The 115,343-nt window shown below is 37.7% G+C and carries 110 protein-coding genes and 1 riboswitch (2 of these 111 cut by a window edge); of the genes, 79 read left to right on the forward strand and 31 right to left on the reverse strand.

Annotated features, from left to right (window positions below; genetic code table 11):
• A protein-coding gene (locus AB9L17_RS04495) for an RNA degradosome polyphosphate kinase (RefSeq protein ID WP_068983355.1) crosses the window boundary here: on the forward strand, positions 1–1,233 show its 3' portion. 924 nt of this gene lie to the left of the window's left edge; 1,233 of the gene's 2,157 nt are visible here — the last part of the coding sequence; the start codon falls outside the window, past its left edge; it ends in the stop codon at positions 1,231–1,233.
• Positions 1,234–1,261: 28 nt separating this feature from the next.
• Positions 1,262–3,268 carry an EAL domain-containing protein gene (locus AB9L17_RS04500; RefSeq protein ID WP_375200142.1) on the forward strand — a complete coding sequence of 669 codons (2,007 nt, stop codon included), beginning with the start codon at positions 1,262–1,264 and terminating at the stop codon, positions 3,266–3,268.
• Between the two features lie 261 nt (positions 3,269–3,529).
• On the opposite strand, the gene AB9L17_RS04505 is transcribed toward AB9L17_RS04500, so the two are convergent.
• Positions 3,530–4,138 (reverse strand): TetR/AcrR family transcriptional regulator, encoded by a 609-nt coding sequence (locus AB9L17_RS04505; RefSeq protein ID WP_375200143.1) that lies wholly within the window; start codon positions 4,136–4,138, stop codon positions 3,530–3,532.
• A 223-nt stretch (positions 4,139–4,361) separates the two neighbouring features.
• Between AB9L17_RS04505 and AB9L17_RS04510 the strand changes: the two genes are divergently transcribed.
• The 6 genes from AB9L17_RS04510 to fadH all read left to right on the forward strand — a co-directional run bounded on the left by AB9L17_RS04510 (position 4,362) and on the right by fadH (position 11,354).
• Positions 4,362–5,255 carry an NAD(P)-dependent oxidoreductase gene (locus AB9L17_RS04510; RefSeq protein WP_375200144.1) on the forward strand — a complete coding sequence of 298 codons (894 nt, stop codon included), beginning with the start codon at positions 4,362–4,364 and terminating at the stop codon, positions 5,253–5,255.
• A 15-nt stretch (positions 5,256–5,270) separates the two neighbouring features.
• A complete protein-coding gene (locus tag AB9L17_RS04515; protein WP_375200145.1) occupies positions 5,271–6,791 on the forward strand; it encodes a CoA-acylating methylmalonate-semialdehyde dehydrogenase in 1,521 nt (506 codons plus the stop codon).
• 61 nt (positions 6,792–6,852) lie between these two features.
• Positions 6,853–8,169, forward strand: coding sequence for a GntP family permease (locus AB9L17_RS04520; RefSeq protein WP_368636907.1), 1,317 nt, complete (start codon positions 6,853–6,855; stop codon positions 8,167–8,169).
• Between the two features lie 12 nt (positions 8,170–8,181).
• Positions 8,182–8,943, forward strand: coding sequence for a 3-hydroxybutyrate dehydrogenase (locus tag AB9L17_RS04525; RefSeq protein WP_068983349.1), 762 nt, complete (start codon positions 8,182–8,184; stop codon positions 8,941–8,943).
• A gap of 16 nt (positions 8,944–8,959) precedes the next feature.
• Entirely contained in the window at positions 8,960–10,144 is a 1,185-nt protein-coding gene (locus tag AB9L17_RS04530; protein ID WP_068983348.1) for an iron-containing alcohol dehydrogenase, read from the forward strand.
• A gap of 442 nt (positions 10,145–10,586) precedes the next feature.
• Positions 10,587–11,354, forward strand: a complete 768-nt coding sequence (fadH, locus tag AB9L17_RS04535) for a 2,4-dienoyl-CoA reductase (RefSeq protein WP_375200146.1) — start codon at positions 10,587–10,589, stop codon at positions 11,352–11,354.
• Here fadH and AB9L17_RS04540 read toward each other — a convergent pair.
• Positions 11,351–11,530 carry a hypothetical protein gene (locus tag AB9L17_RS04540; RefSeq protein WP_223552822.1) on the reverse strand — a complete coding sequence of 60 codons (180 nt, stop codon included), beginning with the start codon at positions 11,528–11,530 and terminating at the stop codon, positions 11,351–11,353. The genes fadH and AB9L17_RS04540 overlap by 4 nt on opposite strands.
• Positions 11,531–11,639: 109 nt before the next feature.
• On the opposite strand from AB9L17_RS04540, the gene AB9L17_RS04545 reads away from it, so the two are divergent.
• The 13 genes from AB9L17_RS04545 (at position 11,640) to AB9L17_RS04605 (ending at position 26,678) form a co-directional block, all read left to right on the forward strand.
• Entirely contained in the window at positions 11,640–11,879 is a 240-nt protein-coding gene (locus AB9L17_RS04545) for a short-chain dehydrogenase (RefSeq protein WP_068983346.1), read from the forward strand.
• Between the two features lie 247 nt (positions 11,880–12,126).
• Entirely contained in the window at positions 12,127–12,567 is a 441-nt protein-coding gene (gene cbpB / locus AB9L17_RS04550) for a cyclic-di-AMP-binding protein CbpB (protein ID WP_068983345.1), read from the forward strand.
• Positions 12,568–12,635: 68 nt separating this feature from the next.
• Positions 12,636–13,523 carry a LysR family transcriptional regulator gene (locus AB9L17_RS04555; RefSeq protein ID WP_068983344.1) on the forward strand — a complete coding sequence of 296 codons (888 nt, stop codon included), beginning with the start codon at positions 12,636–12,638 and terminating at the stop codon, positions 13,521–13,523.
• Positions 13,524–13,760: 237 nt separating this feature from the next.
• Complete coding sequence (locus AB9L17_RS04560; protein WP_223552821.1) at positions 13,761–16,154, forward strand: hypothetical protein; 2,394 nt, start codon at positions 13,761–13,763, stop codon at positions 16,152–16,154.
• Entirely contained in the window at positions 16,154–17,089 is a 936-nt protein-coding gene (locus AB9L17_RS04565; protein ID WP_068983342.1) for an ABC transporter ATP-binding protein, read from the forward strand. The genes AB9L17_RS04560 and AB9L17_RS04565 overlap by 1 nt, the downstream gene beginning before the upstream one ends.
• Complete coding sequence (locus AB9L17_RS04570; protein ID WP_068983341.1) at positions 17,086–17,928, forward strand: ABC transporter permease; 843 nt, start codon at positions 17,086–17,088, stop codon at positions 17,926–17,928. The genes AB9L17_RS04565 and AB9L17_RS04570 overlap by 4 nt, the downstream gene beginning before the upstream one ends.
• Before the next feature lie 12 nt (positions 17,929–17,940).
• Complete coding sequence (locus AB9L17_RS04575) at positions 17,941–19,374, forward strand: hypothetical protein (RefSeq protein ID WP_375200147.1); 1,434 nt, start codon at positions 17,941–17,943, stop codon at positions 19,372–19,374.
• A gap of 11 nt (positions 19,375–19,385) precedes the next feature.
• Entirely contained in the window at positions 19,386–20,381 is a 996-nt protein-coding gene (locus AB9L17_RS04580) for an AAA family ATPase (protein ID WP_068983339.1), read from the forward strand.
• Positions 20,378–21,253 (forward strand): DUF58 domain-containing protein, encoded by an 876-nt coding sequence (locus AB9L17_RS04585; RefSeq protein ID WP_068983338.1) that lies wholly within the window; start codon positions 20,378–20,380, stop codon positions 21,251–21,253. The genes AB9L17_RS04580 and AB9L17_RS04585 overlap by 4 nt, the downstream gene beginning before the upstream one ends.
• A gap of 11 nt (positions 21,254–21,264) precedes the next feature.
• Positions 21,265–23,010, forward strand: a complete 1,746-nt coding sequence (locus AB9L17_RS04590) for a vWA domain-containing protein (RefSeq protein ID WP_068983337.1) — start codon at positions 21,265–21,267, stop codon at positions 23,008–23,010.
• Positions 22,994–25,591 (forward strand): VWA domain-containing protein, encoded by a 2,598-nt coding sequence (locus AB9L17_RS04595; protein WP_375200148.1) that lies wholly within the window; start codon positions 22,994–22,996, stop codon positions 25,589–25,591. Before AB9L17_RS04590 ends, AB9L17_RS04595 begins: the two co-directional genes overlap by 17 nt.
• Before the next feature lie 181 nt (positions 25,592–25,772).
• Positions 25,773–26,201 carry a MarR family winged helix-turn-helix transcriptional regulator gene (locus AB9L17_RS04600; protein WP_068983335.1) on the forward strand — a complete coding sequence of 143 codons (429 nt, stop codon included), beginning with the start codon at positions 25,773–25,775 and terminating at the stop codon, positions 26,199–26,201.
• 15 nt (positions 26,202–26,216) lie between these two features.
• Positions 26,217–26,678 (forward strand): EVE domain-containing protein, encoded by a 462-nt coding sequence (locus AB9L17_RS04605; protein ID WP_068983334.1) that lies wholly within the window; start codon positions 26,217–26,219, stop codon positions 26,676–26,678.
• A gap of 70 nt (positions 26,679–26,748) precedes the next feature.
• Here the strand turns inward: AB9L17_RS04605 and thiW are convergent, their stop codons facing one another.
• From thiW to AB9L17_RS04640, 7 genes are all read right to left on the reverse strand, one after another.
• Positions 26,749–27,249, reverse strand: coding sequence for an energy coupling factor transporter S component ThiW (gene thiW / locus AB9L17_RS04610; protein WP_223552818.1), 501 nt, complete (start codon positions 27,247–27,249; stop codon positions 26,749–26,751).
• A gap of 383 nt (positions 27,250–27,632) precedes the next feature.
• Positions 27,633–27,740: riboswitch (TPP riboswitch) on the reverse strand.
• A gap of 70 nt (positions 27,741–27,810) precedes the next feature.
• Complete coding sequence (locus AB9L17_RS04615; protein WP_068983331.1) at positions 27,811–29,007, reverse strand: MFS transporter; 1,197 nt, start codon at positions 29,005–29,007, stop codon at positions 27,811–27,813.
• Between the two features lie 511 nt (positions 29,008–29,518).
• Positions 29,519–30,592, reverse strand: a complete 1,074-nt coding sequence (locus AB9L17_RS04620; RefSeq protein ID WP_068983330.1) for an ABC transporter substrate-binding protein — start codon at positions 30,590–30,592, stop codon at positions 29,519–29,521.
• Positions 30,589–31,386, reverse strand: coding sequence for an ABC transporter permease (locus AB9L17_RS04625; RefSeq protein ID WP_068983329.1), 798 nt, complete (start codon positions 31,384–31,386; stop codon positions 30,589–30,591). Before AB9L17_RS04625 ends, AB9L17_RS04620 begins: the two co-directional genes overlap by 4 nt.
• Positions 31,383–32,192 carry an ABC transporter permease gene (locus tag AB9L17_RS04630; protein ID WP_068983328.1) on the reverse strand — a complete coding sequence of 270 codons (810 nt, stop codon included), beginning with the start codon at positions 32,190–32,192 and terminating at the stop codon, positions 31,383–31,385. Before AB9L17_RS04630 ends, AB9L17_RS04625 begins: the two co-directional genes overlap by 4 nt.
• Positions 32,182–33,288: an ABC transporter ATP-binding protein gene (locus tag AB9L17_RS04635; RefSeq protein ID WP_068983327.1), complete on the reverse strand. Its 1,107-nt coding sequence runs from the start codon at positions 33,286–33,288 to the stop codon at positions 32,182–32,184. The genes AB9L17_RS04630 and AB9L17_RS04635 overlap by 11 nt, the downstream gene beginning before the upstream one ends.
• Before the next feature lie 17 nt (positions 33,289–33,305).
• On the reverse strand, positions 33,306–33,848 hold the full coding sequence (locus tag AB9L17_RS04640) for a helix-turn-helix domain-containing protein (protein WP_068983326.1): 543 nt from the start codon (positions 33,846–33,848) through the stop codon (positions 33,306–33,308).
• Positions 33,849–34,253: 405 nt separating this feature from the next.
• Between AB9L17_RS04640 and AB9L17_RS04645 the strand changes: the two genes are divergently transcribed.
• The 4 genes from AB9L17_RS04645 to AB9L17_RS04660 all read left to right on the forward strand — a co-directional run bounded on the left by AB9L17_RS04645 (position 34,254) and on the right by AB9L17_RS04660 (position 36,846).
• Positions 34,254–34,796, forward strand: a complete 543-nt coding sequence (locus tag AB9L17_RS04645; protein ID WP_068983325.1) for a peroxiredoxin — start codon at positions 34,254–34,256, stop codon at positions 34,794–34,796.
• A 181-nt stretch (positions 34,797–34,977) separates the two neighbouring features.
• On the forward strand, positions 34,978–35,430 hold the full coding sequence (locus tag AB9L17_RS04650; RefSeq protein WP_068983324.1) for a TlpA family protein disulfide reductase: 453 nt from the start codon (positions 34,978–34,980) through the stop codon (positions 35,428–35,430).
• Between the two features lie 269 nt (positions 35,431–35,699).
• Positions 35,700–36,362, forward strand: a complete 663-nt coding sequence (locus AB9L17_RS04655; protein ID WP_068983505.1) for a potassium channel family protein — start codon at positions 35,700–35,702, stop codon at positions 36,360–36,362.
• 4 nt (positions 36,363–36,366) lie between these two features.
• Entirely contained in the window at positions 36,367–36,846 is a 480-nt protein-coding gene (locus AB9L17_RS04660; RefSeq protein ID WP_223552816.1) for a hypothetical protein, read from the forward strand.
• Between the two features lie 161 nt (positions 36,847–37,007).
• Here AB9L17_RS04660 and AB9L17_RS04665 read toward each other — a convergent pair whose 3' ends face one another.
• On the reverse strand, positions 37,008–38,270 hold the full coding sequence (locus AB9L17_RS04665) for a dicarboxylate/amino acid:cation symporter (protein ID WP_068983322.1): 1,263 nt from the start codon (positions 38,268–38,270) through the stop codon (positions 37,008–37,010).
• 407 nt (positions 38,271–38,677) lie between these two features.
• Here AB9L17_RS04665 and AB9L17_RS04670 point away from each other — a divergent pair, with 407 nt between their 5' ends.
• The 5 genes from AB9L17_RS04670 (at position 38,678) to AB9L17_RS04690 (ending at position 45,911) form a co-directional block, all read left to right on the forward strand.
• Positions 38,678–40,279 carry an ATP-binding protein gene (locus AB9L17_RS04670; protein ID WP_375200149.1) on the forward strand — a complete coding sequence of 534 codons (1,602 nt, stop codon included), beginning with the start codon at positions 38,678–38,680 and terminating at the stop codon, positions 40,277–40,279.
• Positions 40,280–40,984, forward strand: coding sequence for a response regulator (locus AB9L17_RS04675; RefSeq protein ID WP_068983320.1), 705 nt, complete (start codon positions 40,280–40,282; stop codon positions 40,982–40,984).
• Positions 40,985–41,252: 268 nt separating this feature from the next.
• Positions 41,253–43,775, forward strand: coding sequence for a bifunctional lysylphosphatidylglycerol flippase/synthetase MprF (gene mprF, locus AB9L17_RS04680; RefSeq protein WP_375200150.1), 2,523 nt, complete (start codon positions 41,253–41,255; stop codon positions 43,773–43,775).
• Between the two features lie 649 nt (positions 43,776–44,424).
• The gene (locus AB9L17_RS04685) at positions 44,425–45,390 is read left to right on the forward strand and encodes a S66 family peptidase (protein ID WP_375200151.1); all 966 of its coding nucleotides are present in this window, start codon (positions 44,425–44,427) and stop codon (positions 45,388–45,390) included.
• 20 nt (positions 45,391–45,410) lie between these two features.
• Complete coding sequence (locus AB9L17_RS04690) at positions 45,411–45,911, forward strand: GNAT family N-acetyltransferase (protein ID WP_375200152.1); 501 nt, start codon at positions 45,411–45,413, stop codon at positions 45,909–45,911.
• Between the two features lie 102 nt (positions 45,912–46,013).
• On the opposite strand, the gene AB9L17_RS04695 is transcribed toward AB9L17_RS04690, so the two are convergent.
• From AB9L17_RS04695 to AB9L17_RS04705, 3 genes are all read right to left on the reverse strand, one after another.
• Positions 46,014–46,586 carry a GNAT family N-acetyltransferase gene (locus tag AB9L17_RS04695; RefSeq protein ID WP_068983316.1) on the reverse strand — a complete coding sequence of 191 codons (573 nt, stop codon included), beginning with the start codon at positions 46,584–46,586 and terminating at the stop codon, positions 46,014–46,016.
• A gap of 52 nt (positions 46,587–46,638) precedes the next feature.
• Entirely contained in the window at positions 46,639–46,782 is a 144-nt protein-coding gene (locus tag AB9L17_RS04700) for a hypothetical protein (protein ID WP_375200153.1), read from the reverse strand.
• A gap of 374 nt (positions 46,783–47,156) precedes the next feature.
• On the reverse strand, positions 47,157–50,246 hold the full coding sequence (locus AB9L17_RS04705) for an efflux RND transporter permease subunit (protein WP_375200154.1): 3,090 nt from the start codon (positions 50,244–50,246) through the stop codon (positions 47,157–47,159).
• A gap of 99 nt (positions 50,247–50,345) precedes the next feature.
• On the opposite strand from AB9L17_RS04705, the gene AB9L17_RS04710 reads away from it, so the two are divergent.
• The gene (locus tag AB9L17_RS04710; RefSeq protein ID WP_068983314.1) at positions 50,346–51,179 is read left to right on the forward strand and encodes a TetR/AcrR family transcriptional regulator; all 834 of its coding nucleotides are present in this window, start codon (positions 50,346–50,348) and stop codon (positions 51,177–51,179) included.
• Positions 51,180–51,217: 38 nt separating this feature from the next.
• On the opposite strand, the gene AB9L17_RS04715 is transcribed toward AB9L17_RS04710, so the two are convergent.
• The 3 genes from AB9L17_RS04715 to AB9L17_RS04725 all read right to left on the reverse strand — a co-directional run bounded on the left by AB9L17_RS04715 (position 51,218) and on the right by AB9L17_RS04725 (position 54,254).
• Positions 51,218–51,991, reverse strand: coding sequence for a protein kinase domain-containing protein (locus AB9L17_RS04715; protein WP_223552805.1), 774 nt, complete (start codon positions 51,989–51,991; stop codon positions 51,218–51,220).
• Between the two features lie 380 nt (positions 51,992–52,371).
• On the reverse strand, positions 52,372–54,039 hold the full coding sequence (gene rnjA, locus AB9L17_RS04720; RefSeq protein WP_068983312.1) for a ribonuclease J1: 1,668 nt from the start codon (positions 54,037–54,039) through the stop codon (positions 52,372–52,374).
• Between the two features lie 5 nt (positions 54,040–54,044).
• Positions 54,045–54,254 (reverse strand): DNA-dependent RNA polymerase subunit epsilon, encoded by a 210-nt coding sequence (locus AB9L17_RS04725; RefSeq protein ID WP_068983311.1) that lies wholly within the window; start codon positions 54,252–54,254, stop codon positions 54,045–54,047.
• Between the two features lie 442 nt (positions 54,255–54,696).
• Here AB9L17_RS04725 and AB9L17_RS04730 point away from each other — a divergent pair, with 442 nt between their 5' ends.
• Positions 54,697–55,467: a Cof-type HAD-IIB family hydrolase gene (locus tag AB9L17_RS04730; RefSeq protein ID WP_068983310.1), complete on the forward strand. Its 771-nt coding sequence runs from the start codon at positions 54,697–54,699 to the stop codon at positions 55,465–55,467.
• 377 nt (positions 55,468–55,844) lie between these two features.
• Here AB9L17_RS04730 and def read toward each other — a convergent pair whose 3' ends face one another.
• On the reverse strand, positions 55,845–56,402 hold the full coding sequence (def, locus tag AB9L17_RS04735; protein ID WP_068983309.1) for a peptide deformylase: 558 nt from the start codon (positions 56,400–56,402) through the stop codon (positions 55,845–55,847).
• A 395-nt stretch (positions 56,403–56,797) separates the two neighbouring features.
• Between def and pdhA the strand changes: the two genes are divergently transcribed.
• The 5 genes from pdhA to AB9L17_RS04760 all read left to right on the forward strand — a co-directional run bounded on the left by pdhA (position 56,798) and on the right by AB9L17_RS04760 (position 62,755).
• Positions 56,798–57,913, forward strand: coding sequence for a pyruvate dehydrogenase (acetyl-transferring) E1 component subunit alpha (gene pdhA, locus AB9L17_RS04740; protein WP_068983308.1), 1,116 nt, complete (start codon positions 56,798–56,800; stop codon positions 57,911–57,913).
• A gap of 3 nt (positions 57,914–57,916) precedes the next feature.
• Positions 57,917–58,894 carry an alpha-ketoacid dehydrogenase subunit beta gene (locus tag AB9L17_RS04745; protein WP_068983307.1) on the forward strand — a complete coding sequence of 326 codons (978 nt, stop codon included), beginning with the start codon at positions 57,917–57,919 and terminating at the stop codon, positions 58,892–58,894.
• Positions 58,895–58,947: 53 nt separating this feature from the next.
• A complete protein-coding gene (locus tag AB9L17_RS04750) occupies positions 58,948–60,282 on the forward strand; it encodes a dihydrolipoamide acetyltransferase family protein (RefSeq protein ID WP_068983306.1) in 1,335 nt (444 codons plus the stop codon).
• Positions 60,283–60,287: 5 nt separating this feature from the next.
• Entirely contained in the window at positions 60,288–61,703 is a 1,416-nt protein-coding gene (gene lpdA, locus AB9L17_RS04755; RefSeq protein WP_068983305.1) for a dihydrolipoyl dehydrogenase, read from the forward strand.
• A 269-nt stretch (positions 61,704–61,972) separates the two neighbouring features.
• The gene (locus tag AB9L17_RS04760) at positions 61,973–62,755 is read left to right on the forward strand and encodes an SDR family NAD(P)-dependent oxidoreductase (protein WP_068983304.1); all 783 of its coding nucleotides are present in this window, start codon (positions 61,973–61,975) and stop codon (positions 62,753–62,755) included.
• 675 nt (positions 62,756–63,430) lie between these two features.
• Here AB9L17_RS04760 and AB9L17_RS04765 read toward each other — a convergent pair.
• Positions 63,431–63,646, reverse strand: a complete 216-nt coding sequence (locus tag AB9L17_RS04765) for a hypothetical protein (protein ID WP_068983303.1) — start codon at positions 63,644–63,646, stop codon at positions 63,431–63,433.
• A 19-nt stretch (positions 63,647–63,665) separates the two neighbouring features.
• Here AB9L17_RS04765 and AB9L17_RS04770 point away from each other — a divergent pair, with 19 nt between their 5' ends.
• From AB9L17_RS04770 to AB9L17_RS04780, 3 genes are all read left to right on the forward strand, one after another.
• Positions 63,666–63,806: a hypothetical protein gene (locus tag AB9L17_RS04770; protein WP_223552800.1), complete on the forward strand. Its 141-nt coding sequence runs from the start codon at positions 63,666–63,668 to the stop codon at positions 63,804–63,806.
• Positions 63,807–63,911: 105 nt separating this feature from the next.
• Positions 63,912–64,355, forward strand: coding sequence for a CidA/LrgA family protein (locus tag AB9L17_RS04775; protein ID WP_068983302.1), 444 nt, complete (start codon positions 63,912–63,914; stop codon positions 64,353–64,355).
• A 1-nt stretch (position 64,356) separates the two neighbouring features.
• Entirely contained in the window at positions 64,357–65,025 is a 669-nt protein-coding gene (locus tag AB9L17_RS04780) for an LrgB family protein (protein ID WP_068983504.1), read from the forward strand.
• 273 nt (positions 65,026–65,298) lie between these two features.
• Here the strand turns inward: AB9L17_RS04780 and AB9L17_RS04785 are convergent, their stop codons facing one another.
• Positions 65,299–66,768: an aminotransferase class I/II-fold pyridoxal phosphate-dependent enzyme gene (locus AB9L17_RS04785; RefSeq protein ID WP_068983301.1), complete on the reverse strand. Its 1,470-nt coding sequence runs from the start codon at positions 66,766–66,768 to the stop codon at positions 65,299–65,301.
• A gap of 145 nt (positions 66,769–66,913) precedes the next feature.
• On the opposite strand from AB9L17_RS04785, the gene AB9L17_RS04790 reads away from it, so the two are divergent.
• Both AB9L17_RS04790 and AB9L17_RS04795 read left to right on the forward strand, forming a co-directional pair.
• Positions 66,914–67,873: an NAD(P)H-dependent flavin oxidoreductase gene (locus tag AB9L17_RS04790; RefSeq protein ID WP_068983300.1), complete on the forward strand. Its 960-nt coding sequence runs from the start codon at positions 66,914–66,916 to the stop codon at positions 67,871–67,873.
• A gap of 20 nt (positions 67,874–67,893) precedes the next feature.
• Positions 67,894–68,181 (forward strand): UPF0223 family protein, encoded by a 288-nt coding sequence (locus tag AB9L17_RS04795; protein ID WP_068983299.1) that lies wholly within the window; start codon positions 67,894–67,896, stop codon positions 68,179–68,181.
• A 137-nt stretch (positions 68,182–68,318) separates the two neighbouring features.
• Here AB9L17_RS04795 and AB9L17_RS04800 read toward each other — a convergent pair whose 3' ends face one another.
• Entirely contained in the window at positions 68,319–68,945 is a 627-nt protein-coding gene (locus AB9L17_RS04800; protein ID WP_068983298.1) for a YktB family protein, read from the reverse strand.
• 128 nt (positions 68,946–69,073) lie between these two features.
• Between AB9L17_RS04800 and AB9L17_RS04805 the strand changes: the two genes are divergently transcribed.
• On the forward strand, positions 69,074–69,271 hold the full coding sequence (locus tag AB9L17_RS04805; protein WP_068983297.1) for a hypothetical protein: 198 nt from the start codon (positions 69,074–69,076) through the stop codon (positions 69,269–69,271).
• Between the two features lie 235 nt (positions 69,272–69,506).
• A complete protein-coding gene (locus AB9L17_RS04810) occupies positions 69,507–70,301 on the forward strand; it encodes an inositol monophosphatase family protein (protein ID WP_068983296.1) in 795 nt (264 codons plus the stop codon).
• Positions 70,302–70,342: 41 nt separating this feature from the next.
• On the opposite strand, the gene AB9L17_RS04815 is transcribed toward AB9L17_RS04810, so the two are convergent.
• A complete protein-coding gene (locus tag AB9L17_RS04815; RefSeq protein ID WP_068983295.1) occupies positions 70,343–70,528 on the reverse strand; it encodes a DUF5325 family protein in 186 nt (61 codons plus the stop codon).
• Between the two features lie 139 nt (positions 70,529–70,667).
• Between AB9L17_RS04815 and typA the strand changes: the two genes are divergently transcribed.
• The 5 genes from typA (at position 70,668) to AB9L17_RS04840 (ending at position 75,746) form a co-directional block, all read left to right on the forward strand.
• Complete coding sequence (gene typA, locus AB9L17_RS04820; protein ID WP_068983294.1) at positions 70,668–72,512, forward strand: translational GTPase TypA; 1,845 nt, start codon at positions 70,668–70,670, stop codon at positions 72,510–72,512.
• A 30-nt stretch (positions 72,513–72,542) separates the two neighbouring features.
• Complete coding sequence (locus tag AB9L17_RS04825) at positions 72,543–72,941, forward strand: YlaH-like family protein (RefSeq protein WP_083226895.1); 399 nt, start codon at positions 72,543–72,545, stop codon at positions 72,939–72,941.
• A 262-nt stretch (positions 72,942–73,203) separates the two neighbouring features.
• Positions 73,204–74,196 carry an ABC transporter substrate-binding protein gene (locus AB9L17_RS04830; RefSeq protein WP_068983292.1) on the forward strand — a complete coding sequence of 331 codons (993 nt, stop codon included), beginning with the start codon at positions 73,204–73,206 and terminating at the stop codon, positions 74,194–74,196.
• 1 nt (position 74,197) lies between these two features.
• Positions 74,198–74,965, forward strand: a complete 768-nt coding sequence (locus AB9L17_RS04835) for an ABC transporter ATP-binding protein (RefSeq protein WP_068983291.1) — start codon at positions 74,198–74,200, stop codon at positions 74,963–74,965.
• Entirely contained in the window at positions 74,958–75,746 is a 789-nt protein-coding gene (locus AB9L17_RS04840) for an ABC transporter permease (protein WP_083226894.1), read from the forward strand. Before AB9L17_RS04835 ends, AB9L17_RS04840 begins: the two co-directional genes overlap by 8 nt.
• Before the next feature lie 258 nt (positions 75,747–76,004).
• On the opposite strand, the gene AB9L17_RS04845 is transcribed toward AB9L17_RS04840, so the two are convergent.
• The gene (locus tag AB9L17_RS04845) at positions 76,005–76,208 is read right to left on the reverse strand and encodes a YlaI family protein (protein ID WP_068983289.1); all 204 of its coding nucleotides are present in this window, start codon (positions 76,206–76,208) and stop codon (positions 76,005–76,007) included.
• An 11-nt stretch (positions 76,209–76,219) separates the two neighbouring features.
• Positions 76,220–76,720 carry a hypothetical protein gene (locus AB9L17_RS04850; protein WP_068983288.1) on the reverse strand — a complete coding sequence of 167 codons (501 nt, stop codon included), beginning with the start codon at positions 76,718–76,720 and terminating at the stop codon, positions 76,220–76,222.
• Positions 76,721–76,902: 182 nt separating this feature from the next.
• Between AB9L17_RS04850 and AB9L17_RS04855 the strand changes: the two genes are divergently transcribed.
• From AB9L17_RS04855 to pyc, 3 genes are read left to right on the forward strand one after another with little or no spacing between them, the layout of a single operon-like run.
• A complete protein-coding gene (locus AB9L17_RS04855) occupies positions 76,903–77,184 on the forward strand; it encodes a YlaN family protein (protein ID WP_004224778.1) in 282 nt (93 codons plus the stop codon).
• Positions 77,185–77,244: 60 nt separating this feature from the next.
• Positions 77,245–78,426, forward strand: a complete 1,182-nt coding sequence (locus AB9L17_RS04860; RefSeq protein ID WP_068983287.1) for an FtsW/RodA/SpoVE family cell cycle protein — start codon at positions 77,245–77,247, stop codon at positions 78,424–78,426.
• 12 nt (positions 78,427–78,438) lie between these two features.
• Positions 78,439–81,873 carry a pyruvate carboxylase gene (gene pyc / locus AB9L17_RS04865; protein ID WP_068983286.1) on the forward strand — a complete coding sequence of 1,145 codons (3,435 nt, stop codon included), beginning with the start codon at positions 78,439–78,441 and terminating at the stop codon, positions 81,871–81,873.
• Between the two features lie 167 nt (positions 81,874–82,040).
• On the opposite strand, the gene AB9L17_RS04870 is transcribed toward pyc, so the two are convergent.
• Positions 82,041–82,967, reverse strand: coding sequence for a COX15/CtaA family protein (locus tag AB9L17_RS04870; RefSeq protein WP_068983285.1), 927 nt, complete (start codon positions 82,965–82,967; stop codon positions 82,041–82,043).
• A 336-nt stretch (positions 82,968–83,303) separates the two neighbouring features.
• Between AB9L17_RS04870 and cyoE the strand changes: the two genes are divergently transcribed.
• The 7 genes from cyoE (at position 83,304) to AB9L17_RS04905 (ending at position 90,361) form a co-directional block, all read left to right on the forward strand.
• The gene (gene cyoE, locus AB9L17_RS04875; RefSeq protein ID WP_068983284.1) at positions 83,304–84,221 is read left to right on the forward strand and encodes a heme o synthase; all 918 of its coding nucleotides are present in this window, start codon (positions 83,304–83,306) and stop codon (positions 84,219–84,221) included.
• 100 nt (positions 84,222–84,321) lie between these two features.
• On the forward strand, positions 84,322–85,410 hold the full coding sequence (gene coxB / locus AB9L17_RS04880) for a cytochrome c oxidase subunit II (RefSeq protein WP_068983283.1): 1,089 nt from the start codon (positions 84,322–84,324) through the stop codon (positions 85,408–85,410).
• Between the two features lie 40 nt (positions 85,411–85,450).
• Positions 85,451–87,334, forward strand: coding sequence for a cytochrome c oxidase subunit I (gene ctaD, locus AB9L17_RS04885; protein ID WP_068983282.1), 1,884 nt, complete (start codon positions 85,451–85,453; stop codon positions 87,332–87,334).
• Positions 87,334–87,960, forward strand: a complete 627-nt coding sequence (locus tag AB9L17_RS04890; RefSeq protein WP_068983281.1) for a cytochrome c oxidase subunit 3 — start codon at positions 87,334–87,336, stop codon at positions 87,958–87,960. The genes ctaD and AB9L17_RS04890 overlap by 1 nt, the downstream gene beginning before the upstream one ends.
• A gap of 1 nt (position 87,961) precedes the next feature.
• Positions 87,962–88,306, forward strand: coding sequence for a cytochrome C oxidase subunit IV family protein (locus AB9L17_RS04895; RefSeq protein WP_068983280.1), 345 nt, complete (start codon positions 87,962–87,964; stop codon positions 88,304–88,306).
• A gap of 629 nt (positions 88,307–88,935) precedes the next feature.
• Complete coding sequence (gene ctaG / locus AB9L17_RS04900) at positions 88,936–89,865, forward strand: cytochrome c oxidase assembly factor CtaG (RefSeq protein ID WP_068983279.1); 930 nt, start codon at positions 88,936–88,938, stop codon at positions 89,863–89,865.
• Positions 89,866–89,899: 34 nt separating this feature from the next.
• On the forward strand, positions 89,900–90,361 hold the full coding sequence (locus tag AB9L17_RS04905; RefSeq protein ID WP_068983278.1) for a DUF420 domain-containing protein: 462 nt from the start codon (positions 89,900–89,902) through the stop codon (positions 90,359–90,361).
• Positions 90,362–90,558: 197 nt separating this feature from the next.
• Here AB9L17_RS04905 and ytvI read toward each other — a convergent pair whose 3' ends face one another.
• Positions 90,559–91,623: a sporulation integral membrane protein YtvI gene (ytvI, locus tag AB9L17_RS04910; RefSeq protein ID WP_083226893.1), complete on the reverse strand. Its 1,065-nt coding sequence runs from the start codon at positions 91,621–91,623 to the stop codon at positions 90,559–90,561.
• A 213-nt stretch (positions 91,624–91,836) separates the two neighbouring features.
• Positions 91,837–92,202, reverse strand: coding sequence for a YugN family protein (locus AB9L17_RS04915; RefSeq protein ID WP_068983277.1), 366 nt, complete (start codon positions 92,200–92,202; stop codon positions 91,837–91,839).
• A gap of 149 nt (positions 92,203–92,351) precedes the next feature.
• Here AB9L17_RS04915 and AB9L17_RS04920 point away from each other — a divergent pair, with 149 nt between their 5' ends.
• Together AB9L17_RS04920 and AB9L17_RS04925 are read left to right on the forward strand one after the other, a co-directional pair.
• Positions 92,352–93,476, forward strand: a complete 1,125-nt coding sequence (locus AB9L17_RS04920; RefSeq protein WP_068983276.1) for a CAP domain-containing protein — start codon at positions 92,352–92,354, stop codon at positions 93,474–93,476.
• 223 nt (positions 93,477–93,699) lie between these two features.
• Entirely contained in the window at positions 93,700–95,175 is a 1,476-nt protein-coding gene (locus AB9L17_RS04925; RefSeq protein WP_375200155.1) for a UDP-N-acetylmuramoyl-L-alanyl-D-glutamate--2,6-diaminopimelate ligase, read from the forward strand.
• Here the strand turns inward: AB9L17_RS04925 and AB9L17_RS04930 are convergent.
• On the reverse strand, positions 95,156–95,656 hold the full coding sequence (locus tag AB9L17_RS04930; protein WP_068983274.1) for a PaaI family thioesterase: 501 nt from the start codon (positions 95,654–95,656) through the stop codon (positions 95,156–95,158). The two genes, AB9L17_RS04925 and AB9L17_RS04930, sit on opposite strands and share 20 nt — an antisense overlap.
• 87 nt (positions 95,657–95,743) lie before the next feature.
• Here AB9L17_RS04930 and AB9L17_RS04935 point away from each other — a divergent pair, with 87 nt between their 5' ends.
• Together AB9L17_RS04935 and AB9L17_RS04940 are read left to right on the forward strand one after the other, a co-directional pair.
• Complete coding sequence (locus AB9L17_RS04935; RefSeq protein WP_068983273.1) at positions 95,744–96,190, forward strand: YlbF family regulator; 447 nt, start codon at positions 95,744–95,746, stop codon at positions 96,188–96,190.
• Between the two features lie 150 nt (positions 96,191–96,340).
• Positions 96,341–97,393 carry a tartrate dehydrogenase gene (locus AB9L17_RS04940; protein WP_068983272.1) on the forward strand — a complete coding sequence of 351 codons (1,053 nt, stop codon included), beginning with the start codon at positions 96,341–96,343 and terminating at the stop codon, positions 97,391–97,393.
• A gap of 198 nt (positions 97,394–97,591) precedes the next feature.
• Here AB9L17_RS04940 and AB9L17_RS04945 read toward each other — a convergent pair whose 3' ends face one another.
• Positions 97,592–98,500: a glycerophosphodiester phosphodiesterase gene (locus AB9L17_RS04945; RefSeq protein ID WP_068983271.1), complete on the reverse strand. Its 909-nt coding sequence runs from the start codon at positions 98,498–98,500 to the stop codon at positions 97,592–97,594.
• A gap of 255 nt (positions 98,501–98,755) precedes the next feature.
• Here AB9L17_RS04945 and AB9L17_RS04950 point away from each other — a divergent pair, with 255 nt between their 5' ends.
• Positions 98,756–99,028 (forward strand): YlbG family protein, encoded by a 273-nt coding sequence (locus tag AB9L17_RS04950; protein WP_068983270.1) that lies wholly within the window; start codon positions 98,756–98,758, stop codon positions 99,026–99,028.
• Between the two features lie 2 nt (positions 99,029–99,030).
• Here the strand turns inward: AB9L17_RS04950 and AB9L17_RS04955 are convergent, their stop codons facing one another.
• Positions 99,031–99,420 (reverse strand): DUF7147 family protein, encoded by a 390-nt coding sequence (locus tag AB9L17_RS04955; RefSeq protein ID WP_068983269.1) that lies wholly within the window; start codon positions 99,418–99,420, stop codon positions 99,031–99,033.
• Between the two features lie 56 nt (positions 99,421–99,476).
• Between AB9L17_RS04955 and AB9L17_RS04960 the strand changes: the two genes are divergently transcribed.
• The 3 genes from AB9L17_RS04960 (at position 99,477) to coaD (ending at position 102,228) form a co-directional block, all read left to right on the forward strand.
• Positions 99,477–100,901, forward strand: coding sequence for an RNA polymerase II (locus AB9L17_RS04960; protein ID WP_068983268.1), 1,425 nt, complete (start codon positions 99,477–99,479; stop codon positions 100,899–100,901).
• Between the two features lie 165 nt (positions 100,902–101,066).
• Entirely contained in the window at positions 101,067–101,642 is a 576-nt protein-coding gene (gene rsmD, locus AB9L17_RS04965; RefSeq protein ID WP_068983267.1) for a 16S rRNA (guanine(966)-N(2))-methyltransferase RsmD, read from the forward strand.
• Positions 101,643–101,703: 61 nt separating this feature from the next.
• Positions 101,704–102,228 (forward strand): pantetheine-phosphate adenylyltransferase, encoded by a 525-nt coding sequence (coaD, locus tag AB9L17_RS04970; protein ID WP_175401662.1) that lies wholly within the window; start codon positions 101,704–101,706, stop codon positions 102,226–102,228.
• A gap of 343 nt (positions 102,229–102,571) precedes the next feature.
• Here the strand turns inward: coaD and AB9L17_RS04975 are convergent, their stop codons facing one another.
• Positions 102,572–103,471, reverse strand: coding sequence for a hypothetical protein (locus AB9L17_RS04975; protein WP_223552794.1), 900 nt, complete (start codon positions 103,469–103,471; stop codon positions 102,572–102,574).
• Between the two features lie 120 nt (positions 103,472–103,591).
• Here AB9L17_RS04975 and AB9L17_RS04980 point away from each other — a divergent pair, with 120 nt between their 5' ends.
• Positions 103,592–104,638: a SepM family pheromone-processing serine protease gene (locus tag AB9L17_RS04980; protein WP_068983264.1), complete on the forward strand. Its 1,047-nt coding sequence runs from the start codon at positions 103,592–103,594 to the stop codon at positions 104,636–104,638.
• Between the two features lie 630 nt (positions 104,639–105,268).
• On the opposite strand, the gene AB9L17_RS04985 is transcribed toward AB9L17_RS04980, so the two are convergent.
• Positions 105,269–106,480: a nucleotidyltransferase gene (locus AB9L17_RS04985; protein WP_223552793.1), complete on the reverse strand. Its 1,212-nt coding sequence runs from the start codon at positions 106,478–106,480 to the stop codon at positions 105,269–105,271.
• Positions 106,481–106,685: 205 nt separating this feature from the next.
• Between AB9L17_RS04985 and AB9L17_RS04990 the strand changes: the two genes are divergently transcribed.
• From AB9L17_RS04990 to AB9L17_RS05040, 11 genes are all read left to right on the forward strand, one after another.
• Positions 106,686–107,219, forward strand: a complete 534-nt coding sequence (locus AB9L17_RS04990) for a YceD family protein (RefSeq protein ID WP_068983262.1) — start codon at positions 106,686–106,688, stop codon at positions 107,217–107,219.
• A 24-nt stretch (positions 107,220–107,243) separates the two neighbouring features.
• The gene (gene rpmF, locus AB9L17_RS04995; RefSeq protein ID WP_010858320.1) at positions 107,244–107,417 is read left to right on the forward strand and encodes a 50S ribosomal protein L32; all 174 of its coding nucleotides are present in this window, start codon (positions 107,244–107,246) and stop codon (positions 107,415–107,417) included.
• A gap of 163 nt (positions 107,418–107,580) precedes the next feature.
• A complete protein-coding gene (locus tag AB9L17_RS05000; protein WP_068983261.1) occupies positions 107,581–108,348 on the forward strand; it encodes an enoyl-CoA hydratase/isomerase family protein in 768 nt (255 codons plus the stop codon).
• A gap of 131 nt (positions 108,349–108,479) precedes the next feature.
• Positions 108,480–108,857 (forward strand): transcriptional regulator, encoded by a 378-nt coding sequence (locus tag AB9L17_RS05005; protein ID WP_068983260.1) that lies wholly within the window; start codon positions 108,480–108,482, stop codon positions 108,855–108,857.
• A gap of 313 nt (positions 108,858–109,170) precedes the next feature.
• Complete coding sequence (locus tag AB9L17_RS05010; RefSeq protein WP_223552792.1) at positions 109,171–110,073, forward strand: ketopantoate reductase family protein; 903 nt, start codon at positions 109,171–109,173, stop codon at positions 110,071–110,073.
• Positions 110,070–110,465 (forward strand): DUF3397 domain-containing protein, encoded by a 396-nt coding sequence (locus AB9L17_RS05015; protein WP_068983258.1) that lies wholly within the window; start codon positions 110,070–110,072, stop codon positions 110,463–110,465. Before AB9L17_RS05010 ends, AB9L17_RS05015 begins: the two co-directional genes overlap by 4 nt.
• A 227-nt stretch (positions 110,466–110,692) precedes the next feature.
• Positions 110,693–112,309: a bacillithiol biosynthesis cysteine-adding enzyme BshC gene (bshC, locus tag AB9L17_RS05020; RefSeq protein ID WP_375200156.1), complete on the forward strand. Its 1,617-nt coding sequence runs from the start codon at positions 110,693–110,695 to the stop codon at positions 112,307–112,309.
• A gap of 255 nt (positions 112,310–112,564) precedes the next feature.
• Entirely contained in the window at positions 112,565–112,996 is a 432-nt protein-coding gene (gene mraZ, locus AB9L17_RS05025) for a division/cell wall cluster transcriptional repressor MraZ (RefSeq protein ID WP_068983256.1), read from the forward strand.
• 61 nt (positions 112,997–113,057) lie between these two features.
• Positions 113,058–114,008 carry a 16S rRNA (cytosine(1402)-N(4))-methyltransferase RsmH gene (gene rsmH, locus AB9L17_RS05030; RefSeq protein ID WP_375200157.1) on the forward strand — a complete coding sequence of 317 codons (951 nt, stop codon included), beginning with the start codon at positions 113,058–113,060 and terminating at the stop codon, positions 114,006–114,008.
• Positions 114,009–114,377 carry a cell division protein FtsL gene (gene ftsL / locus AB9L17_RS05035; RefSeq protein WP_068983254.1) on the forward strand — a complete coding sequence of 123 codons (369 nt, stop codon included), beginning with the start codon at positions 114,009–114,011 and terminating at the stop codon, positions 114,375–114,377.
• Positions 114,374–115,343, forward strand: partial view of a penicillin-binding protein gene (locus AB9L17_RS05040; RefSeq protein WP_375200158.1) — the start only. Its footprint extends 1,250 nt past the window's final position; 970 of the gene's 2,220 nt are visible here — the first part of the coding sequence; the start codon lies at positions 114,374–114,376; the stop codon falls past the right edge of the window. Before ftsL ends, AB9L17_RS05040 begins: the two co-directional genes overlap by 4 nt.

Consider the following 115,343-nt stretch of genomic DNA (forward strand, 5'->3'; position numbering starts at 1 on the left):
GAAATTGAAGAAACAGATGTCTTTCATATTGATGGACCGTTAGATTTAACATTTATGTTCTCGTTTGTAAAAGGCATATCTGTTGGTCGAGAACATTTAGAATATGAAAGCTTTATTCCACAGCCACCTTTAGATTTGCAATCGGATGAAAATATTTTTGAAAAAGCTCTGCAACAAGATATTTTTTTCCATCACCCATATGAGTCGTTTGTTCCAATCGTAGATTTTATCTCCGAAGCAGCCGTTAATCCGAACGTTTTAGCTATTAAACAAACATTATATCGAGTAAGTGGCAATTCACCAATTATACAAGCATTAAAGTTCGCAGCGGAAAATGGTAAACAGGTAACGGTTTTAGTTGAATTGAAAGCACGTTTTGATGAAGAAAATAATGTGCATTGGGCAAAGCAACTTGAGCAAGCTGGCTGCCTTGTTATTTACGGTATGAATAATTTAAAAACACACTCGAAAATAACGCTTGTTGTAAGTCGTCGAAATGGAAAAATTGAGCGTTTTGTACATCTTGGAACAGGAAATTATAATGATGCCACTGCGAAAATTTATACAGATATGGGGATCATAACGACAGATAAGGAATTTGGCATTGATGCCACTAACTTCTTTAACTATTTAAGCGGTTATACAGAGAAACCAACATTCAATCATTTAGTCGTAGCACCGTTTGATATTCGAGATGAATTTATCAAGTTAATGGATGAGGAAATTGCTTGTCATAAGAAGTATGGAAATGGTTTTATTCGAGCTAAAATGAATTCACTAACAGACAAAGACTTAATGATGAAACTGTATGAGGCGTCCATTGCAGGTGTCAAAGTAGAGCTTATCATTCGAGGTATTTGTTGTCTTAGACCAGGCGTCCCTGGAATTAGTGAAAACATAACAGTAACTAGTATTGTTGGTCGTTTCCTTGAGCATTCTCGTATTTATTGGTTCCATCATAATGGGGAAAATAAAGTATACTTATCTTCTGCAGATATGATGACTCGTAATATGATTAAACGTGTAGAAATTTTATTCCCTGTATATGCAACCGAAGCAAAAGCTCGTATCATTGACATCATGAATAAACAACTTGAGGACACAGCAAAAGCTCGTATTCAAGACTCTAATGGAAAATATCATTATAAAGAGTTTGATCGTAGTGAAGATCCAATTAATAGTCAGGAAATTTTCCTAAAGGATTCACTAAAGCCTACGCTAGACGAAGAATAAAGGAACACGCTATTTAGTGAGGGATACAATGGAAAAAAATAAAGAGAGCGTAGCGCAATTTGCAGACTATCATCAAGTCATACAACTTAATCCATTCGATGCAGTTGTATGTTTGAGAAAAGTTGATACAAAAACGTTTGAAGTCATGAACTTTAACGATAAACTACCGTCATTTATTGAGCTACAGGATGTGAAAGCTACTAACGCAGAACAATTTTTTACGGAGCAATGCTGGCTGCAATTATTGAATATATTGCAACAAGAATTGAAGATGGACCAAAGGCTAGAGATATGTACGGAGCACAAAGTAAAAACATTTATTGTTCATGTGCAACACTTAGAAGAATCAGTTGTATCAGTTATTCTGCGTGAGAAACAGAATGAAGTGGAGCCGTATTTGCAATTTGTAAAACAGCATGTAAGTCCGGTATTAACAACTGATTTACAAGGTTGTATTATTCATCAAAACGCTGTTGCCACTTCTCTATTGTCAAATGAACATCAGTGCTTGATAGGACAAAATATTTTTTCATTATTAGACAGTAAATATTTCGATGAATTTAAATTACTATTTGCAAAAACTATTGAGGGTTCAGCATTTGGTATGCCGAAATGCTTGTTTAAGGGAAAACTGCTAAGTAAGGAACCATTTTATTTAAGAGCGCATCCAACCTACTTTAATGGTGAAATTATTGGTGTACATCTATTTGTGAAAGACGCGAGTTCATTTATGAATGATCATGAGGGCTTTTATTATCTAGCGTTAATGGATGAATTAACGGGTATTTGGAATCGTAAAGCTTTTAAGGAGCATTGGCTACATCATTTAAATGATAAAGAGCATGAAAATAAGCAAACAGCTCTTATTTTAGTGGATATTGATCGTTTTAAAAAGTTTAATGAATCCCTTGGTGAAAGTAAGGGAGATGAACTTATGCGGATGTTTAGTCATAGACTTCGTGAGCTCTGTTGCTCTACATGCTCGCTATATCGATATAATAGTGATGAGTTTATATTTGTTTTGAAAGATGCAACCTTCAATAATATTGAACATACTGCTAACGCTATTTTAGACGCATTAAAACAGCCATTCATAATTGATGGGCAGGAATATTTTATTAGCGTGTCGATCGGTATTTCACTTAGCCCAGCAGATGGCAAGGATTTAGAAACACTTGTACTCAAGGCAGATAAAGCATTATTTTCTGTAAAAGAGCATGGTCGTTCACATTACCGTTACTATCGTGAAGACATGACAACTATTTTTCCAAATGAGGCATTAATGGAAGCACATTTACGCCGCGCCATCGAATTTAATGAGCTAAGTATTCATTTACAGCCACAAATGGATTTAACGAATAACAGCATAAATAGTTTTGAGGCATTATTACGATGGAAAAATCGTATATTTGGCTTTGTGTCTCCTGCGCAGTTTATACCTATTGCAGAGGCATCCGGTTTAATAATTGAAATTGGTGATTGGATTATTGACGAGGTGTGTCGCTATCAAAAAGAGTGGCAGCTAAAGGGCTATCGACCAGTACGAATTGCCATCAATATATCACCAAAACAATTTAGAAAAGAAAACTTTGCTCGAAAAATAAAAACTGCCTTGAAAAAGTATAATGTCCCACCTGAATTACTAGAGGTGGAAATTACCGAAAGCTCTATGACCAATGTTCATGAAACTTTTTCGATATTAACTGAGTTAAAGCAGCTAGGTGTTTATGTATCGGTTGATGATTTTGGAACTGGCTATTCATCTTTGAGCTATTTAAAGCGTTATCCAATAGACATTATAAAAATTGATCAATCATTTATTGCTGATATTGCAAAAGATGATAAAAATGAAGCCATTATCAAGGCCATTATTTCTATGTCTCATAATTTAGGATTAGAGGTCGTTGCTGAAGGGGTTGAGGAAGCATCACAAGTTGATTTTCTAAAACGCCATCGATGTCAAAAAGGGCAAGGCTATTTATATAATAAACCACTACCCGTAGAAACCGTTATTGAGAAATATTTTGTTAGCTAATGAAAATTGATTAAGTAGCACTTCATTTTGGATTGGATGAAGTGCTACTTTTTTGTAACGCTTGGAAAGCTGGAAGGACTCGAGCAGAATAGAGCTTAAAGTGCCCACCCGATCGGAAAAGGACTAACCCAGATCACATCTCCGGGCAAACTGATCAAAAAAGGGCATAACCGGATCATATTTCCCGGCTACCCAATCGAATAATGGCTTTACCAGAGCGCATGCAGTTTCCACCTATGCAACCCCTTTTACTATAGCTATTTATTTTACTTTCAATCCATCTAAAACAATAGTTGTAAATTGCGCCATTTCAGTAGCTAAATCGAAGTCTTCATTATGAATTAACCAATCATAAACATTTGCACGCATACAACGTCGAATAATTGTTTGCATTTGAGTAACCTTCAAATCTTGACGGAATTCCCCTAGTTCAATACCTTCCTCGATATAATTATTCATGATTTGGAAAATTTTTCGCTGTGGACTAATTAAATAATGATCTTGTTCCACTTGATTTGTCATCGCGGCAGTATACATTGTTCTCAATAAATCTTTTCCTACAACATTGGTTAAGTACTTCATTTGTTCTTGATAAAGTAATAGAATTTTTTCACTTGCTGGTAAGGTACGATCAATATTTTTTTCCACCGTGCTATAAAAACTATCAAGCTCTTTAAATTTTTCTAAAATAACATCGTATTTAGATGGGAAATGGGTGTAAAATGTTCCCTTCGATACGTTACATGCTTTAGTAATTTGTTCAACAGACACATATTCAAATCCATGCTTATTAAATAGCTCTAATGATGTTTTTAGTAATTTTTCTCGTGTTTCTAAAGCTTTTTTTTGTCGACTAGTTAATGAATTCATATTTCGATTATTCCTCCGAATTTAAATATTTCAGGATATTTTTTGTGAAAACTATTCTGAAAATATAAAATTTTTAATTGACGAGATGGATTTGATTTTATTATGATTTAATTGACCGCGGTCAATGACCACGGTCAATTAATGAATCTTGTTATTAATGTTACGACAAAAGAATAGAGTTGGCTAGTGTTCATCGAATTTTCATGAAACAGGGGAGGTTAAAATGATGGAGAAGATGGGTTTTATTGGATTAGGCAATATGGGGTTACCCATGTCGATCAATTTATTAAAAGCAGGCTATAAGGTTTATGGCTTTGACACTAATTCACAGGCAATGGAACAATTTATAGCCCAAGGTGGAGTCGGGCTTGCAACAGCAAAGGAAGTTGCTGAACAAGGTGATATCATTATGACGAGTTTACCGACACCACAAATAGTGGAACAAGTATATCACTCTGAACAGGGGATCATTCACCATGCTAAGAAAGGAAGTTTATTAATAGACTTTAGTACTGTAAATCCTGAATTAAATGACTCCTTACATAAAGAAGCGCAATCATTGGGATTACGTTATTTAGGAGCACCTGTTAGTGGGGGCGTCATTGGAGCAATTCATGCGACTCTTACGATAATGGTCGGTGGTGAAGAGGCAGATTATCAAAAAGGGTCTAAAATATTCAGAATAGTCGGAAAGAACATTTATCACCTTGGCACGTCACCAAGTGTAGGTACACGTATTAAATTACTCAATAATTTAATGATTGGTTTTTATACAGAGGCAGTCGCTGAAACAATCGTGCTTGGGGAAAAGATGGGCATCCATGCAGATATGCTATATGAAGTTTTAAAAAATAGCTATGGTCAAAGTCGTATTTATGAACGTAATTACGTAGAATATATGAAAAATGAAAACTATCAGCCAGGTTTTTCAACAAATCTCTTATTAAAAGATTTGAAACTAGCAAAAAATATGGCTGAGGAAGCAGGGGTACCACTTCGAATCGGGGAAAAATTAGTGGATCTTTACAGTGATATTTCTCGACAGGGTTATGGAGAAAATGATATGTCTGCCGCTTATTTAAGTTTAAAAGAAAAATGTAAAATAGAACAAATTTAAAGGAGGACAAGAAATATGACAACAGCACAAGAGGTTAAAACTTTAACGCATTTTATTGGTGGGGAATTAGTTGAAGGGAAAAGCAATCGTTTTGGTTCAGTATTCAACCCAACGACGGGCGAGGTTATTGCCAAAGTACCACTTGCATCTGTAGAAGAAACTCGAGAGGCTATAAATAAGGCACAGGCAGCATTTCCGAAATGGCGCGATACATCAGTGGCTAAACGTTCAGAGATTGTATTAAATTTCCGTAATCTTATTACTGAAAATATGGAGGAACTTTTACAAATTATTTGTACAGAAAGCGGTAAAACAATTGAGGATGCAAAAGGTGAAATTACACGTGGAATAGAATCTGTTGATCTAGCAATCGGTGCCCCGCACTTAATGAAAGGGGAATATTCAGTTAATGTTGGCGGTCAAATTAATGCGTATTCTGCAAAATATCCATTAGGTGTAGTAGCGGCTATTTCGCCATTTAACTTCCCGATTATGGTGCCGTTAGCGCAAACGAGTATGGCAATTGCTGTCGGCAATGCTGTTATTTTAAAAGCATCTGAACGTGTTCCTATGACAGCCTTATATGTTAGTGAGCTTTGGAAAAAGGCTGGATTGCCGGATGGTATTTGGACGGTGGTAAATGGTGATAAAGATGCTGTCAATGAACTTTTAGAAAACTCAATAGTAGAAGCGATTTCATTTGTAGGGTCGACACCAGTAGCTAAATACATTTATGAAACAGGTTCAAAATACGGCAAACGTGTTACTGCACTTGGTGGAGGAAAAAATAATATGGTTGTCATGCCTGACGCAGACCTTGAGCAGGTAGCAAACGCCTTCATTGGTGCAGCGTATGGCGCGGCCTCTCAACGTTGTATGGCCATTTCTACGATTATGCCTGTTGGTAAGGAGACTGCAGATCGTCTAGTTGGAATTTTAAAGGAGAAAATTGCTAACTTAAAGGTAGGTTCATATACAAATCCAGAGACTGATTTTGGTCCTGTCATTTCACAGCAATCGAAGGACGCGATTATTGCTGCTATCGAGCGAGGTGAGTCTGAAGGGGCAACTGTTATTTGTGATGGACGTGAACTTGATATTGTGAAAGAATCAAAAGGATTTTTTGTAGGGCCAACATTGCTTGATAACGTAAAACCAGGCATGGAAGTTTATGAGCAAGAAATATTCGGTCCAGCTCGTAATGTTGTGCGTGTTGATTCATTGGATGAAGCAATCCAACTTATTAATAAGCATGAACTTGGGAATGGTGTCACAATTTTTACGAATGATGGCCTAGCAGCTCGTAAATTTACAACAGAAATAGATGTTGGCATGGTAGGTGTCAATGTGCCGATTCCAATTCCGGTTGGATACCATAATTTCGCTGGATTTAAAGGTTCTCGTTTTGGTGAAGGGCATATGTTTGGACCGGATCAGGCACGCTTCTTCACAAAAACAAAAACAATATCAGAGCGTTGGATGGAAGCACAAGCATCGACAGCATCTACATTTGCATTCCCTAGTAATAACGACTAATACAAACGGAGAGCTGTTTTTTTACAGCTCTTTTTTCTAAAAAATAAAAGGGGGCAAGTGAATGGTAGAATACATTGGACTTTTTGGTAGTTTAGCCTTACTTGTTTATTTGACGATGAGGGGTGTTAATTTACTTATTTCTGCGCCTTTGACTGCCTTGATCGCAGCCATAACAAATGGCCTAGCATTTTTCCCACAGACTGCTGATGAGAACCAAGCGAACTTCTTAACAAGCTATATGGATGGGTTCACGGGATTCGTTGGTTCATGGTATTTAATGTTCATGGCAGGTGCAATTTTTGGAAAGGTAATGGAGGATACTGGCGCGGCTGATAGTGTTTCTAAATGGATTGTAGAAAAAATAGGAGTCAAATATGCAGCTTATGCGATAGTAGCTGCAGCAGCGGTACTAACGTATGGCGGGGTTTCAGTGTTTATCGTAGCTTTCTCGGTTTACCCAATGGCTATTAGTTTATTCAAGCAAGCGAATTTTCCTCGTCGCTTTATTCCTGCAGCACTTGGTTTAGGCTCTGTAACCTTTACGATGACCTCGGCAGGTTCACCAGAAATACAAAACTGGATTCCTATTTCGTTTCTTAATACATCACCATATGCAGGGTGGGAAGTGAGTATAGTTGTTGCAATTTTTATGGCTATTGGTGGATCACTGTGGCTAAATTGGATGATTAAACGTGCAGTGAAAAACGGGGAGGTTTTTATTGAACGGTCTACTGATCCGGTTGTTGATGAATCTCGTAAGCTGCCAAGTCCCATTTTAAGTGTTGTACCATTATTAGTTGTTTTAGGCATTTCCTTCGCGTTCCACGATTCTCTTGGAACTTCAGCTTTAATCGTGGCATTAACGAGTGGATGTATTACGGCATATTTGGTGAGCTATAAATATTCAAAATCTGTCGGTGCGACGTTAGCAGCTGGTGCTATGGGAGCCATTGTAGCTATTGCGAATACGGCAGCAGTGGTTGGCTTCGGGGGTGTGGTAAAAGCTACTCCGTCATTTGTGGCAACTGTTGACGTTATGACTAATATTCCTGGAAGTCCGTTAATTGGCGGTGCATTAGCTATCGCTGTAATAGCAGGTTTAACAGGCTCGGCTTCGGGCGGTCAAACAATTGCATTACCTTTACTTGCCCCACACTATATTGACATGGGAGTAGATACTGAGGCATTGCACCGGACAATTGCTATTGCATCAGGTTCTCTCGATTCATTGCCACACGGTGGTTATGTAGTAACAACCATCAATTCGGTATGTAATGAAAAACATAAAGATGCTTATATGCCATTTGGTGCTTTAACCGTCATTATACCTATCATAGGTACAATTATTGCAATCATATTATTTTCACTAGGAATGTAGGAGGGGTATTGCGTGAAAGGAAAAACAGTTTTCATTACGGGTGCAGCTCGAGGTATCGGTCTCTCTATGGCACAAGCATTTGCTGAGCAGGGTGCGAATGTAGTTATAACAGATATAAATGAACAGCTTTTAGCGGAGGCAATTCAAAACAATCCTCAATTAACTGCATACACATGTGATGTTACGGATGAACAGGCAATAGGTGATGCTATTGACTGTACTATTGAAAAGTTTAAGACAATCGATATTTTAATCAATAACGCAGGGTTTCAGCATGTTTCTCTAATCGATGATTTTGCGACAGAAATTTTCGAATCGATGCAAAAGGTTATGTTAGTTGCACCTTTTATCGCAATGAAATATGCGTTACCACATATGAAGAAAAATAAGTTTGGACGCATTATTAATATGGCATCTATTAACGGAGTTATTGGGTTTGCGGGGAAGGCCGGATATAATGCAGCCAAGCATGGTGTTATTGGTTTAACAAAAGTGGCGGCATTGGAGGTCGCGAATGAGGGGATCACTGTGAATGCAATTTGCCCGGGATATGTCGATACAGAATTAGTGCGTAATCAGTTTACGGATTTGGCAAAGACAAGAGGGATTCAAGTAGAGGAAGTACTTGAGCAAGTGCTTTATCCACTCGTTCCTCAAAAACGCTTACTAGATGTATCAGAAATTACAGGACTTGCGCTTTATTTAGCAAGTGATATGGCAAAGGGTTTAACAGGTCAAGCAGTTATTTTGGATGGCGGTTATACAGCACAATAGCTTAGGGGGTTGAAATATGATTCAAACTAAAACAATCTTCACAGTTCATTCACCAGGAACTATCGTTTATGGGCGAGATTCTTTTGAAGAAGTAGGTGTATATGCTAAGAAGTTAGGGGCTAAGGCTCTTATCATTAGTGATCCGATAATGGATAGCTTAGGCTTTGTTCATCAATGTAGCACTTTATTAAAAACCTATGGATTGGAAGCGGTTTCATATTTAGGGGTAACGACAGAACCAGTCGATAGGTATGTAGCAGAGGGGCTTCATGTTTTACAATCTGAGGGCTGTGATATCATCATTTCCGTTGGTGGTGGGAGCTGTATCGATACAGGAAAAGCAATCGCGGTAGTTGCAACAAATGGTGGCTACATTGGTGATTATATGAAAATGGCAAAGATAGCTGAGCACACACCGATTCCGCATATTGCGATACCTACGACAGCAGGCACTGGCTCAGAAGCAACGGATGCAACAGTTATTACAAACTCGACAAATGAAGTGAAAATGATGATTAAGCAGCCTGCATTTATGCCAACTATCGCGATCGTCGACCCAATTTTAACGGTTACATCTCCTCCCGCCATTACTGCGGCAACGGGTATTGATGCATTGAGTCATGCTATTGAAAGCTATTTATCGCGTTTAGCACACCCATACTCGAATGTACTTGCCTTATCAGCAATGGATTTAATCGTTCATAATATTTTAAAAGTTTATGAACAAGGTAATGATATTGATGCTCGAGAAGCGATGTCGCTTGGCTCAATGCAAGCAGGTCTTGCATTTTCAAACGCATCTGTTGCTTTAGTGCATGGCATGTCTCGTCCAATAGGCGCGCTATTCCATGTGCCGCATGGTATTTCTAATGCCATGCTCTTGCCAGCGGTATTAGAATTTTCAAAGGATGCTTGTATCGACCGGCTAGCAGATATAGGAGAATTTTTTAATAAGGATCGAGAGCTGTTATCGCAAGAAGAGCTTGCCGATTTAGCGATTGTTTCGATTAAGGAAATGTGCAAAAGAATGGATATTGGTAATTTAAAACAATGGGGAATTGATGAGGAAGCCTATTATGCAGCCATACCTAAAATGGCAACGGATGCAACTGCCAGCGGTAGCCCAGGAAATAACCCTAAGGTGCCAACACAGGAAGAACTAATGGAGCTTTATAAAATTGCTTATCATTATGAGTTTTAGGAATTTGAGAAGAAACTGTCTAAAATGGAGTTACAAAGCGTAATTGTTTTGTAACTCTATTTTTATTGATTAATTCAATGTATTTGGCCCACTACCAAAACGTGTGGGGGCGAGCAGGGAGAAAATCCGCGCGAGCAGAGAATATCCGCGGAAGAGAGGTAAATATCCGCGCGAGCAGAGAATATCCGCGGAAGAGAGGTAAATATCCACGCGAGCAGAGAATATCCGCGGAAGAGAGGGAAATACCCGCGCGAAAGGAAAATATCCGCGGAAGAGCAAACACTCGAGCGGAGCAGGTGAATACCCTCGCAAAAAACTTCACTTTTTTTAGTTAGCTTAAAAATAAATTCGATGATTTTTATAGAATCAATATGACATATGCGAGAAAATATAGTAATATTTTATATGAATCATCATTCATTTTTGCAGAGGGGGAAATCGTATGTTGAAGGGGAAAACAATTATTATTACTGGTGGATCGAATGGGATGGGGCTTTATATGGCAAAGCAATTTGTTGCTGAAGGGGTAAATGTAGTTATTACAGGTCGTAACGAAGAGCGATTGGCAGAGGCGAAAGCCTTTATTTTAGAGGCTGGACAAACGATTGAAACATTCCAAATGGATGTTCGAGTGCCCGAGCATGCAGAGGCGATGCTAGCCTTTGCTGTTGAAAAGTTTGGACAGGTTGATGGGCTAGTGAATAATGCTGCTGGTAATTTTATTGTGCGTGCGGAGGATTTATCACCAAATGGTTGGAAGGCTGTTGTTGATATTGTTTTAAATGGGACATTCTACTGTTCTTCAGCAGTCGGTAAGTATTGGATTCAACAAAATATTAAAGGATCTATTCTTAATATGGTTGCGACTTATGCATGGAATGCAGGTGCTGGTGTGATTCATTCTGCAGCAGCGAAAGCAGGTGTATTGTCAATGACTAGAACGTTAGCTGTTGAATGGGGAAAACAATATGGCATTCGAGTAAATGCAATTGCTCCTGGTCCTATTGAACGTACAGGTGGTGCAGAGAAGCTCTGGGAATCAGAGGCTGCTGCTGCTCGAACGTTAGACTCTGTCCCGTTAGGCCGTACAGGTACTCCTGAAGAAATAGCTGATTTAGCAACATTTATGATGTCTGATAAGGCAAAGTACATGAACGGTGAATGTGTGACACTTGATGGCGGGCAATGGTTAAATCAGTATCCATTCTAACTTATTTCAGCGGGTGTACAAACATCTGCTGAAATAGAAGAACTCAGGCTAAGAACTTCACATCCTGTGAAAACGTCTGGGTGACCAACATCGTGTTGTTGCTGCGCTTTCGCACAGATAAAACCGTGTTGCTGACGCTGCGCTTTCGCATAAAAAACATCTGCAAGCCTAAGCACAAATTCGATTCAGGACGCAATTATGCCGAGGCATAATTGATAACAAAAATCTTTGCATAGCAGGGGGCTGGGTTGGCGCATACTAAGGGTAAAGAAAGGAGTTTTGCCTATGGGTATGTGGTTAATACCGGCTCTTATTGCCATTACAATTATTGCTGCCATTTCGCTTGTGTCAACGCTGAGAATTGCCAAAATGACGTCTGAACGGGAGTCAGAAAAAGATACGCCAATTTCAGAAACCGTTGAAGAATATGCAACTATGTTAAACCCAATCATTTGGGTATATGGAATTTTTTTGTTGTTTTTAGGTATAATGATTTTTTATTACTGGAGTAAAACTGGTTATTAAATAAATATTGTCTTCATTCAGTTCATATTTGCATAAATATGCCTGAATGAGGACACTTCGATAAACCTCAACATGTCCCCTATTTATGCTGTTTCCGATACTTAGTTTTCTTCAAAATCCTAAAATAATTCGTTTCGTTTAAAAAACTCTTCTCGACCTTGTCGTGGTCATAAAAGGAATAGTTATGATATGATAAAAGGGAAGCATCCTGTTCTGCATAGCGAGGACAGAAAAGGAGAAGAAGTTCATGATTTCAACTAACAGCAAAGACTTATTAGCAATGCCAATTAGTGATTTTATTATTTCATCTGAAAAAGTTGCACATGTACAAAGTGGAAATAGTGCTGAACATGCACTCCTTGTACTTACTCGTACAGGGTATTCGTCAATCCCTGTTTTAGATTTGAAATATCGACTTCAAGGTTTACTAAGCATGAAAATGATTACCGAATCCATTCTTGGACTCGAACATATTGAATATGAAAAACTACCCGATATTAAAGTAGATACAATAATGGAGAAAGACATCGCTGTATTAAAGTTGACGGATACTTTTCAGCGGGCTCTCGACTTAGTGATTAACCACGCCTTTTTATGCGTTGTGGATGAAGATGGAACATTTGCTGGGATTTTAACGAGACGTGTTATTTTAAAGCAATTGAAAAAATATATTTATCAAAAAGAGTAGTAGTTTAAGAGGGGACTCGGATGAAAATCATGAGGTCCTCTTTGCTTGTAATGGAGGTTTACTGATTGATGGCAACAGAGGCAGAAATTTTAAAAGTACTTGCTGAGGAACGCAATATGAGAAAAGCGGCAGAACGACTATTTTTATCTCAACCCGCGCTTTCTCAACGGTTGCAAACGATTGAAAAAGACTGGGGTGCACAGTTATTTATTCGTTCTCAAAAAGGACTGACAGCGACACCTGCTGGAGAGCAAGTTATTGCCTATGCAACTGAAATGCTGAGCAAAAAAGAAGAGATTTTTGAAACGATCCAATCATTAACGACGAAAGTTAATGGGACATTGAAAATTGCTTGTGCATCCATTGTTGGTCAAAATTGGCTTCCTAAAATTTTAAAGGATTTTGTAACAAAATATCCTGAGGCAAAAATTTCTCTAATGACCGGCTGGAGCTCTGAAATTGTAAAAGCACTATATGAGGGAGAGGCTCATGTAGGAATTGTACGTGGGCAAGTTGATTGGAAAGGGGAAAAGATTCACCTGTTTCGTGACACCCTTTATTTAGTAGATAAAGAGCTAAAAACGATTGAAGATGTACTCACGACAGAACGACCTTTTATTCAATTTAAAAGTGATTCTAACTATTATCAGGAAATTCAACAATGGTGGCAGCAGCATTTCGCTTCAAATCCGAGTAAACAAATTTTAGTAGATCAGATTGAAATTTGTAAGCAAATGGCATTGAACGGTATCGGTTATGCTATTTTACCTTCAATCACTTTAAATGACCATGATGGTATTAATAAAATAGCGCTTACAAATAATGAAAAAGAATTTGGTTTGACTCGTGATACTTGGTTAATAGGCTATGAATCCTCATTTGAATTACGACAAGTAGAGGCTTTTGTAGAAGTTGTGCAAGACCATGCGCGATGTTTGTTTGATTATACGAAATAAGAATAATATGAAGGCAGTCCCAAGTGATTCACTAGGGACTGCTTTTTTTTATCGCTGGATTGGGACGCCCCTAGGAAAGCGACCAATCGGAACGGAGATCAAAGCCACACTTTAGTAATTTGCTAATTCTTAAGAGTTTATGAATATTCATGAAGATGTCATAAGAAATGGAACAAAATGCAAAATTAATCGTATAATTAATTATACGATTAATTTACAAAAAAAGGGGTTGAGCTTTTGAAAAAAACGAATATAACGGCACTCATACTATTATGCATACTTGTTATTAGCTTTATTCTACCAGTAGAGCAAGCAAGTGCAGCGGCTACTATAGAGGTACAAGCTAAGGTAGGGATTAATGGTAAAGCTAAATACCAATCCGTTGTGCCACTGCAAGTAACAGTAAAAAATAATGGTGCAGATTTTTCTGGAGATATGGTCATAAATGCTTCAGGTTCCTATGAGGCTGCATCAGCACGAGTGCTTCCAATCGATATAGCGGCAGGAGAAGAAAAGACATTTGATTTTTATCTCGATGGTTTAGCTGACTATAATTATTCGAATGCAGATGTGTTTGCATTTTATGAAGGAAGTATCGAACAAGGGAAAAAGGTTGCTTATAAAGGAACAAAGCAGCTACAAGGTAATTTTTTAGATCCTTCATCTGTTTTTATCTATACATTAACGGATAAAAGTGATCGTTTATCAGCATTTTTGCGTTTATCTCAATCTGCTCCTCAAAGTAATGTTGAAGTTTTCAATTTAAATCAAATCAAGGATTATACATTACCAGAGGATGCTCAAGGATACGCAATGGCGGATGTTATCGCCATTGATGAAATTGCTATTGCTGATTTATCGAAAAAGCAACAAGAATCTTTACTAAAATGGGTGCAGGATGGCGGAACATTATTGTTGGGTGCTGCTGATCAAGTAAATGCAACAGCAGGTATTTTCAAAGATTATTTACCACTTGCATTATCTCAGCAAATGACATCAGTTTCTGCAGATAGTCTATCGAAATTAGCAGGCAGTGGAATTTTTACACAACCAATTTCAGTTTATACAGCAACTGAAAACCGAGGAAGTATTTCTGTATTAAGAGATGGCAATACAATACTAGCGTCTAAGAAAAAAGTGGGCAGCGGGGAAATTATTCAAACAGCGTTTTCTTTAGGGGATCAACCACTTGCATCTATGGATGGCTACGCAGCGTTAATTTCGAAAATACTGAATATTCAAAGCTTTTCGCAACAGGGGATGATGGCAAATGGCCAGCCAATGATGGATCAACTTTCGTATGAACTTCGTAATGTAAATGAATTATTCCCTTCGTTTGAAGTATCTGTTAGTTATATGCTCATTGTTATCATTTTATATATTTTAATCATCGGGCCTATTTTGTATTTTATCTTAAAGAAAATAGACAAGCGTGAACATGCGTGGTGGCTTATTCCTGCAATATCAGTTGTGCTTTCTATTGTTCTATTTATTTTTGGTGCTAAAGATAGAATTGTACAACCGCAAATACAGCAATCGGCATTTTATAAAATCAATGACGATAGTAGCTTAAATGGTTATTATGTAGAGTCTATTTTAACAAACCGTAGCGGTGATTTTGTTGTGAATACAGATAAGGATACTAGTGCAATTGCTTTGCGAAGTAACAATAACTTCTCAGGGACAATAGGAGACTTACATGAGTCATCCTATATTAAAGAAAATGCAAATGGATCGACGTTAACACTACGTGACTTAAGCTATTGGTCTGTGCAATCCTTTGCAGGGAAGACAGCGGCACAAAATATTGGCAAGATGGATATCGATATTACGTTAAAAAATGAAAAGCTAACTGGGACAATTAAGAACAATTTTCCATTTGCCTTAAAGGATGTTACGTTAATCTCTGGCATTAAAGAAGTTCAACTTGGCGACATTGAAGCGAATGGAATACTTAAAGTCGACAAGGAGCTAATAGCAACAGTTCTTCAAAAGCCATCGACGTTTACTAATTACAATTATAATTATCCATCGAAGAAGGAAGAAGTGGACCCTCAACGTATCGAGCGTATGAAAACTTTGGCACTACCGCTTGTAGAAAATGAAAAGAAACCTGTTATTACTGCTTGGGCAGACCAAGCAATTGCTAAGGTTGAGCTAGATACAAGTGCCAATATGTCACCTATTTCATATTTTGTTCAGCCATTTGACGGCAAAGTAGAGCTAACAGGTCCGTTTACGATGAAACGTAACAATTTTACGTATTCACTAAACCCACTATCTCCTAATTCGCATTTCGAAATAATTGATGAGCAGTTAAACAATTGGTCCTTGTCTGACGGTTTATATGAAGTATCAATTGCATTGCCAGATAATTTTAAGCAGTCAGTTCAAACATTAAACGAACTGACAATTTCAAATAAGGACGTTAACCGTATGGAGCTATCGATTTGGAATAACGAAACGAAAAAATATGAGCCATTGGTAGATACAAAACAGGTGTTTACAGATAACATTACAAAATATTTCAATGAAAATGATGCGTTACTTATTGAAATTAAATTCGGACCGGATCAAACAGGTGAGCCAACAAAATTACCAGATGTAGAGCTGAAGGGAGTGGCGAAATAATGATTGAAATTCGTGATTTAACAAAAAGATATGGCTCCTTTACAGCACTAGATCAATTAAATCTATCATTGGAGGAAGGGGTTGTATTTGGTTTTGTAGGTGCTAATGGGGCTGGTAAATCGACTACATTTTCAATATTAGCAACTCTACTGTCTCCAACCTCTGGTGATGCGCTTATTAATGGAAAAAGCGTTATTAAAGAACCAAAAGAAGTACGTAAGCAAATTGGTTATATGCCCGATTTCTTTGGTGTATATGATCAGTTAAAAGTAGATGAATATTTAGATTTTTATGGTGCAAGTTATGGCATTGGTGCGGCTGATCGTAAAGTATTGATTCCTCAATTACTAGAGCTTGTGAATTTAACGCATAAACGTTATGACTATGTAGATTTACTGTCACGTGGAATGAAGCAGCGCCTTTGTTTAGCTCGTGCCCTTATCCATGATCCAAAGGTATTAATTTTAGATGAGCCTGCATCAGGTTTAGACCCACGTGCACGTGTAGAAATGCGTGATATTTTACGAAATTTAAAATCCATGGGTAAAACGATTTTAATCTCCTCACACATTTTGCCTGAGCTTGCAGAAATGTGTGATGAAATTGGTGTGATTGATAATGGTAAATTAATCGCTCATGGCAACGTAGCTTCCATTCAAGCACAGCTACAGGGGGAAAAGCGTATTGTGATAAAGGTAACAGATCAGTTAAACGAGGTGCGTGCATTCTTAGAGGAAGATCCACTAATATCTTCTATAGATTTGATGGATAATCGCTTAGAAATAGCCTTTAATTATCGTGGAACAAATGCTGATCAGGTGGCGCTGTTGAAGAAAGCGATACTTGCAAATTTACCTATTTATGCATTAAGTGAAGAGGAAAAAGATTTAGAGGATGTCTTTATGGCCATTACGAAGGGAGCGGACAATCAATGATGGAACGATTTTATAATCCGGTACTCGTAAAAGAATTGAAGTTACGCTTCCGTTCTTTTAAAAGCTTTTCAGGTTTAATGTTTTATTTAGCGGTTATTTGTCTATTCATCGCAGGGTTTTTACTATTAACAACTGAATTCACAGGCAAGGGATTCTTTAGACCAGATACAAGCTTCATGATGTTTGCGGTATTAACAATATTACAAATGGCTCTTGTCCTTTTTATCACACCAAGCTTAACGGCTGGTGCAATAAGTAGCGAAAGGGAAAAGCAAACATTAAATATTTTACTAACAACAACACAAAGCTCTACACAGATTATAATTGGAAAATTATTATCTTCGGTAGCATTTTTAGTATTAATGCTAATCGCTGGGCTGCCATTATATAGCTTAGTATTTTTATTTGGTGGTGTATCGCCGTCTCAATTAATTTCAATATTTTTATTTTACTTATTAACAGTTGTAGCAATTGGTAGTATTGGTGTGATGTTTTCAACTATTACAAAGCGCACAATTGTCGCAATGATTTCTACGTACGGATCGATCATCTTTTTAGGTGGTATTACGGCATTTTTCTTCTTTTTAACGATGGCCTTCCACCAGATGGGCAATAACATTAGTAGCACTTCCTTTATGTCTTATTTTTGGGCTTCTATTAACCCAGGTGCATTAATGCTTACGCTGATTTCGCCAGAATTGGGAGACGAATTAGTGAGATTATCGGGAGTAGAATTACCTGTATGGATTACGTATTTAATAGCTTATTCATTAATTATTGTTCTTTGTTTAACAATTGCCATTAAAAAATTACGTGCCAATATGAAAAGTAACCGATGAGGAGGAAATTTTATGGGGCGTCGTAAGCAATTACGAAAATATATTCAACGTGCAAAGACGAGTTTAACAATAGAAAGAAGCATTCCAATTGCACAGTACGGCTTGTTTTTTGCATTGCTTTCGAGTGCTTCACTTGTCCTCGTCTCTAGATTGTTTGTATGGCCTTATTATCGCCAAACAGCTCTTGTTGCCTTTATCGCTGTCATACTAGCAACGGTACTTTTTATGTGGTGGAAGCGTGTAAAAGAAAAGGAAGCGTTGCATACACTGGATGATTATTTTTCTCACAATGAACTGGTGACAGCCTTATCGTTTGAGGACGATAAGGATCCACTTGTTCAATCTTTGTTAAATAAAGCGATACAAAGCGTCGAATCTGCGTTTGCTAATTTTAAGGCTCGACAGAAAAATTTGTTGCAGCCAAAGGCGTTGGCTGGTCTATTTGTAACAGCTGTTGTATTAGCAATACTTTATATGTTTCCAGCGGCTACACAAATTGAAGCTATTGAGGTGGAAAAAGAAAAAGCTGTTATTGAAGACGTAAAGAAGGAAGTTGCTAAACTAGAGAAAAAAGCAGAAACAAAAGAAGTGAAAGAGCAATTAAAGGAATTGCAAAATACGTTAAAAGAGGCAGAAACAGCTGAGGAGGCATTACGCGAAGTTGTGAAAAAGCAAAAGGAGCTGGCCTTAAAGGAACAGCAATTAAAAGATAAGCAAACTGCTAGTAAGGATGGCGCTAGTGAAGAGACGGGCTTATCGAAGGAAGAAGCGGAGAAGTTAAAGGAGCTTGCCCAAATGCAAGAGGAGCTAACACAAAATGCAAATGCTACTCAAACAGCTATGAGCAAGCTTGGAAAACCCGCAAGTAATACACTACAAAATGCTATTGCCAGTGCCAATAGTACAAAAAACAATCAGCAAAACAATACGAATACGAATTCGAATCAAAATTCCTCGGGGAATTCATCGCAAAGCAATCAGCAAGCTCAAACAGGACAGCAAGGACAAAATAATTCCCAAAATGGTTCCCAACAACAGGCTAGTAGTAAAGGGCAGGGACAAGGATCGAATAAAAGCAATCAACAAGGACAAGGCAATGGTCAGGGACAAGGGCAAGGAAATGGCAAAGGTTTAAGTTCAAGTACTGCTTCAGGAGGTAAAGGTGCAGGCGCAGGTGTAGGACAGGGCAAGCGAGATTTGTTAACGACACCGAATAGGATTGGTGGTTCTAGTCAGACTTCAGTTGACGGCGGAGCATTAGGAGATGGCTCAAATATTTCGGAACAACAAGGAAATGGCCCGATTACTAAAGGTTCTATCCGCCCCTATGAGGAAGTTATAGGCTCCTATAAAGATAGCTATTTAGAAAGCTCAGAGCGTTTACAATTACCGAAGGATTTACAAAATGTCGTGCAATCTTATTTCACGTCAATTGAGTCGCAATAGGAGGAAAAGGAATGGCATTTACAGAGCAACAGTATGTTGAAATGAGTACGAAATTACAACAAGTAAAGGAAGAAATTCATCGCTTTATCGTTGGGCAAGAAGAAGCAATTGATTATACATTGTACGCCGTCCTTGCTGATGGGCACGCATTATTAGAGGGCTTGCCTGGTTTAGGGAAAACGATGTTAATTCGTACAATTTCTGAAGTACTAGATTTATCATTTTCGCGCATTCAATTTACGCCAGACTTAATGCCGGCGGATATTACAGGGACAAGTATGATTGAGCGCACACCAGACGGCAAACAGCAGTTTTCGTTCCAGCCAGGTCCGATTTTTAGCCAAATGGTATTAGCGGATGAGATTAACCGAGCAACGCCAAAAACACAAAGTGCACTGCTGGAAGCTATGGGCGAAAAAACGGTAACAATCTTGGGAGATACAAAGAAGATGGCGAGACCATTCTTCGTGCTAGCAACACAAAATCCGATTGAGATGGAAGGAACGTACCCATTACCAGAGGCACAAATGGACCGTTTTCTATGTAAAATTCTTGTACCATACCCAGAGAAAAGTGAGCTAATGGAGATTATGAAGCGTACAACAGGTGCTATGGCAATTAATTTACAAAAGATGATGAATACGGACACACTTATTGAAGCACAGCAAATGGTAAAGGAAATACTTGTTGCTGATGAAATGCTTGAATTTGCGACAGATCTAGTTGTGGCTACACATCCTGATAGAGACGATGCAATTGACGAGGTTAAACAGTATGCAATGTATGGTAGCGGTCCTCGAGGTTTACAAAGTTTAATCAAATTAGCGAAGGCAAGAGCGCTTATGAATGGTCGTTTCCATGTTTCAGTAGCAGATATTAAATCTGTTGCAAAGCCAGTATTACGCCATCGTATGCTGCTGAATTATGAAGGGGAGGCTTCAGGTAAAACAGCAGACGATGTGATTGACGTAATTTTAGATAAGGTACAACAAGGTGTTAGCAGGTGACGCAAAAATTATTATTGCCAGAGGATTGGTTAGCGAAAATCAGTCGCTTCCAAGTGGCGACGGCCTCCAAATTACGTGGGCAGCATAAGGGCTCGCACCGTTCGCAACGTTTCGGAGCATCACTCGATTTCTCAGATTTCCGTGAATATCATTTAGGTGATGATGTGCGTCAGGTCGATTGGAACGTCTTTGCAAGAACGGATAAATACTTCATTAAACGTTTTTTAGATGAACAAGAGATGCGTGTACACATTCTGCTAGACACGACTAAATCTATGGGTGAACAAGCGAAATGGACTTTCGCACGGCAAATTGTTGCCTCGCTTGGCCTAATGGTGCTTGGTCGCGATGATCGTTTATCGTTTTCTTTTGTACAGGATGACGTCAAGCCACCATTTCGCCGTAAAGGTGCTATGTATCGTCGTGCCTTTTTACAGGTGGTAACAGAGATTGAGGAAGCTACTTATACAAGTAGCTTCGCACAGGGAGCTTTAAAAGCATTGCCTAAGGATAGTACAGTGCTATTTATTATCACGGATGGGCTTGAGCCGATTGAGGAGTGGGAGCAACTCTTGAAAAGGCTACCACGATTTGCAGGGGATGTGCGCATTTTGCAAATTGCTACGCAGGAAGAAATATCACCCGAATATACTGGGGATGTACGCTTACTCGATCGTGAAACTGGCAGAGATGTGAATGTTACGATGTCTTCAAAGGTTCTGGACACATACCTGGCAAGACGTTTATTACATGAAGAGGAATTTGAGGCGATCTGTCGGCGCTTCGGTGTTCGAAAATTACAGCTTAAAGTTGAGGATGGATTGCAGCATGCCATCTTTCAACAATTATTAAAAGCACATTGGATTAGGTGAGGTGAGCCGTATTGGGCTTTAGTCAAATACTTTTTAGCTGGACGGCCATCATCCCGGTCATTGTCCTACTATATTATTTCTTTCGAAAAAAATATACCGATCAAACCGTGTCCTCGACATTATTTTGGTCGGAAATTATGCAAGAAACACGTGTATCACCATACTTAAAGCATTTACAAAAAAATGCACTGCTTTATTTACAACTGCTTGCACTGATTTTACTTGTACTTGCACTAATGAATCCTTATGTGAAAAAATCAACCATTGCTGGGGCACAAACAATTTTCATTGTGGACACGTCTGCCACGATGTTAGCAGGGAAAGAGCAATCAACATTTGACACACATAAGGAGGAAATGCTCTCTTTGGTCAATCAGCTTGATGGAAGACCTGTAACGCTCATCACAACAGGAAATACACCGAAAGCTATTTTACAGCAAGAAACGAATACCAAAGTTATTGAAAAAGCTATTCAAGAGTTGCAAGTAACCTATGAAACGGATCAGATGAATAAGGCTCTTGATGTGGCACAGGCTTTTGTTGGTGAAACACCAACATCTATTTATGTTTTTACAGATGCACTTGATAAAAAGCATTTACCGATGGAAAAGGATACGGTGAAGTGGTTAGTAAAAGGGTCTGCTAAGGATTTAACAAATATCGCAATTACACGATTTGCTGCTACTACAGATGGTCAATCTACGATGGCGCTTGTGCAGTTACAAAATGATACTGATCGAGAGCAAAAGGTAGCACTTTCCCTACAGACTGTTAAGGGGGATGAGATAACTACAGAGCGTGTCACATTACCGCCGAATGAAGCTGTAACGAAAACATTTAAAGACTTACCGTTAGAAAATACTTTAACTGCCAAGATAACTGCTAATGATGATTACGTAGTCGATAATTCACAAACTGTATTGCTACAAACAGCCACTTCAAAAGTAGTTGTCGATCAAAGTATGCATCAACTCATTCAAAAAGGTTTTCAAACGATTAATAGTGGAGTGAAAATTGTTCCATCTCTACAAGTAGCGGACAATCAAGATGCCACAGTTGTGACAAATCAAACGGCGCTACTCGAAAAGATGGATAAGCCGATTGTATTATTTGGACGTGATGATGTTAAAAAGGTTGAAGCAACTGGAGAAGTAACAATTACAAGTGATGCATTGTTTGCTTTTAGTGAGCTAAAAGATATTTATATTAGTGCTGTATATCCAGGGTTCGAGGGCTATAAAACGATTGCATCAGTTGGTGATCAGCCATTTATACAACGTTCACCAGAAGGAGATATTGTTATTTTAGCGGATATTGCTGATACAGATTGGCCGCTACATCCCTCTTTCCCATTATTTTTATGGAGTGCTGAACAGCAGCTTTCAGAATCAATTGGTTCACTCGGTATTTTTGCACCAAATGAGCAACGAGCAGTTGCTTTAGCGCAAGGTGATTGGAGTGTTTATTCGCAGGATGATGAGTTTTTATCGTCTATTACAAATGGTTTATTAACAGCTCCAATAAAGCCAGGAATTTATACCGCACGCTCAAATAATGAAGAAAAGCGCTTCATCGTACAGCTTCAAGCTCAAGAACGTGTCATTGAAAAAGGGACAAGCTATACGCTTGGAGAGCTTCAGGATAATGGTAAGGAAGAAATATCGAAAACTTCGTTGGTGCCTTGGCTTATCCTTATTATTTTAGTATTACTTGTTTTAGAGTGGGAGGTGCAACGACGTCGTGGATTTACGAATTGATATGCCATTAGTATTGTTGCTTTTACTTCCATTGCTTATGTATTTTGGATGGACCTATTGGCGTGAGCGTCAGCGACTCAAAAAGAGTCATATTGTCGTACTAGGTATTCGTATTGTGGCGATATTCTGCTTAGTCTTTGCGCTTGCTGGACCTTATATTTTATTACCTGTAAAGGAAGAACAAATCGTATATTTAGTTGACCGTTCTGCTTCGATGAATGGTACAGAAGATGAGATGGTTCAGTTTATAGACGAAAGTTTGAAGTCGAAAAAAGATGAACAACTTGCAGGGGTTTATTCTTTTTCATCGACACTGCAAACAGAAGCCATTTTATCTAATTCTTTAAAGGAAGTGCCGAAGTTTACAGCTATAAAGGCGACCGACCAAACAAATATTGAACAAAGTCTACAGCTCGCTTCGGGTATAGTAGATCCGAAAAAGGCAACACGACTTGTACTCTTAACTGATGGTAATGAAACAAAAGGAGATGCCCTTGAGTTTGCAACAAAGTTCAAAGGGTCAAATATAAGTGTCGATGTAGTGCCGTTTAATAAATCTGTTACGAACGATGTATCACTTAAAAGTTTTGTAACCCCACAAGTTTCTTATGTAGGTGAGCAGCAGCAATTAGTTACTGAAATTAATGCAACTGCGGCGGGGCAAGGTGAGCTATTATTATACGAAAATGATGAGCTTATTCATCGTGAGGCAGTAGAGCTTGCGGAAGGTTCCAACGTGTTTACGTATAAACATGCGGCAACTGGAGAAGGACTTGTGAAATATGAGGCAATGGTTCAAGTTGATCAAGATGCGATTTTTGAAAATAATAAATTAACAAGTGTCACAATGGTGCAAAGTGAACCACATTTATTAATTGTCAATGGTTATGACACAGCTTCACCAATCGCTGCAGCACTTGGCAACCAATCAATCGACTATGATGTTGTAGATGCTAAAAGTTTGCCAAATGAACTTTCTAGTTATTTACAATACAATGCCATCATTTTTGATAATGTGCCAGGGCATTTAGTAGGCGAGGCGAAAATGAATGTCATTGAACAAGCGGTAAAAAACTTTGGTGTCGGCTTTACAATGGTCGGTGGTGAAAATAGCTTTGGCTTGGGTGGCTATTTTAAAACACCAATCGAAACTTTGCTACCTGTGGAAATGGAGATTAAAGGTAAGGAGCAATTACCATCATTAGGGCTTGTGATTGTGCTTGATCGCTCAGGAAGTATGTCTGGAGCGAAGTTAGAGCTTGCTAAGGAGGCGGCCGCTCGTTCAGTAGAAATGCTACGAGATGAGGATACGCTCGGGTTTATTGCTTTTGATGACCGACCTTGGGAAATTATTGAGACAGGACCACTTGGCAAAAAGGAAGAAGCTGTGGACACGATTTTATCTGTAACGCCAGGTGGTGGTACAGAAATATATGGATCACTTGCTAAAGCCTATGAAAACCTAGCTGATTTAAAGCTGCAACGTAAGCATATTATTCTCTTAACAGACGGTCAGTCACAGTCGGGAAATTATGAGGATTTAATTGCAGAAGGCAAAGACAGAGGCATTACACTATCGACGGTTGCAATTGGTCAGGATGCAGATGCTAATTTACTGGAAGCACTTAGTGAGATGGGAAGTGGACGTTTCTACGATGTTGTTGATGAGCAGACGATACCATCTATTTTATCTCGTGAAACGGCAATGATTTCACGCACATATATTGAGGATAACCCATTCTATCCAACTATTTATAATGCATCCGGATGGAATACGCTGTTTGCGAATGGTGTACCTCAAATGAATGCTTATATTGGCACGACAGCAAAGCAGGGAGCCACAGTTATTGCAGAAAGTGAGAAGGAAGATCCGGTGCTAGCACAGTGGCAATATGGTCTTGGCAAAACATTCGCCTTTACTTCTGATTCGACAGGAAAATGGACAGGAGACTGGGCAAGATGGCAGAATTGGGGCACATTTTGGCAAACGCTTATTTCACAAATGCTACCAAGCTATAACGATGTTGCCTATGATGTTCGTCTTGAGTCAGACGGCTCGTTTGTTATCACGGATCCAACAAATGAAGCGGCGTTTTTAGATATTGTTGCTGTTAATGAAGCTGGTGAAGAACTTGAAACACAGCTTGAAACAATTTCAGCATCACAAGTTCGAGCAGTTGTACAAGCAGAACCAGGTCTGATTTTCTTCCGTATTGCAGATGAAGAAAAGGCTATTTACCAGGCGGGCCTAAGTGTCCCTTATAGTGCTGAATATGAATTACGTCCAGTGAATGATAAGTTAGTAGAAGAATTGACGAAGCAAACAGGCGGCTCCGTTTTGAAAGAGCCGAACGAAGTATTCCGTGAGTTTAGTAAAAAAGGTGCGGAACGTCAAAATATTGCAACATGGCTTCTATTAGCAGGTATGCTACTATTCTTCATCGATATTACCATTCGACGCTTTGGATGGAGTTTCCTAACAAGGCCAAGAAAGAAAGAGCAGATTGTAGAGGAAAAAACAATACAGGCAGAAGATACAAACGTTGCCCAGCTATTAAAGGGCATGAAAAAACGATCCTAACAAACAAAACGATGGTTCATTGCTTTATAGCAATGAGCCATTGTTTCGTTTTGCTTTGCTTGTAAAATCATGAAAAGTAAAATTAATCTTGTTATTAATGGGATTTAATGTAATAATCAATGATAGTAATAAAATATTACTATCATTTTTAAATACTATTATATATTTTGGAGGAGTTGACATGACCAATATTATGAATTCTTTTGGTTTTCTAAGTTTTAAGTTAGCGGAGGCTCTAGAGGAAAATCTCGAGACATATATTAGCGAAAAATATCAAATGAAATCCAGAGAAGTTGGAATAATGATTCTTGTAAAAGAAAAAAAACTTAGCCAAATTCAAATAGGGCAGATTTTAAAAATAGACAAAAACAGTGTCCGCTTTTTTATCGATGATCTAGAAGAAAGACAATATGTTTATAGAGAGAAAAATCAGGAAAATAGAAGAGAGAATCTAATATGCCTTACAGAACAGGGAGAAAATGTGGCAGAAGAATTATTGAAGATCCTTTCAATTGCTGAGAATGATGTTTTAGACGTACTTTCATTGGAAGAACAAGAGCAATTGAAACACATATTGAAAAAAGTATATGAAAATCGTTCGCCAAAATAAAAGGAGGTGGAAGCTATGTCACTATATCCTACGACTGAAAGAGAACCGAAATATTGGATTGGCGTGGTATCTCTTAATCATGTGCAAAAAGGGGTTGAGGGAGGATTCGGCCAGTTGTGTCATGGTAAAGAAAGACCTTTGAAACGAATGAAAAAAGGAGACTGGATTATATATTATTCTCCTAAAAACAGTTTAGATGGTAATGAACCTGTAAGAGCCTTTACCGCAATTGGAAGAATAAAAGACGAGCGAATATATGAGTTCCAAATGACAGAAAATTTTATTCCTTTTAGAAGAGATATAGACTTTTATAAAGATGCAAAGTCTGTACCGATAAAAAGGATCTTAGATTATTTAGAATTTGTAGAAGATAAATCGAAATATGGTTATAAATTCAGATTTGGTCATTTTGAAATAAGCAAAAAAGACTTTCTATTAATTGCTCATGAAATGGGATTGCCGTTGAAGTATGGATGAATTTAGTTGGATCAAAGCGTTACTTCTTAATGGCCATTAAGAAGTAACGTTTTTAAATTGTAACCAATCATTATTTAAGCAGGGTGTTAAGGTTAGTTACCAATACAGTCTTACGTAAATTGTTAGCAATGACAATGCCTAAGACAGCACCAATCGTACTGGATGTTAGAAAGGCTGGCATAAAAAATAATGCTGCCACGGATGTCCCCATTAATAAATGTGCATAGGGCACTGCAATGAGTGAGGCAATAATTCCTGTCCCGAATATTTCACCGACACCAGCTAGCCACATCTTGCCGCTATATTTATAGGCCAGAGATGCAAACAAAGCGCCAATGACACTACCAGGTATAGCTAATAATGAACCTGTGCCTGTTAAAATACGAATAATTGCTGTGACAAAGGCGACCATAACAGTAGGTACTGGTCCAAGAATGATAGCGCCAATAACATTAATGGCATGCTGTACAGGATAGGCACGCGCAATTCCCGTTGGTATTGAAACGAAGGTAGAACCTGCTACGGCAATTGCTACTAGTAGGGCCATGATTGTTAGTTTTCGAATTGACATAATTTACACTCCTTTGAAATATGAATTTAATCGTTAATACCGGTAAATTTGAAGTTCCGCCGGTAATGAAGAGAACTGCGCCGCTAAAACCGCGAGATGCGCCGGTAATCAAGAAAACTGCGCCGCTAAAACCATGAGATGCGCCGGTAACCAAGAGAACATCGCCGCTAAAACCATGAGATGCGCCGGTAACCAAGAGAACATCGCCGCTAAAACCATGAGATGCGCCGGTAATCAAGAAAAACTGCGCCGCTAAAACTATAAGTCCCACCGGTAACCTTGGATATAATGTTGCTAGATTGGCGAGCATTCTTAAGGTAAACTTACAAAAAAAGCCGCTTCCTAAAAAACAATAGGAAGCGGCCTTGCATTTACATATTAAAAAGCAAGTGTCGCCACTTCCCTCCGCTAGTGTGAACTAGATCAGGTTCAAAGGGTCCGTATTTGATAATATACGTCTCAGCCTTTTAAAGACTCCCCTAGTGGTAATAAAAAAATTTAATTTAATTCTATCTTATTACATAATAATGTAGCATACTACCAAAAATATTACTTTTCTGTCTATTTTGTATCAGGATGCAACAGGTGTGGTGCTTTTTTCATCGTCCAGATAAGGGCAAGGAAGAAGCAGGCCATTAAAATAATAGCTCCGAAAATATAAGGACTGTTCATATTCCAATCGAATAATATACCTGCTAATGCAGGACCAATCATATTACCGAGGCTCATATATGCATTGTTCAGACCAGCCGCAAAGCCTTGTTCCGTCTCAGCAAGCTTCGAAATCAATGTGTTGACAGCTGGGCGAATCAATGTCGTAGCTGTAGAGAAGACTGTCGCTACAACTAAAATAAGGGCAAAGCCAGACACAAATAAAATTAAGAAAATTGATATGGCTGCGATAAATAAATTGACTAACACTACTTTCATTTCGCCAAAGCGATTAAACAGTGGTGTAATAACAAACATTTGTACAACAACACCAAAAGCACCACCTACAACTAAGATAATAGCGATATCTGTAGGTGTGTAATTGAACTTTTCTGTAACAAATAACGATAATGTTGTTTGGAAGTTAGCAATTCCAAATGAAAATACCATCATAATAATTAGCATTACAAAGTAAGGCATATGTACTGAACGTACCATTTGCTTCCCAAGGTTATCTTGCTTCTGCATTTTTTGTGTTGTATTTGGCTTTTTAGAAGGTAATAAAAACAACGATAAAATTGATGCTAAAATAGCTGCAGTTCCAGCCGTATAGAATGGGAAATGTAAACTAACGTGAGATAAGAATCCGCCAATCCCTGGTCCGATCATAAAGCCTAGAGACATGGATGCCCCTAACATGCCCATTCCTTTACCACGTTCTTCATACGTTGTAACGTCTGCCACAAATGCCATGATAGGAGGTGCCACAAATGCGGAACCAAGGCCGCCTAAAAAGCGTGCCAAGAAGAGCATCCACACATCTGTAGAAAGCCCGAAACCAATTTGGGCAAGTCCTGTTACTATAAGACCGAAAATAATGAGATTTTTACGACCATATCGATCCGAAAGATTCCCAGCAATTGGAGAAAATACGAATTGAGCTAAGGCGAATGTTGCAATCAACATGCCAAGAATTTGTCCAGCGGCACCAAATAGTTTTAAATACTCAGGCATAACAGGAATAATAATTCCAATACTCCCCATTGCGATAAACATATTAAACATTAAAATATACAAAGCCGCCTTATTGGACTTCTGCTGGGTCATCGAATACCCCCTTCTTTAATCAAATATACTACAGTCTACCACAAGGCTTGTACCTTTGCTATTGACTAGAAGTCTGAAATAAGGGAATTGGCTACCGATCACCCTCGCTACTTTAGCCTTGGGAGGTATTTGTAGCTTCCTGAACGTTCACAGTCAACTGACTGCCAAGCTTTGAAGCAAACACTGATGGGGGAATAGCGAGTTTTTGGGCAAGACTGTTAGGCATATATTTTCATCTAAATTAGCAAAAAGCTGTTCTCAACGTTCGTAACGTGAGAACAGCTTTAACTTCTTTCAGCAGGAGTCGCCTACTTTTATAGGTGTTGGTATGAATACGAGGTTTAAGTTACTTTTCAGCGGGTGTCTAAACATCTGTACCTATCGCTACGCTTTCGTTACAGAAAACATTTGTAACTGCCGTTTCACTTTCGTTACAGAAAACATTTGCTGAAATAAGTTAAGCCTCCAGCCGATTCCTAACGCAATTATGCCGGGGCATAATTGATAGAGGTTATCGAATACTCATTTTAAATTCTAAAAACAGTTCATTGTATTTACCTAAATAATCAGGGCCTAAGTTTTTATAAACTTCTAATGTTTTACGTTGTTCTTCAGAAGGATAGAAACGCTCATCAGATACAACTTCCGGATCCATTAATTTCATTGCTGCAATATTTGGAGTAGAGTAGCCTACGAAATCAGCATTTTTAGCGCCTGTTTCGGCTTTCAGCATAAAGTTAATGAAGGCATGTGCACCATCAATATTTTTTGAAGTTTTCGGAATGACCATATTATCAAACCATAAGTTCGAACCTTCCTTTGGTACAGCAAAGTCTAGCTCTTCATTTTCTGACAACATGTCGGCTGCTTGCCCAGACCAAGTGAGTGCCACAGCTGCTTCATTATTAATCATTAGCGGAGTAATTTCATCCCCGATAATGGCTTTGACATTTGGTGCTAACGTAATGAGTTTATCAGTAGCTTCACGTAGCTCATGGTCATTTAAAGTATTAAGTGAATAACCAAGATTGTTTAAGCCCATACCGATTACCTCACGTGCGCCGTCTACTAAAAAGACTTTACGTTTTAACGAAGGGTCCCATAAGTCATCCCAAGATGAGAAGTCCAGATTGCCAACAAGCTTAGGATTATAGACAACGCCAACTGTGCCCCAGAAATATGGTACGGAATATGTGTTATCTTCATCAAATGGTAAGTCTAAAAAATAAGGATCGATATTTTTTATATTCGGGATTTTTGTTTTATCTAAAGGAATAAGTAAGTTTTCTTCCTTCATTTTTTCAATCATATATTCAGAAGGTATTGCAATATCGTAAGCCGTACCACCTTGTTTAATTTTTGTCATCATCGCTTCATTGGAATCAAATGTCTCGTAAATGACATGAATACCTGTTTCTTTTTCAAATTGCTTTAGCAAATCAGGATCAATATATTCTCCCCAGTTAAAGATCGTTAATGTATTTTTTCCACTTTTTCCACCACCAGCGCTCAAAGCATCGGCAGCGTAAAATAAAAGGGCGGAAACGACAAGTATAGCGATAGTAGCTTGAATTAATTGCTTCATTGTTGGCCCCCCGTTCTTTTACTAGCGCGGCTTGTGATGAAATAATAGCCAATTACGACGATCACTGTAACAAAGAATACTAAACCAGAAAGTGCATTAATAGTTAAGGAAATGCCGGCGCGAGCCATAGAGTAAATTTCAACAGATAATGTGCTGAAGCCGTTACCTGTCACGAAAAACGTTACCGCGAAATCATCTAGAGAATACGTTAAGGCAAGGAAGAACCCTGCAAAAATACCAGGCTTAATATACGGTAAAATAACACGCATCATGACATCTTTTTTCGTCGCCCCTAAATCTAATGCAGCGTCGATTAATGATTTATTCATTTCTAACAGTTTAGGTAAGACCATCAATACAACAATTGGAACACTAAATGCTACATGTGCTAATAACACAGAAGCAAAGCCTAGTTTAACTCCAATCATTGTAAATAAAATTAAAAAGCTTGCACCAATAATAACATCTGGGCTAACAATTAACACATTGTTTAAAGAAAGTAATGTATTACGCATTCTTGAATTTTTAACAGTGACAATGCCAATGGCTCCTAGCGTCCCAATGATTGTAGAAATCAATGCCGAAAGCAATGCCACGATTACTGTATTAATTAGAATAACAAGTAGACGAGAATCCTCAAAGACAGCTTTATAATGTTCTAACGTAAAGGACTCAAAATTATTCATTGATCCGCCACTATTGAATGAATAAAAGATTAAATAGAAGATAGGTGCATACAAGACGATAAAAACAATCGCTAAATACACTTTTGCTGATGCTGATAGTTTTTTCATCGTACGCGACCTCCTTTATCCTTTTGCCCTGTAATTAACATAATAATTACCATGAATAAAATTAAGAAAACGGCAATTGTTGAACCCATTCCCCAGTTTTGGGTAACCAGGAATTGTTGTTCAATAGCTGTACCAAGTGTAATGACACGGTTTCCTGCAATTAAACGAGTAATCATGAAGAGTGATAATGCAGGGATAAATACAACTTGAATCCCTGATTTTACACCGTCCATTGTTAGAGGCAACACAACACGACGGAATGTAGTAAAGGCAGATGCTCCTAAATCACGTGCCGCGTAGACAAGAGTTGGATTTAAACGATCTAATGAGTTGAAAATCGGTAAAATCATAAATGGAATAAAAATATAAACCGATACAAATACAAAACTAATGTCAGTAAATAGCATTTGCTTCGGATCAAAACCAAACACTTCGATAAATGCGTTGATCGGGCCGTACAAGCCGAAAATCCCGATAAAAGCATATGTTTTTAACAAAAGATTAATCCAAGAAGGAATAATAATTAGTAAAAGCCAAAGCTGCTTATGTTTTGTTTTAGTTAAAAAATAGGCTGTTGGATACGAAATAAGTAACGTAAAGAACGTAATTAAAAACGCATACCAGAATGAGCTTAATGTCATTTTTAAATAAACTGAAGTAAAGAACGCTTTATAGTTATCGAGCGTGAAATTGCCATGTATATCTAGTAGGGAATAGTAAACAACAAGTGCAATCGGGGCGATAACAAACAATGCAATCCATAAAACATATGGAAATAAAGCTGATTTAGATGTCTTAGTTTGCATCTTCGTCGTCTCCATACGCTTCTAAACGTTTATCGAACTCTTCTTCTGTCTCATTTAAACGCATAACATGAATGGCTTCTGGATCAAAGTCTAAGCCAATTTCTGTCCCTACTTCAGCTTTTTTCAATGAATGCACGAGCCACTCATTTCCTTCTTTGTCGTACGTGGATAATTCATAATGCACCCCGCGGAACAATTGAGTATCAACTTTTACAACAAGTTTGCCTTTTTCGATTGTTGTCATTTCTAAATCTTCTGGGCGAATGACAATATCAATTTTTTCGTTTGGTTTCATCCCTTGGTCGACACATTCAAAAACTTTACCGGCAAATTCTACTTTAAAATCTTCAATCATGACGCCAGGAACAATATTTGATTCTCCAATAAAATCAGCAACGAAGCGGTTAATTGGCTCATCATAAATATCTACTGGTGTACCTGATTGTTGAATTTCACCTTCGCTTAAGACAAATATCTCATCACTCATGGCAAGCGCTTCTTCTTGGTCATGTGTAACAAACACAAATGTTTTCCCAAGTCGTTGCTGTAATTCTCGTAGCTCATACTGCATTTCTGTACGTAGCTTTAAATCTAATGCAGAAAGAGGCTCATCTAGTAAAATTACTTCAGGATCATTGACAATCGCACGAGCAATAGCAACACGTTGACGTTGACCACCAGACATCTCAGAAATTTCACGATTACCATAGCCTGCTAGGTTTACGAATTTTAATGCCTCAGCAACACGATCTTTAATTTCACTTTCAGGAAGTTTTTTAATGCGAAGTCCAAATGCGACATTTTCAAAAACATTTAGATGAGGAAACAGCGCATAATCCTGAAAAACTGTGTTTACTTGGCGTTCATTTGCTGGCACTAAGTTGATTTTTTTATCGTGAAAATAGATATCTCCTGTCGTCGGTTCTGTAAAACCAGCAATAATACGTAAAATTGTTGTTTTACCACAACCAGAAGGACCTAGTAATGTGTAGAATTTTCCTTTTTCTAGCTCCAAGTTAATGTTTTTTAAGACGACCGTGCCGTCATTATAGGACTTTGAAACATTTTCAAAGCGGATAATTGAATTCGTTGTCATAGATGCGCCTCCTTAAGCTATAAATATGAATCCGTTGCGACGAGTAAAATTTTTGTTTCCGCAGCATGTGCGTTAAAAATTTGGTGATGATCTGTCGCATCAAAATAGAGAGCATTGCCTTCGCTTGCTATATACTGTTCATTCCCCAAAACGAGTCGAATGCGCCCTTTCACAACATAAATAAATGTTTCTGAGAGCGATGGCTCAAACTGTTTGAACTCGCCATCAGCAGCAAGTGTCAAGAATATTGGCTCCATCTCTTTTTCGTTTGATGTCGGAATAAGCCATTGGATTTCATATTTTTTTTCTTCGTCCGTATAAGTGGATTGATCTTCTTCTGTATATACAACCTTTTGTTCAGGTGCTTCATCATCGAAAAATTCCTTTGGTGTTGACCCTAAAACCTCTAATATTGAAAATAGCGTTTCAATGGAAGGAGAATTAAGATCACGTTCTAATTGTGAAATATACCCCTTACTTAAATCTGTACGTTCTCCAAGTTCCTCTTGGGTAAGACCTTTTTTTAAACGAAGCGCTTTAATTTTTGCTCCTATTTGCATCTTTTCCCTCCTAGAAGAAGTTTAGCAATCATAAACTTTTGAAATATGAAGTTTACTTTAACGAAACTTTTAGTTTACTAAAACCATTACAATTATACATAATAATGACGAATTTGCAATTGTTTTTTATGAAAAAAAGTAGATAAAATTTTTAGAAATTATACATAAATGATGCGTACAAAAATTTTGTTGATTCTAGAATAAAATTGTTAATAATAGCTAATAAATAGGCTGTAGTAGCCATTCCACTTGGGAAATTGACGAAAATTTGTCAGATAATTTCAAACTTGTACTTTAGTGAAGCTTACTTGTTTGAAAAACTACGATTACTCTGCTATCGTAGAAGACGAGTTCGCTGGTGCGGATGGAATATATACACTACATATTTAATCGGAGGGATTTATTATGGCAGAACGCATGGTAGGTAAACAAGCACCTAACTTTACAATGGAAGCAGTACTTCCAGACAAATCTTTTGGCAAAGTATCATTAGAAGACATGAAAGCACAAGACAAATGGACAGTTTTATTCTTCTATCCAATGGACTTCACTTTCGTATGTCCAACAGAAATCACTGCAATGAGCGATCGTTACGATGAGTTCGAAGACTTAGATGCAGAAGTAATCGGTGTTTCTACTGATACAATCCACACACACTTAGCTTGGATTAACACTGACCGCACAAAAAATGGTCTTGGTGAGTTAAAATATCCATTAGCAGCAGATACAAATCACCAAATTTCAAAGGAATATGGTGTATTAATTGAAGAAGAAGGTATCGCACTACGCGGCTTATTCATCATCAACCCAGAAGGCGAATTAAAATACCAAACTGTATTCGATAACAACATCGGCCGTGATGTAGATGAAACTTTACGTGTACTTCAAGCTTTACAAACTGGTGGTCTTTGCCCAGCAAACTGGCGTCCAGGTCAAGCAACTCTATAATTAACTTCTTTCAGTTACTGAATGACGCAATTATGCCGAGGCATAATTGATGTAGAGTTTTTTATGGCAGGCATTGAATTGAATTCGAGGCTTGGCGAAATTGATCATTCAAAAATAAAGAGTCCCCACAGCAAGTTTGTGGGGATTTTTAAACTTCATAGCAGAAAAGGAGGATATTATTATGAAACTTCGTGAACAAATGCCAGAACTTGTAGGTGCAACTACTTGGCTAAACGGTGAAGTAACAAAAGCGGACGTTGTAGGTGAAAAACCAACTTTAATTCATTTTTGGTCAGTTAGTTGCCATTTATGTAAAGAAGCAATGCCAGATGTGAACAATTTCCGTGATCAATATAAAGACGAGTTAAATGTTATCGCTGTGCATATGCCACGCTCTGAGGAAGATACAGATTTAGAGACAATCAAAGCTGTAGCAGCTGAGCATGATATCGTACAACCAATCTTTGTCGATAGCGAATTGAAGCTAACAGATGCATTTGAAAACCAATACGTACCTGCGTATTTCGTTTTCGATAAAGATGGTCAGCTTCGTCACATGCAAGCTGGTGGTAGCGGTATGAAAATGCTAGAAAAACGTGTGAATCGCGTTTTAGATGAAATGCGCAACGCATAAAAATAGCAGATTATGAGGCGGGGAGAAATAATTCCTCGTCTTTTTTATGTGAAAATACAATTTCACTGACCATTATGGTTGTGATGTGAACCGCTCGGATCCAGGCGTGATCTGAGCGAAAAAGGGATCAAGCCGATCGGATTCAGATGTCACCTGAGCATCCCGTTAAAGATGTCATTTCTTGACGAATAGTCGTTTGCTTTGACGATACATATAGCAGAGAATAAGTTACAATAATGGTATAGTAATTTTCGGAGGGGTTTTTAATGATGAAAAAAGAGTTTGCTGTCATTGGACTTGGACGTTTCGGAGGAAGCATTGTTCGGGAATTAATGAGTCAAGGCGCACAAGTTATGGCGATCGATCATTCCTCAGAGCGGGTGGACGAGTTTGCTTCAATTGCCACACAGGCCGTTATCGCAGATTCGACGGATGAATCGGTTTTAAATTCATTAGGTATTCGTAATTTTGAGCACGTTATCGTAGCGATTGGTGAAAATATTCAGGCAAGTATTTTGACGACCATTATTTTAAAAGAAATCGGTGTTCAGCAGATAACTGTAAAAGCTCAGAATGACTACCATGAAAAAGTACTACGCAAAATAGGTGCCGATTTTGTCGTTCATCCTGAGCGTGATATGGGGATACGTATTGCCAATAATATGTTGTCCAATACAGTGCTTGATTATTTAGAGCTTTCAGATGAACATTCAATTATGGAGATTAAGGCCAATGATACGATTGCAGGTTACTCCGTTATGGATTTAGATATTCGTGCAAAGTACGGGATTAATATTGTAGGTATTAAGCGTGGTGCAGATATTATCGTATCTCCGCAGGCGAGTGATAAAATTTTGCTAGGAGATATAATGCTTGTCATCGGTGCTGATGTAGATATTAATCGCTTTGTCAAAAAGGTATTGAATGGGTAAAAAAATGAATAAACGAAGATGGAAATTAGTCATATTTGCTGCGATTATACTTATTGTGTCTTTTACTTTGCAGTTTCGTGAGAAAAATGAGGAAGAGGCTATTTCACATATTTTAGATCAGGCAACAGAAATTGATGCCATTGAGCTATTAAAAGGAGAGCAATCCTTATATAGGACAACAGGTCAAGATGCAACAGCTTATAGTGAAAAAAATCCTCTAAGCCATGTCAAAAAACTAAGCAAAAAAGAAAGAGCGATATTTGAAGAAAAGCCAGTCTATCATATCGTCTACGATATTAAAGGTGAGCCTTTATATGAGGTCGATATTTTAAAGGTAGCGATTAGCTCGGAGCTAAGTGAAGAATTACAACAGATGGTTTTTAATGTTGGAGATCAGCAATATTTAATATACTGGACAAAAGAGAAAAAAGCACTTGAGCAATCAACAAATACGCAACGCTTGCTTGAACAATATGGAAAATAAAAAAGGGTAGTGGAACAGCAACCAAGCTGTCTTCACTACCTTTTCTTATGGTGAAGGAAACTATAGATTTTTTACCTGTTGATAACCTAGAGCATCGTCTAGGCTTGAAACGCTACATCCTTGAAGGCGCCTTGATCCCACTAGCACAAGTAGTGAGGCGCCTAGGAAACAATAGTAGTTTTTCCTTGAAGTGCACGTTCTTGCATTTCTACGTCAAACTCTTTTTCAGATTTTGAAACGACTACACAAGCTACGCCGTTACCAATTAAGTTTGTTACGGCACGTGCTTCTGACATGAAGCGATCAACACCAATTAGTAGCGCAATCCCTTCTACTGGAATTATTGGGAAAGCAGCAAGTGTCGCTGCTAATGTGATAAAACCAGATCCTGTTACACCAGCTGCACCTTTAGATGTAATCATTAATATCCCAAGAAGTGTAATGATTTGAACCCATGTCAATTCCATTCCGTATGCTTGTGCAATGAATAATGCAGCCATTGATAGATAGATGGAAGTTCCATCAAGATTGAAGGAATAACCTGTTGGTACTACTAATCCAACTACTTGCTTAGAACAACCGAAATTTTCCAATTTACGCATCATCGAAGGTAAAGCAGATTCAGATGATGATGTACCGATTACTAAGAAAATTTCCTCTTTAATATAAGCGATGAATTTGAAAATGTTAAAGCCGAAGAATTTTGCAATTGTGCCTAAAACAATGACTACGAATAAGAACATTGTAATATATACTGCCGCCATTAATAGACCTAAGTTACTTAACGATTTCAACCCAAAATTACCAATCGTATAGGCCATTGCACCAAATGCACCAATTGGTGATATTTTCATTACCATACTTACGATTTTGAAGAAAATTTCTGCCACTTGTTCAAAAAATGTAATGACAGGTTTTGCAGGTGCACCAATAGAGGCAGCTGCTAAGCCGAACAATATTGCAGAGAATAACACAGGAAGTAATTGTCCTGTTGCAAGCGCACCTACTACGTTTTCAGGAATAATGCTAGAGATGAAAGCACCTAAGCCTTGCTCAGTCTCTGAGGCAGCCGTAGTATATTTTGAAATGTCAGTTTCGGCAGCACCTGATGTATCTAATCCTGTACCTGGGCTAACAATCATTGCAACAGCAATCCCGATCGCTAAGGCAATAGTAGAGACAATCTCGAAGTACAGCAACGCCTTACCTCCGATTTTCCCAACTTTTTTCATATCTCCCATACTACCGATTCCGATTACAACTGTTAAGAAGATAATTGGAGCAATTAACATTTTTATTAACTTAATGAATAAGTCTGCTAAAATTTTAAGGCTTGCACCAAACTCAGGGAAGATAGCTCCGACAATAATCCCTAAAATGATTGCAGCTATAACTTGAAAAGTCAAATTTTTCAGTAATTTCATTTTATGCTACCTCTTTTCTAAATTTTCTTTTTGATATCGTTTTCACTAGAATTATCATAGCGAATCTTTTTTAAAAAAAGAGATTTAGAAAATAAGAAACATATCGTTCATTAAGTATATTTTTTCAATAAATTAAAAGAAATGTAGTGTTCTCAATTATTTTAACTGTTATGGTACTCCTAAAATAATATATTATTGTTATAATACAAAAATAATAAATGATAGAAAATTTTGTTTTATAGCATTTTTTTGTAATATTGTTCATTAAGTTCATGATTTTCATTTACTTATGTCAACTAAAAGTGTTGTCAAAAGAATTTTTTGAAGATAATCTTAAAAGCATATCAATCATTAGTAGAAGTGTGTATGCTAGTGCAAATGTAGATGGGAAAGGAAGGAATCTTTAAATGATGAAAATGCCCGTAAACGGCAAAATACTGTTAGTGACATTTTTAATCATTGTATTCTCCTTTTTACTTGGTGGCATTTTTGTGCTTGGTAATCTATTAACTGAGCAAGAAAAGGATTATGGTCAGCGTGCTATGCTCGTTGCAGGGACTGTATCGAATGTGCCAGAGATTAGTATACATTTGAAAAATGACAATATTAAAGAAGCGGCGAAAAATGTCAATAAAATTGTAGATGGTATTCGTGTTGTTAATAAAGCAGAGTATATTGTTGTGATGAATATGGATCGTATTAAACTATCACATCCCGTCAGTAAAGAAATAGGGAAACGTAGTGAATCACAGGATTTAAATGCTGCCTTTAGTGAGCATTATTATGTATCGAAGGCGCAAGGAGAAGCCGGTGTCATGATTCGAGCTTTTGTCCCTATCATTGATGATCACAAAGAACAAGTTGGCGTTGTTGTTGTAGGATATGCACTACCAACTTTTAAGGAAATATTGCAAAATTATGAGCATGACATTGGTATTACTATTCTCATATCGCTTGTTTTTAGTATTTGGGGTGCATACACACTTGGTCGACATATTAAAAAGCAAATGTTTGGGCTAGAACCTCATGAGATTGCCAAAATGTATGTAGAACGAACAGAAACGTTCAATGCTATGCATGAAGGCATTATAGCGGTTGATAAGGAAATGAATATTACAATTTTTAATGAAAAAGCAGCTGATATATTAGGTGTTACTAGAAAGATAGAGGAGTGTATCGGTGAAAAGATTTACGATGTTTTGCCTGACACACGATTGCCTGAAATTGTTGAAACGGCAACGCCTGTATACAATCAAGAGTTATACATAAATCATCATAGTATTTTGAGTAATCGAGTTCCGATTATTGTAAATGGTGAGTTAGTCGGTGCCGTTGCCATGTTTAAAGATTTAACAGCGGTGAAAAAGCTGGCGGAAGAGGTAACAGGTGTTAAAGCTTTTGTTCAAGCACTACGCGTACAAACACATGAGCATAAAAATAAACTTCATACGATTGCAGGGCTTCTACAACTGGGACATACGAAGCAAGCACTTGAATATGTGACAGCTACTACCGAAAATGAAGCCTCGTTAACGAAGTTTTTGAATGAACGCTTTCATAATGAAAATATTTCAGGATTATTGCTAAGTAAAGTTAGTTATGGCAAGGAATTAGGCATACAAGTAGAAATTGATCGAAAAAGTCATTTTAAACGTTTTCCACCTCTATTAGATCATCACGATTTTGTTGTCCTGTTAGGGAATTTAATTGAAAATGCTTTTGAAGCGTTAAATGTTCTTTCCAAGGAGGATAAATATGTAGCGATTTCTGTAGATGAGCATGACGATGTGTTAGCAATTGCTGTCACTGATAATGGAATTGGAATGTCTGAAGAGGTGCAAGCACGTATGTTTGAAAATGGATTTTCTACGAAGGCAAGTGAGAATCGTGGAATTGGCTTGCATTTAATACATGAAATTGTTAGGAAAGGCAATGGCGATATCGAGGTAGTAAGTGAATTTATGAAAGGGACAAGTTTCTTAATCTTATTTGAGTTAGGAGGAGAATAGATGGATGTAATTAAAGTGTTATTAATTGAAGATGATCCGATGGTACGAGAAGTGAACAGGCAATTTATTGAACAAATAAATGGATTTTCGCTAGTAGGCTATGCTAGTAATGGAATTGAGGGTATTGAAAAGATTAAGCAATTACAGCCAGAGCTTGTCTTTATGGATGTTTTTATGCCTGAGCAGGATGGCATTATTACGCTAGGGAAAATACGGGAGGAACATCTTCCGGTTGATGTTATTGCTGTGACCGCAGCTAATGATATGCCAACCGTGCAACGGATTTTACACTTAGGTGTCTATGATTATATTATGAAACCTTTTACGTTTGAACGAATTGAGCAAACTTTAATGAATTATCAAGCGTATAAAAAGAAAATAGGTGACATGCAAGATCTAACCCAACATGACGTTGATCATCTAATGCAGCAGCGCATACCAGATCAAATAGTTGTTCCTCCAGTCACCGAAACCATTATCATTAACGAGCTACCAAAGGGTTTTAACCGAGCAACATTAGATAAGGTACTTTCCTATATTCATGAAAGTAATGTTGCGGTGTCAGCAGAAGAAGTGTCCACATACATTGGAACAGCCCGTGTAACAGCTCGACGTTATTTAGATTTTTTAGAAAAGCAAAATTTATTAAAGGTGGATATCCAGTATGGAAGTGTGGGACGTCCTATCCATCGATATTATATTTAGATAATGAGCGTACCTATGAGTATCAAATTAAGGTGTGCTTTTTTCTTGATGTCGATATTCTTAAAAAGTTGGGCGATAAAGCGCCGAAAAGTCTCGATAAATCTCTCAATATTGCTTCTTGTTGTTTGCTTGAAAAATTAGGTATGTAAAAAGTACAGGTGTTAGAAAGATTCGGTCATGAACAAACTGTATACGAATTGATATGAAGTAGTATAGACAAAACGGAAGATATGATTGATTTCAAAACTTATGGGGAGTAGGTTTAGACATGTTTAACGTTCGAAAAGAATCGCTATTTAAATTTTTGAAAATTCTTTTTCCAACAGTACTTTTAGCGATAGCTATTTTTGAAATTCAACAAACGGTAAGTGGGATAGATGTTCATTTACTTCGGAAAGAAGTGAATGAATTACAGTTGTGGGAGCTCTTATTGATTCTTTTCATCACCTTCAGTGCTATTACACCGATGCTTTTTTATGATGTTATTTTAGTGAAAATATTGGGCATCAAAATAAATAACCGTATTTTGCTGAACCATTCATTTATCGTGAATACATTCTCAAATCTTATTGGCTTTGGTGGCCTAGTAGGTGTATTTCTGCGTAATTATTTCTATTCAAAATATAAAGAGGACAAGGAAGACTTGTTAAAAAGTATTGCCTCCGTAACACTCTTTTATTTAACAGGGATTTCTCTGTTAGCTTGGATCATGTATATATTCTTTTGGGACTTCCCGTTGCTGAAAGAAGTACGATGGTTATCGATTGCAGTCATTATTGTCAGCTTATATGTTCCGGCTTTTATTGTTATGCGCATTATTCGCTATAAAAAAGCGAATTCTTTAAATCCAAAGGTATCTCTTCAATTGATGATCACTTCAGTAGCTGAATGGCTTGCTATCTTTTTAGTTATTTGGATATTAACTTTAATTTTAAAGATACCGATAGAATTATCCGCTTTAATTCCAATATTTTTAATTGCTTCCTGTGCGGGAATAGTCAGTATGATTCCTGGTGGAGTTGGCTCATTTGACCTTGTTTTTTTGTGGGGGACTCAAAATTTAGGAATTGCTGATGAAAAAGTGCTTTTTTTATTAATTTTGTACCGGGTTGGCTACTTTGTGCTTCCATTTTTAGTTTCCTCAATCTTGTTTATAAAAGAATATTGGAATCGTTGGAATCAATCATGGGAAGACTTGCCGAATATTATTTTTCAAAAGCTTAGCCATATGTTGTTAACAGTATTAGTATTTATCTCTGGCATTGTGTTATTACTATCAGCGGCGGTACCTGGTATTTTAAGTAGACTAAAAATAACTCAGGAATTTTTATCCTCGCCAATCATGAATATCTCTCATCAATTGACTGTTGCAGCAGGCTTTATTCTCTTAGGATTATGTAGGGGGATTAAATATAAAGTAACAAGGGCATATCAGTTTACCATCATTGTGTTAATTAGTTCCGCACTGTTTTCAATTTTTAAGGGCTTTGACTATGAAGAAGCTATTTTTTTAGTGATTGTCACAGTGCTGTTAATTGCGTCAAAAAAACAATTTTACCGTGAAAGTTATGTATTAACATGGGGGATAGCTTTGTTTGACCTTGCTGTAGTGACAATCATTACAGTGATGTATTTATTGATTGGTTATGTGAACTTACCTACTTCTATCATTCATATTCCAGTTGCTCTACAGGACTATATTATTACAGATTACCGAGATCTATTTCATAGTGCTTTAATGGGTATCCTAATAGCAATTTTCATTTTTTATATAGGTTATTTTATCCGTGCGCCTAAGAATATGGAAATGCTTTCGTCTAGTGAGCAAGAAGATGCAATCAAAAATCATTTGATGACTTATAAAGGGACGGAGTATTCACATTTGATTTTTTTACATGATAAATTTGTGCATTGGAATAAAAAAGGTACCGTTTTATTTTCTTATCAAATATTTGCTGATAAGATCGTAGTGCTTGGAGATCCAGTAGGGGAAGAAGCTGATTTTTTATCTGCTATTCAGGAATTTTTAGAATTGGCGGATAAGCATAGTTATAGACCTGTCTTTTATGAAATTAATAATAAAATTTTCTCTTCATTACATGAGAATGGGTATAGTTTTTTTAAGCTTGGCGAGGAAGCATTTGTTGATTTAGAAAAGTTTACACTTGCCGGTAAGGGAATGAAGGGAAGTCGCGCGATAAAAAATAAATTTGAACGAGAAAATTTTACTGTGGAATTTATATGCCCTCCATACTCACAGGAAGTTATGAATGAATTGGAACAAGTATCAACGAAATGGTTGCAAGGAAGGGCTGAAAAGGGTTTTTCTCTTGGCTTTTTTGATGAACGCTATTTAAGTACTTCAAACATTGCTGTATTACGTGGAGCAGAAGGAATTATTGGCTTTGCCAGTATCATGCCCATGTACGATAATGGCGAAAGCATATCAGTAGATCTCATGCGTTTTAAACCGGGAGCACCATCTGGCACGATGGATTTCATTTTTTTATCACTATTTGAATGGGCAAAAGCAGAAGGCTATCGCGTTTTCAATATAGGGATGTCGCCATTGTCAAACGTCGGACAGTCTAGGTTTTCCTTTTTAAGTGAAAAAATTGCAGCACAAATATTTTTACATGGGCACTACCTCTATCATTTTAAAGGATTAAAAAACTTTAAATTAAAATATGCAGATTTTTGGGTGCCAAAGTATGTAGGGTATCGAAAGAAATCTTCATTGCCGTTTACAATGGCACAAATCACGCTATTAATTGGCAAAAAGAGGGGATAGATAGCCGAATCAAATTTTAAGGCGCCTGTGCTGCCAGTATAATTAAATGCATTGGTCGCACCTAGCTTAAACTGAAGTATTCGCTCGGCCAATCGAAAAAAGATGCATTGCAAAATTACTTTGCGATGCATCTTTTTTCGATTGGATTTTTATCGTCGGATGAATGGACATCCAATGAAGGTAGAACCGTGGACATCGCTGATAAAAGAACCTCAGAATCGCCGATAAACCCTGGACATCGCTGATAACCCCCAGACATCGCTGATAAAAGAGCCGGAATCGCTGATAAACCTCAAACATCGCCGGTAAACGATGATTTTATTTTTCACCCACTTAAATGCAGGACTAAATGAGCTGAATGCCCCCAATCGGAACGGAAATTAACCCCCGTTATGGTGATGAGCCTTTATTATGACAAATAGTGGTGATAGTACTTGAAAAATATTTAATGGCCTTTATTACAATGTGTAAAAATTGTAAATTTATATTTGATTTTCCATTAGTGCTTTGTCATAATAGAGAAAATTTTAGTTGTGAGGTGAGTGGTGATAATTAATAGGGGTGTTAGACTTTACGAGATTCAGAAACCCTTCTTTTTAGAAGAGAGGTTAATAGTAAAAGTTGAAACTTATTAGGGGGAGGGAGCAGTTTGCGTGTTCCAAAGAAATTAACAGTAGGTGATGAGATACGAGTTATTGCACCTAGTCGTAGCGCAGCAATCATAACAGAAGAAGGCGCTGAGCAAACAAAGAAAAAACTTGAAGACTTAGGCTTTACGGTATCTTATGGGCGTCATATTTTTGAGTGTGATCTTCAACAATCATCCTCAATTGAGCATCGAGTTTCTGATATTCATGATGCCTTCCAAGATAATCATGTGAAGGCTGTCTTAACAGTCATTGGTGGTTTTAACTGTAATGAGATATTACCCTATTTAGATTACGACATGATAGCAAATAACCCCAAAATACTTTGTGGTTTCAGTGATATCACAGCTTTAGCAACCGCAATTACAAAAAAATGTGGATTTGTTACGTATTCGGGGCCACATTTTTCTAGCTTTAAAATGGAACAGGCACAAGACTATCAGCTATCATATTTTCAAAAATGTCTAATGGGAAATAAACCATATACGATAAAAGCATCAGGCATATGGAGTGATGATGCTGGGTATTTAGATCAACAGAATCGTCATTTTGAAACGGCTAACTGGAAGGTGTACTCTGACGGAGAAGCAAGTGGGCAATTATTTGGCGGAAATTTATGTACATTAAATCTACTTCAAGGTACCCCGTATATGCCTGATTTATCGAATAGTATTTTATTTTTAGAGGATGATGAACTAGTTACTCCAGAAATATTTGCCCGTGATTTTACCTCATTATTACAAGCTACTACTAATATTAAAGGTATTGCGATAGGGCGCTTTCAAAGAGCTTCTAAAATGACAGAGGAACAACTGCATTTTATGTTAGATAAACATCCAACTTTAAGAAGAATTCCAGTTATCTATGATGTGGATTTTGGACATACACAGCCGATCTTTACATTTCCTATTGGTGGAGAAATTCAAATGAATACGAATGAATTAATGATACATGTTACTAAATTTTAGATCGAAAGGGGACAACAAAAATGTTTATAAGGGAAGCAAGAATAGAAGATGCTGAACAGATCATGGCTGTTATAAAAAATGCGGAAGAGTCTAATTTTATGTTATTCGGGCCAGGCGAACGACAATTCGAAGCTGAACAATTTACTAGATTTATTGAGAATATTTACAAAAACAGTCATTCAGCATTATTTATAGCTGAAATAGATCAGAGAGTGGTCGGTTATTTAATTGTTCAAGGGAGTACACCAGCTAGACTTTCACATCGAGCCTATATTGTTGTTGGCATTCATAGTGATTATAGAGGAAGAAAAATTGGCACTGCATTATTTGGCCACTTAGACAATTGGGCAAAAGAGAAGGGTATGCATCGCTTGGAACTTACAGTAATGGTGAATAATATTGCAGGTATAGCCTTATATAAAAAAATGGGGTTTGAAGTTGAGGGGACTAAAAGACATTCCCTATATGTTGATGATGAATATATGGATGAATATTACATGTCGAAATTATTGAACGTTTAAGAAACACAAGTCGATTTAAAAGTACTACGCATGAAATTGTAAAAAAATGTCTATTGTGCGAGGCATGATTGTAAACTAAATAAGGAGAGCCTTTTTGATTTTTCAACAAGGCTCAATCTTTGCAAAATAATCATTGTCAATAATAGCATACATTTTCACATTTTGATGATTACCCTTAACAAACATACTTTTTCGTAACAGACCCTCATAAAGCATACCCGATTTTTCCATTACTTTTTGAGAACCGATATTTTCCTCAAAGCACCGTGCTTGGATTCGAGCTAACTGTAATTCGTTAAATCCATAATCAATTAATTTTTTTGCTGCTTCAGTCATCATTCCCTGATTCCAATATTCTTCAGAAAGAACGTAGCCGATCTCCGCAAATTTATGCTGGTCATTAATTGAAACAAAGTCGATCGTGCCAATCAATTTCTGCTCATATTCAATGCCCCATAATAGGTGTTTGCCTTGTTTATACCCGTTTAAAATTAATTCAATAAACTCTTTTGTATCGTCAAAACTTTTATGTGGCTCCCAGGTAACAAAGCGTGCTACATTTTCGCTGGAAGCATAATTAAACATGGCTCCTACATCATTCAGAGTAATTGGTCTTAATGTTAGTCTTGTTGTTTTTAAAACAGGTATTGTTTGTTTAAAAACGTTGTCACTCACAAAACTCCCCCTTTATTTGTGAAAGCATTTTAGTGTATTTTATTATGGATCATCACCATAACGTGTGGTTGATTTCCGTTCCAACTGGGCGCTTTGTTGCTGACGCTTCGCTTTCGCACAGATAAAACATTTGCCGCTGACGCTTCGCTTTCGCGCAGAGCAGAGCTTCCTGGGGGCGTCCGATGAGCCGCTTCACTCGCGTTGCTCGCTCCAGGGTCTCGGGCCTACACGATGTAGGTCACGAAGGCGTTATCACAGGACGTGATGCTCTTAGCCTTCGTTCCTCTACCGCTAATCCCCAAGGAGTCGCCCAGTCTCCACTCCAATCAACTAATATACAAAGCATACGTCTTAACAAATGTCATCCACAACTTTTGGTGATGAGCCTTTATTATAACAAGATTTGTAAATTATTGTTAAGCTTTTTAATTAGATATTAAGAGAGGGGGGCCTAACTCACGGAGTCATAAAAATTATAAATAATGTAGTTTGTATAAATGACGATAATGCTCCGTCAAAATAAGAAAAAAGGGCCCCCTTCAAAGAGAGCCCTTATTTTACAAGTTATTATTAATTTTCTTCAAAATCTTTTCGGTTTTTCTTTAACATTTTAGATAACATTTCATAGACGATTGGTACAACTACTAATGTTAATAATGTTGAAGATAGTAAACCACCGATTACGGTAATCGCTAGGTCTTTTGAAATTAGACCACTGCCACCACCGCCGAATGCCATTGGGATCATCGCACCGATTGTTGCAATGGCCGTCATTAGAATAGGGCGTAAACGAGTTGCACCTGCTTCTAAAATAGCCTCGCGCATAACGAGTCCGTCGCGTTCCATATGGATAATGCGGTCTACTAATACGATGGCATTTGTCACAACGATACCAATCAGCATTAATAGTCCCATCATAACAGAAACAGAAATTGTTTGATCTGTGACGAACAAGCCAACAAATGCACCAATTACTGCGAATGGTAGTGAGAACAGAATAGCGAATGGTGCTAAACCTTCACCGAATGTTACGACTAGAATGAAGTAAACGATAGCGATTGCAGCTAACATAGCAATTCCAAGCTGTGTAAATGTTTCTTGCATATCTGCAGCCACACCTGAAACCCCAGTCGTTACACCTTTAGGTAAATCTAATTTATCAATCTTTTCATCAGCAGCAGAAGTTGCTTTTGAAATATCGTCTTCAGTAATCGTACCAGAAACGGTTGCGTAATATTCGCCTTTAGAGCGAGCTAAAGAGTTAAGCGTAGTGCCTTCTTCTACCTTGACTAATTCACCAATTGTCATTGTTGTGCCTAAAGCTGTCTTGATTTCAGTAGCTAATACATCATCAAGAGATGTAGCTGCTGCCTTTGCTTCACGTTGTACAATGACATCAATATCTTCACCATCATACTTGACTGAAGTTAAAACTTCTGATGATGTATTTGCGTTCAAGGCCATTACGATTTGAGCGGTAGTTAAACCATATTGTAGAACATTCTTTTGATCTACTTTTAAAACATGCTCAACATATGGATCTTCATTATTAGATTTAATGTCTTCTAAGCCATCAACTTCTTTTAATGCACCTTCAACTTGTTTCACTGCATCACGAAGCTTATCTAAGTCCTCGCTATATAATGAGTAACTTACTTCATTTGAAGACGTAGACGCTGACGAGAAGTTTTGAGATTTCCATTCTCCTGATTGACCAAGGTTAGCTATATAGTCTTCTACTTCTTTTTTTGCTTTAGGGAAGTCTTCCATATCTGGATCAAAGATGAGGTACATTAATGCACCGCCAGCACCGCCGCCCATCATCATTGCAGAAGGATCAACATTCTTTGGATCATTGATAGAGACTTGCAAAATATCTATGTCTTCGCGTTTCATTAATTCTTTTTCTACTTGTGCAACATTTGCTTCTGTATCTTTCATTAGCTCGCCTGTAGCAGGTGTATATGATAAGTACATAACCTTTTCTTCTTGAGAGCCCATGAAACTAAAGCCGATGAGTGGTGTTAAAGCAAGAGAACCAACAAGCATTAATATCGCTATAACAGATGTAATGATTTTATGGTTTAATGTCTTTTCTAGTACACCTTTATACCAAGTAGCTAGTTTACCAACTTCTTTATGCTGACTTTCTTTTTTCTCACCGTATAATTTTTTACGGAATAAGAAGTGAGATAAAGCAGGAACAATTGTAATCGCCACGATTAGAGAAGCCCCTAGAGCAAATGACATTGTTAATGCAAACGGCATGAATAATTCACCAACCATACCACTAACAAAAATTAATGGAGCGAAAACTGCTACAGTTACTAATGTAGAAGAAAGGATTGGTTTGAACATTTCAATTGTGGCTTCGCGAATAAGGGCGCGACCTGTTAGTTTTTCATCTTTTAAATGGATGCGTCGATATATATTTTCAACAACTACAATGGAGTCATCAATTACACGACCAATCGCCACGGTAATCGCACCGAGGGTCATAATGTTTAATGTGATATCCATCCAGTTTAATAGTAGCAAGGCCATGAATATTGAAACTGGGATTGAGATAATCGAAATAATTGTTGATTTGAAATCACGTAAGAATAGTAAAATAATTAGTACGGCAATGGCACCACCGAATACTGCTTTTTCAATCATTGTGAAGACTGAATCTTCAATCGGAGCACCTTGGTCAAGTGAAATATCTACTTTTAAACCGTCTATTAATTTTTCTTCTTCTTTAATTAAGTCTTTTACTGCATTCACGACTGTTACGGTATTGGCATCTTGGTCTTTAACGATTTGAATGGCAATCGCATCTTTACCATTTGTACGTGACACAGATTGTACTTTACCTTTTACTTCAATCGTTGCGATATCACCTAAGCGAACGAATGGGGAAGGGTTTGTAGCTGAAGGCGTGACTGGGATTAATAAGTCTTTTAATTCATCTACAGATTTAACTTTACCGTCTACCGAAACCGCTTGTTCACCGACAGTAAATTGATATAAACCAAGTGACAGTGACATATCGCTTGCTTGAATCATTTGCTCGACAGATTCCTCTGTTAAGCCGAGAGCAGCCATTTTCTTTTCGTCATATTTAAATGACACTTCATTAATGTGCTGACCATTGATAGTTGCAGAAGCAACACCATCAATTTTTTCAATTTTAGGAAGTAAAATGTCTTCTACTGTTGACGTCAACTCAACAATATCTTCCTCAGAGCTACTTACTGATAATGCCACAACAGGCATCATATTCATGCTAATCGCCATAATTGTAGGCTTTTGAGCACCTTCAGGTAATTTTATATTATCTAAAGCGGACTCTAATTGGCGCTTTTTCTCATCCATATCAATGCCGTAGTCGTATTCAACTTGAACTTGTGCTACGTTAGAAGAGGATGTTGAGTATACGGCCTTCACATCTTCTAAACTTTCAATTGATTTTTCAAATGGAATGGAAAGTTCATTCATCACCTGTTCAGGGGTTGCACCAGGGTAAACACCCATAACAATTAAATAAGGTATGGAAATATCAGGTATAGATTCCATTTTCATTTTTGTGCCTGAATAAATACCAGAGACAGTGATGATAATTGTTAATAGCCACACTGCCAATTTGTTTTTCAATACGAAATTAACTAAACCTTTCACCTTTACACCTACCCTTTATTGACTTACTAATTTCAATTATTTATACTAATGACTAATTGGTCACTTGTCAATGAAATACATTAGGAGAGAATTAAAAGTATGTTAAAAAAGCAACTAATTATGGAGAAAGCATTAGAGTTATTCTCAGAACAAGGCTTTGAATCTACATCTGTACAGCAAATTACAGAACGGTGTGGAATTTCAAAAGGAGCATTTTATTTATCTTTTAAAACAAAGGACGAGCTTCTTGTTTCGATGGTAGAGTATTATCTACAGCAATTCGTTACCGAAATTGACCAAGTAGTCAGAGGTTCGCTTAGTAAAGATGTTATATTAGTCGAGTTTTACAAAAGTATTTTTCAAGCGTTTAAAAAACATTCTGCATCTGCCCGTGTGTTTTTTAATGAAAAAGTACTTCTTACCAAAAAAGAGTTGTTTCAAAAAATAAGTGCTTATGACGCCGAGATGTCAAAGTCAATCATTTATATGCTTGAACAGCTTTATCGGGATGAACTCCACAAGACAAAATATGATGTTATGTACTGCATTAAAGGATTTATGAAGAGTTATGCAGAACTTTTTATTTTTTCCGATATACCATTAGATTTAGATCAATTGGCTAAATCTTTAGCGGAAAAGACGGACATTATTGCACGGCATACAACGATTCCGTTTATCACGGAAGATCTTGTTCAATTAACAGCAAAACCATGTAATGAAGAAGTTACAAAGGAATCTTTGTTAGAATTAATTGATCAACACCTAAGTGGCTTAGAGGAGTCAATTGAACGTGACTCTCTTGAATTGTTAAAATTTCAAATTGACGATCTAACCTATAGCAAAGCAATTGTAAAAGGTTTAATCGAAAATATACGCTTACGGCCGGAGCATAGATGGGTTGCTTATATGTTAAAAAAATTTTTTAAGATTTAACTAAAGGGAATGAATTGTTCACTAACGGGGTGAACAATTCATTTTTTGATTGGGAGTAACTGTAGGGCTTCCATTGAACTGTTAAAAGGTTTTTGAATCCATAATAATCGTTCAAGGAAATTCGTGATGTCATTCGGTAGAGCTAATTCTTCTTGCCAAGGCTTTTCTTTGCTAGTGGAAGGCTTGTAGCTTGAGTACAGTAAAAATAATAAAAAATGACCAACAAAATATAAATCACTAATATGATTTTCAGCTTGCTTTGGGTTATCGATTAAAGTGAAATCTACATTTTTTTTAAAAGTAGCAAGGCCGAAATCAATGATATACAATTGTTGATTGGCAAATAAAATATTGGGGATGCGTAAATCTCGATGTACTATGCTATTTTCATGTAAAACAACTACTTGTTGTAATAATTGTTTAGTGATTAAAAGTGATTGAGAGATTGTAAATATTTGGCCTTCATCAAAAATGAGCTGTTCAAATGTTCGGCCGTTGATATAATCCATGATAAAAAAAGGTATATCTTGAATAGTACCTGTCAATTGAATAGACGGAATACTAGGCATTGATAAACGTTGAAGAATTTCAATTTCCTGCATAAACTTATTTTTCGTCTTTTGATGACGTCGATGTTTTAATCGTAGGCATTTTAAAACAAAAAGCTTTTTCGTGGATTTTTCCTCTATTAAATATGTTCGACCGTACGAACCGAAACCAAGAAGTTTAACGAAAGAGAAATTTTGCTGCGCTGCTATATATTGTTGAACTTCTTGATCGAAATGTTTTTCGGATAATTTATTCCACCACATTAGCTACTGAAGAAACTCATTGAACTAAAGAAGCTACGTGAGCTTTTGCGATGGCTACGTTTATAATGTTTATGGCCGTAATAATTATGACGCTTGGAAAACTTTTGATGGCTACTTGATGAATGGTGATGTTTTTTAGATGACCCGTTGAGTATGGAATGAAGGATTTTATCTAACATAAAAACGCTCCTTTTTTTGTTTTGATACTTTTATATACGTAAAATAAAAAAGAGAGGTTTCAAAATTTTTAAAATAAAATACTTTGCTGTTTGCTTTGGGTATTGTTGGAACACGCGCTTTTTGAAAACTGTATTCTTAATAGGACTAAAAACCAATTAAAAAAGAAGCTACGTAATTTACGTAGCTTCTTAGTGATGAGGCTAAACCTCCATAATAATCGGTAAAATCATAGGTCGACGTTTTGTTTTTTCAAATAGATATGGTCCTAATACGTCAGTAATTTCATTCTTTAGCTCAGTCCATTGAGGAGTTTTGCTTTGAATTGTTTCGTTTAAATGACGATTTAGCATTTTTTGTGCTTCATTAATCATCGTACCAGACTCACGCATGTAAACGAAGCCTCGTGAAATAATGTCTGGGCCGGAAACGATTTTCTGATTTTCCATATCAACACTGACAACAACAATAACTAAACCTTCTTCAGAAAGAATGCGTCGATCGCGAAGCACGATGTTGCCGATATCTCCAATACCATTTCCGTCAATATAAACGTCTCCTGAAGGGATGCGACCAGCTACATGTGCTTCGTTAGGACTTAATGCTAGCACGTCGCCATTCTCCATGACGAATGAATTTTCAAGTAGAACATCACAATCTTCTGCTAGATGAGTATGCATTTTTAGCATGCGGTACTCACCGTGAATTGGCATAAAGAATTTAGGCTTCATTAAGCGTAGCATCAATTTTTGTTCTTCCTGAGAACCATGACCAGAAGTATGGATATTATTTAGTGCACCATGAATAACTTCAGCACCTGCGCGGAAAAGTAAGTTGATAATTTTGTTTACACTTACTGTATTTCCGGGTACTGGTGAAGAAGAAAAGATAACTGTGTCACCAGGCTGAATTTGAATTTGGCGATGTGTACCATTGGCAATACGAGAAAGTGCTGCCATTGGTTCACCTTGAGAGCCTGTACATAATATCATCACTTCGTTAGCTGGAAGGCGGTTAATGCTTTGGGCATCAATAAATGTATCCTTCGGTGCATTAATATAGCCAAGTTCGCGACCAATTGTAATGGCGTTATCCATTGAACGACCAAAGACAGCGATTTTTCGTCCGTATTTTATGGCAGCGTCTGTTGCTTGTTGTAAACGGTGAATGTTTGACGCGAAAGTCGCAAAGATAATACGACTATCAACCTTACGGAAAATTTCATCGATACTTTTTCCAACTGTACGTTCTGACATTGTGAAGTTTGGCTTTTCAGCATTTGTACTATCTGAAAGTAAGCACAGTACGCCATCACGTCCGATTTCAGCCATTTTTGTTAAGTTAGCTGGCTCGCCTACTGGTGTAAAGTCAAATTTAAAGTCACCTGTATGCACGATGTTACCAGGTGGTGTTTTTACGACAATTCCGTAAGCGTCTGGAATACTATGTGTTGTTCTAAAGAAGCTAACAGACGTTTTTCTGAATTTAATAACATCCTCTTCTTTAATTTCGATAAGTTTTGTTGTACGTAACAAGCCGTGTTCGTCTAATTTATTACGCAATAAGCCGAGTGCCAGCTTACCGCCGTAGACAGGGACATTTACTTGACGTAATAAATAAGGAATACCACCAATGTGATCCTCATGTCCATGTGTAATAAATAATCCTTTAATTTTGTCGACGTTACGTACTAAATACGTATAATCTGGAATAACATAGTCAATGCCGAGTAAGTCATCTTCTGGGAATTTGATGCCGGCATCGATTAAGATAATTTCATCTTGAAATTGAACGCCGTAAGTATTTTTGCCGATTTCGCCCAGTCCGCCGAGTGCGAAAACAGCTGCTTGGTCATTTTTAACAAACTTCATGTTTGTTAAATTTCCTCCAAGATGAAGTTCGGACTTGCTTGTTCGTAAGTTAAATAGTTACCTTCAAGCAGTTGAATGAACTCGATGTTATAGTTTCGGTCTTTTAGCTTTTCACGTACTTCGCGCTCTGAAGCAGCTTCAAGATATAGACTTTTAGTGTTTTCGCGAACTGGAATTTCATTTGCATCTTCTTGATAATAAACTTTGTAAATCATAGTTTGCTCTCCTTTTATTGCGTACAATTTTATTGCACCTTTGACTAATACCACGCACGTACTACAAGAAAAAACAGCGAATTTCTAGTATACTGAGGAAGAAATAAGGCGTTTGAAGTTCTTGTATCTCAGTGTTTCAAATTTGCACTACGACAAGGCGTAATTGAATAAAACATTGAGACAGTGGTTGCACATAGCCAAATAAATGCATTTCCTTTATATTATCACGCAGTTACTCTAAAATAAAGAAAAGCCCTTCAAATAATGAAGGGCAAATGTTAGGCAATTGATTTTTTTCCGAGTATGCCGCGAAGTTGCTTCAACAATTTACGTTTTAGTTTCTTCAGCATGGCACATCACTCCTTAGGATCATTATAACGAAAAATTATGGATGTGTAAAGTTATTAACCTTTGCAGAATACATACGAAAGGGACTACTATGATGAAGAAAATTTTATTTTTTGACGTTGATGGAACGCTTTATAACAGTGAAAAAATATTGCCAACTTCTGCGAAAGAGGCGCTTTTTGAAGCTCGTCGTAAAGGGTACGAGCTTGCAATTGCAACAGGACGAGCACCTTTTATGATTCAATCCTTATTAGATGAACTAGATATTAATACGTATATTACCTTTAATGGACAATATGTCGTTTATAAAGGTGAGGTTGTCTATACAAATGGTATTAAAAAAGACGAGCTAGCCGAAATTATTGCTTTTGGAGAAGCTCGAAATGAACCGGTAGTATTTTTAGATGACAAGCAAATGATTGCATCAGTAGGAAATGATCATAAGGTGGCAGAAAGCTTAAATACGTTAAAATATCCGTATCCAAAGCTAGACTCATCTTATTATATGCAGAACAATGTCTATCAAACACTTATATTTATGGAAGAAAAAGATGAACTTTTGTATCGTGAAGCATTTCCAAACGTACAATTTGTACGCTGGCATCGCTATTCTTGTGACATTTTACCAAAGGGTGGCTCAAAGGCTGCTGGCATTGAAAAGGTGCTTGAAAGAATGGAACTTACATTGGAAGATGCTATTGCTTTCGGAGATGGCATTAATGATATAGAAATGCTTCAGGCTGTCGGTACCAGTATAGCAATGGGAAATGGACATGAGAGTGTGAAGGCTGTTGCTACTCATATAGCTGATCATGTAGATGAGGACGGTATTGCAAAAATTATGCGACAATTAAATATTATTTAACTTCTTTCAGCGTTTGTTTTAATCATCTGCTGAAATAGAGGGGCTCAGCCTAAGAACGTCTCGTCCTGTGGCGATGGCTGAGTGACTAACATCATATTGTTGTCGCTTCATTTTCGCAAGCGCAAAGCCGAACCTGGACGCAATTAGGTCAAGGCAAAATGATAGAAGAAAATAAAAAAGCAACTAGTTGGAGAAAATAACTACGACTAGTTGCTTTTTTTAATTACATAGTAAATTATTCGATGTCAATAATTTTATTCATTGTCTTTAATTAATTGGAGAGCGAAAAAGATGGATGAAAAATCGCATCGGGTTGCGAAAAGAAAATAGACCCTGCGATGTAAAATGAACCGCATGGGTGTTTTCTTTATGTACTCTTAGTCACGCTCGTATGGTTTAGAGTCTGGAATTTCTGCAAATGGATTTTTTTCATTTATGCGATCGTAAAACATGATGCCGTTTAGGTGGTCTAATTCGTGTTGGAAGGCTATAGCAGGTAAGCCTTTAAGTCTCATTTTTTTCTCTTCACCGTCGACTGTTTTAAATTTAACTGTAACACGAGCATGACGTGGTACATAGCCTGGGACATTGCGATCAACAGAAAGGCAACCCTCACCTCCTGTAAGGTATGTGTTTTCTACAGAGTGACTTACAATTTTAGGGTTTATTGCTACGAAACTTAATTGTTCGCCATTCTCATCTTTTAAATGAAGGGCAAACATTCGATGTAGACTATTTATTTGATTGGCTGCTAGTCCAATACCGCTACGTAAATCATATTTATCTGCAATTTCAGGATCTTGGCTGTTTATTAAATATTGAAGCATGTTTTCTGCAAGTTGTCTTACTTCATCATTTAGAGGGAATGTAACCTCCTCAGCTTTTGTGCGTAAAGTCGGATGACCTTCGCGAATAATATCATCCATTAAAATCATATGTGAATCTTCCTTTCAACTTTGTAGTGCTTTACTTATCAGTATACATCACGTATTAATACAATCACATGAAAAAAGACCTTATTTGAATATACTTAAAAAATTTTTCTATAGCTATTAGATTGTCTAGAACTGGGGCATTCTACTATTGGTGATCAAGTAGGAAAACCTAATAATTGTGCGCTCTGAATATATTGTTATAATACAGTTGATGTCATTTTGTGATACAGAATAAGACAGGGGTGTTAAGTTGTTATTTCAGAAAAAATCTTTATTTGTACGCGTAATATATGATTGACCGACCGTATTTTATTCAGTATACTGAGTGCAAAGAATAAGTTGTACTAGTTAAAAAGGTGATTTATTTTAATACAGTTGAAAGGGAGATGTGACAAATGAGCAAGAAAAACAACAATATTTTTGATGCTAAACAAACGCTAACTGAAATCGAAGATAAGTTTGAAATGTTTCAAATTTTGAATGAAGAAGGCGAAATTATAAATGACGGGGCAGATCCAAAATTATCTGACGAGGAGCTAGTTGAATTAATGACGCGTATGGTTTATACACGTATTTTAGACCAACGCTCTATTTCACTTAACCGTCAAGGTCGATTAGGCTTCTATGCACCAACAGCTGGCCAGGAAGCTTCACAACTCGCTTCACAATTTGCATTAGAGAAAGAAGATTGGATTTTACCAGGTTACCGTGATGTACCGCAAATCGTATGGCATGGTTTACCTTTAGATAAAGCATTTTTATTCTCACGTGGTCATTTCTTAGGGAATCAGATTCCAGAAGGCGTAAATGTATTACCTCCTCAAATCATTATCGGAGCTCAATATGTGCAAGCAGCAGGCGTAGCACTTGGTATTCAAAAACGTGGTAAAAAAGCAGTAGCTGTAACTTATACAGGTGATGGTGGTTCTTCGCAAGGGGATTTCTATGAAGGCATTAACTTTGCAGGTGCGTTTAAATCACCAGCAATCTTCATTGTACAAAATAACCAATATGCGATTTCAACACCTCGTGAATTACAAACAGCGGCGAAAACAATCGCTCAAAAAGGTGTAGCAGCAGGCTTACCAAGTATTTTAGTAGATGGAATGGATGCACTTGCAGTTTACGTAGCAACACGTGATGCACGTGAGCGCGCAGTGAATGGCGAAGGTCCAACTTTAATTGAAACACTATGCTATCGCTATGGGCCTCATACAATGGCAGGCGATGATCCAACGCGTTACCGTACATCTGATACAGATAGCGAATGGGCACAAAAAGACCCGCTTGTACGCTTCCGCAAATACCTAGAGGCGAAAGGTCTATGGGATGAGAAAAAAGAAGAGGCTGTAATTGAGCGTGCAAAAGAAGAAATTAAAGAGGCGATCAAAAAAGCCGATGCAGCTCCAAAACAAAAAGTTACAGAGTTAATGGAAAATATGTATAAAGGCGAAATGCCATCTAATTTAAAAGAACAGTATGAAATCTACAAAGAGAAGGAGTCGAAATAACCTATGGCACAAATGACGATGATTCAAGCAATTACAGATGCACTTCGCACGGAATTAAAGAATGATGAAAACGTTCTTGTATTCGGGGAAGATGTAGGTGTCAACGGTGGGGTATTCCGCGCAACTGAAGGCCTACAAAAAGAATTTGGTGTTGACCGTGTATTCGATACACCATTAGCAGAGTCAGGTATTGGTGGCTTAGCAGTCGGTCTTTCTCTAGAAGGTTTCCGCCCAGTTCCTGAAATTCAGTTCTTTGGTTTCGTTTTTGAAGTAATGGATTCAATTAGTGGTCAATTAGCACGTATGAGCTATCGTAGCGGTGGCGTTTATAATGCACCAGTGACAATCCGTTCTCCATTTGGTGGTGGCGTGCATACACCAGAAATGCACTCTGATAGCTTAGAGAGCTTAATGACAGCACAACCAGGTTTAACGGTTGTTGTACCTTCAACACCATACGATGCTAAAGGTTTACTGATCTCATCTATTCGAAATGATAATCCAGTTATTTTCTTAGAGCATTTAAAATTATACCGTTCATTCCGTGAAGAGGTACCTGAGGAAGCATACGAAATTCCACTAGGTAAAGCGGATGTAAAACGTGAAGGTAAAGATTTAACAATTATTGCTTATGGTTTAATGGTTCATGAAAGCTTAAAGGCTGCAGAAGAGCTAGAAAAAGAAGGTCACTCTGTTGAAGTTATTGATTTACGTACAATTCAACCGATTGATATTGAAACAATTATTGCATCAGTTGAAAAAACAGGTCGTGCAATCGTTGTACAAGAAGCTCAAAAGCAAGCAGGTATTGCTGCAAATGTAGTGGCTGAAATTACAGAGCGTGCAATTTTAAGCTTAGAAGCACCTGTACTTCGTGTGGCTGCACCAGATACTGTGTACCCATTCCCACAAGCTGAAGGTGTTTGGTTACCGAACTATAAAGATGTAATGGCAACAGCAAAAAAAGTTTTAACATTCTAATGTAGCTTCTTACATGTAGCTCTTAAAACAGTAAATAGAAAGGATGGGTACACATGGCATTTGAATTTAGATTACCGGATATTGGCGAGGGTATTCACGAAGGCGAAATCGTGAAATGGTTCGTTAAAGCTGGAGATACAGTAAAAGAAGACGATATTCTTTGTGAAGTACAAAACGATAAAGCAGTAGTAGAAATACCTTCTCCAGTTGAAGGAACAGTAGAGGAAGTTTTAGTAGGAGAAGGTACTGTAGCCGTTGTTGGTGATGTCTTAATCCGCTTTGATGCACCTGGCTATGAAGACTTAAAGCTAAAAGGCGATGACCATGCTGAAGCGAAAACAGAAGCTCAAGTTCAAGCAACAGCTGAGTCAGGCCAAGCAGTAGCAAAGGCACCTGTCGAGGAAGAAAAAGCTCCAGAAAAAACGGCAGTAAAGACTGAAGATGTAGTTGTAGATACAAAACGTATCATTGCAATGCCTTCAGTACGTAAATTTGCACGAGACAATGATGTCAATATTCGTGAAGTTAAAGGTACAGGTAAAAATGGCCGTATTTTAAAACTAGATATTGAGAACTTCCTAAACGGTGGAGGCGCTGTAGAGGCTGAAGCAGCACCTGTTGCTAACGAAGAAGCTGTTCAACAAGAAACAACTACACAAGCAGCACCAGTTGTTCTTGAGGGAGAATTCCCAGAAACACGTGAGAAAATGTCTGGTATTCGAAAAGCGATTGCAAAAGCAATGGTTCACTCGAAACAAACAGCACCACATGTTACACTAATGGATGAAGTCGATGTAACTGCTCTTGTAGCACATCGCAAAAAATTCAAAGATATCGCTGCTGAGAAGGGTGTCAAATTAACGTACTTACCATACGTAGTTAAAGCGCTTATTTCAACTTTGCGCGAATTCCCAGAATTTAACCGCTCATTAGATGATGCAACACAAGAAATTATTCAGAAGCATTACTACAATGTTGGTATTGCAGCAGATACAGAAAAAGGCTTACTAGTACCTGTTATTAAGCATGCAGATCGTAAATCTGTGTTTGCAGTATCTAATGAAATTAATGAGTTAGCGACTAAAGCACGTGAAGGCAAGCTTGCACCACATGAAATGAAGGGTGCATCGATGTCAATTACGAATATCGGCTCTGCAGGGGGACAATGGTTTACTCCGGTAATTAATCACCCTGAAGTAGCGATTTTAGGTATTGGTCGAATTTCAGAAAAACCTGTAATAAAAAATGGTGAAATTGTAGCCGCACCTGTGTTAGCATTATCATTGAGCTTTGATCATCGTATGATTGATGGAGCCACTGCGCAAAATGCTTTAAATCACTTAAAGCGTTTGTTAAGTGAACCAGAATTATTATTAATGGAGGCGTAACAAAAATGGTAGTAGGAGATTTTCCAATCGAAACAGATACTCTTGTCATTGGTTCAGGTCCTGGAGGATATGTAGCAGCAATTCGTGCAGCTCAAACTGGCCAAAAAGTAACAATCGTTGAAAAAAATGTACTTGGTGGTGTGTGCTTAAACGTAGGTTGTATCCCATCAAAAGCATTAATTTCAGTAGGTCACCGTTTTGAGCATGCTAAACATTCAGATGACATGGGTATCATCGCTTCTGACGTGAAATTAGACTTCTCAAAAGCACAAGCATTTAAAGACAGCGTTGTTAAAAAATTAACTGGCGGTGTTGAAGGCTTACTTAAAGGTAATAAAGTTGAAATTGTACAAGGTGAAGCTTATTTCGTTGATGCTCATTCAGTGCGTATCATCAATGGTGAATCTGCTCAAACTTACACATTTAACAATGTAATTATCGCAACAGGTTCTCGCCCAGTTGAAATTCCAACATTTAAATTCTCTAATCGCGTACTAAATTCTACTGGCGCACTTTCTTTACAAGAAGTACCAGGTAAATTAGTAGTTATAGGTGGAGGTTATATTGGTACAGAGTTAGGTTCAGCTTATGCTAATCTTGGCTCACAAGTAACAATTATCGAAGGTGGAAAAGATATCTTAGCTGGCTTCGAAAAACAAATGACACAAATCGTGAAAAAAGGCCTTAAAAAGAAAGGCGTTGAAATGGAAGTAAACGCATCTGCAAAAGGCGTTGAAGAAACAGAAAACGGCGTAGTAGTAACTTATGAAGTTGGCGGAGAAGAGAAAAAAGTTGAAGCTGACTATGTATTAGTGACTGTAGGTCGTCGTCCAAATACAGATGAAATGGGCCTTGCTGAAATCGGTGTTGAATTCGGTGAACGTGGTCTAATCAATGTTGACAAACAATGTCGTACAAATATTCCAAACATCTATGCAATTGGTGATATTGTAGCAGGTCCTCAGCTTGCTCATAAAGCATCTTATGAAGGTAAAGTTGCTGCTGAAGCAATCGCTGGTGAAAAATCAATCGTTGATTATTTAGCTATTCCAGCTGTATGCTTCACAGATCCAGAAATGGCAACAGTTGGTTATAATGAAGACGAAGCAAAAGCTGAAGGCATTGAATACACTGCAGCGAAATTCCCATTCGCAGCTAATGGTCGTGCACTTGCATTAAACCAAACAGAAGGTTTCGTAAAGCTTGTTGCTCGTAAAGAAGATGGCTTATTAATCGGTGCTCAAATCGTAGGTGCTGGTGCATCTGATATGATCGCTGAAATGGGCTTAGCGATTGAAGGCGGTATGACTGCTGAAGATATCGCATTAACAATCCATGCTCACCCAACTTTAGGTGAAATTACAATGGAAGCCGCTGAAGTATTACTTGGCAACCCAATCCATATTGTAGCAAAAAAATAATAAAGTTTATGAAAACGGCTATAAAGCATTGCTTTGTAGCCGTTTTTTTGTATATTACTTGTAATTTTGATAAAGTAATTATATCGAATGAATATTTCGAAAAATATTATTTGATTAGGAATCTATTAAATGCTGGATAGACTTAGTGAAGGTGTCAGATAGAACTTGTGAAGTGCCAAATAGATCTCTGACTGACTGTTAGATGTCCGAAAATGATAACGATGTTTATGAAAAAAGAGAAGTTGAACAAAAAAACTGAGGTGATATCAATGGAACTAGGCTTAAAGGGGAAAGTGGCAGTTATTACAGGTTCAAGTAAGGGAATAGGTTATTATACAGCGATGCAGCTTGTGAAAGAGGGGGCTAAGGTTGTACTTTGTGCCCGTGGTGAAAAACAGCTACAAGTGGCTGCTGGCTGTATTAAAAACGAAACAGGCGAGGACGTATTAATTGTACCGACTGATATTACAAAGGAAAAAGATTGTAAGTACTTAATTGAACGAGCAGTAGAGCATTTTGGTCGCCTTGATATTCTTATTAATAATGCAGGTACAGCTTCAGCTAATCCTTTTGAAGCGGTTAGTAGTGAGCTATGGCAAGCTGATTTAGATTTAAAAGTGTTTGGTGCTGTCAATTGTTCAAAATATGCTGTACCCCATATACGGAACGTTGGCGGAGGTGCAATTGTTAATGTGACTGCGGTAATGGCTAAAACACCACCAGCAAGCTCGTTGCCCACTACTGTAAGTCGTGCAGCAGGGCTTGCGTTAACGAAAGCTATGAGCAAAGACTTAGGAAAAGACAATATACGTGTGAATTCCGTTTGTATTGGGCTTATTCGAAGTGATCAAATAGAGAAAAAATGGAAAGAACATGAACCAGAGCTTTCGTGGGAGGATTATTCTCGTAAAGTTGGTCAAACAATTCCACTTGGACGTGTAGGAGATACTCAAGAAGCGGCAAATGTCATTACATTTTTAGTATCAGATGCTGCTAGCTATGTGACTGGCACTTCTGTCAATATTGATGGTGGTTCAGGACATGCATTATAAAAGTTAATTAAAATAGTAATATTCTTTGAGAAAAGGCATATTAAGGGCTCATCACCAAAAGTTGTGGATGACATTTGTTAAAACGTATGTCTTTTATCTTAGAAGACTCCCACCTCTGAAGGTAGTGAGATAAATACGGATGTGGTCCCCTGTCAATAGGTTCCATACCCCTTACTGAATGAAGATAAAGCCTCCGGCGGATGTCACAGATTTTCAAAGGAATGAATTTAAGGATGTTAGCCTAAAATCTTCGCATCCTGCGAAAACGACTAACAGACCTGCATCGGTGCTGCTGTCGCTATGCTTTCGCGCAAAAAACATCTGTTGCTGCCGCTACGTTAACACTACGCTTTCGCACAAAAAAACATCTGTTGCTGCCGCTACGTTAACACTACGCTTTCGCACAAAAAACATTTGCAGGCCTGGGCACAATTCAAAATCCGGACGCAATTACGCCAAGGCGAAATTGATATGGGTTGATTGGAGTGGAGACTGGGCGACTCCCTGGGGATCAAACGAAGGCTAAAATCATCACTTCCTGTGATAACGCCTTCGTGACCAACATCGTGCTGCTGCCGCTACGTTAGCACTACGCTTTCGCGCAGATAAAACCCTTTTGCTGCTGCCGCTTCGCTTTCGCGCAAAAAACATCGTGCTGCTGCCGCTGCGTTAGCACTACGCTTTCGCACAGATAAAACCCTTTTGCTGCTGCCGCTTCGCTTTCGCGCAAAAAACATCGTGCTGCTGCCGCTGCGTTAGCACTACGCTTTCGCACAGATAAAACCCTTTTGCTGCTGTCGCTTCGCTTTCGCGCAAAAAACATCGTGCTGCTGCCGCTGCATTTGCACTATGCTTTCGCACAGAAAACATTTGTTGCCCCAAGCGGCTCATTGGACGCCCCCAGGAAGCTTTGCTTTGTGCGAAAGCGAAGCGTCAGCGACGAAGCGCCCAGTCGGAACGGAAATCAACTACACGTTATGATGATGAGCCATATTTAGTGTGTTTCTATAGACAACCTATTGATCGTTTGAATAAAAAGAAGATCGCTTAAAGTGTTTTTGAGCTATCTTCTTTTTTTATTTTATCCTAAAATTATAATAGACAGAAAATTCCTGCAGATGTAGAATGAACGTAATAGGGGGTGAAATGTGGCGAAATGTTGAACGGAAATTTTGCTGCGATATTACAGAGAGTTGTTCGTATTATTGTTCAGATTGGAATACTTAATATTTATTATTACATTGGCGAAGGTATTGTGTCTTTATTACATGTACCTCTTCCTGGAAGTATAATTGGATTACTATTATTAGCACTTTCACTCATTTTTAAAATAATTAAAGTAGAATACATTCAAAATGGAGCAGGCTTTTTAATTGGCGTATTAACATTGTTTTTCATCCCTGCAACAGTGGGAGTGATTGACTATCCTGAACTTTTGTCAACGACAGGCCTGTTAATCATTTTAGCTGTTATAGCTAGCACATTAATCTCTATTTATATTACAGGATTACTTACCCAAATGATTGAGAAAAAGGAGCAGACTAAAAAAGAAACAGAGGTTATTGAAGAGGATGGAGAGGGGGAATTAACTATTGATTGAAATGATTGTTGTGATCGGCACAATTGTGTTGTTCTTGTTATTTACAAAACTTTATCAGCGTTTTCCACATCCTTTATTGATTCCACTAGTGACGACAACTATTGTCAGTGTCATCATTTTATTAGTCTTTAATGTTCCATATTCTACTTATATGGAGGGAGGCAAGTGGCTTCAAAAAATGCTAGGCCCAGCAGTTGTTGCACTTGCGTATCCTCTTTATAATCAGCGTGCGATTATTATAAAGTATAAGTATTCTATTTTGTCAGGTATTTTTATCGCCATGATTACGGGCTTAGTGACAATATTTATTATGTTGAAATGGATCGGTGTCAACGATAGCTGGATGCTGACAGCCTTGCCGAAATCATTAACGACACCGGTTGGTATGCAGGTGAGTGAAACAATTGGCGGCATTCCACCATTAACAGCTGTGTTTGTAATGCTGGCAGGATTTGTAGGTGCTATTATCGGACCATTAGTCATTAAATACGGCAATATTGACTCAGCTGTTAGCAGAGGGGTTGCAGTAGGTAGTGCTTCGCATGGCGTTGGACTTGTTAAATTAAGAGAATACGGAGAGCAAGAATTATCAGTAGGCTCGTTATCTATGGGCTTATCAGCAATTATTGGCGCATTTCTATGCCCGTTATTTGTATATTTATTTATGTAAAAAAATGACAAAAATGAATGTATACAAACTAATAATCGTTCTTTTTCGTTGAAAGGAACTAATCGTTGCGAATTTGCAAATAATAGCTTTTAGAGTAATGTTTAATAACCGATTTGCAAGCACAAAGCGGATTCCGGACGCAATTATCATAAAACAATCGGGGATTTTTTGTGGTATTATTGGTGGATTATTTTTCCTGTGTTAGCCATGTTCTATAGTTTATGGTAGTTTTTTTGTTAAGAAAAGCTACCCCATTTAGAGGTAGCTTAGTATTTAAAAGATCGGTTTGCGTTCTTTTATGACGCGAATCGTTTTTAATGTTGTATCTTCTGGTCCTTGAACAGGTAAACCGGCTTCAATATTCATTTGAATATAACGAATATTTTCTTGGGTAATTATTTCCCCGGGAATAAAAATCGGAATACCAGGAGGATATACCATTATGAATTCTGCACAAATGCAATTATCCGCCTCTGCAAGAGGAACAACTTCAGTATCCGCATAAAATGCATCACGTGGTGACATGGCAAGTGCTGGGATATCCGGAACATTAACAACTGCTTCCGTAATAGCAGCTTCTGAATCAAATGTTTTAGACATACGACTAAGGGCATTAATTAGAAGATTAATTTCCTTTTTCGTATCAGCTAATGTTACTAAACATAAAATATTATATAGATCAGATAATTCTACTTCGATATTAGCATTATGACGAAGCCATTCTTCGGCTTGATGACCAGAAATGCCCAAATCCTTAACACTAATCAATAGTTTTAACGGATCCATATCATAAGTTGCAGATGAGTTTAATTTTTCTTTACCAGCACATTTTAAATGCGCAATTTGGTTAATACGTTTACGAGCATCCTTAGCCAAACGAAGTGCATCATCGATTAAATCATAGCCATGAATTGCTAGCTGACGTCGAGCTGTATCAAGCGAAGCAAGTAGTGGATAAGATGTCGATGTTGTTGTTAGCATTGAGAAAACAGCTTGTACACGTTTTGCAGAGACAAGGCCTTCACGAACATTTAGAACTGATGTTTGTGTCATGGAACCACCAAGCTTATGTACGCTTGTAGCTGCCATATCGGCACCTGCCTCCATCGCTGAATAAGGAAGCTCATCATGGAATTTAATGTGTACACCATGGGCCTCATCAACAACTACTGGGATATTACGGCTATGAACTATTTCGACAATACGCTTTAAATCAGCTGTGAAGCCATAATACGTTGGGTTGATGACAAGGACTGCTTTTGTATCCGGATAAGCAATTAAAGCCTTTTCGACAGCTTCAGGCGTTATTCCATGAGAAATACCATACTCGCTATCTACTTCAGGATGAATAAAAATCGGGATTGCACCAGCGAAAACAATCGCTGACATAATTGATTTATGAACATTCCGTGGCACTAGAATCTTATCACCTGGACCGACGACGGTCAGAATCATCGTCATAATGGCGCCACTAGTACCTTGAACGGAAAAGAATGTATGATCAGCACCAAAGGCTTCGGCAGCAAGTGCTTGTGCTTCCTTAATTGCACCTTTTGGTGAATGTAAATCGTCTAGTGGAGCAATATTAATTAAATCAATTGATAAAACGTTGTCGCCGACGAATTCACGGAAAGCAGGATCCATACCTTGCCCTTTCTTATGGCCTGGAATATGGAACTGAATTGGATGTCTGTTCCGATGTTTTAGTAATACGTCGAACAATGGAGTCTCTAATTGTGACAACGCAGGTACCACCTCACTTTATAATATCTAAGAAAACAAATGAATTATAGCACCTAATGACACGAAAGAATAGACTTTACATAAAAAAATAAAAGGATTTTTTGATGATTTCGAGAAGTTAGTATTGTACGAAAGGGGAGGTACTATGAATTGGAATACACGTGTAACGGAACTTTTAAATGTTAAATACCCAATTATTCAAGGGGGATTAGCCTATTTAGCATATGCTGATTTAGCAGCAGCGGTGTCGAATGCTGGAGGGCTGGGACAAATAACAGCAATGAGTTTACGAGATCCTGACTTATTGCGCGCAGAGATTCATAAAGTACGTACATTAACAGATAAACCATTTGGTGTAAACTTTGCAATTGGTATGTATGGCACTGGTTATGAGGATATGGTGCGTGTTGCGGTGGAAGAAAAGGTACCGGTTGTTACGATGACTGGAGGTAATCCTGCACCTATTTTTGATATATTGGCAGGAACGGATATTAAGAAATTAGTACTTGTAGCTGCACGTAGGCAAGCTCAGAAGGCAGAACAACTTGGGGCAGATGCTGTGATGGTAGTTGGCCAAGAGGGTGGTGGCCATCTTGGTCGTGATGATGTAGGAACAATGGTGCTTGTGCCACAAGTTGTTGACAGTGTGAAAATTCCTGTTATTGCTTCTGGAGGGATAGGTGATGGGCGAGGATGGATGGCAGCACATGCACTAGGAGCCGAGGGAATTGAAATGGGTACACGTTTTATTGCAACTAAGGAATGTATCGATGCATCAGAGGCTTATAAAGAGGCATTACTTGCAAGTTCGGAAGCAGATACCACAATTATTAAGCGTTCTATTGGGGCTCCAGCAAGAGCGTTACGCAATGGTTTTACCGAAAAGATTTTAGAAATTGAACAAATGACACCAACGTATGAGGCGTTGAAAAATTATATTAGTGGCACTGCCAATAAACGATTTATTTATAATGGTGAGAAAGATGAAGGGTTTGGTTGGGCTGGACAAGTTACAGGGATGATTCATGATATTCCAACAGTTGAGGAGCTAATCACTCGAATGGTTGCAGAAGCAGAAAGTATCCGGGTAAAATGGATTCAGTAACATAAAGGTGGTTATGTCTAATGGAATATTCTTATCCATTTTCAATCGATTGGTCGACCGAGGAAATTGTCGATGTTGTTCAATTTTTTGAAGGGATTGAACAAGCTTATGATAAAGGCATTAAGCGTGAAGTAATGATGGCGAAATATCGTCGTTTTAAAGAAATTGTTCCTTCACAAGCTGGGGAAAAATCAATTTTTCGTGAATTTGAAGAGGCAAGTGGTTATGTCAGTTACCCTGTTATTAAACAAACGAAAGAAGCAGCTGATGGTACGATTATTAAAGTTGTACCAAAGCAACGCCGTTAAAAAATGTGGATGTGAGTATTTCTCACGTCCACATTTTTTTATCTTATGGTTTAACGTGTTAAAAATAAGTACTGTGCATACACTACATACAATTAACGTTATGGTGATGAAGCACAACACTTCAACTTTCTTCAACTTTATTTTCCAACAATGATGTTATAAATAGGGAGTAAGCTATTGAAAGTTTCTTCTGTAATTTGATAAAGTTCACTAGCTGACAGTTGGATGGCTTGTTCTCTTGGAATATGTCGGCCGACTAAAAACTCACCTTTTTTAACATCACGCAAACGAATAAGCAATTCATCTAGCTTGTCTTCCTTTGCGGCTTGCATGGAGATGGCTGTTGGAGACATATGATCCCCAGAAACAATAAAATCATTAGGAAGCTGTTGAAGCAATGCTTTATTGGCAATTAAACGTTCTGCCATCACATTTTTTTGAGGAGCTTCATAAATAATAGCTAAGACGATGAATAAATGCGTGCTCCAAAGACCAATCTGAAAGTGAGGTAATGATTTATAACCTCTTTTGTAAGGAGCAAAGGCAACCCAGCTGTCGTTTGGGGGATTTACTGTTCTTCGTGCATGCTTCGCAACATGAGGATAAAATTCTTCTCCAAGATGACTTGAAAAGAAGGAAGAAAAATCCTCTCCAAGCAGTTGGAATTTTGGTCGTACAGATGAAATTAACGCATCCATTCTCTGGTCTAATCCATCTATTTGAAAAACATTGAAGTCTTTATTAGTCCATTTAATTTTCGGCAATTTTATTTAACTCCTTTCGATTTATAAGGTTTATTTTATTAGAAAATTGGGAAAAAATCTTATAACAAGAACTTTATCAAAATTGATAAGTTTTTGTAAAAAAAAATTTAAAAAAGGATGTGATTTTTATGAAACCAATCGTAAAAATTATACGTAAAGTTGACATTGAAAAGCAATATGAATACATTCTACAATTAGAATTAGATTATGAATTGGCCTCTTTATTCTCTGCAATGAATGAAAAAAATGAGATTGAAATTGACAAAAGTAAAAAACGTCTAGCTGAAATTCAACTGGAACTTGAAAGTTTGCACGCCTATGCGTAATAAAACTTTCATACCAATTTGAAAAATCACTTGCTGAATATTCCGACAGCAGGTGATTTTTATTGTTATAAAGGTTAAAATAGACAATATATCATAATGGAAAGAAAAGATTATGTGCTGTGTTTAACATCATCATGAGGAATGAGAACCTTTAGCACATCTTTAAATGAAGATAAGTTGCAAGTATTTTTAAGAAGGGCTAGAAGCATAGTGCCTATTCGAAGGGTGGGTTTTTATGGATTTACAACAAATTGATCAATTTGCGAAAAGTATTATATTTGAAGCAGGGAGCCGGATTCGAGATGCCTTTTCATACAATTTAGTGATCGAGACCAAATCAAGCGCTAATGACCTTGTTACAAATATTGACCGTGAAACAGAATTATTTTTTATCGAAAAGATACGCGCTTTTGATCCAACCCATAAAATTTTAGGGGAAGAAGGCATGGGAGAAAAAGTAGAGTCGTTAGAAGGTGTTGTATGGATTATTGATCCAATAGATGGCACGATGAATTTTGTTAAACAACATCGGCATTTTATGATTTCTATTGGTATTTTTATTAATGGGGTGGGCAAGCTAGGTTACATATTTGATGTAATGCGTGAAGACTTATTTTATGCAATTGCAGGCGAAGGGGCATGGTACAATGACTCGCCATTACGTAAATTGCAATCAGTCAAAATGGAGGAATCGGTCATTGGTATAAACGCACACTGGGTAGCACCAAATCGACATATTCACAATGAAAAAGTCATTGAAATGGTTCGGAAAGTACGTGGTACACGGTCGTATGGTTCAGCTGCAATGGAAATAGCGTTTGTTGTTAGTGGTAAACTAGATGCTTATGTATCTATGCGACTGTCGCCATGGGATATTGCTGGAGGTACCATTATTGCTAAGGAAGTTGGGGCTATCGCCACTAATTTACATGGGGAGAGCTTTGATTTCCTACATCAGGATACTTTCATCATTGCCAATCCTTCTATTCACAAAGAGCTATTAGAAAAATATATTGTGCCTTATGAATAAAAAAGGAGCCGTCTAATTTTAGACAGGCTCCTACTTACTTATTAAAGTAATCCTTGCTCACGCAGTTTACGTTTCAATTTAAAGGCTGTCATAAAAATGACACAAGTAGCCACAATGCCTGCTATTATACCAAAACCACTACCAGCTGCTACAGAATAGCCAATAGAACACATTGCTAAAACAGCTGCTAATGCGAAAATGCCCATTACGAATTTTGCACGATTCATAGCCGAGCCTCCTATATGAAAAATTTGTAATTTAAATATATTTTTTTAGAATGATGTAAATTCTAATAAGGACATTTCTATCCTTCTTGTGCTATAATATCACAGTTAAACATTCGAAAAAAGAATATGGAGTGGAATAATGACAAACTTACGTCAAGATCTTCGCAATATCGCAATTATCGCACACGTTGACCATGGTAAAACTACTTTAGTCGACCAATTATTAAAACAATCAGGTACATTCCGTTCAAACGAACGTGTTGAAGAACGTGCAATGGACTCTAACGATATTGAACGCGAACGTGGTATTACGATTTTAGCTAAAAATACAGCAGTAAACTATGAAGGAACTCGTATCAACATCCTTGATACGCCTGGACACGCTGACTTCGGTGGTGAGGTAGAACGTATTTTAAAAATGGTAGATGGCGTTGTACTAGTTGTCGATGCGTATGAGGGTTGTATGCCACAAACACGTTTTGTGTTGAAAAAAGCATTAGAACAACGTTTAACACCAATCGTTGTTGTTAATAAAGTAGACAAAGATTCAGCTCGTCCACTAGAAGTAGTAGATGAAGTACTTGAATTATTCATTGAACTAGGTGCAGATGAAGATCAATTAGAATTCCCTGTTGTCTATGCTTCAGGTGTAAATGGTACAGCTTCTTTAGACGCTGATCCAGCTAAGCAAGAAGCGGATATGGAATGTCTATTTAAGAAAATTATCGAAGCTATCCCAGCACCAATTGATAACTCAGAAGAGCCATTACAATTCCAAGTAGCTTTACTTGACTATAATGACTTCGTTGGACGTATCGGTATTGGTCGCGTATTCCGCGGAACAATTTCTGTAGGTCAACAAGTATCTCTTATGAAGTTAGACGGAACAGTGAAAAACTTCCGTGTAACAAAAATCTTTGGTTTCTTCGGCTTAAAACGTGAAGAAGTTGAGACAGCAAAAGCTGGTGACTTAATCGCCGTTTCAGGTATGGAAGACATCAACGTTGGTGAAACAGTTTGCCCTGTTGAACACCCAGAAGCGCTAACGCCATTACGTATTGATGAGCCAACTTTACAAATGACTTTCTTAGTAAACAATTCTCCATTCGCAGGTCGTGAAGGGAAATGGGTTACTTCTCGTAAAGTAGAAGAGCGTTTACGTGCTCAATTACAAACAGACGTATCTTTACGTGTTGAAGATACTGATTCTCCAGATGCTTGGACAGTTTCAGGTCGTGGGGAGCTTCACTTATCTATCCTTATCGAAAACATGCGTCGTGAAGGCTACGAATTACAAGTGTCAAAACCACAAGTAATCGTGCGTGAAATCGACGGCGTGAAATGTGAACCTTTCGAACGCGTTCAAATCGATGTGCCTGAAGAAAATGTTGGTTCAATTATTGAATCAATTGGTACACGTAAAGGTGAAATGCTTGATATGGTGAACAACGGCAGTGGTCAAGTTCGTTTAACGTTCTTAGTACCAGCTCGTGGATTAATCGGTTATACAACTGAATTCATGTCAATGACAAAAGGTTTCGGTATTATCAACCATACGTTCGATTGCTATCAACCATTATTACCAGGAAAAATTGGTGGCCGTCACCAAGGTGTACTAGTTTCAATGGAAACTGGTAAATCAACAACTTATGGTATGATGCAAATTGAAGACCGTGGTACACTGTTCTTGGAGCCAGGTACAGATATTTACGAAGGTATGATCGTTGGAGAAAATACTCGTGACGCTGATATCACTGTAAACATCACAAAAATGAAACAAAAAACAAACATCCGTTCAGCAAATAAAGACCAAACGAATGTTATTAAAAAGCCACGTATTTTATCACTAGAAGAAGCGCTTGAATACTTAGGTGATGACGAGTACTTAGAAATCACACCAGAATCTATTCGCCTTCGTAAACAAATTCTAGATAAAAACGAACGTGAGAAAGCAGCGAAAAAATTACGTAACGCAGAACAATAATTTTCCGCTGACATGAAAGGAAGAGGAGTCTTGGATATAAAGTCCGCTTTATTGGGTGAACTGAATTTTATTCAAGTTGCTGCACAGACAAATGTAGAGGAAACAGCAAATGCCTATGAAAAAATGGCAGGGATTACGCGTTTTTTATATGAAAACTTACCTAGCTATGAAATGGCAGGTTATGTTCTGTTTGCTCTAGTGTTTTTGCTCTCTGCACTTGTTTATAAACTAGGCTTTGCAAAGAAATTAAAACTATCACAAAATATAGTTATTTACATTTTCCTGTTTTTAGGGTGTATTATGTTAACATTTTTTGCATTATATCTTCCAATGGTAGAAGGGCTCATTGTAGCGGCGTTAATTTTGATTGTATATAAAACACGTATGTGGCGTGAAAAAAGAGAAGAGCAACAAGCTGCCAATCAATGAGAGTAGCTTGGCTCCTATACCGTGAAACTTGTATTGAGTTTTTAAGTAATAAAACAGCCTTAGCATTAATTTGCTAAGGCTGTTTTATTTGGTATCGTAAAAAATTTTATCGTTTTAAGCCATCTACATATAAACGATTGGCTACGGAACCCATTTTCAATCGATTGTGTCTCTCAAACCTAAATTGATAGGCACCGAAATCTTCTGATATGAATAAGTTAATGTTGATAGGCTTATTTTCATCAATCGAGGAGGAAATGGAATGCGTTGGCTTAAAAAAGGTTTATTATTTAGTGTTATTGCTTTGTTACTCCTTTCTTTGACAGCGTGTAATAAAACGGAGCTTGAAAAGGTCAAAGTTGGAGAAGTGACGCGCTCGATTTTCTATGCGCCGCAGTATGTAGCACTTGAAAAAGGTTTCTTCGAGGATGAGGGGCTTTCTGTTGAGTTACAAACGATTGCAGGTGGCGATAAGACAATGACGGCGTTACTGTCTGATGGCATTGATATTGCCTTAGTTGGATCGGAAACTTCTATTTATGTGACACTTCAAGGCGCCAATGATCCAATACAAAATTTTGCACAGCTAACTCAAACAGATGGTACATTTTTAGTTGCGCGTGAAAAAATGGATAATTTTTCATGGAGTCAATTGAAAGGCACTACATTTTTAGGGCAACGTAAGGGTGGAATGCCCCAAATGGCGGGTGAGTTTGTACTGAAAAAACATGGCATCAATCCTACAAACGATTTAACACTCATTCAAAACATCGATTTTGCTAATATTTCTACGGCCTTTGCTTCTGGAACAGGGGACTTTGTACAACTATTTGAACCAACAGCGAGTATCTTTGAGAAAGAGGGTAAAGGCTATATTGTTGCTTCATTTGGAACTGAATCCGGTCATATACCTTACACATCGTTTATGTCCAAAAGTAGTTATTTGAAGGATGAAGCGAAAACAGTTCAAGGTTTTACAAACGCATTGAAACGAGCGCAGGATTTTGTACAGAAAGAGAGTGCTGCAGAAGTAGCGAAAATCATTCAGCCATATTTTGAAAATGTGGATGTTGCTTTAATTGAAACAGTAGTGGAGCGTTATAAGTCTCAAGGCTCTTATGCAACGGATCCCATTCTAGATAAGGAGGAATGGGATAACTTGCAAACAATTATGGAGGAAGCAGGTGAACTTCCTCAACGGGTAGATTATGAAAAGCTTGTGAATACAACTTTTGCTAAAAAGGCTGCTGAGTAATATGGGATTTTTAAAACTAGAACATATTCACCATAGCTATTTTTCCAATACTCAGGCAAAGGAAGTTTTACGTAATATCAATTTAGAAATTAGTGAAGGTGAATTTGTATCTTTTATAGGGCCGAGTGGATGTGGGAAAACAACTTTATTATCAATTATTGCGGGTTTATTTCCGTCTACTGAAGGCAATGTATACATTGATGGAGAGGAAATTTCAGCACAAAATCAGTCTCTGATTGGCTACATGCTTCAACAAGATTATTTGTTTCCTTGGAAAACTATCGAGGAAAATGTCACAATTGGCTTGAAAATTATGGAGCGGAGCAATAAAACACATAAAGTGACCGCCAATGCACTGTTGCGAGAAGTAGGTTTACCACATGTAGGGAGCAATTTTCCCCGAGAGTTATCAGGGGGTATGCGTCAGCGTGTAGCACTTGCGAGGACATTGGCAGTAAATCCTAAAATCTTACTGCTAGATGAACCGTTTTCGGCACTTGATTATCAGTCAAAATTAAAGCTTGAGGACTTAGTTGTTGAAACCTTAAAGGCCTATCAAAAAACAGCGATTCTTGTGACACATGATATTGGTGAAGCCATCGCCATGAGTGAACGAGTTTTTCTTTTTTCAGCTAATCCAGGTTCATTGCATAGAGTTTTTGAAATACCTGAAGTATTACGCAAGCTATCTCCGTTTGATGTGAGACAGCATCCGGCATATTCAGATGTATTCCAAACTATTTGGAAGGAGCTGGAGAGCCTTGGATAATACATTATTTAAACAGTATCAGCAAATGTTGAAAAAGGAAAAACGCTTTGTTCGATTATATCAATTTATCATCTTACTCGTTTTTTTTGGAGGGTGGGAGCTTCTTTCTAGATTTGGATGGATTGATCGTTTAATTTTTAGTTCACCAACATATGTATGGCAAACGTTTATAGAAAAAGTAAGTGATGGTTCGTTAACGTTGCATGTTGGTGTCACGCTAATGGAAACAGTTATTGGTTTTATTGCGGGTACCTTACTAGGGACATTAATAGCCAGCGTTTTGTGGTGGTCACCTTTGCTGTCAAAGGTACTCGATCCATATTTAGTTATTTTAAATGCGATGCCGAAAGTTGCGCTAGGACCAATATTAATTGTTGCCCTTGGCCCAGGCTATTTTTCGATTATCGCAATGGGTGCTTTAATTTCGATTATTATTACGACGATTGTTGTTTACACGGCCTTTAAAGGGGTAGATCCAAACTATAGCAAAGTATTACAAACTTTTGGAGCAACTAAATGGCAAATATTTAGAGAAGTGATTCTGCCTGCCTCCTTCCCAACAATTATTTCTACTTTAAAAGTAAACGTAGGATTATCTTGGGTAGGGGTTATTGTTGGTGAATTTTTAGTGTCCTCAAAAGGTCTTGGTTATTTAATTATTTATGGCTTTCAAGTATTTAACTTTAATCTCGTGCTTATGTCACTGCTCATCATCGCCTTTTTTGCGACGATTATGTATCAGGTTGTGGAATTGATTGAGAAGGCGATTATAAAAAAATAATGGTTAATAATCGAAATAAAATAGTATGCTAGAAGAAATCTGGCATACTATTTTTTATGATATAAAGACATTTTAGGCGATAGAATAAAATGTCGTACAGTTTGTTTCTACATAATATGAACAATGACTTCAATCAACCCCTCGTTTTGCCGAAGAGCATATCTTATTTTATAGGACATTTTAATTTCATTGACACAATAGCTTTTCAACAGCATAAAGGAGGTGGCTCAAATAATGGGTCACCTCCTTTAGTAGCTGTTAAAACTCTTTATCCATTTGTGGTGAAGTACGATAAAAACGGAAATTCCCGGTTTCAACGCGTGCAATGGTATTTTCTTTAATACGATCATGGCACGTATCACACATATACGTATGAATTGGTCGATTGCGTAATTTTTTTGCTAACGGTAAACTATCATCTAAATTGTTAATTGTATCGCAAATGACACACTTTACGCGCATTGCATTCCCTCCTACTCGGCACGAATAGCTAATACATTTTTGATAGGGTTGTCTACATTTGAACCGTCTCTAAATAATACATGGACAGGGCCATCTTCTAGTAAAGGCTTCCCATCTTGGCTGTATTGCAAAATTAATGTATGAGCTTCTTCAATTGTAAATGGACACTCTTTGCCACCTTCGCATTCAATGACGATTGTTGTCGCTTCTGGTTTAATTTCAGCGTTTTTCAAGAAGTGACTTAATTCGATACCGAAAGTACCTGTTTCCATCCCTTTACGGTCAAATTTTCGTTCGGATTTTAATGTTGGTGGGAAAGTTGCCCCTTCCATAATTTCACGTGACCAGTGCGCACCGACTTCACGCATATATTTTATATCCATATCTTCTTCCACTTTTTGTGAGGTGAAGTACGTTTTTAAATCTAATTTACGATCATCGAAAATCCAAACAGTGGGATCTAACGTTAGTTGAAATGAAACTGCGCCCTTGATAGGAATTATTGTTTCCATTATAGAAATCCTCCTCAAATCTTGTATATCCATGAAATAGTATAACGCTAATGACTAGATATAATAAAGAAATATAATTTGATTTCTCTATTTTCCAATGAAGACACTTGCAATTTTAACGACTAAAAGATAAACTTTATTAAGATAGAATCGAAGAAATATCAGATAATGGGGGCGTCCTCATGGATACGAAATCACAAACTTCTTTTCAGGAGAAGGCTTTGGAGCTTTTAGTTGCTGATGCAGATAAAATCGCTCGCCTCATTCGAGTACAAATGGATCATTTAACAATGCCACAATGCCCTTTATATGAAGAAGTATTAGATACACAAATGTTCGGCCTTTCACGTGAAATTGACTTTGCTGTGAAGCTTGGACTCATTGAACGCGAAAAAGGCAAAGAGATTCTCGATTCACTCGAGAAAGAACTGTCTGTACTGCACGACGCGTATACAGACAAATAAAAAGAAAAAACTCAAACGCTATTTGCGATTTGAGTTTTTTTTCTAGAATGAGGTTTTTCGATGAAACAATACTTAAAAAGATATGCACGAAATTTTGATTACCCATTATTTTTTACTTTTCTATTATTAAGTTTATTTGGATTAGTAATGATTTATAGCTCAAGTATGATGGTAGCTATTATAAAGGAAGGACAGGCTCCAGACTATTTTTATCAAAAGCAAGTGACAAATTTAACTGTAGCTTTTATGGGTTTTTTAGTGACCGCATTTTTCCCGTACAAGCATTATGCCAATAAGAATGTTATGTTGTTTCTTACCGTCGTTCTTGCCGTGCTATTTACTTGGTTAAAAGTAGCCGGTCATGGTGCGGATCAAGTAGGTTCTCAGAGTTGGATACACATTCCAGGTCTAGGGAATTTTCAACCGTCTGAATATGCGAAACTATTTATAATTTTATATTTTTCCGCTGCTTTTTATCGGAAAGGACAAAAATATACGTTTGAAAAGCTACAACCGACAGAAATTTTTTATCCAATATTTCTCTGGATCCTTGTTGTTGCTTGTGTAGCGTTTGAAACAGATTTAGGAGCTGTCATTATACTTTGTGGCATTGCTGTATCTGTAGTAGCAGCGAGTGGTATTCCATTTAAAACATTTTGGAAGTTTTTTGGGGTATTAGGGGCATTTGGTACAGCTATCCTTGGTATGCTTTGGTTATTTAAAGGGGAGCTATTAACGGGTAACCGTAAAGGCCGAATACTATCTTATTTTAATCCATTTGATTATGAAAATGATATGGGTCACCAAGTTGTAAATAGTTATTATGCAATAGGCGGAGGCGGTTTAGATGGAAGAGGCCTCGGTCAATCCGTTCAAAAATTGGGGTATTTACCTGAACCACAAACAGATTTTATTATGGCGATTATAATGGAAGAACTAGGTATTTGGGGTGTGATAATCGTCTTAGGTGGTCTAGGATTTATTGTGTATAAAGGATTTTCGATTGCGTTGCGCACAAAAGATCCACTAGCACGTATGATTGCGGCTGGTATTGCGAGCTGGATTGGCTGGCAAACGTTTATTAACCTTGGGGGTGTAACTGGGTTAATCCCGTTAACCGGTGTAACGCTACCTTTTATTAGCTATGGCGGGACATCTATAATTATTCTATCTTTAGCTATGGGAATATTAATTAATGTTTCTATGTTTGAAAAGGTAGAAAGAAAAAAATCACAATCATAAAGGGGGATATCTATGGAATCAATCAACAAAATTCTCGTAGCCAATAGGGGGGAAATTGCAATTCGTATTTTCCGTGCATGTACGGAGCTAAATATCCAAACCGTGGCCATTTATTCGCGGGAGGATAGTGGGGCATTCCATCGCTTTAAAGCAGATGAGGCCTATTTAGTCGGGGCTGGCAAGAAACCAATCGATGCTTATTTAGATATTGAAGGTATTATTGCCATCGCAAAGGATGCGGGTGTTGATGCGATTCATCCGGGGTATGGTTTTTTATCGGAAAACGTAGAATTTGCACGTCGATGTGAAGAAGAGGGCATTGTCTTTATTGGACCAACTTCCCTGCACTTAGATATGTTCGGAGATAAGGTTAAAGCGCGTGAACAGGCAATTGTTGCAGGTATTCCTGTTATTCCTGGTACAGATGGACCGGTAGCTGATTTAGCGGAGGTAGAGGCTTTTGCTAGCACATATGATTATCCAATTATGATTAAGGCAGCGCTAGGCGGCGGTGGTCGTGGTATGCGCCTTGTTCATAGTCAAGAGGAGCTAGCTTCCTCCTATGAACGTGCAAAATCAGAGGCGAAGGCAGCATTCGGCTCTGATGAGGTGTATGTAGAAAAGGCAATTATTAAGCCAAAGCATATTGAAGTCCAAATTATTGGCGATCAACAAGGCAATATTGTCCATCTATATGAGCGTGATTGCTCGATACAACGTCGTCATCAAAAGGTTGTTGAAATCGCACCATCTCATTCGATTTCAGAAAATTTAAGAAATAGTATTTGTGATGCAGCGGTTCAACTAATGAAAAATGTCTCGTACATAAATGCAGGGACAGTAGAATTTTTAGTCGCAGGAGAAGATTTTTATTTCATCGAGGTCAACCCTCGTATTCAAGTTGAGCATACAATTACTGAAATGATTACAGGTGTCGATATCGTGCATGCTCAAATAAAAGTGGCTGCGGGTTACGGTCTTCATAGCGAGGAGATCCATATTCCTCAACAGGCGGATATCCCAATGATTGGCTATGCGATTCAAGCACGTGTTACCACGGAAGACCCAGCCAATGACTTTATGCCGGATACAGGAAAGCTAATGGTGTATCGTTCAAGTGGTGGCTTTGGCGTTCGCCTAGATGCCGGCAATGGCTTCCAGGGAGCTGTTGTAACACCATACTATGATTCGCTATTGGTGAAAATTTCAACATCAGGAATGACATTTAAAGAAGCCGCAGCAAAGATGGACCGCAACTTAAAAGAGTTCCGTATTCGTGGGGTGAAAACGAATATTCCATTTTTAAATAATGTCGTGACGCACGGGAAATTTTTAACGGGTGCATTTGATACTAGCTTTATTGATACAACACCTGAATTATTTAATTTCCCTGTGCGTAAGGACCGTGGGACAAAGCTATTAAGCTATATCGGTAATGTGACACTCAATGGTTTCCCAGGAGTAGAGCAGAAGGCGAAACCAATTTTTGTTCAGCCGAGTATCCCAAAAGTTGATAAATTAATCGTTCCCCCTGCAGGGACAAAGCAAATTTTAGATGCTCAAGGAGCAGATGGGCTTGTGAAATGGATTCTGGAGCAGGAGGACGTGCTATTAACGGATACAACCTTCCGAGATGCACACCAATCACTGCTTGCGACACGTGTACGTTCAAAGGATATGTTCGAAATTGCAGATGCAACAGCACGCATGATGCATGATTTCTTCTCACTTGAAATGTGGGGAGGCGCGACGTTTGATGTGGCGTACCGTTTCTTAAAGGAAGACCCATGGGAGCGTCTAGCCAAGTTGCGTGAACAAGTACCGAATGTGTTATTTCAAATGTTACTGCGTGGAGCGAATGCCGTCGGTTACACGAACTACCCTGACAATTTAATTCGTGAGTTTATCGCTGAATCAGCGGCATCGGGCATTGATGTGTTCCGTATTTTCGATAGTTTGAATTGGATAAAAGGCATGGAAGTAGCGATTGATGCAGCCCGTCAGTCTGGTAAAATTGCCGAGGCAGCAATCTGTTACACAGGCGATATTTTTGATGATACGAGGGCAAAATATTCAGTCCAATACTACAAGCAAATGGCGAAGGAGCTAGAGGCAGCAGGTGCCCATATTTTAGCGATAAAAGATATGGCTGGGTTATTGAAGCCAGAAGCAGCGTATCGTTTAATTTCCGAGTTAAAAGAGACGACAAGTTTGCCAATCCATCTGCATACACATGATACAAGTGGTAATGGTATTTATTTATATGCCAAGGCGATCGAGGCAGGGGTGGATATCATTGATACGGCGCTCGGTTCGATGGCTGGCTTAACGTCACAGCCAAGTGCAAACTCCTTGTATTATGCAATGAAGGGCAGTAAGCGTGAGGTTCGTGCCGATATTGAAGCACTAGAAAAACTATCGTACTACTGGGAAGATGTGCGTAAATATTATAAGGATTTTGAAAGCGGCATGATTAGCCCACATTCTGAAATTTACGTCCATGAGATGCCTGGGGGTCAATACAGTAACTTACAGCAGCAAGCCAAAGCAGTTGGTCTTGGGGATAGATGGGAGGAAGTGAAGCGCATGTATTCCCGCGTGAACCTTCTATTTGGTGATATTGTCAAAGTAACCCCATCTTCAAAAGTAGTTGGTGATATGGCGTTATTTATGGTACAGAACGATTTAGATGAAAGCTCTGTACTGACAAGAGGACAAACCATTGATTTCCCAGATTCTGTGATTGAGTTCTTCCAGGGTTATTTAGGACAACCACATGGTGGCTTCCCGGAGGCACTTCAACAGGTTGTGTTAAAGGATCGCGAAGCCATTACAGTACGTCCAGGTGAGCTACTAGAACCTGTGAATTTTGAGCAGCTAGAGGCAGTACTGGAGGAAAAATTGAACAGACCGGTGACAAAGAAGGATGTGCTGGCGTATGCTTTGTACCCGAAAGTGTTTGAAGAGTATGCGAAAACAGTGGACTCTTTCGGCAATATTTCGGTATTAGACACACCAACTTTCCTTTGCGGATTAAAGCTAGGTGAAGAAATCGAAGTCGAAATCGAAAAAGGAAAAACACTGATTATTAAACTCGTTTCGATTGGTGAGCCACAGCATGACGGAACACGTGTGATGTACTTTGAGTTGAATGGTCAATCCCGTGAGTTGGTGATTCAAGATATGACTGTTGAAGTAGATGGCAGTTTAGCATTAAAGGCAGATCCAAGCAATCCAAACCAAATTGGAGCTACAATGCCAGGTACGGTCTTAAAGGTAGTCGTATCGAAAGGAAGTAATGTTAAACGTGGAGACCATTTGTTAATTACTGAAGCGATGAAAATGGAGACAACTGTTCAAGCACCGAAAGATGGAGTCGTAAAAGAAGTATACGCAAGTGCAGGCGACGCCATTTCAACAGGTGATTTGCTAATTGAGATTGAATAATTGAACCGAAAGAAGGTTATTAGATGGCTTTAATAGCATACTAATAACCTTTTTTATTTATCTATAGTAAGAAACTTGTCCATTTTTTTGACGTCATTAGTGCTTTGTAATTGAAGTCGTTTAAATAAATAAAAAAGATTCGCCACTGATGTAGCGAATCTTTTCTATTATTCTTTATTTTTTCCATTATAATCGCTACGTGCAACTAGCAATACCATGTAGCAAAGTAGACCAAATAATATTGAAATAAATAATGAATGTAGTAACGCGACTGTTAAATTCAATTTAGTTAGGACTACTAACATACCAGCAATCACCTGTAAAATTACTATAATAAAGGCAATAATCCAGCCATAGTAAATAACACGTTGATTTTTATATTCTTTTATAGCGTGCCAAGTTATGTATGCAATCCAAATAGAAAAGATCAGAACAGCAAATCGATGCCCCATTTGCACCCATTCGTACATATTATTTAGTGGTGCGAATGGTGTTTCATTGTTGCAAAATGGCCAGTCAGGACATATTAAGCTAGATTCTGTATGGCGAACAAGCGCCCCTGTATAAACGACTAAATAAGAATAAATTGTGACAGCAATCGTATGCCAACGTAACTTTTTACCAATAAAAACGTTATCGGCATCAAATTTCCGATCCACTTCAAATACAATCATAGAGAGAAGGAGAACGGCAGCAAAGGAAATAAGAGAAATCCCAAAGTGGAGTGCTAGTATAAAATCGCCTTGCCCCCACAATACTTGAGCAGCTCCAATAAGAGCCTGTGCGATTAAGAAAAACATCGCTAAGAAACCTAATAACTTTACTTCGCGAATATGACCGAGTTTACGCCATGTCCAAATTGTTAACACAAGAATAGAAATAGATACAATTCCAGTTACAAGACGATGTGAAAATTCAATTAAGACTTCTGGTGTAATTTCTTTTGGAATAAGAGAACCATTACAATCAGGCCAGTTTCGACCACAGCCTAAGCCACTATCTGTTTTGGTAACAAGTGCTCCACCTAATAAAATAAGAAGCATTCCAATTGTAGCGGCAACAGCAAACCACTTCATATACCTGTTGTGTTGCATAAAATGAGTCACCTACTTTATCTATAAACATTACATGAAAGTAATGTTTCTGCTACTAGATAATATCGAAAATACAGGAAAAAAACAACTTGTAAAGAGTAGGGAGTATTAGATGTCGATTCCATTTCACAAATTGTTCATAATTTCGTACTTTAACCTTCACAATTCATTTTAGAAAATGTTTTACTATAGATATGTTGTTTTTAATTATATTTCTAGACAAAGCTAATTTTTACAACTTCATCTAAATTTCACTTAATGTCTAGAAATCAATCGCAAATTTCGCTATAGTAAACATTAGCGGAATATGCTTACAAAAATGAAAGGAGAGGTATCATGTCAAACGGTCGTGCACTGACGGCTACTAGAAATGGTGGACCAGAATCAACATCTGTTGTAAAAGATTTCTTAGCACTAATAAAAATTGGAATCGTAAACTCGAATCTTGTCACAACGTTTACAGGGATGTGGCTGGCATTTCAATTTACTAGTAGACACTTCTTGCAAGAGCTTGATGTCATATTGTTCACCATGCTGGGTGCGGCATTAATAATAGGTGGCTCAGGCGCAATGAATAACTTTATTGATCAGGATATTGACCCAATCATGAAAAGAACGAAGGCAAGACCGACAGTAACAGGTAGATTTAAGCCGAATTTTGTATTGACCATTGCCCTCTCATTTTTAATTGTAGGTGAAATTTTGTTATTTGCGGCATCGTTTGCAGCCGGCATGTGGGGACTAGTAGGAATATTTGCTTATGTCGTTCTGTACTCAATGTGGTCAAAGAGGAAGCATGTTAGTAACACGGTTGTAGGAAGTATTTCAGGTGCGATTCCACCAGTTATTGGGTTTGCAGCTGTTGAACCTGCATTAGGTCCAGGAGCACTTGCCTTATTCCTTATTATGTTTGTATGGCAACCTCCGCATTTTTACGCGCTTGCCATGAAACGTACTGAAGAATATCGTGCAGCTAATATACCGATGCTACCTGTAGTAAAAGGATTTAAACGAACGAAGTACTCGATGTTATTTTGGATTATTTTATTATTACCGTTACCATTCCTTTTACCAGAGCTTGGGGTAGGCTTCTTAATTCTTGCGACTGCATTGAACTTGGGCTGGGTGATTCTAGCTTTTAAAGGCTTTACTACAAAAGATGATTTGAAATGGGCAAATAAAATGTTTATCTATTCATTGAACCATATGACAATACTATTTGTATCCATTATCATATTTGCGTTGTTTAGCTAAATTTGGGGATTCTTTCTTATCCTAAAGAATTCATATAGACAGAACTAATGTCCTAGGTACACATGAAAATACAACAAAGAAAGAGGGGTTTAATTAAGCTATGATGAAAGGGCTTAAAAAATGGCGTCTTTTTTCACTTCTAGCAGTGATGATGGTTTTCCTTTCTGGTTGTGGTGAAGATTATATTTCTGCACTGAAACCATCTGGTCAAGTAGGTAAAGAGCAATTCAATCTATTACTGTTAGCTACGGGAATTATGACGTTAGTAGTAGTAGTAGTATCCGTTATCTATTTACTTGCATTCGTAAAATTCCGCCGTTCAAAAGTTGGCGAAAATGTTATTCCTAAGCAAGTAGAAGGAAGTCACACTCTCGAAGTGATTTGGACAGTTATTCCAATTATTTTATTATTAATCTTAGCTGTACCAGTTGTTACGGCTACTTACAAATTTGCAGATGTTGCTGCTATGGACGAAGTAGATGAAAATGGTGACAAAACAGCACTTACAGTAAATGTAACTGCAAAATTATACTGGTGGGAGTTTGAATACCCTAACCAAGGTATTATAACTTCTCAAGAACTAGTTGTACCAACAGGTCAAAAAGTTTACTTTAACTTAAAGGCTGCCGATGTAAAGCACTCATTCTGGATTCCTGCTATAGGCGGTAAAATGGATACGAACGTAGATAACTTAAACAAATTCTATCTAGTATTCGATAAAGAATCGAAAGACCTTAAAGACGGCGTATTCTATGGTAAATGTGCTGAATTATGTGGTCCTTCACACGCATTAATGGACTTCAAAGTTAAAGCATTAAGCCCAGATGCATTCGATGCATGGGTAGCTTCAATGAAAGCAACAGAAGGAAAAGTGGCTGACAAAGCTTCAACAGATCTTGGTGAAGCAACATTTGCTAAAAGTTGTTTAGGTTGTCATGCTGTTTCTGGATCAGGAGCAGGAGGTACACCAGGTCCTAACTTAACTACATTTGGTGACCGTAACCGTGTTGCTGGTTTCTTAGAACATAATGAAGAAAACTTAAAAGCTTGGATTAAGAACCCTGGAGAATTCAAACCAGGTAACTTAATGATGAATGCAGAGGGCACTGCGCCTGTTTATGGCGACTTATCCGACGAAGAAATTGAAGCTCTAGCAACTTATATCATGGGCTTATCTGTTGAGAAATAATTTTTAGTTATTGTAACAAACTTTGAGGGAGGTAAAAGTTGTGAGCTCATACACACAGAAAAAGGGCTTTGGAGCAAATGTCTGGGACTACATTACAACTGTCGACCATAAAAAGTTAGCAGTAATGTATTTATTAGCCGGTACATTGTTCTTTGCTATCGCTGGTTTTGAAGCGTTATTAATGCGTATTCAGTTAATGAAACCAAATAACGATTTCATCTCAGCTGGTTTTTTCAATGAATTATTAACAATGCACGGAACGACAATGTTATTCCTAGCTGCGACTCCATTACTATTCGCATTTATGAACATGCTTGTACCATTACAAATTGGTGCGCGTGACGTTGCATTCCCATTCCTTAACTCTTTAGGGTTCTGGTTATTCTTCCTAGGTGCAGTATTCCTTCACCTGTCATTCTTTATGGGTGGCGCTCCTGATGCGGGCTGGACGTCTTATGCATCATTATCTTTATATTCTCCAGGACATGGTATTGACTTCTATGTTCTTGGTTTACAAATTTCAGGGGCAGGTACATTAATTTCAGGTCTTAACTTTATCGTTACGATTATTACAATGCGTGCTCCAGGTATGACATTCATGCGTATGCCATTATTCACTTGGACTGCTCTTGTATCAAGTGCACTAATTCTATTCGCATTCCCTCCATTAACTATTGGTTTATTAATGATGTTATTTGACCGTATGTTCGGTGGTAACTTCTTCGATCATACAATGGGTGGTAACACAATTATTTGGGAACACTTATTCTGGATCTTCGGACACCCAGAGGTTTATATCTTAATATTACCAGCGTTTGGTTTATTCTCTGAGATTATTCCAGCGTTCTCTCGTAAACGTTTATTTGGATACTCTTCAATGGTATTCGCAACAATTTTAATCGGTTTCTTAGGGTTCATGGTTTGGGCTCACCACATGTTTACAGTTGGTCTTGGGCCAACAGCCAACGCAATTTTTGCTGTTGCAACAATGGCAATTGCTGTACCAACAGGTATGAAAGTATTCAACTGGATCTTAACTCTTTGGGGCGGATCTATTAAAGTTACAACACCAATGCTTTATGCACTTGGTTTCATCCCGTCATTCGTTGCGGGTGGTGTTACAGGGGTTATGCAAGCATCTGCACCTCTTGACTACCAATTACACGATTCTTACTTTATCGTTGCTCACTTCCACTACGTAATCGTTGGTGGTATCGTAACAGCGATATTTGGTTCAGCACACTTCTACTGGCCAATTTTCTTCAACCGTATGTTAAACGAAACGCTTGGTAAACTTACTTTCTGGATTTTCTTCATCGGATTCCATTTAACGTTCTTCGTTCAACACTTCTTAGGTTTAATGGGTATGCCACGTCGCGTATTCACTTACATGGAAGGTCAAGGTTGGGATCAGTTCAACTTTATCTCTACGATCGGTGCATTAATGATGGGTGTAGGGGTTATCATAATGGTAATTAACTGCTTATTGTCTATCAAAGGCGAACCAGCAGGTCGCGACCCATGGGGCGATGGACGTACCTTAGAATGGTCTATTCCACAACCAATCCCATTCTATAACTTCCGTCAAACACCTCTTGTTCGTGGTTTAGATCCATGGTGGATTGAAAAACAAGAAGGAAATAAAGAAATGACTTTTGCTGAGCCAGTCGGTGATATTCATATGCCTAACAACTCAGCTATCCCATTTGTTATTTCTCTAGGTATGTTTATTGCAGCATTCGGTGCACTTTATCATCCAGATGCAGATAAACCTTGGTCTATTTATATTTTAATTGGTGGTCTTGCAATTACATTTGGTGCTATGATTTTCCGTTCTGTTAAGGATGATCACGGTTTCCACTTACACAAAGAAGAAATTCTTGAAATTGAAGAACATCTTTACGGCAAAGGGGGAAATAAATAATGGATTTCAATACTAAATTTACTCCTCATACTTGGCCAGATCATCCTGAACAAGCTACGATGGAAGGTAAAAATAAAGTTGTTGGTTTCTGGATTTTCCTTGCCTGTGAAGTTGTACTTTTCGCAAGTTTATTCGCTACTTACCTAGCGCTTAAGAACAAAGGGCCAGCTGGCATGGAGTTCACAACACAAAGTTTATTTGAATTACCTTTAGCTTTCGCTATGACGATGTTATTATTAACATCTTCACTAACATCTGTTTATGCAATTTACCATATGCGTAACTTTAACTTTAAAGCTATGCAAACTTGGTTTGGTATTACATTACTTTTAGGTCTTGGATTCTTAGGTCTTGAAATCTATGAGTTTTATCACTATGTACACAAAGGCTTCACATTTGACCAATCTGCGTTCTCAACTGCGTTTTATTCATTAGTTGGTACACATGGTTTCCACGTAACTTTAGGTCTTGTGTGGATTTCAACGTTAATGATTCGTAACGCTAAACGTGGTCTTAACTTATACAATGCGCCTAAATTCTTCGTGGCTGCTTTATACTGGCACTTTATCGACGTAGTTTGGGTATTTATCTTTACAGTAGTATACTTGATGGGAGTGATCGGATAATATGTCATCACACGATACACCGATAGTTGCTAAGTCTCAGGCACAATACGAGTATGATCGTCATCATAATGCCGTTCATATGCGTAAACAAGTAGTCAACTTTGCGATCATGATTTTCTTTACGTTTATCGCATTCGCAGTAGTTGCAGCTGATTTTTCTAAATACTTAATATTCCCGCTCATTTTATTGCTTGCTGGTGTTCAAGTTGTTCTTCAACTTTACTCTTTCATGCACTTAGAAGACAAAAAAACACACTTCGGTGGTGTAATTGGTTTCTTCATGTGGATGGGTATATTAATCGCATTTACATTCTTCTTAGCATTTTTAACAATTATTTGGTGGTAATCACCAAAAAAGCACGTTCTCTACCTAGCGTAGGAACGTGCTTTTCTTTTTTCTATTGTATCAATGAAATTATGGAGTTTTAAAGTATGGCTTGGGCAAAACGAGTGGTTGATTTCCGTTCCGACTGGACGCTTTGTTACTGACGCTTTGCTTTCGCACAGAGCAGAGCTTCCTGGGGGCTTCAGATGAGCCGCTTCTGTGATTGCTACGAGAAAACAAAAGCGGCAACAATGTCAATTACTTCACTGTTATAAATATATTCTGTTCAATTATGGTTCGTTGTCCTAGCGTCCAATTTTGAAATTCATAAAATTTATAAAAATTCTACGCTATTGTTGATTGGAGTGGAAGGCTACTCGACTCCCGTGGGAAAGCGAGACAGACGAGACCCTGGACGGAGCGAAGCGGAGGAAGCGGCTCGACGGTCGCCCACAGGAAAGCGAGTAGCCTGGAACGGAAATCGCCCACATTAAAGCCCAACACCATTCACAGATTTCTTTGACCGTATTATTTTTTACAATGTGAACAACAGTAAACTGTGGATAGTTATTTGTTCACCTTTCGTTCATTGCAGAATAAGTGTAAGCGTTCTATAATAGGAGTACTGAAGTTAAAGGAGTGCGTTCTATATGCCACTTAGTATATTTGGTTTCCAAGCTTTATGGAGCCCATACTTAATAGGGGTTCTTGTTTTCATAACAGTCATCTATTTTTTAGTCACAACAAAGTGGCGCAAGGATTTTAAAGTAAGTGAGCCTCTGAAAAAGGGAGAGGCAATTTATTTTGTACTGGCAATGGTAACGATTTATATTATTAAAGGATCTCCAATAGATTTAATGGCGCACATTATGTTTACGATGCATATGGTGCAAATGGCTATACTATTGTTACTTGTACCGATTTTCTTAATTAAAGGGATTCCGTGGTGGGTATGGAAAGTTGCGATTGAAGCACCAGTTGTTAGATCTGTATTTAGAGTGCTAACATTACCTGTCGTTGCGGTAATTGTGTTTATCGGTCTATTTTCTTTCTATCATTTACCAGATGTATTAGATTACATTAAGTTAAATGAAACATTACATGGTACATATACGTTTGTATTATTTGTTTCTGCTGTTTTAATGTATTGGCCATTAATCCACACGGTGCCAAATAGTCCGCAAATGAAGCCATTGCATAAGTTAGCCTATATTATTGCTAATGCGGTCTTAATTACACCTGCTTGTGGGCTAATTATTTTTGCACCAAACGCTATGTATGAAACATATACAAATGGTGAAGCATGGCTTAAGGCAATGGAGCTTTGTGTACCAGCTTCAACATTATCTGGTTTATCCCTATCAGGACCAGAGCTCTTTACAGATATGACACCTGTTGCGGATCAGCAACTAGGCGGCGTTCTTATGAAGATTTTACAAGAGCTTATTTTTGGCGTTTTAATTGGCACTATCTTTACAAGATGGTATCGATCAGAACAAAAGGATCCTGATAAAATTACAGCTGATGCGTTAAAAGAACATCAAAAGAAATGGGAAAGTCAGCAGCAACATCAATTGTAAAATAGAAATTTACTTTGTATAAGGAGTTTTGTGAATGGAATTGCAAATTTTGCCTACTATAAGTACATCATTCATCGTTATCAGTGCTGTACTTGTGGCTATTGGTTGGGGCTTAATCATAAAAAGAAAGGTAGAAGCACATAAAAAAGTAATGTTAGCTGCAGGGGTTGCTGCACTTACCTTCTTTATCATTTATGTTTCACGTACAGTATTTATTGGTAATACAGCGTTTGGTGGAGGAGAAGATTTAAAACCATATTATACTTTCTTCTTGATTTTCCATATTACCCTTGCGACAGTAGGAGCAGTATTTGGTATTGTTAGCATTATTTCTGGTTTAAAAACTAATATCAAGCTTCACCGTCGTATTGGACCGATTACAAGTATTATTTGGTTCTTCGTAGCGATTACTGGGGTTTTAGTATACTTTTTACTATATGTTTTATTCGAACCAGGTGAAACAACATCTGCCATTAAAGCTATTTTTGGCTTCTAACTTCTTTTAGCGGGTATCCAAACATCCGTACCTGTCGCTACGATTTCGGTACAAAAAACATCCGCTGAAATAGAGGAACTTAGTCTAAGAACGCCACGTCCTGTGGCACCGACTAAGTGACCAACATCTACATGTTGGCCTAAAGCTTCCAGACACAATTATGCCGAGGTATAATTGATTAAAAAAGATCTCCCTCCTTATTCTTGAGAAGGTGGGAGATTTTTTATAGATGTTTGATTAAATAGAGAAAGAAACACAACAACGAGTAAAGGACCAATTAAAATACCGAAAAACCCAAATATTTCATAACCGATAAACATGGCAATAAAAGTTGTCAGTGAAGACAGTCCGATTTTATTTCCGATTACTTTAGGCTCAATCATCCGTCTAACTAAAAATAGTACGATTGTGAGTATGACTAAAACAGCAACAAAGACATAATCACCTGTAAAGACTTTGTAAATTGCCCAAGGAATCAGCAATATAAATGAGTCTAAAAAAGGAATGAAATCTAAAATGACTAGTAAGAGTGCTAAAATAAGTGGGAAAGGTGTTTTAAGAAAATAAAAGGTTCCTAAAGCTATAGCAAAAATACAAATACTAACTAAAAATTGTGCTTTTATAAAACCAAATAATGCAAGTTTTACACGTTGTCCAATAAATAGTATTTTTTGATGGTAGTGGAAGGGAATAGGCGTTAACATTTTACGATTAATAGTTGGTAATTCTAAAAGGAACATGTATAACACAATCCAATAAACAAAAATATCAAACAAACGTGAAGCTATATACGTAAGTAAAGATGACCAAACATTCACACTTGTTAAAGAAAGTGCAAATTTTTCGATTGCGGATAGGCCCTGTGCTATCATAAGTTGAATTTGTATAACTAGATCTAAGGGCAATTGATAAGTATAATTGGAAAGCTTGGATTGTATTTGAATCCATATGGCTGATAGCTGATTAAGGTACTCTGGAATTTGAATGATAAATGTTGAAAATTGTTTCCAACTTATAAATATAACGAAAATACATAATAGTAATGTCATACTTAAAAAGAACATAAAAAAAATGGAAGCGACTACTTTGCGTTTTTTTCGGAATCGTTTACTGATTCGTATGATTACAGGTTCTAATAGTAAAGCTGTCACGTAGGCAAGTAGTATTGGTAATGACAAGGATATAATCCAGAGAATTGCAATCGCGATAGCTATAACGATTATTGGATGACGAAAAAAAGGACTTTTAAAGAATTGTAACATTTATCTCACCTACATCATGTTAAAGATATAGGTAGTATGAGAAGAAATAGTTTTTTTACTCAAAATAAAAAAGACTGGACCACCAGTCTTTTCAGATATAGCTATTGCACTGTATGCTGTTGCCAACTTGATGTACTGTCACCGTTTGACAGATAAATAATAAAATGATTCCGAATGTTTAATCGACATGCACCGTGAAATAACTATCTAAAATTACGCATGAATTTTAAAAGCTTCTAGGTCTAATTTAACCTTTTTTAAGATTTCTTCACATTTTTTTACCAGATGAGCTGGGAAAACTTCGTCATCTCCATACTCAACGCCGTGTGGATAGTAGTACTTACCAAGAACTGGTTTCATTAATGTTAGGATTGCATCGTGTGCACCAACATCACCAGATTTTGCATATGCAAATACACGTAAGTAGTAACGTCCCTCGCGAGTATCGAAACGCTTATCAAATGTCATACGTTCGTAGTCCCAGCCGCCATCACATTCTAAACCATTTTGTTTCATGATGCTTACAATAAGTTCTTGATCAGCTGTTAAATTTTCAAGGTTAGTATTTTCAAAATACATCTATAATCCTCCTTTAGGTTCTCGTACAAAGTATACGCTCATTTTTATAATAGAGCATATTTAACATTGTTGCAATGACAACATTGTGTCAACCCAATTACAATTGATATAATAATTTACAGAATAATGGCGATGAAAAGGAGTCAAATATGAAAGCTTTATTTCGCATTTTTATGGCATGTGCTGCAATTGCGTTGATTGGCTTTATGTTTTTTAATACACCACGGGAAAACGAACCATTAAAAGGTCCGAATGCCAATTCAAATGTTATTCCTAAAACCGAGTTAAAGCAGCCTGAAGTAGGTGCGGTGACACGCCCAAAAAGTGGGATGTCGACATTAATCGGTCAAGAAGCAAAGAAGGTTTTGGATAAATACGGTGAACCAGCGCGGAAAGAACCATCATCTTTTGGCTATGAATGGTGGGTCTATAATGCAAGTGCTTCTACATTTTTTATGGTAGGCGTTCAAAATAATGTTGTGACACAAGTTTACATAGCTGGTGAAGATTTAGATGCTTATCCGTTTAAAATTGGACAGAAGCGCGATGATATTTACCGAATGACACTCATTGATTATGAAGTATCTGCGAATGTAGGTGAAAATATTTTCGTGTTCTCGATGAGTGAAGAAGATATGCAGACACGATTGCTTGTAAAATTCGATGGGCTTTTTGCGCAACTCTATATAGATAGAGAAACAAGTGAGCTACAAGGAATACGCTTTACTAATAGTAAAACGCTTGCTCTTCATCAACCTTATGAAATGACTTATCAAGGTGAACTTGTTACATCAACACCACCTTCCTCGTTTTTACAGCAGGAAATTAATGAAGCAAATGCTAGACAGTTAGACGATTTAATAAATGTAACAAGGGTTCATCATGATTTACCAGTAGTAGAAATTGATGAGTCATTAGAAGAAGTAGCAAAAATGCATAGTGAAGATATGAAGGTTCAAAATTTTCTTGGACATGAATCACCAACAAATGGAGATTTAAAAAAGAGATTAGAAACACAGGGAATCATCTATAGTGAGGCCAATGAAAATCTTGCAACTGATTATTTTGATGCAATCGAAGCAATGCATGGTTGGCTTAATTCCCCTGAGCATCGAAAGGTTATTTTAAATGATAAATACACTACAGTAGGATCTGGCGTATTTTTAAACTATTATACACAAATATTTTTAGAACCTTCTTCTCAAGAGCTGGATAGTGAGAATAAAGACACTGAGGAACCGGTAGAAAATATTGATGAATCATCACCATATTAATCAGTGGGGGTTTTCTTCATCCTCACTGATAGTAGTCTCCACCAATTAGGCGTTAACGCGGGATACATATAAATCTAAGACTGAAGATAAACTTGGCACAATCAAGTTTATCTTCAGTCTTTTCATTTTATACGAAAAAGATAAGCACAATGACCGCTTAGATTTTTCGTCACACGGATACAGACGCCGTCATATGATAGAGAACTGAAAGGGGGAATGAAGCTTGCAATTAGCTGAACTATTGAAAGACTGGCCATGTAGCGTGACTGGAGGATCGATTCGCACAATTATTACGGGCGTTGAGGATTATGCACAGGCGATTAAGCCTGGAAATATTTTTATTGTTCGTAAGGGGAAGAAAACATCGGGAAGTCGCTTTGTAAATGAAGCAATTGATCGGGGTGCTGCCGCTATAGTATCAGAGGAAAGTATCTCACTACCTATTACCGATCAAAACATACCTTTTGTGTGGGTTCCGAATACATCGTTATTTTTATCGTATGCGAGTGCAAAACTTTCAGCCTTTCCAGCAGAAGCATTAACAGTAATTGCGATTACAGGTACAAATGGTAAAACAACAGTCAGTCATTTTGTGAGCCAGTTGTTAAGAGCCTTACATAAAAATGTAGCAGTTATTGGAACGGTAGGATTTTTCATTAATGAAGAGAAACAACAAACAAAGTATGAGCAATTAACAACATTGCAAGCAAAAGAGTTACATCCGATTTTAAAGCAATGTGTACGAAATGGTGTTACACATGTTGTTTTAGAAGCTTCATCGATGGGGTTACAGCAACATAGACTTGATCATTGTGATATCGATTGTGGCGTTTTTTTAAATTTATCGGAGGACCATTTAGAAGATCATGGAGGACTTGAGGCATATAAACGTGCGAAAAAAAGATTGGCAGATTTATCAAAAAAGCTAGTATTAAATGGAGATGATAATTTTTGCCGTTCTGTCGGTATTTATGATAAGAAAAAATCCTGCTCATTTGGCTTTGATAATCACAATGATTTACATATCCAAATTGTCAGTGAATCCATTGGAAAAACAGTACTTTGTTTACAAACCTCATCAAGTGAGCATATTGTAGAAATTCCTTTTGTTGGTAAGTATCATGTGCAAAATGCTGTAGCTGCGTTAATGACTTTGTGGCGTCTAGGTTTTTCCATTGATGAAATAGCAGCGCATATATGGTTGTTGAGGCTACCAGAAGGAAGACTTGAAAAAATAGACAATACATTTGGAATTGATGTGTATGTAGATTATGCGCATACTGCAGAAGCATTGCAGGCTGTTTTACAAACTTTTGATAGCGCGAAAACGCTTTATCTCGTATTTAGCTGTGGGGGGAATCGTGATAAGGCCAAACGATTTGCGATGGGAGCGGTAGCTAGTAAGTATGCGGATATTATTTATTTAACAACCGATAATCCACGTGATGAAGACCCGATCTTAATTAATGAAAGTATTATTGCTGGTTTTACTGAACAGCAATACTATGAAATCTATCTAGATCGAAAAATTGCTATTCATAAGGCATTAGCAAAGGCTGAAAAAGGTGATATTGTATTAGTTGCCGGAAAAGGGCATGAACAGACTCAACAAATAAAAAATCAAAAACTCCCTTTTTCCGATCAACAATGTATTCGAGATTACTTTTTAAATCTTATGACTAAGGACGGCGTTGAATGACAAAGAAAGTAGCGGTCGCAATCGCAAGTTTTCGCCCAGTCTCATCTTCAATATCACATTCCATCACAAGTGTTTGACGTCCCTTATGTACGAAACGTCCACGAGCGATTAGTTCTTTGTTAGTTGTTGTTGCAATATAAGAGACATTGATATTAGTTGTGACCACATTAAAGCCTTCTGGTACAGAACGCGAAGCAAGCCCTCCCATTGCTGCATCTGCAATTGTAGCAATAATTCCTCCATGTGGAACCTTAATGGTATTATGGATAACGGGTGTAATGGGGATACGAACCTCGCTAATCTCAGTATCAAATTTGCCAACCATATGTAAGGCGGCATTAATATAACGGCGGTGGACACCTTGTTGTTTATCACGAAGTCCTGACAATAAATGCAGTAAAACTTCCTCATCTTCAGCTGTGCTGTTTTGTAAAATATCTGCTAGTAATTCTTCTATTTGTCCTTTAGACGATGTGACCAATTAGAAAACTCCTTTATTTAAAAATATCAATAATGTAAAATTACCACAAAATCTGTTATGATGGGAAAGAGATTGGGGGAATTTAATATGATGATGACCTCTGACTGGGTAATCATTTTGGATGAGGCCGATGCGCTTTGTGAGATGATTCTTTCCTCTGAGCCTGCGAAAACGCTGCAACAAGCGTATGATGCTGTTTATAGCGATGCTCAATTAGTGCAAGCTATTTACGCATTTAATCGCATAAAAGAGCAGTACGAAGATGTACAACGTTTCGGAAAATATCATCCGGACTATCATACAATCATGAAATCGATTCGTCAGCAAAAGCGCGCGCTCGATTTAAATGAAAAAGTTTCGGCCTTAAAGATTGCTGAAAATGATTTTCAAGATTTACTTGACGAGATAAGTCTACTTATGGGGAAAACTGTATCAGAAGCAGTGAAAGTTCCTGTAAGTAATCCGTTCTTTGCATCAGGTTCTTCCTGTGGCGGAGGATGTGGCTCAGGCGGTTCTTGCTCTTGCTCTGCATAAACTAAGTAATACTTCTTTTTAGACTGTAACAAACTCGATGAATTATGAGTTTGTATACAGTCTTTTTTCTATAACTGCGGGGTGTAATAGTTGCAGAAAAATTGTATAGTAATTGAATAAGCAATATAGAAATAAAAGGAGGATAAACAAATGAAAACTTATCGAATTGCCGTTATACCAGGAGATGGCATAGGTAAAGAGGTTGTACCAGCGGCGATAGAAGTTCTTAATAAAGCTGCTCAATTAGATGGAAGCTTTCAGTTTGAATGGACAACATTCCTCTGGGGCTGTGACTATTATTTAGAAACAGGTAAAATGATGCCTGATAATGGTATTGAAATATTGAAAGGTTATGATCAAATTTTCTTAGGTGCGGTTGGCATGCCTGATTTAGTACCAGATCACATTTCATTATGGGGACTACTTATTAAAATTCGCCGTGAGATGAAACAATCTATTAATGTACGTCCAGCAAAGCTACTTCAAGGTTTGCCTTCGCCGTTACGTAACCCAAACGGCTTCGATTTTGTCGTTGTACGTGAAAACTCAGAGGGAGAGTATGCTGAAAGTGGTGGCAGAATACATAGTGGACAAGATGAGGTTGCTATCCAAAATGCCATTTTTACAAGGAAGGGTACAGAACGTGCGATGCGGTATGCATTTGAAATGGCGAAAACTCGACGTCAGCATGTTACAAGTGCCACAAAATCGAATGGAATTACATACAGTATGCCTTTTTGGGATGAAGTATTTGCGCAAGTAGGTAAAGATTATGAGAACATAGGACAAGAATCTAATCATATTGATGCTTTAGCTGCCTTTTTAGTAATGAAGCCAGATCATTTTGATGTTATCGTTGCATCAAATTTATTTGGCGATATTTTAACAGATTTAGGTGGTGCAATTATGGGGAGCATCGGAATTGCTCCAGCAGCAAATTTAAATATTGAGCGACAATATCCATCTATGTTCGAACCAGTCCATGGCTCTGCGCCCGATATTGCAGGTCAAGGGATAGCCAATCCACTTGGACAAATTTGGACGGGTAAAATGATGCTTGATTTTTTAGGCTATCATGAGCTTGGCACAAGGGTACTAAATGCAATAGAAGCAACATTAGCACAAGGTGTTAAAACAGCCGATTTGGGCGGAACAGCAACATTACGAGATGTGACAGATACAGTATTATGTTATCTGAAATAAAAGCTCAAAATGCATGGGGTGAGAGCTACAATCAAACTCTTTGAATACAGCGGGATTCGGGGCATAATGGGTATAAAAGACCGAATATTTAATTTTTATAAGTAAAAGGTAAGGGCTGTTAAAAGTGGCCCTTACCAATTCAAGTAGTAACCTAGTTTCTATCTAGTACTAGCTTAAAAATAGAGAGTAAGCTCCATTCTAGTTTTCATTTTTTTGTAATAGTTCTACAGCGATATCAGGCCGATCTGTAACGATACCTTTTGCACCGTTGTGAATTAACTTACTCATTGTTGCCGCATCATTGATTGTCCAATAGTGAACAGGGATGTTTAAGTTGCTTAAAAACTGAATAAACTTCGGTGAATCCAGTGCAATAACCCCTGATTTTGGCGGTATTTGGAATACATCTACCTTTGGGTGATATAAATGTCCAAATTGGCTTGAGAAAGAAGCGAATGCTTTACGAACATCTGATTCACCTGCACCAAGTGCTACTTGATTTTGTGCATATAGATTAAAGCGATCTATCTGTTCACCGTAAGTACTTGTGACAACTACTCGGTTCTCGGCACCAAGCTCTTCAATTAAACGCCATAGTTTAGAGGGCATTAAACTTCCCTCATACGTATCTGGTGCATCTTTAATATCAATATTTATCAACATATTTGGATAATTTTCTAGTAGATCACGTAACGTTACGACGTCTATTTTTTCATTTCGATAAGGAAATTCCCCATCCAAATCTTCAAATTGATAACCGTGGTTTAATGCATTTATTTCTGCTAAAGTCATGTCTGCAACAAGACCATAGCCATCTGTCGTACGCTCAACAGTATCATCGTGGAATACGATGATTTCCTCATCTTTAGTTAAGCGAATGTCTATTTCAAAGCCGTCAACACCTAACTGTGCGGCTTTTTCAAAAGCAGGCATTGTATGCTCAGGTGCTAAATCGGCACCGCCACGATGTGCAAGAATAACTGGATGATCGAATTGTAATGCTTGTTTACTTTCTCGTTGTTGAGGTTTAGAAATAGCTTTACTACCTGCCCAAGCAGCTGCACTTGCTGCTGCAATTGCGAGCGCAATCTTTGTTTTCTTACCCATATTCGTCCTCCTTAACAATAAAATGATATAAAAAGTACTGGCAAATTCACTTATAGAATTTTTTGTGAACAACCAAAATCAGTGAAGTTCAAACTCTAGTTCCCTATTAACTTATATAAGTGAAAGTAAAACTCTGAATCAACGTTGTATGCTTTTTTATTATAACGGAAAAATGAGCGTTCTGTCAGCTAAACTCTGTTGCTATCATTTTCCGGTCTATGGTATTCTTTTATGTAAGAAATGAGGGAATAATATATGAACGAACGACAAGGGCTAATCGTTTACGTCCATCAATTAAAACATGCGAAGTCTCTTCGAAAATATGGGCATGTTCTTTATATTTCTCGGAGGCAAAAATATGTAGTGCTTTATTGCGAGCGAGAGGAAATTGAAACAATGACAACAAAACTACAACGCCTTCCATTTGTGAAAGACGTTGTGAAGTCTTATCGTCCATTCGTTAAAACTGAGTTTGAAAATGCAAAACCAGATAAAGCGAAGGAATATGATTATAAAGTAGGACTATAATATTACACTAATGCTGGAATATAGTGATGAAGTCTCATTATCCCGATTAAGTATTGATAAAATAGTTTTGATTCCGAAAATATAGATGAGTGCTTTATTTCTACAACAACCGCTTTTCGATCTAGTTGTTTAATACTTTCTTCGAACATATTTTGTCGCTTTGAAGGCTGCTCCTCATTAAAAGGGATGCCTTCTCGACAAATATAAATCGGCATGAATTTACTGTCACCGACTGGTTTTAAAGCGACTGCTAAAGAAGCAAACTTTTTTTCTTCTTTTGTGGAGGTTAGTATAAAGGCTTGGTGGAAGCGATCTTGATTTGTTCTCACTATTTCAAGTAGCTCATAAACATCACCATAGCCCTCACCTAATTCTATAAATTGTTGTGGCATAATAATTGCACATCCTTTCCAATACACATAGTATCATGCTGCGGGAGGTCAAGCACATGAAATTTGCAATGAGTTTTTTTTCCATACTAGGACTAATCATTACCGGAACGTTATTTTTCCAGTACCATGCTTATTCATCTGATTTAGAAACAGGAAATGGCGAATTCCATTATTCGCAAGAAATCGAAATTGTCTATCGGGAAAATAGCTTGGATATTCGCCAACATTTTAAAAATTTACCCAACCAAAAGGTGAATATAAAATGGCCAGAAAATGCGGTAAATCCTAGTTGCTTTATCGAAAATGAAAAAAGTTGTGGTCGTTTATCAGAAGAAGTCTCATACTTTAAAAAAGGAGAGACTAAATCGCAATCTGTTTCATACATAATTCCAATTGAGGGTGGCTTAAAAGATAAAATGCTCATCCAAAATGCTTTCGCTACATTAACAAATGGTGAAGCGTCTTATTCTGTTGTACATATTTCAACTGATAGTAAAATTGTTGGTCAGTGGATAACTGGCTTGCCTTTAGTAGGTCAACAACAACTATCACTTGTTAACTATACAATGTTTAGTGGAAGTGGTACAGTTCGTGATATTTATTGGCAAGCGGGTAATCTAAAGGTACAAGAGCAAACCCCTGTGTTATCTATTTATGCACCGGAAGCTATTTCAAAGGATTTCTTAACGTCATTAGAAAATTTACAGTTTTTGAATGAGGAACACGTTGCTATTATTCAAGAGAAGAGTCCAGCGAAAGAACATGATGATCGACTTTTATTCTTGCCAGAACTAACTGAACAAGCTGTTGAGCAAGAAGTTATCATGTCTCAAATAAAGTCACAATATAAGTTTAAAGATTCGCCTACATGGTTGCCGGAAGTTTTGGCATCCTATCTAGTGAAGGATACGATTGGTTCAGATAAAACAAAGGATATTGTGAAGACGTTAAAAGAATATATGACAGCTGATCAAGAGGCAGCATGGCAGGAGGCTCTGAATGAGCTTGGAGAAGAGCCGATTTCTCCTGATACAATGGACAAGCTTTTATCAGAGGTGTTAGAAGCAAAAACGTCTTATTTTAAGTTAAATGCGGCACAAGAAAATGGCACATATCCACTGTTATTTGAGGATGATCGAAGTGTTTACGTTAATGACGTTTTAAAAGAAGATGTTCATGTTATTCTCCATGAAGGACAAGTATTATATACTGCTGATACATTGTTGCCGTATCTAGGCTATACTGCTGGTGAAGGCAAGAATGGGTATTATGTAAATAATGATAATCGCATTTTCCGATTCCCGAACGAGCCTGGATTTTATGTATTCAATCAACGTAGATATTCTACTATTTCAGAACCAATTATTAAAATTGCCAATCATTATTATGTTGAAGAAGCTTGGCTACAACGATTATTTTTAGTAGAATTACAAAAAAGTGATGATCGTATCCAAATTATAACTCAAGAACAACAAGAATAAACTTTTGCAGCGGAGGTTTGACTTTCGCTGCAAAAATGTTTTTATCTAAAACTTCCGGCAGATGTCACAGATTTTGGGGTGTGCATGCATAATTCAAAATCTGGATGCAATTACACCAAGGTGAAATTGATATATGGAATTAAGAAAGTATGGTGATTTGAATATATGAGAGTTGTAGCAGGAGAACGTAAAGGGATGCCGTTAAAGGCCATTGCAGGAAACACGACGAGACCTACAACAGATAAAGTGAAGGAATCCATTTTTAATATTATTGGTCCATTCTTTGATGGAGGCATTGTGCTCGATTTATTTGCAGGAAGCGGTGGCTTAGGCATCGAATCTTTAAGTAGAGGAGCCGAGCACGCCGTTTTTATTGAAAAGGATGCAAAGGCGTTCCAAGTGCTACAGGAAAACATAAAAAAATGTCGTTACGAGGATTATTCTGAGCTTTTTCGTATAGATGCGAAGCGTGCTGTGAAAGCGTTGTTAAAACGTGATATTACGTTTAAATTAGTATTTTTAGATCCACCATACCATCATCAAGAGTATTATGACTTAGTGCAGGTACTTGTCGACAATAATAAGATTCAGACGGATGGCATTATTTTATGTGAGCATGCAAAAGAAGTAGAATTACCACAAAGTTTTGGGGATTTTGTATTAAAGAGACAAGAAACTTATGGCGGAACGATTATTTCTGTTTATCTTCATTCAGTGGATGTCCAAACACCTACTGAATAGAGAGACTTAGGCTAAGAGCTTCACATTAACGAAGTGACAGCTACAATTACGCCAATGCGAAATGATCGTTGTGCAGAGGAAGAGGGAGAATAAGTTGTCAGAGAAAATTGCTGTAGTTCCTGGAAGTTTTGATCCGGTGACATTTGGCCACTTAGATATTATTAAACGTGCGGCAGATGTATTTGACACAGTTTATGTTGCTGTTTTAAATAATTCATCAAAGCGACCATTATTTTCAGTAGAAGAGCGCATGGCTTTAATGGCTGAGGTGACTAAAACATTGCCCAATGTACGCATTGAGAGTTCATCTGGACTGTTAATAGACTATGCTAAGGAAAAAAAGGCAAAGGCGATTGTCCGTGGTTTACGTGCAGTTTCGGATTTTGAATACGAAATGCAGATTACGTCGATGAACCGTTTTCTTGATGAAACCATCGAAACATTTTTCATTATGACAAAAAATCAATATTCATTCTTAAGCTCGAGCATCGTCAAAGAGGTTGCGAAATATGGTGGTAATGTCAGCGAACTTGTTCCTGTTTGTGTTGTAGCAGCCTTAAAAGAAAAGTATGATTTTACTAAATAAAATACAAAGAGAGACTGGGACATAACAGCTCAAAACCTTAAAAAGCGTGAGAAATCAATTTTAGAAACTTTGATTTCTCACGCTTTTCTGATGTAATTTTTAAAAATTTTGCTTTGAAAATTTACTTATGTCCAAGCCTCTTTTTTGATGTCTCATGTTAATTAGGAGACGCTGATTTCCGCGGATGAGTGTCGAGCGTATTTCTTCTCTTTCGTGCACTATAGCGAGCCTGTAGAGGAACGAAGAGTAGCCAAACCCTTATGCACCAGTGGCTCAGTGGGCACCTTGAGAAAGCCCCTAGTCGAAACGGAAATCAACCACACGTTATGGTGATGAGCCTTAGTTATTTTAAGAAAAAAAGAGCATAAATAGTGGGTACAATGATTATGCTAAGTAGGCGGAATTTTATATATGGTCGAACGGAAAGCTTGGCTGATTTCGCAATAACAAAAATTTGTAAGTGTATGCTTATACTTTGCATTGTTAACAAGATAACAACTAGTAATGGTAAATATGAAAGATTGGGAAAAGCCGAGACGGTCATTTTAAGGCCATTTGTAACTTCGAGAATTGCGGCAATGGAAAGTTCGGCTGTATAGGGAAGTTTGGGTATCAGTGAATCTAAGCCTTGCTGAACAATCGTCTGGATGGTAGTGAAAAAAATTATTGTCGTTCCAACTAATAGTATTGTTGGTGCGGTTTCTTTTATGCTTTCAGAGAATGGTGCTGTATGCAAAGGTGTATTGTGTATGGAGATGCTAGAAGGATCTGTTTTACGAAATAAGAAGTAACCCGTTAGTAAACAACAAATATTAAAACTATGTAGTAAACATAAAAACAACCATCCGAACGTATTACTTTGTAATAAATCGAGGCTTACAAAGCCCAACACGAAAAGTGGACTTGGCGCATGACATACGGCTAATAAAAAATTTGCTTCTTTTGGATGTAGTTGCCCACTGTTTTTTAAGTAAACGATTGTTGTTGCTCCAGATGGATATCCCCCGAGTGCGCTAATAATATAGGCTTGTACGTATAACGAAGCTCTTTTAGTTTTCGTTCGCATAGGAGCCGTTAAACGGAGAAGCCATTGCGTTAAAATAAGATAGGGTAATAAATAAGGGAATAGCGCATCCATAAAAAGGGTTAAACCTAAATCAGTACCATTATGAGCTGTTTGTGGGAATAACAAGAGTAATAGAATAAGAACTATGCAAATCGCTATTTGAATTGTCGCATACATGTTATCATCTCGTTTCAACTTTTTGTCATTCACATAGGCAAATGCTAAAATCAATATATGTAAAAAAGGCAAAAACATGAACGTATGGATTTGCGAGCGTCCTAGGAGGTGTTCTTCTAAATGAAGAAAAAAATTAGTATTTATGCATTGTTAACCGTCTTGATTTGTTTTTTTATGTTATACCGTCTAGACGCTTATATTATGAAACCTGGAAGTGCTTATGATGTCAGTAAATTTGTTACCGTTGAAAATGACCACACGGAAAACAAAGGATCTATGAGTTTAATGACAGTGGCTATGCAGCAAGCAACGCCTTTTTCATATTTGTGGGCGAAAACACAAAAACATCAAAAAATAATGGATATTAGTCAAGTTCGAAATCCATTGGAGGATGAAGAAGAATATAATGTACGCCAGCTTAAATTAATGTCAGACTCACAATTTAATGCAAAGTATGTAGCTTTTCAAAAGGCTGGTATTCAAACAAAAGTTATCTTCAACGGTGTTTTTGTATTAAATGTCCTAGAAGGCGGTGCTTCAGATAATCTATTAAAAGCTGGTGATGAAATTATTGAAGTTGATGGACAAAAAATTAGGAACCAACAAATGCTTGTAGATCTTTTGAAGCCAAAGCAACTTGGAGATAAGGTGACTATTAAATTTATACGTAATCAAAAAGAACAAGAAGAAACGATTACATTAAAGGAAATCCCTAAATCAGAAGAGAAAAGAGCTGGTTTAGGTATTACGTATGCTGAAAGTAAGTCTATTGAAACGGATCCAAAGGTGTCTATGAAAACAGAAGATATTGGAGGTCCGTCTGCTGGGCTAATGTTTACATTAGAAATTTTAGATCAACTTCTCGAAGAAGATTTAACAAAAGGCTATGCTGTTGCAGGTACGGGGGAAATGTTGGTTGATGGCTCCGTTGGAAGAATTGGTGGAATAGACTATAAAGTCATTGCTGCGGATAAAGATGGTATGGAAATCTTTTTTGCGCCAGATGATGAAATTTCTCCAGAAATGAAAGCTAAATATCCCGAGCTTGAATCTAATTATGCTACAGCAGTTAAGACGGCTAAAGAAATTGGTACGAAAATGAAAATAGTTCCAGTTAAAACAGTTGATGATGCAATCGAATATTTAAAACAGTTACCACCGAAATAAAGTTTTATCATCTTAATATGGGGTTGATTTCCTGTGAGCGAGCGTTGAATCGCTTCCTCCGCGCTTTCGCAGGAAAAAACACCCTAATAATTAAGGTGATATCCTTGGCGACATAACAAAGTAAAAGGATTCACACATAGTTTTGTGTATGAATCCTTTTTTTGCTCTTTGGAAGGTGAATGTCAATAAAAACTTAAAGTTGGTTGATAAAACGTGAAAGTTAGTCGATAAAATTCAAAAGTTAGTCGATAAAATTCTGAAGTTGGTTGATAAAGCGTGAATGTTTATCGATAAAAATGAACTTCTTTCAGCTGTCCAAACATCCGCTATAGAGGAACACTGCCTAAGAACGCCACGTCCAGTGGCAATGACTGAGTGCCCAACATCGTGCCGCTGACACTACGTTAGCGCTTCGCTTTCGCGCAAAAACATCTCTTGGCCCGAGATCTGCCGCGAGTGAAACGGCTCATCGTACGCCCCTAGGGAAGCGTCTACCCGAACGGAACTCAACCTTCGCTTTGCCCGCTAACTAATTTCATTGACGTAATTGTCTTCTAACAGCAAAAAAGGATGCTAGAAGATTTTCTGGCATCCTTTTGATGTGAATTAGAAGTATTTTTCTTTAATTACTTAAAAACGAATAGGAGGTGTTTGATAATCTTTAGGGAGATTTTGTTCCTTTGCGCCATGTTCTATACTTAAATTGTATACCTCTGCTGCATGAATATCCACAGCAAGCATAGCATTGTCTATAGCTGCAACACGACTGATCAAAGGTAAAGGTATGTCTTTTTTATGCATTCCTAAATAGGCTTGTCCCTCTCTACTCATACCAAGTAAACGAATATTAGAGGGTGCCTTAAAGCTTTGCAGTTGTTCCTTTGTAAATCCAGTATAAATGTGTGTGAGCATACGCTGAAGTCGTGTCCAAGTATAGCGTTTTGATTTAATCTTCTCCATAAAGCTGCTGAATGAATGACTTGTTTTCGCTGCTTTAATTAGAGCATGTTCAATTCCTTCTGTTACTTCAGCGTAGCGAGTAAGTTCCTTAGGTGTGTGCCGAATAAGTGTAAACTGTAAGAAAGGCCAAAAAGTATCCCAACTTGCAAATTTACCGTATTTTCCATGCCAATCAGTTAAATAATCAAACGATGCTTTAGGGAGAACGTCTTGGACACTTTGTAGAGCACTGGTTGATGATAGAGCCTTACGTATTCCTGTGGCACTAGCAATGGATGAACCTTCTTGTAAAGCGTCATGGTAACCCGCAGCTATGCGAGGAATTGTTAAAGGTTTAATCTTACTATCTAATGCCATGGCTGCCTCAATATAATGAAAACCGAGTATATTGTTTGGTTGTGCCAAATCAATGTATGTAGCAGGAAACTTTTGAGAAAGCTGTTCATAGGCATAATGTAGACTTTTAGGATAGCTTGCACCCGTTTTAAGGCTTTCTTTAATAAAAGCGTCATATTCAGTGCGATGATTTTTAATGAGCTGAAACGTATTCATAAAGGGTTGAATGGAACCATCTTCGCTTCCGAAGGCAAAAGAATCGCAACCAATTGCAGATAGTAAGGAAATTGCTCCTTTTGCGAAATCAGTTGCAGGTGCGGTACTATAGACATAAGGTAGCTCGATGACGATATCAACACCACCTGCTAGAGCCATTTGTGTGCGTGTCCATTTATCGACCATGGCTGGTTCACCGCGCTGTAAGAAATTCCCGCTCATGATCGAGATGACTATATCCGCTTGTGCTACTTTTTTTGCCTGTTCTAAATGATAGGCATGTCCATTGTGAAAAGGATTGTATTCAACAACTATTCCGACTGCTTGCATTATTTAAGCCCCCTTTATCAAATTTATTTGCTTTTCGTTCTCAATAAATTTGTTTGCCTGTTGCATATTTAGAACGGTTTGGAGCAAATAAGCTTTTCATAATATATAATTATAGGTGGGTTTTATTGTGGTGACAAGAAATTATCTTGACATCTATTTTTACACATTATATAATCAACAGTGTTGTCTCGAGGTGATTAAACGAATGAAATGGTCAATTCATCAATTATCTAAATACCGCCAAAACGGGATGCCAATCGATGCCTGTGTCCAGTTGGACGAGGTGATGGAGCGAAACCAGGATATTCGAGCAATTTCGCCCGTTCATGTAAAAGGGCTATGTACTTTCGGTGCATCGCAAATGACATGTCAGCTAACTGTGACGGCGACGTTAACACTACCATGTGCACGCACGTGGGAAGATGTTGAGTTTCCTATCGAAGTTGAGACAGTTGAAGTTTTCAGCTGGATTGACGAAGAAAAACGAGGGGAAGATGATGGAGATATTCACTATATTGATGGTGAAGTAATCGACATGAAGCCAGTTCTTGAGGAGATTATTCTTCTTGAGGTACCTATGCAAGTGTTCAAAGAGAATACTGAAGGACAAATGCATGGTGGTAAAAATTGGTCTTACGCAACAGATGAAGACGTTGAGCTACACAAAAAAGCTGACGAACAAAAAGTGGATCCAAGACTAGCTGCATTAGCTAAGTATTTTGATCAAACAGACGAATAGACGATCTGTAAGGAGGTGCCATCAATGGCTGTACCATTTAGAAGAACTTCTAAAACTGCAAAAAGAAAGCGTCGTACGCATTTCAAACTATCTGTACCTGGTATGGTAGCTTGCCCAAACTGTGGTGAAGCGAAATTATCACACCGTGTTTGCAAAGCTTGCGGACAATACAAAGGTAAAGAAGTAGTAAGCAAATAATACAGTGTTTGCTCACTTAAAAGGCTAGTAGAGAGACCATGGCTCTTTACTAGTCTTTTTGTTAGTTCGAAAAGACGGAATCTTTCGTTAATAATGAAAAGATATATAGTACTATAATAATTGTATGATACAATTTATCCATCGGGACAAAGGGGGAAATAGTATGGCATATATAATTGAAAACAAAGAAGGTATTATGACGTTTACGATTAATCGAGAAGAAAAACGGAATGCGGTTAATGATGAGGTGATGGATGGGCTACAAGAGGTCATTACATATATTCGAAATCATGATGATGTACGTTTTTTAGTCGTGACGGGTGCGGGGGATAAATCATTTTGCTCGGGCGGAGATTTATCTGAATTTCATTCGCTTGAAACTGAGGATGAGGCGTTTGGGATGTTAGGTAAGATGGGTGAAATACTATATGACCTTGCAACATTGCCTGTGCCAACGATTGCATTGATAAATGGAACAGCGGTTGGTGGAGGCTGTGAGATTGCGACAGCTTGCGATTTTCGTTTAGTGGCAAGTCATGCGAAGTGTGGTTTTATACAAGGGACATTAGCAATTACAAGTGGCTGGGGTGGAGGCACGTACTTATTCGAACGAGGGTTACGCCATGATCGTGCGATGAAGATGCTGGTCGATGCGAAGCCTTATCCAGCGCAATTACTATATGAAATTGGTTGGGCAATGCGTGTGTTTGAAGGTTCAAAAGAAGAGGCGTTGAATGATTTTATCGAACATATGCGTAAAATTCATCCTTCTGTTCATAAGGCTTATAAAGAAATTGAACTTCGTAAGTGGCGTGAGCGTAATATGTATGAGCGCGTTATGGAGGAAGTTCGAACATGTGCAAAATTGTGGGAAAGTGAAGCTCATCATGAGGCAGTTGCTAATTTCCTAACAAAGAAGAACAATAAATAATGTTTAACGACAGTGATTATAGCAAAACCTAATCGCTGTCTCTTTTTTTTACATCAAGGCGAAATTGATTTCGGTGATTCTATTTTGCTCGCTCATGCATATAGTAGTAAAAAATGCGAGGGTGATAGATTATGGAATTGAAAAAAAGAAAAGATCAATGGACAAAGGAAGACGATGAAAGATTAGCAGAAATTGTGTTGCATAATGTGCAAAATGGCAAAACGCAGCTGGAAGCTTTTGAATTGGCAGCTGTTGAACTAGGTCGTACAAAACAAGCGTGTGGTTTCCGTTGGAATAAAACGTTACGTGGTCAATATAGTCAGTCACTACTAGCCGTGCGAAATCAACCGCAACAATCTATGCGCAGCCATTTGAAATTGGCATTGACAAGTTTTGATGAATTAACAGAGGCCTACCAAACTCTTGAAATGAGGCACCGAGAATTACAAAATGAGCATGAAAAACTAGTGAAGTGGTTGCAACAAGGATATTCTTTAATGAAAGATTAAAATGAGGTAGCAACTCTTGGAAGTTAAAAGTGCTGTAGAGTAAGTTACTTAGAAAAAGTTTGAACTTGAATGAAAACATAATCCCCTAAGTGTTTCAGCAATTATTTATCCCGCATTGACTGACCATAAAAGCCTGATTGGTGTATAATAAAAGAACCTGCATAGGAGGTGCCTTAGATTTATTTCTAAGGCACCTCCTTCTGTAGAGAGGGGCAAAGACAGTGGAAGTCACGATGGTTTGTGATAAGGCTGTTTAGTAGGGTATTCTTTTATTTAGTGTGTCTATTTATAAATGTGGGAGGTGTAGAGTGTTGTGAATGTAGCGATTATTGGTGCTGGGGCTGTAGGACAGTTAACGGCAAGTTTTTTAGTTGAGTCTGGTATCTCTGTAACATTGGTGGCAAGAAGGCAAGGACAAGCGGATGAACTTAATGAAAAGTATTTAACACGAGTGAATGTTGATGGAACAAAAACGGTTCAAAAGGTTGCTGCAACTACGAAAATAGAAGAGTTGCAACAGCAAGATTTAATTGTAATTGCGGTTAAATATGGTCAATTACAAAAGCTTTATGAACAATTGTCTTCATTACCAAGTGCAGTACCCTTGCTATTTATGCAAAATGGTTTAGCACATTTCGATGAAGCACTACGTTTACCACAAAGAAATATAGCTTTTTGTTCTGTGTCATTTGGTGCTCAAATGATAAATCAGTCAACTGTACGACATAGAGGTGTAGGGGTTTGTAAAATCGCGATAGAGCGGGGGAGTAGTGATGCATTTAACGAGCTGTTACAACTTGGGAATTCCTTTTATCCAGTTGAATTGGCTGCTAATGCTGAACAAATGCTATTTGAGAAAGCTGTATTCAATTGCTTGATTAATCCATTAACGGCTGTTTTACAAGTGAAGAATGGAGAGCTAGTAACGAATAAGCAAGCATTTTTATTAATGCAAACTATCTATCGAGAGCTAACGGCTGCTTTTGAAGGTCTAGAACAAGCTATACCTTTTTTGGGAGTGATAGACTTATGTGAAAAAACAGCAAGTAATACATCCTCTATGTTAGCAGATCGGATGCAAGGAAGAAAAAGTGAAATTGACACGATTGTTGGAGTAATACTAGAAAAAGCTCTGGCAGGTGGTCATAATTTGCCTACTTTACGTACTTTATATCACCAAGTACTTGCAATAGAGGAGAGCGGTGAAAGACGTTGAAAGATTTTTTACATATTGTTATTAGTGTCGTTATTTTTTGTCCAATCCTCCTGTTTATGATTGTCTATTTAATTAGTCGAAAGGTTAAATTTCGAGGCACTCATGCTTTTGGAGCAGCATCGGATGTGACGACATTGTGTTTGTTTTTTTCAGTACCACTAGCGATTGATGTACTATGGAATGTTAATGTTAGCGCTCTATTAGTAACGTTAGCGATAATGATGGCAATGGTTTTTACATATATTGATTGGCGAACAAAAAAAGAGATTGAAGTGAAATCGCTACTTAGGAAAATTTGGCGCTTTCAATTTTTGGTACTAAGTACGGCGTATATTGTTGTTTGTCTAATAGGTGTTATTCAATCGGTAATTGAATATTTACAGGCTATCTAAGCATTTTCTTTTCATGTTGAAGCCATAAGCGTTAAAATGATAGCATTATAAATTGTTTTTAATAATAACTCTATATGTGCAAAAAATATTAAATAAATTCCAATGTACTTTAGCGATTGATAACATACTAAGGGTAAATCGCATAATAGTAAGTATTAGAAGAATTTATTTCAAATTTGCTTGTTAGAGTCAGAAGATGATTTAGTGAGTAGAGGAGTTTGTGTTAAATGAAACTGGAGTCAATCCGAGTACCCATAAAAAATCGTTTGCTAGCAGATTATTGGTCGCCAAATACTGCTATCCATGAGTTTTTTGAATATGAATATAACGATGAATCTTTTGAAAAACGAGCACAATACTTAGATGAGCATGCGCGTGATCAAAAAGAATTAACGGCCATCATCCGTCGATTTATGGAGCCGCTTGGTATTTCAAAGAAAGCGGATGAACATTTACAGCAGCTAGAGCAAGGGGCTGTTGCGGTTGTCGGTGGACAACAGGCGGGTATATTAACTGGCCCTCTTTACTCGGTGCATAAGGCGATTTCAGTCATTACATTAGCGAAAGAGCAAAGTGTGAAGCTTCAGCGACCGGTTGTTCCTGTTTTTTGGATAGCTGGAGAGGATCATGATTTAGAGGAAATTAACCATACGTATACAGTCCATGGCGCTGACATTAAAAAAAGAGCGTACAGTGAACGTTCGAGACGTAAAACAATGGCTTCCGTAACAAGTATAAACAAAGAATCTATGACACAATTATTAAATACAATTGTGAAAGATATTGGTGAAACAGAATTCACTGAAATACTTATTAAACAATTAGTGGATACTCTGAATAAGAGTGAAACATTTACGGATTTCTTTGCGCGACTCATGAACCAACTATTTGAAGATGAAGGTTTACTGATGATTGATGCGGCAGACTTTAAATTCCGTCAATTTGAGAGTGAAAATTTTACCCACATCATTCGTAATAATGAAGAAATTGCTAGGGTAGTAACGGAGAAGGAAGCTCAGCTAGCAAGTGCGGGTTACGGTGAGCCTATATTGGCAACGGATGAAGCGGCCAATTTATTTTTTGTAGAAGATGGGGAACGGCATCTATTGGAGAGAAAGAATCAGCTATTTGTTAATTTAGCTGCAAATATTAAGATGTCGCGTGAAGAACTTTTAGAAATTGCTAACAAGCATCCTGAGCAATTAAGTAATAATGTTGTAACAAGACCATTAATGCAGGAGATGACTTTACCTGTGCTTGCATTTGTAGGTGGGCCGGGAGAACTTGCGTACTGGGCAACATTGAAGGATGCGTTTACAGTATTAGGCTTACAAATGCCGATTTTTGCTCCGCGTCTTCATATCACGATTGTCACACGTCATGTAGAACAACTATTGCGTGAACATCATTTGAATGTTGCTGATGTGTGGGATGGGAAAGCATTGCAACTTAAAGAGCAGTTTATTGCTGAAGTACAAGATACTGAAGCGAAGCGTCAAATTCAAATGATGCAACAGATGCTTTTAGAAAAATATGATGAGCTTCGATCTTATTTAGAAGAGCAACATCTTTCGTTAGATAAAATACTTGGGAAAAATAAAGAGAATCATCTTAAGCAATTTGAGTATTTACAGCAAAAGGTTGAACAAACAGTACTTAACAAGCATGAAACGACAATTCGAAAGTTTATGACGCTACACAATGAGTTATATCCAAATGAAGGATTGCAGGAAAGAACTTATAATCCTTATCAATATTTCAATGAATTTGGACCTGTGTTAATTACTGAAATGCTGAAGCAAAATTATAACATTGGAAACCATCACTATATACTTTACTTATAATTTCTAAATAGTATTTCTTTATACCTAAATAATGATTTAATACAATATAGATTTGATGTGCAATGTCGTATATTAATAATAAGTGGTGAGCTATCCTACTAAGGGTAGCTCTTTTTTTATGTCATTTAGCACAGGTGGGATATTGAATTTAAGGTCTAATTTCGTATTAAATATTTTAATGTCAAGTTTTTTTTAAAAAAAGTGGAGGAAAGTGGGGGGATGTGGTACATTATTTAATAAAGTGGGGTGAATAGCATGTTCATGGGAGAATATCAACACTCTGTTGATGCGAAAGGACGATTAATCGTACCCGCAAAATTTCGTGAAGCCTTAGGTGAAACGTTTGTTGTGACACGCGGACTTGATAATTGTTTATTTGGCTATCCTATGGATGAATGGCGAAAACTCGAAGAAAAATTAAAGGGCTTACCGATGACCAAAAAGGACACACGTGCATTTGCAAGGTTTTTCTTTTCTGGAGCAACGGAAGTAGAGATAGACAAGCAGGGGCGCATTAATATTCCTTCAACTCTTATGCAGCATGCACATCTTGTGAAAGAATGTGTAGTGTTAGGGGTTTCGAATCGGATTGAAATATGGGCGAAAGATGCTTGGGAGACTTACTTTAGTGAGTCTGAACAATCCTTTAATGAAATTGCAGAAAATATGATTGGCTTTGATTTTTAACTTATTAGACGCTTAGGTGTCTGCTGTATATGAAGGTTAAGGCCTGAAGGGAGCGAGTGGTATGTTCGATCATACAACCGTGTTATTAAAAGAAACAGTTGATGGGTTGAACATCGATCCTGATGGTGTATATGTGGACTGTACGTTAGGTGGGGCAGGACACAGTGAATATTTAGCACAACAATTATCTGAAAAAGGTCGTTTGATTTGCTTTGATCAAGATACGATAGCTATTAACAATGCAAAAATTCGATTGGCGCCATATATTGAGCGCGTGACATTTGTCCACTCGAATTTCCGGTATTTAAAAGAAGAGTTATTAGCTCTTGGTATCGAGCAAGTTGATGGCATTTTATATGATTTAGGTGTTTCATCACCACAGTTAGATACACCAGAACGAGGTTTTAGTTATCATCATGATGCACCTCTAGATATGCGCATGGATCAAACGGCATCACTTACAGCATTTCATGTCGTGAATGAATGGGCATATGAAGATTTAGTGCGTATATTTTTCCGTTATGGAGAAGAAAAATTTTCAAAGCAAGTTGCTCGTAAAATTGAAGAGGCGCGAAAAGTGGCGCCTATTGAAACAACTGGACAACTTGTAGAACTTATTAAAGAGGGTATCCCAGCAGCGGCTCGCCGAAAAGGTGGACATCCAGCGAAGCGCATATTCCAAGCAATACGAATTGCTGTTAACGATGAGCTAGGCGCAGCAGAGGATTCATTAGTCGATGCGATTGATATGATAAACGTAGGTGGACGCATTAGTGTCATTACGTTCCATTCATTGGAGGACCGCCTATGCAAGACTATTTTTAAGGAAGCGTCATCATTACCGGAATTACCACCGAATTTACCAGTAATTCCTGATGACATGAAGCCAACTTTAAAGCTTATCACAAGAAAGCCGATTGTTCCTTCTGATGAAGAATTGGCAGTAAACAATCGTGCTCGTTCAGCAAAGCTTAGAGTGGTAGAGAAAATTAACGACAAAGGGCGTGAGTAAATGGCAGCAGTTCGTGTAAGGCAGCACCAACAGCAACATGTGCAACAACCGTTAACACCACCTAGTCCACAACCCACTATCATACGTCGTAAAAAAACGAACCAGAAGTTTGAAAAGACAATGCTAATTTTTTTAATTGGTATGATTGCTGTATTATCAGTACTGGTTTTAAATAAGCAAGCAGCAATTCAAACGACAAGCATGGACATTCAAAAAATCGAAGCTGAAGCAGATGAGATTGCGAAACAGAATGTTGACTTGACAGTTCGTGTAAGTGAACTTTCTACATACGATAACATATGGAAAAAAGCTAAAGAACTCGGTTTAACTCAAAATGAGAAAAATGTAAAGGTAGTGCCGGGAGAATGAAAAAAAAGAGATTTCGATTCCAATGGGGAGCCTTTCTATTATTAATTTTTTATGGAGGGCTCTTTTTTCTATTGTTCACGAGAATGGTTACGTTACAGGCAACAGGTGAAGCGGAAGGTCAGGAGCTTGCGGCTAGGGCAGCTGCAAAATATAGCAAAGAAAGTGCCATTACAGCAAATCGTGGGAAAATTTACGATCACAACGGTCAAGTCATTGCTGAGGACACACTTAGCTATCGATTGATTGCAATTGTAAGTGATAAAGCCACGACGGATCCAAAAAACCCTCGGCATGTAGTAGATCCTGAAAAAACTGCAAAGATATTAGCAGAAAATCTTCCTAATTCAGACGAAGAAAAAATATATAAACAGCTTACTAAGGAAAATGCTAATGGCGAAAAGCCTTATCAAGTTGAATTTGGTAGTGTAGGTCGCGGAATTAGTCATGAAGTAATGAGTAAAATCAAAGAAGAGGAATTACCAGGGATTTTATTTGTGAAAGATTTAAAACGTTATTATCCAAATGGTGTTTTTGCCTCGCACTTAATTGGCTTCGCAGTAAAAGAGGAAAATAAAGATGGAACGTTTACGACAAAAGGTAAGATGGGTCTTGAATACACCTACAATAAAGAGCTAACTGGAAAAGACGGTAAGGTAGAATATGAAACTGATGCCTTCAGTTATCTATTGCCAGATAGTGAGAAAATGATCACACCTGCGAAGGATGGCGACGATATTTATTTAACTCTTGATAAAACCATTCAAAGCTTTTTAGAGGAAGCGATGACGCAGGTGGAAAAGGAATACAACCCTGAATCCATGACGGCTGTTGTAGCAGATCCGAAAACAGGAAAAATCCTAGCAATGTCTCAACGTCCCACATTTAATCCTGATACACGTGAAGGCACAAATATGAAGTGGTTAAATGAAGTTATTGAGGAAACCATTGAGCCGGGTTCGACGATGA

Origin of the sequence: Lysinibacillus sp. RS11, from assembly GCF_042019215.1 — a bacterium.
In the GTDB taxonomy this organism is placed as follows: Bacteria; Bacillota; Bacilli; order Bacillales_A; family Planococcaceae; genus Lysinibacillus; species Lysinibacillus xylanilyticus_A.

Bases quoted from the DNA above. Each gene is read 5' to 3' on its own strand.
- AB9L17_RS04500 (WP_375200142.1), top strand. From the start codon at position 1,262: ATGGAAAAAAATAAAGAGAGCGTAGCGCAATTTGCAGACTATCATCAA.
- AB9L17_RS04505 (WP_375200143.1), bottom strand. From the start codon at position 4,138: ATGAATTCATTAACTAGTCGACAAAAAAAAGCTTTAGAAACACGAGAA.
- AB9L17_RS04510 (WP_375200144.1), top strand. From the start codon at position 4,362: ATGATGGAGAAGATGGGTTTTATTGGATTAGGCAATATGGGGTTACCC.
- AB9L17_RS04515 (WP_375200145.1), top strand. From the start codon at position 5,271: ATGACAACAGCACAAGAGGTTAAAACTTTAACGCATTTTATTGGTGGG.
- AB9L17_RS04520 (WP_368636907.1), top strand. From the start codon at position 6,853: ATGGTAGAATACATTGGACTTTTTGGTAGTTTAGCCTTACTTGTTTAT.
- AB9L17_RS04530 (WP_068983348.1), top strand. From the start codon at position 8,960: ATGATTCAAACTAAAACAATCTTCACAGTTCATTCACCAGGAACTATC.
- fadH (WP_375200146.1), top strand. From the start codon at position 10,587: ATGTTGAAGGGGAAAACAATTATTATTACTGGTGGATCGAATGGGATG.
- AB9L17_RS04545 (WP_068983346.1), top strand. From the start codon at position 11,640: ATGGGTATGTGGTTAATACCGGCTCTTATTGCCATTACAATTATTGCT.
- cbpB (WP_068983345.1), top strand. From the start codon at position 12,127: ATGATTTCAACTAACAGCAAAGACTTATTAGCAATGCCAATTAGTGAT.
- AB9L17_RS04555 (WP_068983344.1), top strand. From the start codon at position 12,636: ATGGCAACAGAGGCAGAAATTTTAAAAGTACTTGCTGAGGAACGCAAT.
- AB9L17_RS04565 (WP_068983342.1), top strand. From the start codon at position 16,154: ATGATTGAAATTCGTGATTTAACAAAAAGATATGGCTCCTTTACAGCA.
- AB9L17_RS04570 (WP_068983341.1), top strand. From the start codon at position 17,086: ATGATGGAACGATTTTATAATCCGGTACTCGTAAAAGAATTGAAGTTA.
- AB9L17_RS04575 (WP_375200147.1), top strand. From the start codon at position 17,941: ATGGGGCGTCGTAAGCAATTACGAAAATATATTCAACGTGCAAAGACG.
- AB9L17_RS04580 (WP_068983339.1), top strand. From the start codon at position 19,386: ATGGCATTTACAGAGCAACAGTATGTTGAAATGAGTACGAAATTACAA.
- AB9L17_RS04600 (WP_068983335.1), top strand. From the start codon at position 25,773: ATGACCAATATTATGAATTCTTTTGGTTTTCTAAGTTTTAAGTTAGCG.
- AB9L17_RS04605 (WP_068983334.1), top strand. From the start codon at position 26,217: ATGTCACTATATCCTACGACTGAAAGAGAACCGAAATATTGGATTGGC.
- thiW (WP_223552818.1), bottom strand. From the start codon at position 27,249: ATGTCAATTCGAAAACTAACAATCATGGCCCTACTAGTAGCAATTGCC.
- AB9L17_RS04615 (WP_068983331.1), bottom strand. From the start codon at position 29,007: ATGACCCAGCAGAAGTCCAATAAGGCGGCTTTGTATATTTTAATGTTT.
- AB9L17_RS04620 (WP_068983330.1), bottom strand. From the start codon at position 30,592: ATGAAGCAATTAATTCAAGCTACTATCGCTATACTTGTCGTTTCCGCC.
- AB9L17_RS04625 (WP_068983329.1), bottom strand. From the start codon at position 31,386: ATGAAAAAACTATCAGCATCAGCAAAAGTGTATTTAGCGATTGTTTTT.
- AB9L17_RS04630 (WP_068983328.1), bottom strand. From the start codon at position 32,192: ATGCAAACTAAGACATCTAAATCAGCTTTATTTCCATATGTTTTATGG.
- AB9L17_RS04635 (WP_068983327.1), bottom strand. From the start codon at position 33,288: ATGACAACGAATTCAATTATCCGCTTTGAAAATGTTTCAAAGTCCTAT.
- AB9L17_RS04640 (WP_068983326.1), bottom strand. From the start codon at position 33,848: ATGCAAATAGGAGCAAAAATTAAAGCGCTTCGTTTAAAAAAAGGTCTT.
- AB9L17_RS04645 (WP_068983325.1), top strand. From the start codon at position 34,254: ATGGCAGAACGCATGGTAGGTAAACAAGCACCTAACTTTACAATGGAA.
- AB9L17_RS04650 (WP_068983324.1), top strand. From the start codon at position 34,978: ATGAAACTTCGTGAACAAATGCCAGAACTTGTAGGTGCAACTACTTGG.
- AB9L17_RS04655 (WP_068983505.1), top strand. From the start codon at position 35,700: ATGAAAAAAGAGTTTGCTGTCATTGGACTTGGACGTTTCGGAGGAAGC.
- AB9L17_RS04660 (WP_223552816.1), top strand. From the start codon at position 36,367: ATGAATAAACGAAGATGGAAATTAGTCATATTTGCTGCGATTATACTT.
- AB9L17_RS04665 (WP_068983322.1), bottom strand. From the start codon at position 38,270: ATGAAATTACTGAAAAATTTGACTTTTCAAGTTATAGCTGCAATCATT.
- AB9L17_RS04670 (WP_375200149.1), top strand. From the start codon at position 38,678: ATGATGAAAATGCCCGTAAACGGCAAAATACTGTTAGTGACATTTTTA.
- AB9L17_RS04675 (WP_068983320.1), top strand. From the start codon at position 40,280: ATGGATGTAATTAAAGTGTTATTAATTGAAGATGATCCGATGGTACGA.
- mprF (WP_375200150.1), top strand. From the start codon at position 41,253: ATGTTTAACGTTCGAAAAGAATCGCTATTTAAATTTTTGAAAATTCTT.
- AB9L17_RS04690 (WP_375200152.1), top strand. From the start codon at position 45,411: ATGTTTATAAGGGAAGCAAGAATAGAAGATGCTGAACAGATCATGGCT.
- AB9L17_RS04710 (WP_068983314.1), top strand. From the start codon at position 50,346: ATGTTAAAAAAGCAACTAATTATGGAGAAAGCATTAGAGTTATTCTCA.
- AB9L17_RS04715 (WP_223552805.1), bottom strand. From the start codon at position 51,991: ATGTGGTGGAATAAATTATCCGAAAAACATTTCGATCAAGAAGTTCAA.
- rnjA (WP_068983312.1), bottom strand. From the start codon at position 54,039: ATGAAGTTTGTTAAAAATGACCAAGCAGCTGTTTTCGCACTCGGCGGA.
- AB9L17_RS04725 (WP_068983311.1), bottom strand. From the start codon at position 54,254: ATGATTTACAAAGTTTATTATCAAGAAGATGCAAATGAAATTCCAGTT.
- AB9L17_RS04730 (WP_068983310.1), top strand. From the start codon at position 54,697: ATGAAGAAAATTTTATTTTTTGACGTTGATGGAACGCTTTATAACAGT.
- def (WP_068983309.1), bottom strand. From the start codon at position 56,402: ATGATTTTAATGGATGATATTATTCGCGAAGGTCATCCGACTTTACGC.
- pdhA (WP_068983308.1), top strand. From the start codon at position 56,798: ATGAGCAAGAAAAACAACAATATTTTTGATGCTAAACAAACGCTAACT.
- AB9L17_RS04745 (WP_068983307.1), top strand. From the start codon at position 57,917: ATGGCACAAATGACGATGATTCAAGCAATTACAGATGCACTTCGCACG.
- AB9L17_RS04750 (WP_068983306.1), top strand. From the start codon at position 58,948: ATGGCATTTGAATTTAGATTACCGGATATTGGCGAGGGTATTCACGAA.
- lpdA (WP_068983305.1), top strand. From the start codon at position 60,288: ATGGTAGTAGGAGATTTTCCAATCGAAACAGATACTCTTGTCATTGGT.
- AB9L17_RS04760 (WP_068983304.1), top strand. From the start codon at position 61,973: ATGGAACTAGGCTTAAAGGGGAAAGTGGCAGTTATTACAGGTTCAAGT.
- AB9L17_RS04765 (WP_068983303.1), bottom strand. From the start codon at position 63,646: ATGAGCCGCTTGGGGCAACAAATGTTTTCTGTGCGAAAGCATAGTGCA.
- AB9L17_RS04775 (WP_068983302.1), top strand. From the start codon at position 63,912: ATGTTGAACGGAAATTTTGCTGCGATATTACAGAGAGTTGTTCGTATT.
- AB9L17_RS04780 (WP_068983504.1), top strand. From the start codon at position 64,357: ATGATTGTTGTGATCGGCACAATTGTGTTGTTCTTGTTATTTACAAAA.
- AB9L17_RS04790 (WP_068983300.1), top strand. From the start codon at position 66,914: ATGAATTGGAATACACGTGTAACGGAACTTTTAAATGTTAAATACCCA.
- AB9L17_RS04795 (WP_068983299.1), top strand. From the start codon at position 67,894: ATGGAATATTCTTATCCATTTTCAATCGATTGGTCGACCGAGGAAATT.
- AB9L17_RS04805 (WP_068983297.1), top strand. From the start codon at position 69,074: ATGAAACCAATCGTAAAAATTATACGTAAAGTTGACATTGAAAAGCAA.
- AB9L17_RS04810 (WP_068983296.1), top strand. From the start codon at position 69,507: ATGGATTTACAACAAATTGATCAATTTGCGAAAAGTATTATATTTGAA.
- AB9L17_RS04815 (WP_068983295.1), bottom strand. From the start codon at position 70,528: ATGAATCGTGCAAAATTCGTAATGGGCATTTTCGCATTAGCAGCTGTT.
- typA (WP_068983294.1), top strand. From the start codon at position 70,668: ATGACAAACTTACGTCAAGATCTTCGCAATATCGCAATTATCGCACAC.
- AB9L17_RS04830 (WP_068983292.1), top strand. From the start codon at position 73,204: ATGCGTTGGCTTAAAAAAGGTTTATTATTTAGTGTTATTGCTTTGTTA.
- AB9L17_RS04835 (WP_068983291.1), top strand. From the start codon at position 74,198: ATGGGATTTTTAAAACTAGAACATATTCACCATAGCTATTTTTCCAAT.
- AB9L17_RS04845 (WP_068983289.1), bottom strand. From the start codon at position 76,208: ATGCGCGTAAAGTGTGTCATTTGCGATACAATTAACAATTTAGATGAT.
- AB9L17_RS04850 (WP_068983288.1), bottom strand. From the start codon at position 76,720: ATGGAAACAATAATTCCTATCAAGGGCGCAGTTTCATTTCAACTAACG.
- AB9L17_RS04855 (WP_004224778.1), top strand. From the start codon at position 76,903: ATGGATACGAAATCACAAACTTCTTTTCAGGAGAAGGCTTTGGAGCTT.
- AB9L17_RS04860 (WP_068983287.1), top strand. From the start codon at position 77,245: ATGAAACAATACTTAAAAAGATATGCACGAAATTTTGATTACCCATTA.
- pyc (WP_068983286.1), top strand. From the start codon at position 78,439: ATGGAATCAATCAACAAAATTCTCGTAGCCAATAGGGGGGAAATTGCA.
- AB9L17_RS04870 (WP_068983285.1), bottom strand. From the start codon at position 82,967: ATGCAACACAACAGGTATATGAAGTGGTTTGCTGTTGCCGCTACAATT.
- cyoE (WP_068983284.1), top strand. From the start codon at position 83,304: ATGTCAAACGGTCGTGCACTGACGGCTACTAGAAATGGTGGACCAGAA.
- coxB (WP_068983283.1), top strand. From the start codon at position 84,322: ATGATGAAAGGGCTTAAAAAATGGCGTCTTTTTTCACTTCTAGCAGTG.
- AB9L17_RS04890 (WP_068983281.1), top strand. From the start codon at position 87,334: ATGGATTTCAATACTAAATTTACTCCTCATACTTGGCCAGATCATCCT.
- AB9L17_RS04895 (WP_068983280.1), top strand. From the start codon at position 87,962: ATGTCATCACACGATACACCGATAGTTGCTAAGTCTCAGGCACAATAC.
- ctaG (WP_068983279.1), top strand. From the start codon at position 88,936: ATGCCACTTAGTATATTTGGTTTCCAAGCTTTATGGAGCCCATACTTA.
- AB9L17_RS04905 (WP_068983278.1), top strand. From the start codon at position 89,900: ATGGAATTGCAAATTTTGCCTACTATAAGTACATCATTCATCGTTATC.
- ytvI (WP_083226893.1), bottom strand. From the start codon at position 91,623: ATGTTACAATTCTTTAAAAGTCCTTTTTTTCGTCATCCAATAATCGTT.
- AB9L17_RS04915 (WP_068983277.1), bottom strand. From the start codon at position 92,202: ATGTATTTTGAAAATACTAACCTTGAAAATTTAACAGCTGATCAAGAA.
- AB9L17_RS04920 (WP_068983276.1), top strand. From the start codon at position 92,352: ATGAAAGCTTTATTTCGCATTTTTATGGCATGTGCTGCAATTGCGTTG.
- AB9L17_RS04935 (WP_068983273.1), top strand. From the start codon at position 95,744: ATGATGATGACCTCTGACTGGGTAATCATTTTGGATGAGGCCGATGCG.
- AB9L17_RS04940 (WP_068983272.1), top strand. From the start codon at position 96,341: ATGAAAACTTATCGAATTGCCGTTATACCAGGAGATGGCATAGGTAAA.
- AB9L17_RS04945 (WP_068983271.1), bottom strand. From the start codon at position 98,500: ATGGGTAAGAAAACAAAGATTGCGCTCGCAATTGCAGCAGCAAGTGCA.
- AB9L17_RS04950 (WP_068983270.1), top strand. From the start codon at position 98,756: ATGAACGAACGACAAGGGCTAATCGTTTACGTCCATCAATTAAAACAT.
- AB9L17_RS04955 (WP_068983269.1), bottom strand. From the start codon at position 99,420: ATGCCACAACAATTTATAGAATTAGGTGAGGGCTATGGTGATGTTTAT.
- AB9L17_RS04960 (WP_068983268.1), top strand. From the start codon at position 99,477: ATGAAATTTGCAATGAGTTTTTTTTCCATACTAGGACTAATCATTACC.
- rsmD (WP_068983267.1), top strand. From the start codon at position 101,067: ATGAGAGTTGTAGCAGGAGAACGTAAAGGGATGCCGTTAAAGGCCATT.
- coaD (WP_175401662.1), top strand. From the start codon at position 101,704: ATGATCGTTGTGCAGAGGAAGAGGGAGAATAAGTTGTCAGAGAAAATT.
- AB9L17_RS04975 (WP_223552794.1), bottom strand. From the start codon at position 103,471: ATGTATGCGACAATTCAAATAGCGATTTGCATAGTTCTTATTCTATTA.
- AB9L17_RS04980 (WP_068983264.1), top strand. From the start codon at position 103,592: ATGAAGAAAAAAATTAGTATTTATGCATTGTTAACCGTCTTGATTTGT.
- AB9L17_RS04985 (WP_223552793.1), bottom strand. From the start codon at position 106,480: ATGCAAGCAGTCGGAATAGTTGTTGAATACAATCCTTTTCACAATGGA.
- AB9L17_RS04990 (WP_068983262.1), top strand. From the start codon at position 106,686: ATGAAATGGTCAATTCATCAATTATCTAAATACCGCCAAAACGGGATG.
- rpmF (WP_010858320.1), top strand. From the start codon at position 107,244: ATGGCTGTACCATTTAGAAGAACTTCTAAAACTGCAAAAAGAAAGCGT.
- AB9L17_RS05000 (WP_068983261.1), top strand. From the start codon at position 107,581: ATGGCATATATAATTGAAAACAAAGAAGGTATTATGACGTTTACGATT.
- AB9L17_RS05005 (WP_068983260.1), top strand. From the start codon at position 108,480: ATGGAATTGAAAAAAAGAAAAGATCAATGGACAAAGGAAGACGATGAA.
- bshC (WP_375200156.1), top strand. From the start codon at position 110,693: ATGAAACTGGAGTCAATCCGAGTACCCATAAAAAATCGTTTGCTAGCA.
- mraZ (WP_068983256.1), top strand. From the start codon at position 112,565: ATGTTCATGGGAGAATATCAACACTCTGTTGATGCGAAAGGACGATTA.
- rsmH (WP_375200157.1), top strand. From the start codon at position 113,058: ATGTTCGATCATACAACCGTGTTATTAAAAGAAACAGTTGATGGGTTG.
- ftsL (WP_068983254.1), top strand. From the start codon at position 114,009: ATGGCAGCAGTTCGTGTAAGGCAGCACCAACAGCAACATGTGCAACAA.